General features: G+C 72.1%; 78 protein-coding genes and 1 riboswitch. Of the genes, 38 read left to right on the plus strand and 40 right to left on the minus strand.

From position 1 onward, the window contains the following. Positions 1-294 precede the first annotated feature (294 nt). From ABZU53_RS22690 to ABZU53_RS22705, 4 genes are all read left to right on the plus strand, one after another. Positions 295-1,479: a zinc-dependent alcohol dehydrogenase gene (locus ABZU53_RS22690; RefSeq protein ID WP_355067285.1), complete on the plus strand. Its 1,185-nt coding sequence runs from the start codon at positions 295-297 to the stop codon at positions 1,477-1,479. Beyond that, complete coding sequence (locus ABZU53_RS22695) at positions 1,476-2,480, plus strand: SDR family NAD(P)-dependent oxidoreductase (protein ID WP_355067286.1); 1,005 nt, start codon at positions 1,476-1,478, stop codon at positions 2,478-2,480. Before ABZU53_RS22690 ends, ABZU53_RS22695 begins: the two co-directional genes overlap by 4 nt. A 106-nt stretch (positions 2,481-2,586) precedes the next feature. After that, positions 2,587-3,597: a serine hydrolase gene (locus ABZU53_RS22700; protein WP_355067288.1), complete on the plus strand. Its 1,011-nt coding sequence runs from the start codon at positions 2,587-2,589 to the stop codon at positions 3,595-3,597. Between the two features lie 113 nt (positions 3,598-3,710). Then, positions 3,711-4,862 (plus strand): MBL fold metallo-hydrolase, encoded by a 1,152-nt coding sequence (locus ABZU53_RS22705; RefSeq protein ID WP_355067290.1) that lies wholly within the window; start codon positions 3,711-3,713, stop codon positions 4,860-4,862. Positions 4,863-4,929: 67 nt separating this feature from the next. On the opposite strand, the gene dgt is transcribed toward ABZU53_RS22705, so the two are convergent. Beyond that, complete coding sequence (gene dgt, locus ABZU53_RS22710) at positions 4,930-6,441, minus strand: dGTP triphosphohydrolase (protein ID WP_355067292.1); 1,512 nt, start codon at positions 6,439-6,441, stop codon at positions 4,930-4,932. A 157-nt stretch (positions 6,442-6,598) separates the two neighbouring features. Here dgt and ABZU53_RS22715 point away from each other — a divergent pair, with 157 nt between their 5' ends. From ABZU53_RS22715 to ABZU53_RS22725, 3 genes are all read left to right on the plus strand, one after another. Continuing rightward, positions 6,599-9,043, plus strand: coding sequence for a Tex family protein (locus ABZU53_RS22715; RefSeq protein WP_355067293.1), 2,445 nt, complete (start codon positions 6,599-6,601; stop codon positions 9,041-9,043). Positions 9,044-9,510: 467 nt separating this feature from the next. Further along, on the plus strand, positions 9,511-10,395 hold the full coding sequence (locus tag ABZU53_RS22720; RefSeq protein ID WP_355067371.1) for an aminoglycoside phosphotransferase family protein: 885 nt from the start codon (positions 9,511-9,513) through the stop codon (positions 10,393-10,395). A 21-nt stretch (positions 10,396-10,416) separates the two neighbouring features. After that, positions 10,417-10,884, plus strand: a complete 468-nt coding sequence (locus ABZU53_RS22725; protein WP_355067295.1) for a hypothetical protein — start codon at positions 10,417-10,419, stop codon at positions 10,882-10,884. Here the strand turns inward: ABZU53_RS22725 and ABZU53_RS22730 are convergent. From ABZU53_RS22730 to ABZU53_RS22745, 4 genes are all read right to left on the minus strand, one after another. Next, entirely contained in the window at positions 10,814-11,761 is a 948-nt protein-coding gene (locus tag ABZU53_RS22730) for a DUF389 domain-containing protein (RefSeq protein WP_355067297.1), read from the minus strand. The two genes, ABZU53_RS22725 and ABZU53_RS22730, sit on opposite strands and share 71 nt — an antisense overlap. 146 nt (positions 11,762-11,907) lie before the next feature. Further along, on the minus strand, positions 11,908-13,149 hold the full coding sequence (locus tag ABZU53_RS22735; RefSeq protein ID WP_355067298.1) for a glycosyltransferase family 4 protein: 1,242 nt from the start codon (positions 13,147-13,149) through the stop codon (positions 11,908-11,910). 5 nt (positions 13,150-13,154) lie between these two features. Then, positions 13,155-14,081 carry an NAD(P)-dependent oxidoreductase gene (locus tag ABZU53_RS22740; RefSeq protein WP_355067300.1) on the minus strand — a complete coding sequence of 309 codons (927 nt, stop codon included), beginning with the start codon at positions 14,079-14,081 and terminating at the stop codon, positions 13,155-13,157. Then, positions 14,078-14,818: a sugar transferase gene (locus tag ABZU53_RS22745; protein WP_355067302.1), complete on the minus strand. Its 741-nt coding sequence runs from the start codon at positions 14,816-14,818 to the stop codon at positions 14,078-14,080. Before ABZU53_RS22745 ends, ABZU53_RS22740 begins: the two co-directional genes overlap by 4 nt. Before the next feature lie 266 nt (positions 14,819-15,084). On the opposite strand from ABZU53_RS22745, the gene ABZU53_RS22750 reads away from it, so the two are divergent. The 3 genes from ABZU53_RS22750 to ABZU53_RS22760 are packed head-to-tail and all read left to right on the plus strand — an operon-like array spanning position 15,085 to position 18,645. Further along, positions 15,085-16,128, plus strand: a complete 1,044-nt coding sequence (locus ABZU53_RS22750) for a polysaccharide biosynthesis protein (protein ID WP_354856776.1) — start codon at positions 15,085-15,087, stop codon at positions 16,126-16,128. Continuing rightward, positions 16,125-17,117, plus strand: coding sequence for an SDR family oxidoreductase (locus ABZU53_RS22755; protein ID WP_355067304.1), 993 nt, complete (start codon positions 16,125-16,127; stop codon positions 17,115-17,117). The genes ABZU53_RS22750 and ABZU53_RS22755 overlap by 4 nt, the downstream gene beginning before the upstream one ends. 58 nt (positions 17,118-17,175) lie before the next feature. After that, positions 17,176-18,645, plus strand: coding sequence for an O-antigen ligase family protein (locus ABZU53_RS22760; RefSeq protein ID WP_354856771.1), 1,470 nt, complete (start codon positions 17,176-17,178; stop codon positions 18,643-18,645). A gap of 37 nt (positions 18,646-18,682) precedes the next feature. Here the strand turns inward: ABZU53_RS22760 and ABZU53_RS22765 are convergent, their stop codons facing one another. The 4 genes from ABZU53_RS22765 to ABZU53_RS22780 are packed head-to-tail and all read right to left on the minus strand — an operon-like array spanning position 18,683 to position 23,506. After that, entirely contained in the window at positions 18,683-19,936 is a 1,254-nt protein-coding gene (locus ABZU53_RS22765; RefSeq protein WP_355067305.1) for a glycosyltransferase, read from the minus strand. Further along, the gene (locus ABZU53_RS22770; protein WP_354856767.1) at positions 19,933-21,120 is read right to left on the minus strand and encodes a glycosyltransferase; all 1,188 of its coding nucleotides are present in this window, start codon (positions 21,118-21,120) and stop codon (positions 19,933-19,935) included. Before ABZU53_RS22770 ends, ABZU53_RS22765 begins: the two co-directional genes overlap by 4 nt. Then, positions 21,117-22,544, minus strand: a complete 1,428-nt coding sequence (locus ABZU53_RS22775; protein ID WP_354856765.1) for an oligosaccharide flippase family protein — start codon at positions 22,542-22,544, stop codon at positions 21,117-21,119. Before ABZU53_RS22775 ends, ABZU53_RS22770 begins: the two co-directional genes overlap by 4 nt. Continuing rightward, positions 22,541-23,506, minus strand: coding sequence for an NAD-dependent epimerase/dehydratase family protein (locus ABZU53_RS22780; protein WP_354856763.1), 966 nt, complete (start codon positions 23,504-23,506; stop codon positions 22,541-22,543). The genes ABZU53_RS22775 and ABZU53_RS22780 overlap by 4 nt, the downstream gene beginning before the upstream one ends. Positions 23,507-23,674: 168 nt before the next feature. Here ABZU53_RS22780 and ABZU53_RS22785 point away from each other — a divergent pair, with 168 nt between their 5' ends. Further along, complete coding sequence (locus tag ABZU53_RS22785; RefSeq protein WP_354856760.1) at positions 23,675-25,705, plus strand: hypothetical protein; 2,031 nt, start codon at positions 23,675-23,677, stop codon at positions 25,703-25,705. Positions 25,706-25,732: 27 nt separating this feature from the next. Here the strand turns inward: ABZU53_RS22785 and ABZU53_RS22790 are convergent, their stop codons facing one another. Beyond that, positions 25,733-26,251 carry an acyltransferase gene (locus ABZU53_RS22790; RefSeq protein WP_354856757.1) on the minus strand — a complete coding sequence of 173 codons (519 nt, stop codon included), beginning with the start codon at positions 26,249-26,251 and terminating at the stop codon, positions 25,733-25,735. A 129-nt stretch (positions 26,252-26,380) separates the two neighbouring features. Next, entirely contained in the window at positions 26,381-27,496 is a 1,116-nt protein-coding gene (locus tag ABZU53_RS22795; RefSeq protein ID WP_355067306.1) for a glycosyltransferase, read from the minus strand. A 289-nt stretch (positions 27,497-27,785) separates the two neighbouring features. On the opposite strand from ABZU53_RS22795, the gene ABZU53_RS22800 reads away from it, so the two are divergent. Then, entirely contained in the window at positions 27,786-28,499 is a 714-nt protein-coding gene (locus tag ABZU53_RS22800) for an acetyltransferase (RefSeq protein ID WP_355067372.1), read from the plus strand. Here ABZU53_RS22800 and wecB read toward each other — a convergent pair. Then, positions 28,428-29,552 (minus strand): UDP-N-acetylglucosamine 2-epimerase (non-hydrolyzing), encoded by a 1,125-nt coding sequence (gene wecB / locus ABZU53_RS22805; RefSeq protein ID WP_355067308.1) that lies wholly within the window; start codon positions 29,550-29,552, stop codon positions 28,428-28,430. The two genes, ABZU53_RS22800 and wecB, sit on opposite strands and share 72 nt — an antisense overlap. A gap of 55 nt (positions 29,553-29,607) precedes the next feature. Further along, positions 29,608-30,849 (minus strand): glycosyltransferase, encoded by a 1,242-nt coding sequence (locus ABZU53_RS22810; RefSeq protein WP_355067310.1) that lies wholly within the window; start codon positions 30,847-30,849, stop codon positions 29,608-29,610. Positions 30,850-31,063: 214 nt separating this feature from the next. Between ABZU53_RS22810 and gmd the strand changes: the two genes are divergently transcribed. From gmd to ABZU53_RS22825, 3 genes are read left to right on the plus strand one after another with little or no spacing between them, the layout of a single operon-like run. Next, positions 31,064-32,077, plus strand: coding sequence for a GDP-mannose 4,6-dehydratase (gene gmd / locus ABZU53_RS22815; protein WP_354856749.1), 1,014 nt, complete (start codon positions 31,064-31,066; stop codon positions 32,075-32,077). Continuing rightward, entirely contained in the window at positions 32,074-33,294 is a 1,221-nt protein-coding gene (locus ABZU53_RS22820; RefSeq protein ID WP_355067312.1) for a glycosyltransferase, read from the plus strand. Before gmd ends, ABZU53_RS22820 begins: the two co-directional genes overlap by 4 nt. Then, positions 33,291-34,415, plus strand: coding sequence for a DegT/DnrJ/EryC1/StrS family aminotransferase (locus ABZU53_RS22825; protein ID WP_354856743.1), 1,125 nt, complete (start codon positions 33,291-33,293; stop codon positions 34,413-34,415). Before ABZU53_RS22820 ends, ABZU53_RS22825 begins: the two co-directional genes overlap by 4 nt. Before the next feature lie 57 nt (positions 34,416-34,472). On the opposite strand, the gene ABZU53_RS22830 is transcribed toward ABZU53_RS22825, so the two are convergent. Both ABZU53_RS22830 and ABZU53_RS22835 read right to left on the minus strand, forming a co-directional pair. Then, a complete protein-coding gene (locus tag ABZU53_RS22830; protein WP_355067313.1) occupies positions 34,473-35,744 on the minus strand; it encodes a hypothetical protein in 1,272 nt (423 codons plus the stop codon). Next, positions 35,741-36,946 carry a hypothetical protein gene (locus tag ABZU53_RS22835; RefSeq protein WP_354856740.1) on the minus strand — a complete coding sequence of 402 codons (1,206 nt, stop codon included), beginning with the start codon at positions 36,944-36,946 and terminating at the stop codon, positions 35,741-35,743. Before ABZU53_RS22835 ends, ABZU53_RS22830 begins: the two co-directional genes overlap by 4 nt. Positions 36,947-37,196: 250 nt before the next feature. On the opposite strand from ABZU53_RS22835, the gene ABZU53_RS22840 reads away from it, so the two are divergent. Then, positions 37,197-38,123: an NAD(+)/NADH kinase gene (locus ABZU53_RS22840; protein WP_355067314.1), complete on the plus strand. Its 927-nt coding sequence runs from the start codon at positions 37,197-37,199 to the stop codon at positions 38,121-38,123. A 164-nt stretch (positions 38,124-38,287) separates the two neighbouring features. After that, the gene (locus ABZU53_RS22845; protein ID WP_354856736.1) at positions 38,288-40,165 is read left to right on the plus strand and encodes a nucleoside-diphosphate sugar epimerase/dehydratase; all 1,878 of its coding nucleotides are present in this window, start codon (positions 38,288-38,290) and stop codon (positions 40,163-40,165) included. A gap of 68 nt (positions 40,166-40,233) precedes the next feature. Here ABZU53_RS22845 and pgm read toward each other — a convergent pair whose 3' ends face one another. Together pgm and glgC are read right to left on the minus strand one after the other, a co-directional pair. Next, positions 40,234-41,871 (minus strand): phosphoglucomutase (alpha-D-glucose-1,6-bisphosphate-dependent), encoded by a 1,638-nt coding sequence (pgm, locus tag ABZU53_RS22850; RefSeq protein WP_355067316.1) that lies wholly within the window; start codon positions 41,869-41,871, stop codon positions 40,234-40,236. A gap of 28 nt (positions 41,872-41,899) precedes the next feature. Further along, positions 41,900-43,132, minus strand: coding sequence for a glucose-1-phosphate adenylyltransferase (glgC, locus tag ABZU53_RS22855; RefSeq protein WP_354856733.1), 1,233 nt, complete (start codon positions 43,130-43,132; stop codon positions 41,900-41,902). Between the two features lie 72 nt (positions 43,133-43,204). Here glgC and glgA point away from each other — a divergent pair, with 72 nt between their 5' ends. Next, positions 43,205-44,419 carry a glycogen synthase gene (gene glgA, locus ABZU53_RS22860; protein WP_355067318.1) on the plus strand — a complete coding sequence of 405 codons (1,215 nt, stop codon included), beginning with the start codon at positions 43,205-43,207 and terminating at the stop codon, positions 44,417-44,419. A 13-nt stretch (positions 44,420-44,432) separates the two neighbouring features. After that, positions 44,433-44,927 (plus strand): hypothetical protein, encoded by a 495-nt coding sequence (locus tag ABZU53_RS22865; protein ID WP_355067320.1) that lies wholly within the window; start codon positions 44,433-44,435, stop codon positions 44,925-44,927. Here the strand turns inward: ABZU53_RS22865 and ABZU53_RS22870 are convergent. Next, positions 44,899-45,843, minus strand: coding sequence for an inositol-3-phosphate synthase (locus ABZU53_RS22870; RefSeq protein ID WP_355067322.1), 945 nt, complete (start codon positions 45,841-45,843; stop codon positions 44,899-44,901). The genes ABZU53_RS22865 and ABZU53_RS22870 overlap by 29 nt on opposite strands. A 108-nt stretch (positions 45,844-45,951) precedes the next feature. Here ABZU53_RS22870 and ABZU53_RS22875 point away from each other — a divergent pair, with 108 nt between their 5' ends. Next, the gene (locus ABZU53_RS22875) at positions 45,952-47,202 is read left to right on the plus strand and encodes a DUF222 domain-containing protein (RefSeq protein WP_355067324.1); all 1,251 of its coding nucleotides are present in this window, start codon (positions 45,952-45,954) and stop codon (positions 47,200-47,202) included. A gap of 22 nt (positions 47,203-47,224) precedes the next feature. On the opposite strand, the gene ABZU53_RS22880 is transcribed toward ABZU53_RS22875, so the two are convergent. Beyond that, positions 47,225-48,403, minus strand: a complete 1,179-nt coding sequence (locus tag ABZU53_RS22880; RefSeq protein ID WP_354856720.1) for a helix-turn-helix domain-containing protein — start codon at positions 48,401-48,403, stop codon at positions 47,225-47,227. A gap of 430 nt (positions 48,404-48,833) precedes the next feature. Between ABZU53_RS22880 and ABZU53_RS22885 the strand changes: the two genes are divergently transcribed. Further along, on the plus strand, positions 48,834-49,061 hold the full coding sequence (locus ABZU53_RS22885; RefSeq protein ID WP_354856718.1) for a winged helix-turn-helix domain-containing protein: 228 nt from the start codon (positions 48,834-48,836) through the stop codon (positions 49,059-49,061). Between the two features lie 229 nt (positions 49,062-49,290). Here the strand turns inward: ABZU53_RS22885 and ABZU53_RS22890 are convergent, their stop codons facing one another. Next, positions 49,291-49,746, minus strand: a complete 456-nt coding sequence (locus ABZU53_RS22890; RefSeq protein WP_355067325.1) for a type II toxin-antitoxin system VapC family toxin — start codon at positions 49,744-49,746, stop codon at positions 49,291-49,293. Continuing rightward, positions 49,736-49,993, minus strand: a complete 258-nt coding sequence (locus ABZU53_RS22895; protein ID WP_354856713.1) for an AbrB/MazE/SpoVT family DNA-binding domain-containing protein — start codon at positions 49,991-49,993, stop codon at positions 49,736-49,738. Before ABZU53_RS22895 ends, ABZU53_RS22890 begins: the two co-directional genes overlap by 11 nt. Before the next feature lie 116 nt (positions 49,994-50,109). On the opposite strand from ABZU53_RS22895, the gene ABZU53_RS22900 reads away from it, so the two are divergent. Together ABZU53_RS22900 and glgB are read left to right on the plus strand one after the other, a co-directional pair. Next, positions 50,110-52,341, plus strand: a complete 2,232-nt coding sequence (locus ABZU53_RS22900; protein WP_355067327.1) for a maltotransferase domain-containing protein — start codon at positions 50,110-50,112, stop codon at positions 52,339-52,341. Next, on the plus strand, positions 52,329-54,431 hold the full coding sequence (gene glgB, locus ABZU53_RS22905; protein WP_354856709.1) for a 1,4-alpha-glucan branching protein GlgB: 2,103 nt from the start codon (positions 52,329-52,331) through the stop codon (positions 54,429-54,431). Before ABZU53_RS22900 ends, glgB begins: the two co-directional genes overlap by 13 nt. 116 nt (positions 54,432-54,547) lie before the next feature. On the opposite strand, the gene ABZU53_RS22910 is transcribed toward glgB, so the two are convergent. Both ABZU53_RS22910 and ABZU53_RS22915 read right to left on the minus strand, forming a co-directional pair. Further along, complete coding sequence (locus tag ABZU53_RS22910) at positions 54,548-54,874, minus strand: hypothetical protein (RefSeq protein ID WP_354856707.1); 327 nt, start codon at positions 54,872-54,874, stop codon at positions 54,548-54,550. A gap of 78 nt (positions 54,875-54,952) precedes the next feature. Further along, positions 54,953-55,372, minus strand: coding sequence for a hypothetical protein (locus ABZU53_RS22915; RefSeq protein WP_355067329.1), 420 nt, complete (start codon positions 55,370-55,372; stop codon positions 54,953-54,955). Positions 55,373-55,894: 522 nt separating this feature from the next. On the opposite strand from ABZU53_RS22915, the gene ABZU53_RS22920 reads away from it, so the two are divergent. Genes ABZU53_RS22920 through ABZU53_RS22930 form a run of 3 tightly spaced genes read left to right on the plus strand, consistent with a single transcriptional unit; the run spans position 55,895 to position 56,783 of the window. After that, entirely contained in the window at positions 55,895-56,257 is a 363-nt protein-coding gene (locus ABZU53_RS22920; protein ID WP_354856706.1) for a hypothetical protein, read from the plus strand. Beyond that, positions 56,254-56,613, plus strand: coding sequence for a hypothetical protein (locus tag ABZU53_RS22925; RefSeq protein WP_355067331.1), 360 nt, complete (start codon positions 56,254-56,256; stop codon positions 56,611-56,613). The genes ABZU53_RS22920 and ABZU53_RS22925 overlap by 4 nt, the downstream gene beginning before the upstream one ends. Then, entirely contained in the window at positions 56,610-56,783 is a 174-nt protein-coding gene (locus tag ABZU53_RS22930; protein ID WP_355067333.1) for a hypothetical protein, read from the plus strand. The genes ABZU53_RS22925 and ABZU53_RS22930 overlap by 4 nt, the downstream gene beginning before the upstream one ends. 16 nt (positions 56,784-56,799) lie before the next feature. Here the strand turns inward: ABZU53_RS22930 and ABZU53_RS22935 are convergent, their stop codons facing one another. Further along, positions 56,800-57,840: a phosphatase domain-containing protein gene (locus ABZU53_RS22935; protein WP_355067334.1), complete on the minus strand. Its 1,041-nt coding sequence runs from the start codon at positions 57,838-57,840 to the stop codon at positions 56,800-56,802. A gap of 84 nt (positions 57,841-57,924) precedes the next feature. Here ABZU53_RS22935 and ABZU53_RS22940 point away from each other — a divergent pair, with 84 nt between their 5' ends. The 4 genes from ABZU53_RS22940 (at position 57,925) to ABZU53_RS22955 (ending at position 62,314) form a co-directional block, all read left to right on the plus strand. Beyond that, complete coding sequence (locus ABZU53_RS22940; protein ID WP_355067335.1) at positions 57,925-59,631, plus strand: hypothetical protein; 1,707 nt, start codon at positions 57,925-57,927, stop codon at positions 59,629-59,631. A gap of 52 nt (positions 59,632-59,683) precedes the next feature. Next, a complete protein-coding gene (yaaA, locus tag ABZU53_RS22945) occupies positions 59,684-60,481 on the plus strand; it encodes a peroxide stress protein YaaA (RefSeq protein WP_355067337.1) in 798 nt (265 codons plus the stop codon). Positions 60,482-60,587: 106 nt separating this feature from the next. After that, positions 60,588-61,280, plus strand: a complete 693-nt coding sequence (locus ABZU53_RS22950; RefSeq protein WP_355067339.1) for a hypothetical protein — start codon at positions 60,588-60,590, stop codon at positions 61,278-61,280. 80 nt (positions 61,281-61,360) lie between these two features. Continuing rightward, positions 61,361-62,314, plus strand: a complete 954-nt coding sequence (locus ABZU53_RS22955; protein WP_355067341.1) for a TAXI family TRAP transporter solute-binding subunit — start codon at positions 61,361-61,363, stop codon at positions 62,312-62,314. A gap of 46 nt (positions 62,315-62,360) precedes the next feature. Here ABZU53_RS22955 and ABZU53_RS22960 read toward each other — a convergent pair whose 3' ends face one another. From ABZU53_RS22960 to ABZU53_RS22970, 3 genes are all read right to left on the minus strand, one after another. Next, positions 62,361-63,800, minus strand: coding sequence for a HAMP domain-containing sensor histidine kinase (locus ABZU53_RS22960; protein ID WP_355067343.1), 1,440 nt, complete (start codon positions 63,798-63,800; stop codon positions 62,361-62,363). A 9-nt stretch (positions 63,801-63,809) separates the two neighbouring features. Next, positions 63,810-64,466, minus strand: coding sequence for a response regulator transcription factor (locus ABZU53_RS22965; RefSeq protein WP_039907784.1), 657 nt, complete (start codon positions 64,464-64,466; stop codon positions 63,810-63,812). Positions 64,467-64,550: 84 nt separating this feature from the next. Beyond that, positions 64,551-64,862, minus strand: a complete 312-nt coding sequence (locus ABZU53_RS22970; RefSeq protein WP_354862099.1) for a hypothetical protein — start codon at positions 64,860-64,862, stop codon at positions 64,551-64,553. Between the two features lie 126 nt (positions 64,863-64,988). Here ABZU53_RS22970 and ABZU53_RS22975 point away from each other — a divergent pair, with 126 nt between their 5' ends. Then, positions 64,989-65,327 carry a DUF952 domain-containing protein gene (locus ABZU53_RS22975; protein WP_354862097.1) on the plus strand — a complete coding sequence of 113 codons (339 nt, stop codon included), beginning with the start codon at positions 64,989-64,991 and terminating at the stop codon, positions 65,325-65,327. A gap of 115 nt (positions 65,328-65,442) precedes the next feature. Here ABZU53_RS22975 and ABZU53_RS22980 read toward each other — a convergent pair whose 3' ends face one another. The 3 genes from ABZU53_RS22980 to ABZU53_RS22990 all read right to left on the minus strand — a co-directional run bounded on the left by ABZU53_RS22980 (position 65,443) and on the right by ABZU53_RS22990 (position 70,317). Continuing rightward, a complete protein-coding gene (locus ABZU53_RS22980) occupies positions 65,443-67,200 on the minus strand; it encodes a CDP-glycerol glycerophosphotransferase family protein (RefSeq protein ID WP_355067345.1) in 1,758 nt (585 codons plus the stop codon). A 271-nt stretch (positions 67,201-67,471) separates the two neighbouring features. Beyond that, on the minus strand, positions 67,472-69,583 hold the full coding sequence (locus ABZU53_RS22985; RefSeq protein ID WP_355067347.1) for a DUF6077 domain-containing protein: 2,112 nt from the start codon (positions 69,581-69,583) through the stop codon (positions 67,472-67,474). Between the two features lie 134 nt (positions 69,584-69,717). Beyond that, positions 69,718-70,317: a TetR/AcrR family transcriptional regulator gene (locus tag ABZU53_RS22990; RefSeq protein WP_354862104.1), complete on the minus strand. Its 600-nt coding sequence runs from the start codon at positions 70,315-70,317 to the stop codon at positions 69,718-69,720. A 217-nt stretch (positions 70,318-70,534) separates the two neighbouring features. On the opposite strand from ABZU53_RS22990, the gene ABZU53_RS22995 reads away from it, so the two are divergent. The 4 genes from ABZU53_RS22995 to ABZU53_RS23010 all read left to right on the plus strand — a co-directional run bounded on the left by ABZU53_RS22995 (position 70,535) and on the right by ABZU53_RS23010 (position 75,605). Beyond that, the gene (locus ABZU53_RS22995; protein WP_355067349.1) at positions 70,535-71,431 is read left to right on the plus strand and encodes an ABC transporter permease; all 897 of its coding nucleotides are present in this window, start codon (positions 70,535-70,537) and stop codon (positions 71,429-71,431) included. A gap of 4 nt (positions 71,432-71,435) precedes the next feature. After that, positions 71,436-72,245 carry an ABC transporter ATP-binding protein gene (locus ABZU53_RS23000; protein WP_354862102.1) on the plus strand — a complete coding sequence of 270 codons (810 nt, stop codon included), beginning with the start codon at positions 71,436-71,438 and terminating at the stop codon, positions 72,243-72,245. Positions 72,246-72,389: 144 nt separating this feature from the next. After that, positions 72,390-73,895 (plus strand): bifunctional cytidylyltransferase/SDR family oxidoreductase, encoded by a 1,506-nt coding sequence (locus ABZU53_RS23005; RefSeq protein ID WP_355067351.1) that lies wholly within the window; start codon positions 72,390-72,392, stop codon positions 73,893-73,895. 39 nt (positions 73,896-73,934) lie between these two features. After that, positions 73,935-75,605 carry a CDP-glycerol glycerophosphotransferase family protein gene (locus tag ABZU53_RS23010; protein ID WP_355067352.1) on the plus strand — a complete coding sequence of 557 codons (1,671 nt, stop codon included), beginning with the start codon at positions 73,935-73,937 and terminating at the stop codon, positions 75,603-75,605. Between the two features lie 4 nt (positions 75,606-75,609). On the opposite strand, the gene ABZU53_RS23015 is transcribed toward ABZU53_RS23010, so the two are convergent. From ABZU53_RS23015 to ABZU53_RS23035, 5 genes are all read right to left on the minus strand, one after another. Beyond that, positions 75,610-76,356, minus strand: a complete 747-nt coding sequence (locus ABZU53_RS23015) for an alpha/beta hydrolase (RefSeq protein WP_355067354.1) — start codon at positions 76,354-76,356, stop codon at positions 75,610-75,612. 125 nt (positions 76,357-76,481) lie between these two features. Next, positions 76,482-77,324 carry a C39 family peptidase gene (locus ABZU53_RS23020; protein ID WP_354855116.1) on the minus strand — a complete coding sequence of 281 codons (843 nt, stop codon included), beginning with the start codon at positions 77,322-77,324 and terminating at the stop codon, positions 76,482-76,484. A 232-nt stretch (positions 77,325-77,556) separates the two neighbouring features. Next, a riboswitch (cyclic di-AMP (ydaO/yuaA leader) is annotated at positions 77,557-77,697 on the minus strand. 285 nt (positions 77,698-77,982) lie between these two features. Continuing rightward, positions 77,983-78,753 carry a hypothetical protein gene (locus ABZU53_RS23025; protein WP_355067355.1) on the minus strand — a complete coding sequence of 257 codons (771 nt, stop codon included), beginning with the start codon at positions 78,751-78,753 and terminating at the stop codon, positions 77,983-77,985. Positions 78,754-78,971: 218 nt separating this feature from the next. Beyond that, complete coding sequence (locus tag ABZU53_RS23030; protein WP_355067357.1) at positions 78,972-79,484, minus strand: hypothetical protein; 513 nt, start codon at positions 79,482-79,484, stop codon at positions 78,972-78,974. A 92-nt stretch (positions 79,485-79,576) separates the two neighbouring features. After that, the gene (locus ABZU53_RS23035) at positions 79,577-80,770 is read right to left on the minus strand and encodes an acyltransferase (protein ID WP_355067359.1); all 1,194 of its coding nucleotides are present in this window, start codon (positions 80,768-80,770) and stop codon (positions 79,577-79,579) included. Positions 80,771-81,017: 247 nt separating this feature from the next. On the opposite strand from ABZU53_RS23035, the gene ABZU53_RS23040 reads away from it, so the two are divergent. Together ABZU53_RS23040 and pseI are read left to right on the plus strand one after the other, a co-directional pair. Next, positions 81,018-82,202, plus strand: a complete 1,185-nt coding sequence (locus tag ABZU53_RS23040; protein WP_354855112.1) for a glycosyltransferase — start codon at positions 81,018-81,020, stop codon at positions 82,200-82,202. A 133-nt stretch (positions 82,203-82,335) separates the two neighbouring features. Then, on the plus strand, positions 82,336-83,388 hold the full coding sequence (pseI, locus tag ABZU53_RS23045; RefSeq protein WP_355067361.1) for a pseudaminic acid synthase: 1,053 nt from the start codon (positions 82,336-82,338) through the stop codon (positions 83,386-83,388). Between the two features lie 513 nt (positions 83,389-83,901). Here pseI and ABZU53_RS23050 read toward each other — a convergent pair. Genes ABZU53_RS23050 through ABZU53_RS23065 form a run of 4 tightly spaced genes read right to left on the minus strand, consistent with a single transcriptional unit; the run spans position 83,902 to position 86,683 of the window. Further along, complete coding sequence (locus tag ABZU53_RS23050; protein ID WP_355067363.1) at positions 83,902-84,408, minus strand: hypothetical protein; 507 nt, start codon at positions 84,406-84,408, stop codon at positions 83,902-83,904. Next, positions 84,392-85,147: an SDR family NAD(P)-dependent oxidoreductase gene (locus tag ABZU53_RS23055; RefSeq protein WP_354855109.1), complete on the minus strand. Its 756-nt coding sequence runs from the start codon at positions 85,145-85,147 to the stop codon at positions 84,392-84,394. Before ABZU53_RS23055 ends, ABZU53_RS23050 begins: the two co-directional genes overlap by 17 nt. Next, positions 85,140-86,435: an AMP-binding protein gene (locus tag ABZU53_RS23060; protein WP_355067365.1), complete on the minus strand. Its 1,296-nt coding sequence runs from the start codon at positions 86,433-86,435 to the stop codon at positions 85,140-85,142. Before ABZU53_RS23060 ends, ABZU53_RS23055 begins: the two co-directional genes overlap by 8 nt. Continuing rightward, a complete protein-coding gene (locus ABZU53_RS23065; RefSeq protein WP_354855107.1) occupies positions 86,432-86,683 on the minus strand; it encodes an acyl carrier protein in 252 nt (83 codons plus the stop codon). The genes ABZU53_RS23060 and ABZU53_RS23065 overlap by 4 nt, the downstream gene beginning before the upstream one ends. Positions 86,684-86,782: 99 nt before the next feature. Between ABZU53_RS23065 and ABZU53_RS23070 the strand changes: the two genes are divergently transcribed. Beyond that, on the plus strand, positions 86,783-87,292 hold the full coding sequence (locus tag ABZU53_RS23070) for a GNAT family N-acetyltransferase (RefSeq protein ID WP_355067367.1): 510 nt from the start codon (positions 86,783-86,785) through the stop codon (positions 87,290-87,292). Between the two features lie 110 nt (positions 87,293-87,402). On the opposite strand, the gene ABZU53_RS23075 is transcribed toward ABZU53_RS23070, so the two are convergent. Then, complete coding sequence (locus ABZU53_RS23075; protein WP_355067369.1) at positions 87,403-89,136, minus strand: hypothetical protein; 1,734 nt, start codon at positions 89,134-89,136, stop codon at positions 87,403-87,405. Between the last annotated feature and the right edge of the window lie 138 nt (positions 89,137-89,274).

Raw genomic sequence — 89,274 nt, forward strand, 5'->3', positions numbered from 1 at the left:
GCCAGCACACGGCCGTTGGGGCGGTGCTCCAGCAGGTCCCGCTTCCAGTGCGAGACCGGGAACCGGTCCGACGAGTCGGTGAAGTAGACGGCGCAGGGATCAAGCCTGACCGCCCGGAGCCGGGCACGGTCGCCCCCAGCCCCAACCGCAACCACCACCAAGCCCGCCGAACCAGGCAAGCCAGCAAGCCCGCCAACCCGCCAGCCGAACCCCCGACACGCCCGTCGGTCGCAGCCGGTTCAACCGTCCTCCCCCGGGTAGCTGTCAGGCAGGACCGAGGGAGGGCAGCCGGACATGAAGGCGTTGACCTGGCACGGCAAGCGGGACGTACGGGTCGAGGAGGTGCCGGATCCCCGGATCGAGGAGCCGACCGATGCCATCGTCAAGATCACGTCTACGGCGATCTGCGGCTCCGACCTGCACCTGTACGAGGTGCTGGGGCCGTACCTGAAGCCCGGCGACGTCCTGGGTCACGAGCCGATGGGCATCGTCGAGGAGGTCGGGTCGGAGGTGACCGGGCTCAAGCCCGGCGACCGGGTGGTGGTGCCGTTCAACATCTCGTGCGGCAGTTGCTGGATGTGCCGCCGCCAGCTCTACGCCCAGTGTGAGACGACCCAGGTGACCGGCGAGGGCAAGGGCGCGGCGCTGTTCGGCTACACCTCGCTGTACGGTTCGGTGCCCGGGGGGCAGGCCGAGTACCTGCGCGTTCCGCAGGCCCACTTCGGACCGATCGTCATCCCGCAGAGCGGCGCCGACGAGCGGTACCTCTACCTCTCCGACATCCTGCCCACGGCCTGGCAGGCGGTGAGGTACGCGGACACGCCACCGGGCGGGACCCTGGCCGTCTTCGGGCTGGGGCCGGTCGGCCAGTTCTGCGCCCGGATCGGCCGTCACCTCGGCGCCGGCCGGGTCATCGGACTGGACCTGGTGCCCGAGCGGTTGGAGCTGGCTCGCCGGCACGGGATCGAGGTGCTCGACGTCCGCGAGTTGTCCGACGTGCCGGGCGCGCTGATCGACCTGGTCGACGGGCGCGGGCCGGACGCCGTCATCGACGCGGTCGGCATGGAGGCGCACGGTTCGCCGGTCGGAAAGCTGGCCCACGCGGCCGTCGGGCTGCTGCCGGACAAGCTCGCCCAGACGATGACCGACCGGGTCGGCACGGACCGGCTCGCCGTCCTGCACGCCGCCGTGAAGGCGGTCCGTCGCGGCGGCACCGTGTCGCTCTCCGGCGTCTACGGCGGCGAGGCCGACCCGATGCCGATGATGGAGATGTTCGACCGGGGCATCCAGTTGCGCATGGGGCAGTGCCATGTGCGCCGGTGGACCGACGAGATCCTGCCGCTGCTCTCCGGCGACGACGACCCCCTGGGCGTGGAGGACCTGCGCACCCACCGGCTGCCGCTGAGCGAGGCGCCCCGGGCGTACGACATGTTTCAGAAGAAGGAGGACGGCTGCATCAAGGTCGTGCTCGCACCATGAGCCGGGTGGTGGTGGTCGCGGGCGCGACCAGCGGAATCGGCCGGGCGACGGCCCGGGCGTTCGCCGAGCGCGGCGACCGCCTGGTGCTCGCGGCCCGCGCGCCGCAGACCCTTGCCGAGGTACGCGCGGAGTGCGCCGACGTCGAGGTTCTGACCGTACCGACGGACGTCACCGAGGCGGGCGCGCTGGAGGCGCTGGCGGAGGCGGCGATCGAGCGGTTCGGCCGCATCGACGTCTGGGTGCACACCGCGGCGGTGATGGCCTACGGGCGCTTCGACGAGGTGCCGGAGCGGGTGTTCGAACAGGTGGTGCGGACCGATCTGCTGGCCGCCGCGGGTGCGGCCCGGGTGGCGCTGCGGCACTTCCGGGCCACCGGCGCCGGCACGCTGATCCTCACCGGGTCGGTGCTCGGGCACATCACCGCTCCGTACATGAGCGCCTACGTGACCAGCAAGTGGGGGTTGCAGGGGTTGGCCCGGACGATCCAGCAGGAGCTGCGGGACAGCCCGGGGATCCGGCTGTGCCTGGTCAATCCGGGCAGTGTGGACACTCCGGTGTACCAGCAGGCGGCCAACTACCTCGGTCGGGTCGGCCGGCCCCCACCGCCGGTCGCCGGGCCGCAGCGGGTGGCCCGGGCCATCGTCGACTGTGTGGACCGTCCCCGTCGGGAGGTATCGGTGGGCCGGCTGAACGTGGTGCTGCGGGCCGGTTTCACGGTGCTGCCGGGCGTCTACGACGTGCTGGTCGGGCCGTTGATGCGGCTGGCCGGCCTGAGCGGGCGGCCGGTCCCGGCGCACGACGGCACGGTCTTCGCCCCGAACCCGGCCGGCGAGTCGGTCCGCGGCGGCCACCTGCCCGACCTGCGGCAGTTCGTCCGCGCCAGGTCCGGCCCGGCCGTGCAGCTTCGCGGGCCGGCAGTGCAGCTTCGCGGGCCGGCCGCGCGGCTCCGCGGGGCGGCCGCCGACGCGGTCGGCGCCCTGCTGCGCCGACGGCACGGCTGACCTGTTCGGGATCGTTCGGGACTTCTCTGGGGGCATCGTGCGTCGATCAACTCGCCTAGGGTGGTGGGCCGGCAAGCGCTCCGGCGCCCCACGATGGGAGAGACGATTGACCCTCCGACTGAACCGCAGGACGGCACTCGGACTGGGCACAGTGGCCACTGCCGGTACGGTGCTCGGCGCGGCCGCCCCGGCCAGCGCCGCTGAGACCACCGAGGCGGCACCGACCACCCCGGCCCGGGCTGCCAACCGGGTCGCCGCCGCCTTCACCCGGTACAGCACCGAGGCCGGTGGCAACTGGCAGGCGTACGTCAGCGTGGCCGACCCGGCGGGCCCGCCGGTCGTCGCGGTGGCGACGGACGCGGACCGGCGGATCGAGGCGTACAGCGTCAACAAGATCGCGGTGGCCACGGCGGTGTTGGACAAGGTGGACCGCGGGCTGCTGGCGCTGGACCAGCGGGTCGAGGTGACCGCCTCGATCGTGGTGCCGGGTGGCGATGGCATCTTCAGCCTGGACGGCGTGTACCCCAGCAGCGTGACCATCGGGCACGTGCTGGCCAACCTGCTGACCGTCTCCGACGACACGGCGGTGCGGCTGTGCGGGCTGGTCGCCCCTGCCGCCGAGATCAACTCGATCCTGGTGGGCAAGGGTTTCCCGAACACCCAGGTCGAGCCGGTGGCCAACCCGAACCGGTTCTTCCTCGGCACCAGCACCCCCCGGGAGACCCACGACCTGCTGCGCGCCCTGGTCGCCGGCACGCTGCTGTCGCCGGCCTCGACGGCGTACCTGCTCGGGTTGCTGCGCTCCCCGGTGGCCTTCACCGACGGCATCCGGCGCACCATGTCGTCGGACGAGCGGGCCCGGATCGCCACCAAGGCGGGCTGGTTCGCCGACGCCCGGCACGAGGCCGGGGTGATCTTCGACCGGTCCGGCGCGGCGGTGCTGACCTACGCGCTCTTCGCCGACGGGCAGGCCGACCCGGACAACTTCGGCGCGACCCACCCGGCGGTGCAGGCCCGGGCCGCCATGGGTCCGAAGTTCCTGGCGGCGGTGGACCGTCTCGGCGGCACCGGCACGGCGTACCGGACGACCGCCCGCCGACCCAGCAACGGCGGCTGATCCCGCTGCCGGGTCGGTCGTCGGGTGACGACCGGCCCGGTGCGGGCGACCGCCGGGGCGGGAACCGCCCGGGGGAACTACCGTGTAGTGCGGGACACGGCGGAGGGACGGCGATGGCGCCAGCGGAACGCACGAACGGGCAACGGTCGCTCGGGCGACGGATGCGGGGAACGGCAGGGCTGGCCGCGCTCGCCGGCCTGGCCTGGGTGGCCCGGGACGTGCCCGCGGCGCTCGGCGGCCGGCTCGCCGGCGCCCGCGCCGAACGGGCGGCCCGCTCGCCACAGTTTCGCGACGGGACCTTCCACAACCAGGCCGACACCCGCACGATGGTCGCCGAGCCGGGTCGCAACCTGGTCCGGGAGCTGATCTTCGGAAAGCAGAAGCGGCGGCCCACCGCACCCGTGCCGCTGTTGCGCCCCAGCGCGTCGCCGGCCGCCGACACCGCCGACACCGCCGACGAGCTGAACATCGTCTGGTACGGCCACGCCTCGGCGCTCATCGAGATCGAGGGTCGGCGGGTCCTGCTCGACCCGGTGTGGAGTGACCGCTGCTCGCCGTCCGGGCTGGTCGGGCCGCGCCGGCTGCACGAGCCGCCGGTACGCCTGGACGAGCTTCCCCCGCTGGACGCCATCCTGATCTCCCACGACCACTACGACCACCTGGACATGCCCACCGTGCGGGCGCTGGTGGCCGGGCAGTCGGCACCGTTCGTGGTGCCGCTCGGGGTGGGCGCCCACCTGGACCGGTGGGATGTGCCCGCCGAGCGGATCATCGAGCTGGACTGGTCCGAGTCGCACCGGGTCGACGGGTTGGAGATCACCGCCACCGCCGCCCAGCACTTCTCCGGCCGAGGGCTGCGTCGCGACGGCACACTCTGGAGTTCCTGGGTGGTCGCCGGGACCCGACGCAAGGTCTTCTACACCGGCGACTCCGGCTACTTCGCCGGGTACGCGGCGATCGGCGCGGAGCACGGGCCGTTCGACGTGACGCTGATGCAGATCGGCGCGTACGACCGGGCGTGGCCGACCATCCACATGTTCCCGGAGGAGGCGGTCGACGCCCACCTGGACCTGCGCGGCGGGCTGTTCATCCCGGTGCACTGGGCGACGTTCAACCTGGCCCTGCACGACTGGTCCGAGCCGGTGAACCGGCTGTGGGCCGAGGCGAAGGCCCGCGACGTCCGACTGGCCGTGCCCCGCCCCGGCGAGCGGGTGGTCGTCGACGACCCGCCCGCCGTCGACGGGTGGTGGCAGTCCGTCGCCTGACGTCCTCAGGCCAGCGCAGGCACGGCCTGACGTCGTCAGGCAGCGCAGGCACGGCCTGACGGTCGGGTCAGAGCACGAAGGCGTCGGTCCAGAGCGCGCCGGAGCGGCCGGAGAGCGCGTCCAGCATCGCGACCGCCTGGCCGTCGGTGAGCTGCGCGACGAAGTCCACGATGGCGCGGCCCCGGGCGCGGCCGATCCGGTGCGGCGTACGCGGGTGCAGCTCCGCCTCGGCCAGCTCGACCAGGTCGTGCAGCCGACGGGGCAGCCGGGACTCCTCCTCCGGGTCGAGCAGCCACTCCCACAGCGCCTCGACAAGGGTGCCCAGCAGCCGGGCCTGACCACGCTGGTGCAGGGCCAGATCGGGGCGGGCCAGCACGAACCGGTGGTGGACGAACTTGAGCACCTGCACCTCGTGCCACTGCGCGCAGCCGAGCAGCACGTACCCGGAGCGCACCGACGGCTGGTCGGTCACCGTGATCGCCTCGACGAAGCGGGTGGACCAGCGGGCGGAGAACCGCGACACGTACTGCTCCGCCTCGATCGAGCCGTCGAACGGCATCGCCAGCAGCCCGTCCACCAACTCCTCGCGGACGTGCTCGACGGCGGCGGCGAACGCGTCGTCGTCGGCGATCCAGGCGTCCTTGCGGTGCAGCTGCCGGCGCAGCCGCTCGATGGCGGCGCCGGGCCGCCGGGAGGCGGTGGCCATCGCGGCATCGGTGATCGCCCGGAAGTGCCCGCTCTCGCGCTGCCACGCCATCAGCTCGGCCGACACCGCACCCTGCTGGAGCACACCGACCCGGTAGAAGTCCTCCACGTCGTGGATGGCGTACGCGATGTCGTCAGCGGTGTCCATGACGGACGCCTCCACGGTCTGCTGCCAGTCCGGGATGCGGCCGGCGAACGGCTCCCGAGCCTGCCGCAGGTCGTCCAGCTCGGTCCGGTACGCCCCGAACTTCAACGAGCCGCTCTCCGGGTCGTCCGGCGGCGGGGTGGCGCCGCGGGGCGGCGGGTCCAGCAGGCGCGGGTGCGGGTCGGGATAGTCCAGCCGCGTCCACGGGTACTTCAGCATCGCCGCGCGGACCGCGGCGGTCAGGTCCAGCCCGGTGGTGGCCGCGCCCCGGATCTCGGTGCTCGTGACGATCCGGTACGACTGGGCGTTGCCCTCGAACCCGTCGGCGAGGCCGAGGCGCTGGCGGGCCAGCCGGTCGAGCACCCGCTCCCCCAGATGCCCGAACGGCGGGTGGCCGAGGTCGTGGGCGAGCGCCGCGGCCTCCACCACGTCGGGGTCGCAGCCGCCGAGCTTGTCCAGCAGGCCGCGCCACCTGTCGTCGGCCGTCAGGCGCTCGGCGATCGCCCGGGCCACCTGGGCGACCTTCAGGCTGTGCGTGAGCCGGTTGTGCACCAGCAACCCGGAACCGACCGGGCTGATCACCTGGGTGACCCCGCCGAGCCGGGCGAAGAACGGCGAGCCGACGATCCGGTCCCGGTCGGCGCGGAACGGGTTGGCCGTGAGGTCGCCGAGGGCCCGGGCGCTGCCGCCGAAGAGCCGCCGGGCGCGCGGCTCCGCAGGTGATTCCATGATCGCCACGCTAGCGCAGGCCCGGCGGGGGTTGTCGACGGATCAACCCGGACGGGCGCGGTGGGCGAGACGGTGTACCCGGCCGGGCGCGGCGACAGCGGCCGGGGGCGCCCGGCACAATGCAGGCGGTACCCACTCCCGAAGGCGGATCGAGATCGTGACCCAGTCTGTTCATCAGCGGATCGCCGACGAGCTCGGCGTGGCCGAGCGTCAGGTGCGGGCGGCCGTGGAGCTGCTCGACGGCGGCGCCACAGTGCCGTTCATCGCCCGCTACCGCAAGGAGGCCACCGGCCTGCTCGACGACACCCAGCTGCGCACCCTGGAGGAGCGGCTGCGCTACCTGCGGGAGCTGGACGAGCGGCGGGCCGCCGTGCTGGAGTCGATCCGCGGGCAGGGCAAGCTGGACGAGGCCCTGGAAGCGCAGATCATGGCCGCCGACTCGAAGTCGCGGCTGGAGGACATCTACCTGCCGTACAAGCCGAAGCGGCGGACCCGGGCGCAGATCGCCCGCGAGGCCGGGTTGGCGCCGCTGGCCGAGACGCTGCTGGCCGACCCGAGCCAGGATCCGCGAGCCACGGCCGCCGGGTTCGTCGACGCGGACAAGGGTGTCGCCGACGCCGCCGCCGCGCTGGAGGGCGCGCGGGCGATCCTCATCGAGACCTTCGCCGAGGACGCCGACCTGATCGGCACGCTGCGCGAGCAGATGTGGTCGCGGGGCCGTCTGGTGTCGCGGGTACGCGAGGGTCAGGAGACGGCCGGCGCCAAGTTCTCCGACTACTTCGACTTCTCCGAGCCGTACCCGAAGCTGCCCTCGCACCGGATCCTGGCGATGTTGCGGGGCGAGAAGGAGGGCGTGCTCGACCTGACCATGGAACCCGAGGAGGCCGGCGAGGCGGACGCCGTGCCGACGGGCCCGAGCCGGTACGAGGCGGTGATCGCCGGTCGGTTCGGGGTGTCCGACGCCGGCCGCCCGGCCGACCGCTGGCTGGCCGACACGGTCCGCTGGGCGTGGCGTACCCGGATCCTCATCCACCTCGGGGCCGACCTGCGGATGCGGCTGTGGCAGGCGGCCGAGGAGGAGGCCGTACGGGTCTTCGCCACCAACCTGCGTGACCTGCTGCTGGCCGCGCCGGCCGGCACCCGGCCCACGATGGGACTGGACCCGGGCCTGCGCACCGGGGTGAAGGTGGCAGTGGTGGACGCCACCGGCAAGGTGCTCGCCACCGACACGATCTACCCGCACGAGCCACGTCGACAGTGGGACGCGTCGATCGAGACCCTGGCCCGGCTGGCCGGGGCGCACGGGGTGGAGCTGGTCGCGATCGGCAACGGCACCGCCTCGCGGGAGACCGACAAGCTGGCCGGCGACCTGATCAAGCGGCACCCGCAGCTCAACCTGACCAAGGTGATGGTGTCCGAGGCCGGCGCGTCGGTCTACTCCGCGTCCGCGTACGCCTCACAGGAGCTGCCGGGGATGGACGTGTCGCTGCGCGGCGCGGTCTCCATCGCCCGCCGCCTCCAGGACCCGCTCGCCGAGCTGGTCAAGATCGACCCACGCTCGATCGGCGTCGGGCAGTACCAGCACGACCTGTCCGAGGTGAAGCTGTCCCGGTCGCTGGACGCGGTCGTGGAGGACTGCGTCAACGCGGTCGGCGTGGACGTCAACACGGCCTCCGCGCCGCTGCTGACCCGGGTCTCCGGGATCGGGGCCGGGCTGGCCGAGAACATCGTGCTGCACCGGGACGCCAACGGGCCGTTCCGCTCGCGGACCGAGCTGAAGAAGGTGGCCCGGCTCGGGCCGAAGGCGTTCGAGCAGTGCGCCGGCTTCCTGCGCATCCCCGACGGCGACGACCCGCTGGACTCCTCCAGCGTGCACCCCGAGGCGTACCCGGTGGTGCGGCGCATCCTGGCGAGCACCGGTCAGGACCTGCGCTCGGTGATCGGCCGGAGCGCGATCCTGCGCGGGCTGCGGGCCACCGACTTCGTCGACGACCGGTTCGGCCTGCCCACCGTCACCGACATCCTCGCCGAGTTGGAGAAGCCGGGCCGCGACCCGCGACCGGAGTTCCGCACCGCCACCTTCGTCGAAGGCGTGGAGAAGATCGGTGACCTGACGCCGGGCATGGTGCTGGAGGGTGTGGTCACCAACGTGGCCGCCTTCGGCGCGTTCGTCGACGTCGGGGTCCACCAGGACGGTCTGGTGCACGTGTCGGCGATGTCCCGGACCTTCGTGAAGGACCCCCGCGAGGTGGTCAAGTCCGGCGACGTGGTCAAGGTCAGGGTGCTCGACGTGGACGTACCCCGCAAGCGGATCTCGCTGACCCTGCGCCTGGACGACGAGCCCGCCGCCGCCGGTGGCGGCGGTCGGACGAGTCAGGAGGGCCGCGGCGGCCCGGCGCAGCGCGGACCGCAGGGTGGACGCGGCGGACAGGACGGTCGCGGCGGGTCCGGTGGCGGCGGCGGGTCCGGCGGGTCCGGCGGTCGCGGCGGGTCCGGCGGTCGCGGCGGCCAGGGCGCACGGGGCGGGCAGCAGCGGCAGGGCGCGCCGGCGCCAGCGAACGACGCGATGGCGGAGGCTCTGCGCCGCGCAGGATTGGCCTGATCCGTCAGCCAGCGCGAGGAAGCGCCGGGGATGCCCCGCAGGGGCGGTCATCCTCGGCGCCTCCCGAGCCCGGTCGCGCGGTGACCGACTCGCCGGGCCATCGGCGGGCACTGTCGAGCTGCCCCACCGGTGGGGCGCGCGAGCTGCCCCACGCCCCCAACCGCCCGCCCGACCCACGGCCTGGCTGGGCGCCTGCGGCTCCCGGTTTCGGTGCAGATCTTGGACAGTTTCCGTTCGGCGCGGACGGAAACTGTCCAAGATCTGGAGTTGTCGGCCTTTCCAGGCGAGCCCGCCCCAGATCTGGGGCAGCTCGACAGGGGGCGTTCGAAGGTCGGGTGCCGAGCGCGGCCATCCGTGACCACGCCAGCCAGCGGCAGCCGGCGAGGCGGGCAGCGAGGCGGGCAGCGAGGCGGGCGGGAAACGGGTCGCGTGTCGGCGGGCTTCTGGGTGATGATCTCGCGGTGCGAATGCATGCCGACCAGGTGGACGTGAGCGCGGACGTGGTTGCCGCGCTGGTGGCCGAACAGTTTCCGCGCTGGCGCGGTCTGCCGGTGCGCCCCCTCCGTTCGGCCGGCACCGTGAACGCCCTGTTCCGGCTCGGCACGGAATTCGTGCTGCGGTTTCCGCTGCGCCCCTCCGCCGACCCCGCGCTGCGCGACACGCTGCGGCAGGAGCAGGAACACGCTGTGCTGCTCGCCGCGCACCTGCCGATCGCGGTGCCCGAACCGCTCGCCCTCGGTGCGCCGGGTGACGGGTACCCCGGGTGGTGGACGGCGTACCGGTTCATTCCCGGGGAGACGGCCCAGCCCGATCGGATCGACGACCCGGACGTCTTCGCCCGTGACCTGGCCACCGTCGTGGTCGCCCTGCACGGCGTCGACACCGGCGGACGGTCGTGGCCGGGGTTCGGCCGGGGCGGGCCCCTGGCGGACCAGGATGCCGACGTACGGGCAGCCCTCGCCGTCAGCGGCGAACTCACCGACACCGCCGCGCTCGCCGAGGTGTGGGACCGGTGCCGGAACGCGCGCCGGGACGACCCGGTCGACGTATGGATCCACGCCGACCTGATGCCGGGCAACCTGCTCGTGCGCGATGGGCGGCTGGCCGCGGTCATCGACCTGGAGTTGGTCCAGGTCGGCGACCCCGCGGTGGATCTGATGCCCGCGTGGAACCTGTTGGACCCCGGGTCGCGGGAGACGTACCGGCGGGCGTTGGGCGTGGACGACGCCACCTGGGAGCGGGGGCGCGGCTGGGCCCTGGCGCAGGCGATCAACGCGCTGCCGTACTACGTCGAGACCAACCTGGTGATGGCCGCGATCGCCCGGCGCACCCTGCGGGCCGTGCTCGACTGAGTCGGGGCGTACCGTCGGCTCGTGGGTGAGGACGACGGCCGCGAGTGGCGGGAGCGGCAGCAGCGCGCGGTGCGGGCGCACGCCGACGCGGACGCGCGGCGGCGGGCCGCCGAGCAGGCGCAGGCCGCGGAGCTGGTGGCCTGGTTCGTGGCCGAGGCGACCCGGCGAGGGCTGCGCACCACCCGGCTGGTCGCCCGGGGTTACGACGGGCGCCGGCGCTACCGGACCAGGCTGACCGGCTGGTACGTCGACCGGGCCGAGACCCGGGCGGTGGACGTGGCCGGCCGGTTCCACCTGCTGACCGTGCCGGGCGGTCTGCGGGCCCGGCTGTTCGGCGTCGACCCGGAGCCCAGCCCGGCGCCGTTGGTGGTGGGGGCCGGTGGCCGCGACGGCGAGTCGATCCCGTTGCGGACCCTGCTCAACCGGCGGCTGGCCGACGGGACCGACGGGCCAGGTTCCACCACCAGAGCTGCTGCACCACGAGCGTGAGCAGCCCGGCCAGGACGATCGCGCACACGTTGATCACCAGCTGGAGGGCCGAGCCGCCGGCCTCGTCCCACACTCCGTAGGCGGCGGCCACCGCCACGTTCGCCGCGGCCGGGACCGTGGTCACCGAGATCAGCACCCCGACCAGGCTGCCCGACTTCTTCGACGTCAACGAGAGCATCCCGGCCACGCCGGCGAGTAGACCGACCACCCAGGACAGCGCGTCCGGCCGCCAGATGAAGTCGGTGAGCGGGCGTTCGGCGAGCAGCATCTCCCGACTGACCAGGCCGGCTGCGGTCAGCGCCCAGGTGCTCAGCACGGTCGCCACCATGGCCGCCAGGAAGCCGACCACGAGAGCCTGCACCGAGCGGCCGATCACCCCGAGCCGGCGGCGCAGCAACGCCACGCACAGCGCGGCGAGGGGGCCGAACTCCGGACCGACGACCATCGCCCCGACGATGAGAATCGGCTGGTCCAGCAGCACCCCGATGCCGGCGATCATGGTGGCCACCACGATCAGTACGAGGTACGTGCCGGACAGTTCCGTCTGCTCGCCGGTCTTCGCGGCGATCTCGTCCCAGACCACCGCGTCCGCGCCACTGCCCGGTGCCCGGTCCGCCGCCCGGTCGGCCGCCGCGGAGATGGTCAGCTCGATGTCCTCGGCCGCGATGCCGCCGCTGGAGTCCACGCCGATCCGCCGCAACTCCCGCAGCACGCGGTCGGCGCTCTCCCGCACCACGTCGCAGAGGATGAGATCACCCTGCGGTTGCCGGGCGGCACCCGGCAGCACAGCGAGGTGAGTCACCCCCGCCTCTGCGGAGAGTAGGTCGACGACCTCGGTCGATCTGCTCTCCGGGGTGATCACCCTCAGGTGCAGCACGCGCCATCCCCTCGCCGGTCCGGCCGGTGCTTCCCTCGCCCGACCGGCCGTCGCGACTCTACAGCTCGCTCCGTCGTGACCGGGAGCTGCACAAGGCCGAGGTCACAATGTGCGCCTCGGCCTGGTCGGAGACTGCTGCACCGGGGTCAGCGCCGCCGGTGACTCTCCATCGCCTCGCCCAGCGCCCGCTCGACCCGCTCGGCGCCGGCGGCGATGGAGAAGACCCGGTCGTAGTGCGCCCGACCGGCCTGACCGAGCAACTCGAGCTTCTCCCGGCCCAGGTCGCAGAGTTCCCGCAGGGCATCGGCGATCGAGTCGGGGTCACCCGGTCGAGCGGTGATACCCGCGCCGCTGTCCCGCGCGACGGCGGCGGCGTCCCCTTCCGCGGCGACCAGCAGGGCCCGCCCGGCGGCGAGGGTGGCCTGCACCTTGCTCGGCATCGTGTACGCCGACATGCCGCCGGGCCGCAGGCTCACGTAGTGCGCGTCACCGGTGGCCATCAGCGCGGGCATCCGTTCCCGGGGCACCCGCCCGAGGAACCGCACGTGTGTCACGTTCGCTTCCTCGGCCCGGCGTCGTAGCCGCTCCTCGGTGGTTCCGGAGCCGGCGATCAGGCAGACCAGCCGCGGGTCGCGGAGCCGGGCGCAGGCGTCGATGAGTGGGTCGAGCCCCTGCGCCTCGCCCAGCGTGCCGGCGTACACCAGCACCACCTGGTCGTCGCGGAGCCCGAGTTCGGCGCGCAGGTCCGCGACGCCGGTACGCGGTGTCTCGTCTGCCCACACTGGAATGTGGACGAGCTTCTCCCGGGGTACGCCCCGGCTGGCGAGCAGGTCGGCGGCGCCGGGCGCGACGTACGCGATCCGGCCGGCGCTGCGGTACATCCCACCGCACCAGCCGGCCATTCCCCGCTCGATCATCCGTGACACCCGGTCGGTGCCGAGGAAGCCGCTGGCCACCGCGCTGTCGGGCCACAGGTCCAGCACGTGCAGCAGCACCGGCACCCGCTGCACATACCGGGTGAACCACATGGGCACCGCCACGCTGATCGGTGAGTTCCCGACCCAGAGGGCGTCCAGGCCGCGCAGCGCCGACGTACCGGAGACCAGCGCGGAGGCGGCGAACGAGCCGTAGTTGGCCATCCGTCGCAGGGCGGAACGGTCGTGGCTGGGATAGAGGGCCACCCGGCGGATCCGGGTCGGCCCGTCCACCTCGTCGAGGCGGCGGGTCACCCGGTAGCCGGGCGCCAACTCGCCGGTGGGGTAGTTGGGGAAGCCGGTGAGGACCTGGACCTCGTGCCCCCGATGGGCGAGGGCGCGGGCGAGCATTCCGGGGAGGGCGGCGGCGCCCGGCTCCGGGTCGAACCACTGGGTGAGCAGGCCGATCCGCATCGGCCTCACCTCGCCGCTGAGCCGGCGACGGGGCGGGTGGACTGCTCCCCGTCTGCCTGCCACAGCGTGGTCAGCGACTCACCGAGGTCGTACGCGGGCGCCCACCCGAGCACCCGGTTCGCGCGTTCGATGTCGGCGCACATCCAGGGCACGGCGGCCGAGCGGCTGGCATCCGGCGCGAAGCTGCCGTCGCGGATGTCACCGGAGAAGCCGGACACCTCGGCCAGCAGTTGGACGACGTCGCGCGTCGCCACCGCCTTTCCGCTGCCCACGTTGAAGACCCGCGCGGGCCCCGGCCGGCAGTGCGCGGCGGCGAGGACCGCCGTGGCGACGTCCCGCACGTCGACGAAGTCCCGGTACGTGTCGTGCAGGCCCACGGCGATCTCCTCCGTTCCGGTGGCGACCGCCGACCTCACCATCGCGGTCACCCGAGTGAGCACGTTGCCCGGCGGCATTCCCGGGCCGACCGGGTTGAAGATCCGCAACACCATCGTGTCGAGTCGGCCGGCCCCGCCCGCCAGCTCCGCCAACCGGGTGGCGGCCAGGTGGCTGAGCCCGTACTCGCTGACGGGTGTGCCCGGGTACTCCTCGGTGACGGCGAGGCCGTGCGGCACGGTCCCGTACTCGGCGGCCGAGCCGAGGCGGATCAGGCGGGCACCGGGGGCGGCGGCGGCCACCGCCTCGATCAGTTTCGCGGTCGCGACGACGTGCGCCTGCACGAAGTCGTACCCGGAGCCGACGATCCGTCCGGCCGCCGTCACCACCGTGTCCGGTCGCTCCCGGGCGACCAGCGCGGTCAGGTCGCGCAGCTCGATCCGGACCAGGTCACACTCCGCCCGGGTGATCGACCGGACGGTGGTGTGGGCGGCCAGCGCCGTCCGGATGTGCCGGCCGAGGAATCCACCGGCGCCCAACAGCAGGACCCGGTTCATCGCCGGTGGGCGGAGTCGTGGTCGGCGGTCGCCCGCGCGGGCGGGTTGCCGGTGAACTCGTGCCAGGTGGCGGCCCCCGGCGCGGAGATTCCCTGGCGGCTGAGCACCACCCAGACGGTGGCCAGGACGATCCGCAGGTCCAGCAGGAAGGACCGGCGGTCGACGTACTCGACGTCGTAGGCGAACTTCGCGCCCCAGTCCAGCGCGTTACGGCCGCGTACCTGGGCCAGCCCGGTGATGCCCGGTCGCACGTCGTGCCGACGGGCCTGTTCGGAGTTGTAGAGGCTGAGGTAGCGGACGAGGTGCGGGCGGGGACCGACCACGCTCATCTCGCCCCGCAGCACGTTCCAGAACTCCGGCAACTCGTCGAGGCTGCTGGCCCGCAGCCAGCGGCCCACCCGGGTCAGGCGGTCCGCGTCGCTCACCAGCCCCCGGTCCGGGTCGGGGTGGCGCATCGTCCGGAACTTGACCACCTCGAACAGCTTGCCGTGCAGCCCGGGGCGGGTGTGCCGGAACAGCACCGGCCGCCCGTGCGCCACCAGCACGACCAGGGCCACCAGCGCCAGCACGGGAGCGCCGAGCAGCAGGACGAGAAGAGCGCCGAGGACGTCGAGCAGCCGCTTCCAGCGATCGTAGGGCCGCCGACTCGTCGTGCCGTTCCGAGGGGTTTCCCGACCGGTCGCCAGGCCGGAAGCACCGGCGCGCTGATTCGCCGCGTGGAGAGCAACTTTTGGCATAGGAGTACGCATACCACCTTTTCCAAGCACCAACTCCGTCTTTGGCGCTAACGACTCAGGGGCGTCGACAATGGTGGGCCGAACGGCTACTTCGGCAGCGCCGGTCACTGTTCGTGTAATTGTCGAAGGGCCACTGTGAGCATCGAACGCGACTCTAGTTCCTCTTAGCTGAAGAGGTCACAGCGTCTCTTGTGCACGCGTAGGGTCGCGTTCGACGAGAATCCGATTCCCGAGGACGGCACCCCGGGAAACAGGCAGGAGAAGATGTGGTTTCCTCGCTTTCGGACCGGCGATTCCTGATCACCGGTGGCACCGGATCCTTCGGCCAGACGATGGTCTCCCGACTGCTCGACGCCGGGGCCGCCGAGGTGCGCGTATTCAGCCGTGACGAGTCGAAACAGGACGCGATGCGGCACCGCCTCGGTGACGACCGGGTCCGCTACTACGTCGGCGACGTCCGGGACTACGACAGTGTACTCAAGGCCGCGCGGGGAATGGAGTTCGTCTTTCACGCCGCGGCTCTCAAGCAGGTTCCCTCCTGCGAGTTCTTCCCGATGGAGGCCGTGCGCACCAATGTGCTCGGCAGCGCGAACGTGGTGGACGCCTGCGAGCGGGTCGGCGTCGAGGCGCTGGTGCTGCTGAGCACCGACAAGGCCGTCTATCCGGTCAACGCGATGGGCATGACCAAGGCCCTCATGGAGAAGGTCGCGCAGGCGCACTCCCGCAACAATCCCCACGCCCGCACCCGGGTCTGCTGCGTGCGCTACGGCAACGTCATGTACTCGCGCGGATCGGTGATCCCGCTGTTCATCGACCAGATCCTGCGGGGCGGGCTGCCGACGGTCACCGAGCCGTCGATGACCCGGTTCCTGATGTCCCTGCCGCAGTCGGTCGACCTGGTGGAGCACGCCTTCCGGTACGGCCAGCCGGGTGACGTCTTTATCCGCAAGGCCGACGCCTGCACCATCGGCGATCTGGCCACCGCGCTGTGCAACCTGTTCCGGGTCCCGGCGAAGTTCAACGTGCTCGGCATCCGGCACGGGGAGAAGCTGTACGAGACCCTGGCCAGCCGCGAGGAGCTCGCCCACGTCGAGGATCTCGGCGAGTTCCTCCGGGTGCCGGTGGACAGCCGCGACCTCAACTACTCCCTCTACTTCGAGGAGGGCGACGTCGAGAGCGGCAACCTGGCCGACTTCCACTCGCACAACGCCCGGCGGCTGTCCGTACCGGAGATCGAGGCGCTGCTGCTGACGCTGCCCGAGGTGCGGGCGCAGGTGGAGGCCGCGGCGGCGGCGGTCGTAACGGCATGAGCACCGGTACCGGTGGCCGGCGACCGGAGCTGGTCCCCCGCCGACGCAGCGGTCCCGGCGAGGAGGAGCCGCGCCCGACGCGACGGGTCCTCGTCGTCGGCGTCACCGGCATGCTCGGCCACGCGGTCATCCGCGAGCTCAGCGATGCTCCGGACCTCGACGTCCACGGCGTCGCCCGGAGCATCGAGGACCGCGCGGGGTGGTACCCCCGGCGCCTGCTCGACCGGATCACCCCGGCCGTCGACGCGACCCGGTTCGGCCAGCTCCGGCAGCTTATCGAGGACCTGCGGCCGGACGTCGTGGTCAACTGCGTGGGTGTGATCAAGCAACGCCCGGACGTGCAGGACGCGGTGCAGACGGTTACGCTCAACGCGCTCTTCCCGCACCTGCTCGCCGACGCCTGCGGGCAACTCGGCAGCCGCCTGATCCACGTCAGCACCGACTGCGTCTTCTCCGGCCGGCGGGGCGGCTACGTCGAGGACGACCTGCCGGACCCACCCGACCTCTACGGGCGGTCCAAGCTGCTGGGTGAGGCGCGTGGCGGTTCCGCGCTCACCCTCCGCACATCGATCATCGGACACGAGCTGGTCACGAACCGCTCGCTTGTGGACTGGTTCCTCTCCCAGCGGGGGCAGGTACGCGGCTTCACCCGGGCCATCTACAGCGGCGTGACGACAGTCGAGTTCGCCTGCCTGCTCCGGACGGTGATCCTGCCCCGCACGGAGCTGACCGGGCTCTACCACGTGGCCGCCGAGCCGATCTCCAAGTACGACCTGCTCCGCCTGATCGCCGAGGTGTACGGGTGGCCCGGTGACATCGTGCCGGACGACCAGTTCACCTGCGACCGGTCGATGAACGCGGACGCTCTCGCCCAGGCCACCGGCTATCGGCCACCGAACTGGCCGGACATGATCCGGGCGATGCACGCCGCCAGGGCCCGCTGGGCTGTCGAACCGGCCCAACCGGGCCTACAGGACGCGCCTCGCTGAGGGCTGTCCACCCGACGACCGCCGGCATCGCCAGCGGCCGGACTTCGAAGGACATCACGTGGGAAACCGGATAGGCCAACTGGGCCTGCTCGTCGGCGCGGCGTGTCTCGTGGTGGTCACCACCATCGCGGCCATCACCGTCCCGTTGGTCGCGACCGGGTTGGTGGCGCTGGTGCTGCTGCTCGCCTTCACCCGGCGGGTGGACGGCTGGCGGTGGATGCTGGCCCTGACCATGGGCCTCCTGGTTTGCGCCTCGTCCAATATGCCGGCGCTGGTCGAGGCCAGCTTCTATCCCCGGTACGCGGCGGTCGCCGGCCTGGTCCTCTGGGGGCTCTGCCTACCGGGCCGGACGCCGGCCCGCACCGATGTCTGGACCCGCGTGTTCGTCGCGGCGCTCTGGGCGATGGCCGGCCTCGCCACGGTGAGCTTCGCCTGGTCGGTGGTTCCGATGGAGACCCTCCAGCGGGGTGTCGCGCTGCTGCTGCTGGCCGCCCTGGTGCACGTCCTCATCCGGCGGCGGTGGCCAGACCGGACGGTCATGATGGCTGACCTGCACGTGGTCTACCTGGTCCTCACGGCGTCCATCGTGGTCAGTCTCGGCATCGGCTTCGCCGACGGCACGCTCGTCGCGGCGACCTCCAGCGTCACCCGGTTCCAGGGCCTCTTCAACAACCCGAACATGCTCGGCATCGTCTGCGCCCTGACGATCCCGTTGGGCTGGGCGGTCTACCGGCAGTCCCGGCGGCACGTCGCACTGCTCGGCATGATGCCGGCCGCCGCCAGCCTCCTGCTGTCCCAGTCGCGTACCGCGCTGATCGCCGTGCTCGTCGGCGCGCTCTGGCTGGTGCTGCGCTACGGGTTCGGCCGGATGGTCCGGCTGGCCGCGGGGGTGACCGCCCTGCTGCTGATGGCACAGCTGCTGAACCTGCTGCCCACCATCTTCGCCGCACCCTGGATGCGCCAGTTCGCGCTGCGTTTCACCGACCCGACCGGCGGCGACCTGTCCAACGGGCGGACCCAGATGTGGCAGGCGACGATCGACCTGTGGTGGCAGAACCGCCCCACGCTGGGCTTCGGGTACGCGTCGCGGAACCACCTGTTCGAGCTCGCCAGCGCCGACGAGTTCTTCGGCGCCGTCGGCGTCAGCGTGGTGCACAACAGCTACCTCCAGTTGCTGCTGGAGTTGGGGCTTGCCGCCGTGCCGCCGCTGCTACTGCTGCTGCTGGCCGCCGGGCGGGTAGTCCTGCGGGCGCCGGTACGCCGGGCCGACGCGGGTCTGGTCTGGCTCGTCGTCACCGGCCTGCTGATCCAGGTCACCGAGTCGGCGATGTTCGGCACCGGCCAGACCTACCCGTACGTGTTCTGGACCGTGGTCGCCGCCGCGCTGCTGCACCTGCCGAAGAAGCGGAACCCCGTCGACCGGGACGCCGCCGTCCGCGCCGGCCTGCCCCACGCGGAGGCACGCCAGCGGCGGGCCGGCGTGTTCGACGACGAGGCGCCGCGCCGACCCACCGCCGTGCTGCGCTAGCTGTTTCCCAAGGGCGGTCGAGCCGAGGGGCGTCGGCTCAGTTGTCCCGGCCCGCCGTCACGAAGGCGCTCACCCGGTCCCGCCAGGCCCGGTAGTCGAACGACTCGCGGGCCCGCGACCGGGCCGCCGCGCTCATCGCCGTCCACTCCTCGTCCCGCAGCCGCAGCGCCCGCTCGATCGCCGACCGGACATCGTCCGGGCCGTTGCCGTCGAGCACCAACCCCTCGACCCCGTCGTGCACGTAGGCGGCCAGGTCACTGGTGTGGTTGAGCAGCACCGGGCATCCGGCGGCGAGACTCTCCGGCACCTTGGACGGAAATCCGCTGGCGGCGTAACCGCCGGAGGGGCGGACCAGCATCGAGAAGTGCGACTCCGACAGCAGGGTCAGCACGGTCTCGCGCGGGACGCGACCGAGGAACCGCACGTCGGCCGAGACCGCGTCCAGCACCCCGACGTCCAGGTCCGAGTGGGCGGCGGCGTCCGCGGCGCTGACCCCGGCGATGGTGAGGCTGACCCGACGCTGGTGCTCCGGGGCGAGCCGGCTGACCCCCCGCAGGATCACGTCGAGCATGTCCTTGCGCCCGGGAGTGCCGGCGTAGAGCAGGCGCAGGCCGTCGCTGATCGCTGGTGGTTGCGGCGCCCGGAACTCATCGCAGTCCACCTGCGGCGGCACCACCAGCACGTCCAGGCCGTGGCCCGTCAGGTAGTCGGCCAGCGTGGTGGAGACCGCCGTGGCCCGGTCGACGAGCCGGGTCGCCAGGAACGTCGACCAGCGGTGCCGGACGAAGTACGGGGTGAGCCAGCCGCGGCGGAACTGGTGTCGGTCGTGGCGCTCGCTGGCGTCCACCACCACCGGGCAGCGCAGCACGAGGCGCAGGGTCGCCCAGTTGCCGAGGGTCAGCAGGGCCATCGGCAACAGCACGACGCTCACCTCGCCGCGCCCCACGCCGGCCCGGCGGACCGCCCGCAGCACCCGCAGCGGTCGGGCCAGCCGGGCCGACGCGCGGGTGAGGTGGTGCCGACCCCGGATCCGCAGGGTGACCAGGTCGATGCCGGCCACGCCGGACTGCCCGGCCGGGACAGCCACCTCGCAGGGCCAGTCGTTGACGACAAGCGTCTGCGTGCCGTCGGGCGCGGCGGACCGGGCGAGTTGCAACAGTCGGTTCGAGGTGGCGTCCCCGTGTGGGAAGGCGTACGCGCCCACCAGCAGGGGACGCGACCGGCCCGCCCGCCCGGTCGATCCCGCATCCAGCAGTGGTTGCCGGCCGATCACGGTCGTCTGGTCGTTCATCTCTCTCCTCGTGTCGAGAAGGCTGGCGGTCGGGGTCGCACCGGGCGGTGCGGGCGGGCCGACGCCCACCGTCGGTAGATCGTCAGGTGGGTGGCGGCCGCCGTGTCGATGGCGAAGACGCTGCGCGCGAACCGGTCCGCCGCCGCCGAGGCCGAGGTCTGCTCGGTGTACGCCGCCGCCGCGCACACCGCGCTCGCCCACCGCCGCGGCGCGGCATCGGTGTCGACGATGGTCACGCCGGGCAGGTGCTCGTCGATGAAACGCACCCCCGGCAGGTCGGCGGCCACCGTCCCGACGCCCAACGCGACGGGCTCCAGCACGCCCCCGGGCAGCCCTTCCAGGCAGGACGGGTGGATCACCACGTCGGCCTGGCTCAACAGCCCGCCCACGTCGTCACGCGGGCCCAGCAGGTGCACCCGGTCGGCGAGACCGGCGGCGGCCGCGGCCACCCGGACGCGCTCGTCGTCGGCGTCGTCGCCCGGCCCGACGAGGACGGCGTGCGCCTCCACTCCCCGGGCCCGCAGCTCGGCGAGGATCGGCGGCAGGAGCGAGCGCCGCTTCTCCGGCGAGGCCCGGCCGACGCTGACGCAGACCAACTCGGCCGGGCGCGCGCCGATCAACTCGCGTAGGTCGTCCGGGCTGGGTAGGCGGAGCCGGTCCAGGTCGAGTCCGTTGAGGACCACCTGACAGCGGGGGTCGTCGCGCCAGCGCGGATCGTAGGCGAAGGTGAGCGAGCTGGGCGAGACGCCGAGGATGTCGGTGGCGGAGATCCGCAGCAACCGTCCACAGATCCAGCGGTAGACGCGTCGGCGCAGGTTGCGGTGCTGGTTGTCGTCCCCCCGGAAGTGGGCGACGCGGCCACGCACACCGCACAGGGCGGCGAGCGCGAGCAGCACCCCGGAGAAGTTGGCGCAGTCGACGTGCACCACGTCCGGTCGCAGCCGCCGCAGCAGGCCCAGGAAGCGGGCGACGAAGCGGAGGTCGAGCGGGATCGGGGTGACCGAGCCGCCGTGCCGGCCGACCACGCCGGCCAGCGGGCCGGGACCGATCCGGTCGCTGAGCGTCACCAGGTGCACCTGGACGCCGGCGGCGGAGAGCCGGGGCAGCAGTTCGGCGGTCCGCATCTCGGTGCCGCCGAAGTTCAGCTCACCGACGACCCGCAGCACCCGGCACTCCCCGGTCACGTCGGCTCTCCCCTGCGCAGCGCCCGGCGGTACCCCACCAGCGCGGCCGGCCACATGGTGAGCACGTAGGCGAGGCAGGCCGCCACCGGCAGACCGGCGAGCCCGAACTCCCGCAGTGCCCAGACCTTGAGAGCGGTGGCCAGCAGCAGGAACGTGGCCCAGCCGACGAACTGTGGCCGGAGCAGCCCGATGCTGTTCTGCACCAGGATCAGCGGGGAGGTGACCGCGATCAAAAGGGACCAGCTCGCCAGCCCGATCAGGACGCTGACCGGGATTTCGGCGCGATCGATGCCGCCCACCCAGAGGTCGATCAGCCGGTGTCCGTAGCCGACCAGCACGACCCCGATCGTCCCCACGATCACGCCGTAGAGCAGCACCATGCGTTGCGTGTTGCGACGCACCCAGGCCACCTCGCCCCGGGCCAGAGCCGCGCCGTTGACCGGCCAGACCGTCATGCCGACCAGCCCCACGAAGATCGACAGGGCGCCGAACAGCTTTCCCACCACCGCGTAGTGCGCCGCCGTGGTGGGCCCGAGGACGTTAGCGACCAGCGGGCTGTCCACGTTCAGCGCGATCGCCGACATCGTGGTGAGTGCGAAGAACCGCAGACCCAGCCGGAGCAGACCGACGGCGGTGGCCCGGTGCACGAGTTTCGGGCCGGGCCGCGGCCCGCGATCCTGGAACCAGAAGTAGGTCACGCAGTTGAGCAGGTTGGTCACCGGCACGGCCAGCACCGCGCAGGCGATCACCGCCAGTGGTTCCCACCCGGCGGCGATGGTGCCGAGCACGGCCACCATGGCCGCCAGCGCCCCGGCCGACTGCCAGATGTTGCTCTGTACCACCTGGCCGCGGGCGTACTGGATCCGCTGGATCAGTGAGAGCGGAATGTTGACCACGAAGGCGCCGAAGCAGAGCAGGACCAGGGCGGACGCCTCCGCGGCGACACCCGGGTCACTGACGTTGAACAGCCCGGCCCAGGGCACCGCGGGGACCACCAGCACGAGACCCACCAGCAGCGCCACCGCGACCACGCCGAGGGTGGCGAACGCGCTGGAGACCTCCCGGGCCTGTTGCCGGGGGTCGTCGGCCAGGTGACTGAGCCGGGTGAGCAGCCCGTTGCCCAGCCCCAGATCGGCGAACCACGCCATCCCGGTGAGGGCGGTGACCGCCATCCACAGGCCGTACCGCTGGTCGCCGAGAAACCGGAAGCAGGCCGGGGTGATGACCAGGGGGGCGGCCAGGCCGATACCCTTCGCCACCATCGCGGCGGCGATGCCCACGGTGACCGTGCGGTCCCGATCCTTCGACGCCGCCGAGGTCGGCGCGCCGGGCGCGGCAGTGGTGCCAGCCGGTGGCGCGGCAGTCGCGACCGCCGCCGCCGCGACCACCGGCTCCGGTACGGCCCGACTCGCTGCCCGGGTCACCGAGGTGCGGCGGCTACGGCACGCTCGGCGTCCAACCGACCGGCCATCCACTCGACGGTCGCGCGCAGGCCCTCCGAACGGGCGACCGGTGCGACGTCCGGGAACAGCTGCCGCAGCGTGGCGTTGTCGGCCAGGGAGTGCGCCACGTCGCCGGTTCGCGGCGGCGCGTACTCGCGGGCGATCGGCCTGCCGCACAACCACTCAAGCTCGTCGAGGACCCGCAACAGGCTGGCCCGGGCGCCGAAGGCGAGGTTGACCGGGTGCGGGTGGTGCACCCGGCGGCGGAGCGCGTCGACGATGACGTCGCAGACCGTGCCGACGTAGGTGAAGTCGCGCGACTGCGTCCCGTCGCCGTGCACCACGGCGGGTTCCTCGCGCAGCGCGGCGTGCACGAAACGGGGGATCACGGCCGCGTACGCGTGGTCGTGGCGCTGCCCCGGGCCGAACACGTTGAAGAAGCGGAAGGCCAACGTCGGCAGCCCGAACGACGCCTGGTGGGCCAGGGCGTACGCCTCGGTGGCGAGCTTGCTGGCCGCGTACGGGCTCATCGGGCGGGTCCAGGTCAGCTCGGTCTTGGGCAGCGCCGGGTTCATGCCGTACACCGACGAGGACGACGCGACGAGGACGTGCCCGACCCGGTGTCGCCGGGCCGCCTCCACCACCATCAGGGTGCCGGTCGCGTTCGCGTGGTGGGAGGCCAACGGGTCGCTCAGCGAGCGGGGGACACTGGGCAGCGCGGCCAGGTGGACCACCGCCTCGCAGCCTGCCATCGCGGCGTCCAGGGCGGCCGGGTCCAGGATTGAGCCCTCGATCAGCTCGACGTCCAGCCCGTCGAGGTTGGTCCGTAGCCCGACCGAGAAATCGTCGAGAACGGTGACTCCACGGATGGTGGGCTCGACCATCGCGGCGCGGGCCAGGTTGGACCCGATGAAACCGGCTCCGCCGGTGATTAAAATGCGCATAAAAACCCCCGTTTACGCCAGAACACCTGTTCATCGACTGAACACCGCCGGCGTGACGGCGACGGCGAAAAATTCACTCTGTCCGGGTGCTGACCGAAAAGGGGCAACTCCGCTCCGAAGGCGCACAGTGAGGTTCGTCGTCAGCGTGTTCGCGGTGGAGGTGCCGACATGCCCGAGCTGATCGTCTACCGGTCCAATGCCCTGATGTCCGTCCGGTCGCGCTTCGACAGCACCCGTGACCTGGTCATGCCCGCCAACCTGGCGTACGCCGAGGCGATGGTCGGCATGTGGCACGCCGGTCTCCCCCAGGTCACCCTGGTGCCCTCGACCGCTACCGACGCCCAGGTGTGGCCGGTGATGTCCGCCGTCGGGACGAAGATCCATGACACCGCCGACGACAACTGCCCGATCAACACCGGCTGGTCGTACGTCGGCGGCAACCACGGCTACAACGTCGGCAACCAGATCGTCGTCACCAACCACGGCAAGACGACAGTCGACGTGGGCTCGCAGTGGACCGACGGAACACGCACCTTCACCCTGCTGGCCATCACCAACGCGAACAGCCTGCTCTTCGGCAACCCGTACACGATCGTCGACGGCATCGCGCAGGGCGCCCGGGTCAAGCCGGCCGCGCCGCTCACCCACCTGTCGGGGGCGACCCACACGGCCACCGTGCCGATCACGGGTCTGACGCCCGACGTGCAGATCCGCCCGGCCACCCACTCCCACACGGTGGCTGTCGAGCTGGACGGACGACCGGTGCCGGACGGCCGGTCCACCGGGCAGGAGCTGACGATCCGGGAGTCCTACCTGATCCCGTCCTACCGGGGGATGATCGACACAGCCAGGGCGAACATCGGCACACCCATCGCGACGATCATGTCGCGGATCCCGTCCCTGTGCCGCATCTCGAACGTCTACCGCTGGTCGCAGGGCGGCCTGCTGATCGGACAGACGGTGGCCGCGCTGGAGCGGTTCACCCTGAACGCCGGAGTGACCCAGTGCGGTCCGTTGACCCCGGTGGCCGGCGGTAGCCGCCGGCAGTTCATGCCGAACGTCGGCACGGCCGGCGGCCTGAACTGGTCGGTGTGGGCGAACATCGACACGCTCGCGGCTCTCACCGACTTCACCCCGGCGACCCTGACGAACCGGCTGATTCCGGCGAGCAGCATGACCCAGTGGGTGGTGAACAGCGGCCAGGTCCAGCAGTGGGGCATCGCCGTCGGGTTGCTGCCGGTCGCCGACGGCGTGCCCGAGATCCGGGCCCGCTACACCACGGCCAAGGGCTGGTTCATCACCTCCAGCCTGAAGAAGAACTATCCGCAGTTGGTGTGGGGTCGCACCATGGAGGCCGGCGAATCCGTGACCGGTACCGCCTACCGGCGCTACCTGGCGCCGCCCTCGGCGGCCACCGAGATCGTCGTGTCGGACTCCACAGACGACTTCGTGATGATCGAACGGGTCGAGGCGGTCGCCCAAGCCCAGATGCCGGCTCCGCAGCTGTTCCACCGGCTGCTGGTCCCGGCCGGCCCGACGAACCTCACCGTGCCGGACCGGGTCGCCGTCGGCGGGATCTCGTACAGCATGCCGGTCCCCACCGGGTACGGGATGTGGCGCGCGGAACCCGACCCGGCGTCGGTGGGGCCGCTCCCCGGGGTGACCGGCCCGCGCGGTAGCTACTTCCTCGTCCTCGCCGGCCCGACCGAGCCCGTCACCTACACCGGCAGCTACCAGTCGCTGCTGCTGCACCCGATGTACCTGGCGGAGCCCACCCCGGTCGACCGGGTGTGCGTCGAGGTCACCGCGACGGGAACCGGGACCATGCGGCACGGCGTGTACGCGCACGATCCGGCGACCGGACGTCCCGCCGTCCTCGGCCCGATCGCCGACTTCGGCAGCGTCGCCGTGACATCCGTCGGCGTCAAGGAGTCGGTGTTGAGTGTCCCCGTGGTGCTGCCGGCGGGCTGGCACTGGTACGGGCACGTGTGGCAGACGAGCGGTGTCACCCCGCCCACGTTGCGGGCCAGCAGCGCCGGCGCCGCCACCACCACCCTCAACCTCGGCACCAGTTCGGCGGCGATGACCGGGGACCGGTTCGGTTACGAGGTGACCGGGACGACCGGCGCGTTGGGGGCGATCACCATCGCCGGCGTCCACCAACTGCCGCCACCACGGGTCGCGTACCGGCGGGCCTGAGCTGTCGGTCGCGGCCGGCGGGCGGGGTCAGACGGTGGTGACCCCGTAGATCCTCTTCATCGCCTCGTGCTTCTCCGGGACGGGAAGGTGCCCGATGCCGAGCGACTTGGCCTGCAACCGTTCGAGGTACTCGTCGGTGGTCCGCAGCGGTCGCGCCGGGACACCGGCCGCCACCGTGTTGTCCGGGATGTCGCGCGTGACGATCGAGCCCGCCCCGATGACGCACCGGTTTCCGATGGTGACGCCGGCCAGGATCATCGACCGCATCCCGATGTAGACGTCGTCGCCGATCGTGATCGGGGCGGTCCAGTCCAGGTCGGGATGGTCCTTGCGCAGGATCAGGGTGCCGCCGTCGTGCGTGACGAACTGCACCTCGGAGGTGATGTAGACGTTGTTCCCGATGGTGATCAGCCACGGCTCCGAGCCGAACATCGCCCGGCTGACGCCGTAGAACCTGACCCGTCCGGTCAGCTTCACCCCCAGGGACCGCGCGAACGCCTCGGGGTCACGGGTGGCGGCCAGGTGGTCCCGGACTCGTCGGACCATCGTACGAACGCGACTGGGCACGTGCTGTCCTCGCTCATCGGGCCTACCGGGGTGGCAGACGACGGACCCACCCACGCGGGCCCCACCATTGCAACGAGGTAGCTCCAGCCCGAGTGACGGCGAGCCGGGTCAGGCGCAGAATCGCCGGGCGTGGTCCAGCACGTTGAGTTCCCGGAGCTGCTGTCGCCAGAGCTGGTACCGCCGGCCCGCGGTCTCCTTCGCCTCGGCGCGCTCCCCGGCCGAGCGGTCGGCCAGCCGGTCGAGGGTCTCGCTCAGCGCGGCCGCGGTTGCCGGCCGGACCACCGCTCCCCCGCCGTCGGCGATCAACTCGCTGAACGGCGTCGCGTCGGAGCAGACCACCGGGCAGCCGGACGCCAGGCTCTCCAGGATGACGTGCCCGTAGTTCTCGCCCAGCGTGGGGAAGAGGAAGGCGTCGTATCGGCTGAAGGTCGCCATCACCTCGTCCGCCTCGAGTTCCCCGAGGTAGCGGACCCGGACGTGGTCGGGCATCGCGTCGATGAGGCGCCGGCAGCCCGCCCAGTACTGCTCGTCCTCCCGCGGACCGTAGATGTCGAACTCCAGCGGGTGCGTGGCGCCGGCGACCGCCTCCAACGCCCTGGTGAGGTTCTTCATCGGGGAGATCCTGCCGACGAACACCAACCGCAGCGGCCCGTCGTGGGCGACGGCCCGGGGCGCCGGCAGCTCCGGGATGGGGCACTCGTTGCCATTGACCATGATCTGCGCCCAGGGCATGGCGGCGCGGATCTGCTTCTCCTCCAGCCAGCTGCACGCCTGCCAGCGCACGTCGAGCCGACGCAGCAGCGGGGCCCAGACCGCCAGGAAGAGTCGCTTCTTGCGCGACTTGATGGCGAGCGCGCCGGGCGAGAGCTCGCCGCGCGGGGCCAGCATGATGGCGCGGACGCGTACCAGTCGCAGCGCCACCGCCAGGATCGGCAGCACCGAGAAGAGCGACCAGAGGCTGTTGACGTAGATCAGATCGACCGGGCGGGACCGGACGTGCCGCGCGAGTCGGACCCAATGCCGCAGCGCGAACGGGCCGAGGTAGAAGACGGCGCAGCGGTCGTCGCGCCGCACCAGTCGACCGGACAGGCCCGGGTAGGGTGCGGACGAGCAGAGGTCCCGGTCCCCGGTGACCAGTGTGACGTCGAGGTCGTCCGGCAGGGTGTCGAGGATGAACCGCAGGGAGCGGATCGGCCCGCCGCCGCGAAAGCCTGGCTCGAACACGCGAGCGGTGGCGAGCACCCGGTACCCGGGCGCGGTCGTGGATCGCGCCGTCCTCTGTGGTGTCTCGGCTCGGTCGGGGAGACGCGTTCCTGCCAACTCATTCACCTTCGGCTCACCTTCCAGACTGCTGTCCCGGCGTCGGCGCGGGCACGCCAGTGCCTGGCACACGCGAGGATTGACGGGAGCGCCGGCACTCGCCCGTCACCATCGGCACCGGTAACCGGTTCAGATGACGGAGAGCGGCCAGCGTTCTCCGTAGCCGAGGGAGCCGCGGTTGACGACCGACGTAGTGATCGTAGGCGCGGGCGGCATGGGCCGTGAGGCATATGGGGTAATTCGGCTGTTGAACACCATTGCGAAGGATGCACCGCCGTGGCGGATGCTGGGCTTCGTCGACGACTACCCCACCGAGTCCAATGTCGAGGCGGTACACCGCCTCGGCGTCGCCTTCCTCGGCCCGACCCGGTGGCTGGCCGCCCAACCCGCCAGCACCCACGTGGTGCTCGGTGTCGGGCATCCGAGGTTGCGTCGCGAGACCGACCAGACCATCGCCCGGTACGGCCTGCCGGCGGCCACAGTGGTGCATCCGGCCGCCGAGATCGGCCCCGACTGCGTCCACCAGCAGGGGTTGTTCGTCGCCGGTGGCGCCCGGGTGACCACGAACGTGCTGCTGGGGCGGCATGTGCACCTCAACCAGAACTGCACGGTTGGGCACGACAGTGTGCTCGGCGACTACGTCTCGGTCAATCCGCTCGCCGCGGTCTCCGGGTACTGCCGGCTGGGGGACGGCGTCCTGGTGGGCACCACCGCCGCGATCCTGCCGAAGCTGACCGTCGGCCGGGACGCCACAGTGGGCGCCGGCGCCTGCGTGACGCGCGATGTCCCCCCGGGTGTCGTGGTGACGGGTGTGCCGGCCCGGCCGGCGGCCGGCTCAGCGGCGGATGCCCGCCCAGTCGTGATGGCGGCGCACCGTCGACAGGATGAAGTCGACCACCCGGCGTGACGTGTCGGGGACCTGGTAGTCGAGCGGACAGGCGACCGAACCCTCGGCCACCTGCGCCACCACCACCCGGATGGCCTCGACGACCCCGTCGGGCTCCAGGCCGGTCATCACGATCGCCCCGCTGTCCATTGCCTCCGGACGCTCGATGGACTCGCGCAGGGTCACCGCCGGGAACCCGAGAATCGCGGCCTCCTCGCTGACCGTGCCGCTGTCGGAGAGGGTGCATCGGGCATGCCGTTGCAGGGTCACGTAGTCGAAGAAGCCGAACGGCTCGTGGAAGGCCACGCCGTCGAGGTGCAGGCCGTCGCCCGCCAGCGCCTCAAGCCGTTTGCGGGTACGCGGATGCGTGGAGACCAGCAGCGGCAGCCGCCACTCGTCGCGGACCACCCGCAGGCACTCCAGCAGCCGACGGAGCCGGTCCGGGTGGTCGACGTTCTCCTGCCGGTGGGCGCTGACGACGAAGTAGCCGCCCGGTTCGAGTTCGAGTTGGGCCAGCACGGTGGACCGCTCGATCTGCCGTCGGTAGTGGTCGAGCACCTCGCGCATGGGTGAGCCGGTGTGCAGGATGCGGCGCGGATGCAGCCCCTCGGCGAGCAGGTTGCGTCGAGCGTGTTCCGAGTAGACCAGGTTGAAGTCGGCGATGTGGTCGACCATGCACCGGTTGGTCTCCTCCGGCACGTTCAGGTCGAAGCAGCGGTTGCCGGCCTCCATGTGGTACACCGGCACGTTCATCCGCCGGGCCATCAGCGCCGAGATCGCGCTGTTGGTGTCACCGAGCACCAGCAACGCGTCCGGGCGCAGCTCGGCGATCGCCTTCTCGGTGCCGACCAGGACGGCGCCGAGGAGGCTGCCGAGCGATTGGGTGTCGGCGCGCAGGAAGAGATTCGGCGCTCGGACCCCCAGCTCGCTGAAGAAGACGTCGGAGAGGGACGGGTCCCAGTTCTGTCCCGTGTGCACCAACGTGTGGTCCACGGTCCGATCGAGCGCGTCGATCACCCGGGCCAGTCGGATGATCTCCGGCCTGGTTCCGACGACGGTCATCACGCGGGTCACTTGACGCCTCCTGGTGGCAGATGTGCGGGTCGTGGAAGGCAGGGCCGGGTACGGCTCACGGGGTCCGCCCCTGCGGCGGCACCCGGTACGCAGGGTCGCGGATCACCCGCCACGCCTGGTCGAGGACGCTGATCGGCGCCCGGCTCGCCCGCCAACGGCGGTAGGCCTCTCCCGCCTCGACCCGGGCCGCGTGCCGCTGCTCGGGGGTGGCGGTCGCCACCTGGGTGACGAGGGCACCCAACGCCGCCGCGGTCAGCTCGGTGAGGACCAGCCCGCCGCCGTCGCGCAGCACCGCCGTCCAGGGTGTCCGGTCGGAGCAGAGCACCGGGCAGCACGCGGAGAGGCTCTCTGCGATGGCGTTGCCGTAGTTCTCCCCCCGGGTCGGCATGACGAACGCGTCGTAGCGGAAGAAGGTCGCGCGGACCTGCTCGGGTGGCAGCTCACCCCGATAACTGACGGTGACCGACTCGGGCAGCTCGGCCAGGTGCTCCCGGCAGCGTCGCCAGTACGCCTGGTCCTCCACCGGGCCGTAGATGTCCAGCCGCACCGGCACCGGCACGAAGGCGAGCGAGGCCAGCACCAGGTCGAGGTTCTTCATGGGCGAGATCCGCCCGATGAAGACCAGCCGCGCGTGGTGGGTCGCGGGTGTCGCGACCGGCGACTCGTCCGGCTCGGGGCCCCGGCTGACCGCGACGACACCGATCCGCGCCCGGGGCAGCACCCGCTGGATGTCGTTGGCCTCGACCGGCGTGGTGGCGTGCCACAGCACCCGAGGGTCGAGCAGCATCCGCCGCCAGGCGGTCAGGAAGATCCGCTTACGGAGTCGGTGCACCTGGAGCGCGGCCGCGCCGAACTCACCCCGGGGGGCGACCAGGATGCGGCCCACCCGCAGCAGACCGAGCCGGGCCGCGGCCATCGGCAGGATGGAGAAGGTCGACCAGACGCTGTTGACGTACAGCAGGTCGTACCGGCCGACGCGGAGCGAGCGCCAGAGCGACCGCCAGTGCCCCGGCCGACGTACGCCGAGATAGAAGACGTTCGTCCGGCCGACCCGGGCCCAGCGACCGGAGAGCCCCGGATAGGGGTCGCGGCAACCGAGGTCGCGGTCACGGGTCAGCATTGACGTCTCAATGTCGTCACTGGCCAGGGCGAGCACCTCGGAAATGGACCGGACCGGCCCTCCAGCCCGCCAACCGGGAGCGAAATAGCCGGCGGTCACCAGGACGTGGAATTTGCTCTCGTCGACAGTCGCCGGCCTTTCTCGGGTGTCCGCCGCGGGGGTGGGATCGCCGGCCATCCTCGCTCCTCGCTCGTGCCACAGGATCGATTCGCCTAACGATCGGATGCTCGATCCGTGACTGAGCCCTCCTCCGAACTGAGCTGCCGCGACTGGGCTGCGCAGGGGCCGCGAAGAATAAATTCCGCCAGTTACATGAAACCGCAGGAGTGCCGACTCCGAGAGCGATATAAGGATTCGGCGGGGAAAACCGGCCCAGCAGGAGAGGGACTTCATGTCACGAACGGCACTCATATCCGGCATCACCGGTCAGGACGGCAGTTACCTGTCGGAGTTCCTGCTCGACAAGGGATACACGGTGCACGGCATCAAACGGCGGTCGTCCTCTTTCAACACAGAGCGGATCGACCACGTGGACGTCCATCCGCGCAGCGGTGACGCCCGACTCTTCCTCCACTACAGCGACCTCTCCGATCCCGCCTCGCTGACCGCGCTGATCCGCGACATCCGCCCCCACGAGATCTACAACCTGGGCGCGCAGAGCCACGTCCGGGTCTCCTTCGACATCCCCGGGTACACGGCGGACGTCACCGGGCTCGGGGCGCTGCGCATGATGGAGGCGGCCCGCTCCGCCGACGTCGGTTGCCGGTTCTATCAGGCGTCCTCGTCGGAGATGTTCGGCTCGAGCCCGCCGCCGCAACGCGAGGAAACCCCGTTCCACCCGCGCAGCCCGTACGCGTGCGCGAAGGCGTACGCCTACTGGTCGGCGGTGAACTACCGCGAGTCCTGGAACATGTTCTGCGCCAACGGCATCCTGTTCAACCACGAGAGCCCACGCCGGGGCGAGAACTTCGTGACCCGCAAGATCACTCGTGCGGTGGCGCGGATCGAGGCCGGCATCCAGGACAAGCTCTACCTGGGCAACCTGGACGCCGTTCGGGACTGGGGCTACGCACCGGAGTACGTCGAGGCGATGTGGCTCGCCCTCCAGCAGGACACCCCGGACGACTACGTGGTCGCCACCGGCGAGGGCCACACAGTGCGCGAGTTCGTCGAGGCCGCGTTCGACCGGGTCGGGTTGGACTGGCAGCGGTACGTAGAGCTGGACCCCGCCTACTTCCGCCCGGCGGAGGTCGACGCCCTCATCGGCGACTACTCGAAGGCCCGACGCAAGCTGGGCTGGGCCCCGAAGACGCTCTTCAGCGACCTGGTCCGGGTCATGGTCGACGCCGACCGGCAGCTCCTCGAGGACGAGCGGATGGGCCGACTGATCCGGGTGGACCGGTGAGGGTCGCGGTCGACGCCGCACCCATCCGCCCCGGTCACGCCGCGGGGCTCGAAGCCTTCACCTACGGCCTGCTGACCGGTATGGCCGCCGACGACTCCTGCGACCTGCGGGTGAACATCCTGCGGGGCACGCTGGCCGAGTGGCGGGACCAGGTGCCCGACGCGCGGATCGGCTGGACCGAGGTGGCGCAGCCGCTCCGTTCCGACAACCCCACCGGCCAACTGCTGCGCCGGTGGACGCCGCGGGCCGTGCGCAACTCCCGTACGGTCCGCACGGCCGTCAACGCCATCCGGCAACGGTCCGTCATGCGGCACACCGACGTCGACGTCACCCTGTTCCCGTTCCACTGTGCGCCGATCGGGTCGACCAGATCGGTCGTCGTCCTGCACGACCTGCGCCACCTGGGGGCCGAGTTCCACGCCCCCGGCTTCGCGGCGGTGATCCGGGAGAATGTGGCCCACGCGGCGGCGATCGTGGTGACCTGGCCCCATCCGTACCGGGAGACCCTGCGCCTCTTCCCGGAGGCCGCGGAGCGGACCGTGCTCATCCCCACCCCGGCGTTCCAACCCGCACCGAAGCAGGCGCACGCGCGGCCCGAACCGGGGCTGCTGGTCTATCCGTCGTCCACCGCGGAGCACAAGAACCACGCGACCCTGCTGGAGGCGATGGCGCTGCTGCCGGAGTGCCGCCTGATCTGTCCGGGGCCGCTGGTCGAGCCCGAGGCGAGCCGGTTGCTCGCCCGCGCCGCGCAACCCGACCTGCGCGGCCGGGTGTCCTTCCCCGGCTACGTCAGCCTGGACGAGCTGAACGCCATCTACGCCCGAGCGGACGCGGTGGTCGTACCCTCGCTCTGGGAGGCGGCCAGCGGCGCGCTGCTGGAGGCGTTCACCTGGGGTCTCCCGGTCGCCTGCGCCGACGTCGAGCCGCTGCTCGACCAGCTGGAGTTCAATCGCGCCGAGGCGGCGGTCTTCCGGGCGCGGGATCCGCTGTCCCTGGCCGAGGCGGTGCGGCACCTGCTTGACGAGCGGGAACGTTACGCCGCCGCCTCGCGGCGGGCGAACGACCGGCTGGCCGGGCGTACCTGGGCGGCCACCGGGCGCGACTACCTGGACGTCCTGAGCTGGGCCGCGCGGGGCGGATCGGGTCCGGTGCCACGGTCCCCGTTCGTCGCTGAGGCCGCGAACGACGCCGTCGACAGCGGAGAGGTTGGAACATGAGCATCGCGGAGGACACCTATCCGGTGGCCCGACCGAGCCTCTCCACGTTGGAGGAGCGGTACGTCCTCGACGCGCTGCGGAGCGGGTGGATCTCCTCACAGGGCCCGTACCTGCGTGACTTCGAGGAGCGTTTCGCCCGTCGCTGCGCCGCCGACACCGCCGTGACGACCAGCAACGGCACTGTCGCGCTGCACCTGGTCCTCGCGGCGGCCGGCATCGGGCCGGGGGACGAGGTGATCGTGCCCGCGCTGACCTACGTGGCGACGGCCAACGCCGTCGCGTACTGCGGCGCGCGCGCCATCTGTGTGGACGTCCTACCGGAGAGCTGGTGTGTCGACCCCGCCGGGGTACGCGCCGCGATCGGCCCGCATACCCGGGCGGTCATCGCCGTCGACCTGTACGGGCACCCGGCCGACTACACCGCGCTGCGCCAGCTCTGCGACCGGCACGGTCTGCTCCTGGTCGCCGACGCGGCCGAGTCGTTCGGCGCCACCCTCGACGGGCGGCCCACCGGATCGCTCGCCGACGTCACAACGTTCTCGTTCTTCGGCAACAAGGTGCTCACCTCCGGCGAGGGCGGCTGCGTTACCACCTCCGACGCGGCCCTGGCCGACCGGATGCGCCTGCTGCGTAACCAGGGCATGGATCCGCACCGGCGGTACTACTTCCCGGTGCTGGGCTACAACTACCGGATGACGAACCTGTGCGCCGCGGTGCTCTGCGCCCAACTGGAGCGGGCCGACGAGATCATCGCCCTCCGGGACCGGGTGATCGCCGGCTACGAGGAGCAGTTGGCCGACGAGCCGGCGCTGTCGGCGCAGCCGGTGGCCGCCGGAGTTCGCCGGGCGCCCTGGATGGCGGCCTTCCTCGTGGGGGCCGAGGGGGACGCGACGTCCCGGGACGCGCTGGCCCGGGCGCTCGCCCGGCTCGGCGTGGAGACCCGCCCGTTCTTCGTGCCGATCCCGGACCTACCCGCGCATCGTGATCCGGGCGCGGACTGTCCGGTGACCGAGGACCTGAGTCGGCGCGGCATCAACCTGCCCACGTACGCCGATCTGGCCGAACCGGCGGTCAAGGCCGTGGTGGAGCGCGTCCGCGCCGCCCTGGCCACCATCGCCTGACCCGCCACCCGACCCGTCACCCGACCCGCGCCGACCCCGTCGGCGCGGGTCCGGCGGTCAGACCGGTTGGACGACCGGTGGGCGCTCCACCGCCCGGTCGGACAGCAGCAGGAGATAGCTGCCGCCCCAGGCCACCGCGCTGAGCAGGGCCAGCACGACAAGCGCGCCGGCCGCCCCGGGCGCGCCGAACAGGACCGCCCCGGCGACGACCGCCGGCACACGGAGCCCGCCGAGCAGGATGCCGAGCACTATCGCCCGCCGGCTCGCCCGCTCGATCCGCAGCCCGGCGAAGCCGATCGTGGCCGGCACGGCGAGCAGGCTCTCCAGCGCGAGCAGTACCAGCAGGCTCCGGGCGACGGTCCAGTTGGTGCCGAGCAGTTCCTTCCCGACCGCGTCCGGCAGCAGGGCGACCACGATGGTCAACGGCAGAACGGCGGCGGCCACGAGCAGCGCGAGCCGGACAGCCGCCCGAGTCCGCACCGCGCGGGACTCGGCCCGGGTGCGGGCCAACTGCGGCAGGATCAGCGTGGCCGCGGTCGACAGCACCAGGTTGACCGGCCCCAGCAGCGTGCGCCCGGCGCTCAACGCGCCGACCACCGCCGTGCCGGCGACCAACGCCACAGCGGTCAGCGCCAGCTGCGCCGACCCGGTGGTCAGCAGGAACTGCGCACCGAACCCCGCCGCGACGCGGCTCTCGGCGCGGCCGACCCGCCAGCCGGGCACCAGCGCGTACCGGCGCCGGGCCGCCACGACCACGCCGATCAGAGCGCCGCCGACGGCCCACAGGGCGAAGACGTACGGCGCGTCGATCACCCGGAGCAGGCCGGCCAGCGCGGCACACCCGGTGAGCACCGCCCAGGCGATCTCCTGGGCCATCGCCGCCGAGGGAGCGCCGATGCCGACGGCGACCGCCTTGGTGTAGTCGTAGAGGACCAACCCGGGCAGGGCGAGGCCCACGAACAGCAGGTAGGTCGAGCCGTACGCCACGCCGGCCGCGCCGACCAGGGAGCCACCGACGAGGCCGAGCAGGATCGCCCGCCGGGCGGCCGGCGCGACCCCGATCCCGGTGGCCAGCACGGTGTCGGTCACTGTGCTCCGCACCAACCCGGAGCCGACGATGTAGAACGAGAAGGCCAGGGCGAACTGACCCAGCCCGCCGACCGACTCCAGTCGGGTCACGGTGATCGCCAGCAGCAGGTTGCCGCCGCTGGAGAGCCCGCCGACGACCAGCGCGAGCAGCGCCCGGCGACCGGTGCGTGGACCGTCCGGAGCGTCGGCCCGGCCGACGGCGTGCCGGCCGACCGCGTGCCGGCCCACCCGTACGGTCACCGGATCGCGCCGCGGGCGGTGGGCAGTCGGCCGGTGCCCGCGTTCTTGCGGGCCCCGTGCAGGGGGCGGCGGGTGAGCCCCAGGAGGACGAAGACCGGCAGCGCCGCCACCACGTGCTGCAGAAAACTGATGGTGGAGTCCGGGTAGGTGTTGGACCAGAGCAGCGGGTCGAAGAGCACCAGGCAGAAGAGGCTCAGCCGGACCGGGCCGGGCGGCCCCCGCCAGCGCAGCAGCATTGCCGCCACCGCGGCCCAGAAGGCGTGCACGGCGACCACGCCGACCGGGCCGTCGAAGAACCAGATGTTGCCCAGCAGCAGGAAGGTGTAGGCCGACGTCGACCCACCGCCGATGTACAGGTTGATCCGCTGCCCGGTGGAGAGCACCGGCCGGTCCGGATCCAGCACCCGGGGCACCAGCCCGTACCGCAGGTAGTCGGTGACCCCGGGCTGACCCAGGTCGACCGGGACGTCGAAGCCCGCCACCACACTGAGCTGACTGTCCAACCGCAGTCGGTCCGTGGCGGTGACAGTGGTGTCCACCGCGACGCCGCGATCCTCCCGAATGTTGTTGCGGTGTTCGAACACGGCCGGCCAGGCGAGGAAGAGCACCACCGCACAGACCACCAGGTAACGCAGTCGGAAGACGCCGCAGAGCGCTCCGGTGGCAGCCATGAAGAACGCCAGCGCGACCAGCGGAGCGGTGACTGCCGTCAGCAGGGCGACGTAGAGCTCCGCGCCGACGAGGACGGCCAGCCAGCCGTACAGTTTCACCCGCGACAGCCGACCGCTCAGGTGGCTGGCCACCAGCAACGCGAAGCCCAGGGCTGTCCACCCCGAGAAGAGCGTGCTCACCATCGCGAGCGGCCCGTCGGTCAGGTCACCGGCGACCTGGTTGACGATGGTGCCGCGCCCGAGGTGGGCCCCGAGCACGTTGGCGGTGATGCTGGTCAGCGTGACCACGATGGCCACCGGGTAGAGCCGCGGGTACCGGGCGTGGGCGCGCCGGAAGCCCTCCCGCCAGCGCGGGTCGGGCCGCCCGAGCAGCCGCCCGACCGTTTCCACGGCGGCGCTGCCCAGCACCGCGAGCCCGACCAGGGAGACGATGAAGCCGGTCTCCGGATTCCGGTAGAAGACCGCTGTCGGCAGGATGAGCAGCGCGTACGGGGCGAGCACGACGACGGTCACCGGGTAGCAGCGGAGCACCCGACCGACGAGATCCCGGTGGGCAGCCGACGCCCCGTCCCTGGTTGGCCGATCCGTCCGCGCCTCGGTTCCACCGGTCGGCCCGCCGGGGTCGAGGGCAGCCCCGGGCCAGGTCATCGCGCGCGCCCCCTTTGGGATGTTGTTGGTCGCTCCTGACCCAACGAACCAACCGACCGGGCGAAACGCCCTTGCGTACGCGGTCGTCGCGGGTCGGCCCGTGCGGCCGCCCAAACTGTGATGAGCTGGGAACATGGATCGGTTCCGGCTCGGGCTGGTGCTCCATCCCACCCGGGACGTGTCCCCGGTGGTGGGCACGATCGTGGCCTGGGCCGCCGAGCACCACGCCGTCCTGGCGGTTCGCGAACAGGACCGGCACCGGGTGCCCGAGCCGGTCCGGGGGGTGCCGGAGGAGGAGCTGGCCGCCGGGTCGGACATGCTGATCGCCATCGGCGGGGACGGCACGATGCTGGGCGCGCTGCGGCTGGCCGTCCACGACCCGAAGCCGGTGCTCGGCGTACACCTGGGCAAGCTGGGGTTCCTCGTGGAGGTCGAACCGCCGGACCTGCCGGCGGCGCTGGCCCGACTGCTGACCGGGGAGTACACCATCGAGGCACACAGCTGCCTGGCCTGCACGGTGTGCGGCGACGACGTCGTCGCGTTCAACGACATCGCGCTGGTCCGCCATCCGGGGCAGGGCTTCGTCAGCGCGAACCTGAGCGTGGACGGGCAACAGTACGGCTACTACCGCTGTGACGCGGTGGTCGTGTGCACCCCGACCGGGTCGACCGCCTACAGCTACGCCGCCGGTGGACCCCTGATCTCGCCGGCGACGCGGGCCGTGGTGGTGACGCCGAGCGCTCCGATGGCCGGCATCTCCCGGTCGGTGGTGCTCTCGCCGGAGGAGACGGTGCGGCTGGACCTGCGGCCCGGGTCCGGGCCGGTCTCGGTGGAGGTGGACGGGCGGGTGATCCGCAACAGGTCGACGACGGGTGCGGTGGAGGTGCACTACCGCCACGGCGCCGGCCTGGTGGTCCGCCTCGATCCGCGCCGCCACCAGGAACGCAATCAGCTCAAGCTGGGGCTGCTGGATCTTCCCCTGTTGCCGGAGCAGCTTCGCGAGTTGCTTCCCGAGAGCCTGCGTCGCCAGCTCGGCCGCCGCGAGGAGCCTCGCCGGTAACGGCACTTTCGTCGGGCTTCCCCGACACTGAATCAGACAAACGGTTATGGAAATGTGAAAACCGGATTCCGTGTCGCAAAATCCGTTAAGCAGTTAGGGGACGTGCGTGGCCCCCTGACCTGCCCTGGGTCACCCCCGGCCACGGACAGGACAGGGAGTCGTAGATGCCGCCGGAGATACAACGGGTTGAGCCAACGACATCACCAGCCACCGGCCGGGCCAGGGTGAGTCGTCGTCGGACCGCCGTCTTCCTCGCCGCCGACGCCCTCGGCTGGGTCGGCGGGTTCACGGTCGCGGGCTGGGCGAGGTACGAGTTGGCTCTCACCATCGACCAGGCGGTCAACGCGGTACTGCTCGGCGGCGGGGCCGCCGTGCTGCACGTCGGCGTCAGCGCGCTGCGTCGCATCCGTTCCGGTCGTCAACCCCTCGGCACCGTCGAGGAGGTTCGTGGCCTCGCCGGCACCACCGCCACCACCGCGGCGATCGTCCTCGTCGCCCTTCTCACGCTGGGCGAACGCCCGGTGCCGGCCAGCACCCCGGTGATCGGTGCCGCGCTGGCACTGCTGCTGATGCTCAGCTGCCGGCTCCTGCACCGCCACCGACGGGACCGTGCGATGCGACCGGACGCCCGCTCGGCCACCCCGGTGCTGCTCTTCGGCCTCGGCGAGGCCGGGCAGGGGCTGGTGCGCGCGATGCTCAGCGACCCGAAGGGCCGCTACCTGCCCGTCGGCGCGCTCGACGACGACCCGGGCAAACACGACCTCCGCATCGCCGGTGTCCCGGTGCTGGGCGGCCGGCAGCACCTCGTCGACGTGATCCGCCGCACCGGCGCCACCACAGTGATCTTCGCGGTGGCCAACGCCGACGCCACGCTGATCCGCGAGGTGCGGGAGGCGACCCTGCGCACCGGCGCAGCGTTCAAGGTCCTGCCACCGGTCCGGGATCTGGTGGATCACCGGATCACCGTCAGCGACGTGCGGGACGTCCAGATCAGCGACCTGCTCGGCCGACGCCAGGTGGTCGGCGACCTGACCTTGGACGACAACGGGCTCACCGGTCGACGCGTTCTGGTCACCGGCGCCGGAGGCTCGATCGGCTCGGAGTTGTGCCGGCAGATCATGCGGGCCAACCCCGGTGAGCTGATGATGCTGGACCGGGACGAGTCGGCCCTGCACAGCCTCCAGATGTCGCTCACCGGACGTGCGCTGCTGGACGGCCCCGAACTCATCCTCGCCGACCTGCGGGACGACGAAGGTATCCGACGCATCATGCGGGAACGCCGCCCCGAGATCGTCTTCCACGCCGCCGCGCTGAAGCACCTGACCCTGCTGGAACGGCACCCGGGCGAGGCGGTCAAGACCAACGTCTGGGGAACGCTCAGCGTGCTGGACGCGTGCCGGGACGTCGCCCGTTTCGTCAACATCTCCACCGACAAGGCCGCCGACCCGATCAGCGTGCTCGGCTACTCGAAGCGCATCACCGAGATGCTGACCGCGCACGCTGCGGCGACCTACCCGGGCACCTTCCTGAGCGTCCGGTTCGGCAACGTCCTGAGCAGCCGGGGCTCGGTGGTTACTGCCTTCCAACGGCAGATCGAGGCGAGGCAGCCGCTGACAGTCACCGACCCCAACGTGACCCGGTACCTGATGACGGTGCAGGAGGCGGTGCACCTGGTCCTCCAGGCGGCCGCCATCGGCCGCGACGGGGAGGCCCTGGTGCTCGACATGGGCGAGCCGGTCCGGATCGACGACCTCGCCCGCCGCATGGTCGAGCGGTCGGCCACTCCGGTCCCGATCGTCTACACCGGGCTACGCCCGGGGGAGAAGCTGCACGAGGACCTGCTCGGTCAGGGCGAGGCCGACCACCGGCCACTGCACCCGCTGATCTCGCACGTGACCGTTCCGGCCCTGGACCCCCTCGAGGTCAGTGGACTGGATCCGTTCGACGAACCTGCCAAGGTCGTCGATCAGCTCGCCCGGCTCTGTGGCAGCCCGCACGGCTCGCTCCCCCAACGGCGCGGGGGCGTACCGCTGGCCCGCTGACCTCGCGGAAACGGGGCCGACGCCTTCTGGCGTCGGCCCCGCCGCGTTCGAGGTGGAAGCCCGACCGCTCAGCCGAGAACCTGCGTGACCAGGTCCTGGGCCTCCTGCTGGAGACGGCGGAGGTGCTCCGGGCCCTGGAAGGACTCGGCGTAGATCTTGTAGACGTCCTCGGTGCCGGACGGGCGGGCGGCGAACCAGCCGGACTCCGTGGTGACCTTCAGGCCGCCGATCGGTGCGCCGTTGCCGGGGGCGGTGGTCAGGGTCGCGGTGATCGGCTCACCGGCCAGCTCGGTGGCGTCGACCTGGTCCGGCGAGAGCTTGGCGAGCACGGCCTTCTGCTCCCGGGTGGCCGGGGCGTCGATCCGGGCGTACGCGGGCGCGCCGAACCGCTCGGCCAGCTCCGCCCAGTGCTCGCTCGGGCTGCGCCCGGTCGTGGCCAGGATCTCGGAGGCCAGCAGGCAGAGCAGGATGCCGTCCTTGTCGGTGGTCCAGGTGGAGCCGTCGCGGCGCAGGAACGACGCCCCGGCGCTCTCCTCACCGCCGAAGCCGACCGAACCGTCGAGCAGGCCGGGCACGAACCACTTGAAGCCGACCGGCACCTCCAGCAGCGGCCGGCCCAGGTCGGCGGCCACCCGGTCGATCATCGAGGAGGAGACCAGGGTCTTGCCCACCGCGGCGGCCGGACCCCAGTTGGCGCGGGTGCGGGACAGGTGCCCGATCGCCACCGCCAGGAAGTGGTTGGGATTCATCAGGCCGGCGTCGGGGGTGACGATGCCGTGCCGGTCGGCGTCGGCGTCGTTGCCCGTGGAGATCTGGTAGTCGGCGCGGGCGGCGATCAGGGACGCCATCGCGTTCGGCGAGGAGCAGTCCATCCGGATCTTGCCGTCCCCGTCCAGGGTCATGAACCGCCAGGTCGGGTCGACCGTCGGGTTGACCACCGTCAGGTCCAGCCGGTGCCGCTCGGCGATCTCGCCCCAGTACGCCACGCTGGCCCCGCCGAGCGGGTCCGCGCCGATCCGCACCCCGGCGTCGCGGATGGCGTCGATGTCGATCGCCGCCGGCAGGTCGTCGACGTAGTGCGCGAGGAAGTCGTACTCCCCGGTGGTGTCGGCGGCCCGGGCCCGCGCGTAGGTGATCCGGCGGACGTCCTTGAGCCCGGCGGCCAGGATCACGTTGGCGCGGTCCTGGATCCAGCGGGTGACGTCGGTGTCGGCGGGCCCGCCGTTGGTGGGGTTGTACTTGAAGCCCCCGTCGTCGGGCGGGTTGTGTGACGGGGTGATGACGATGCCGTCGGCGAGCCCGCTGGTGCGGCCCCGGTTGTGGGTGAGGATCGCGTGCGACAGCGCCGGGGTGGGGGTGTAGCCGTCGCGGCTGTCGACCAGCACGGTGACCCCGTTGGCGGCGAGCACCTCCAGCGCGTCCACGGCGGCCGGTGCGGAGAGCGCGTGCGTGTCCCGGGCCAGGAACAGCGGGCCGTCGAGGCCCTGCTCCCGCCGGTAGTCGCAGAGCGCCTGGGTGACCGCGAGGATGTGGTCGGAGTTGAACGCGTTGCGCAGGCTGGAGCCCCGGTGGCCGGAGGTGCCGAAGGACACCTGCTGCGCCGGGTCCGCGGGGTCCGGATGCTCGGCGTAGTAGGCGGTCACCAGGCGCGGCACGTCGACCAGGTCGGCGGGCTCGGCGGGCTGGCCGGCACGGGGATGGGTCACGGGGTCTACCTCCTTGATAGTGCGACGGTCACAGCTCGACCCGCTGGCCCTTGCCGATCACCACGATGCCGTTGTCGGAGACGGTGTAACGCTGCCGGTCCTTCTCCAGGTCGACGCCGATCTCGGCGCCCTCGGGGACGAACACGTTCTTGTCCAGGATGGCCCGGCGAACCACCGCGTGCCGGCCGATCTCGACACCCTCCATCAGCACCGAGCCCTCGACGTGCGCCCAGGAGTGCACCCGCACCTTCGGCGACACGATCGAGTTCTCCACCAGCGAGCCGGAGATCACCACACCCGGCGAGACCATCGACCCGACCGCGCGGCCGACCCGCTCACCCCACTGGTGGACGAACTTCGCGGGCGGCCACGGCGGCTGCTCCGTGTAGATCGGCCACTCGAAGTTGTAGAGGTTGAAGACGGGGTGCACGTTGATCAGATCCATGTGCGCGTCGTAGAACGAGTCGAGCGTCCCGACGTCGCGCCAGTAGCCGCGGTCCCGGTCGGTGCTGCCCGGCACCTCGTTGTCACGGAAGTCGTAGACGTTCGCCTCGCCCCGCTCGACGAGCATCGGGATGATGCTGCCGCCCATGTCGTGCTTGCTGGACTTGTCCGCCGCGTCCCGCTCGACCACCTCGCACAGAGCGCGGGTGGTGAAGACGTAGTTGCCCATCGAGGCGTAAATCTCGTCGGGCGCGTCCGGCAGGCCGACCGCGTCGGTGGGCTTCTCGCGGAACGCACGGATCTTCCGGCCGTCCTCGCCGACCTCGATGACACCGAACTGGTCGGCCATCGAGAGGGGCTGACGGATGCCGGCGACGGTGACCGCCGCGCCGGAGGCGATGTGGTCCTCCACCATCTGCCGCGGGTCCATCCGGTAGATGTGGTCGGCGCCGAAGACGATCACGTAGTCGGGCTGCTCGTCGTTGATGAGGTTGAAGCTCTGGTAGATGGCGTCGGCCGAGCCGGCGAACCACCACGGACCACGACGCTGCTGCGCGGGCACCGGGGTGACGTAGTTGCCGAGCAGGGTGGACATCCGCCAGGTCTTGGTGATGTGTCGGTCGAGGGAGTGGGACTTGTACTGGGTCAGCACGACGATCTTGAGATAGCCGGCGTTGGCCAGGTTGGAGAGGACGAAATCGACCATGCGGTACATCCCGCCGAACGGGACGGCCGGCTTGGCCCGGTCCGTGGTGAGTGGCATCAGGCGCTTGCCCTCCCCACCCGCCAGGACGATCGCGAGCACCTTGGCAGCCATGCCCAGACGCTATCCACCCGCGTCGGACTTCACCACTCGTACGGGGAGTCTTCTGCACTAGGGTGCGGGGTCATGACGGAACCCACCCCGCTGCGCGTCGATCTGCTCACCCGCGAGTACCCACCGGAGGTCTACGGCGGCGCGGGCGTGCACGTCGAGTACCTGGCCCGGGAGTTGCGCCACCTCACCGACGTACGCGTGCACTGCTTCGGCCTGCCGCGCACCGAGCCGGGCGTCACGGCGTACGCCGATCCGCCCGGCCTGACCGGCGCGAACGCCGCGTTGCGGACGATGGGTGTGGACCTGGAGATGGCCGCCGGCACCGCCGGCACCGCCGGCACCGACGTGGTGCACAGCCACACGTGGTACGCGAACCTGGCCGGGCACACCGCGAAGCTGCTGCACGGGGTGCCGCACGTGCTGACCGCGCACAGCCTGGAGCCGCTGCGACCGTGGAAGGCCGAGCAGCTCGGCGGCGGGTACACGCTCTCCTCCTGGATCGAGCGCACCGCGATGGAGGCCGCCGACGCGGTGATCGCGGTCAGTGCGGGAATGCGCAACGACGTGCTCGCCGCCTACCCGCAGATCGACCCGGACCGGGTCCGGGTGGTCTACAACGGCATCGACACCGTGCAGTACGCCCCGGACTCCGGCACCGACGTGCTGGAGCGGCTCGGCATCGACCCGGCGCTGCCCAGCGTGGTCTATGTGGGAAGGATCACCCGGCAGAAGGGGCTGCCCTACCTGCTGCGGGCCGCCCGGGAGCTGCCGGCCGACACCCAGCTCGTGCTGCTCGCCGGCGCACCCGACACGGCCGAGATCGCCGCCGAGGTGGAAGAGCTGGTCGCCGAGCTGCGGGCCAACCGCTCCGGCGTGGTCTGGGTGGCCGAGATGCTGCCCAAGCCCGAGGTGATCCAGGTGCTCACCCACGCGACAGTCTTCGTCTGCCCCTCGGTGTACGAGCCGATGGGCATCGTCAACCTGGAGGCGATGGCCTGCGAGACGGCTGTGGTGGCGACCGCCACCGGCGGCATCCCCGAGGTGGTGGCCGACGACGAGACCGGCCTGCTGGTGCCGATCGAGCAGGCCACCGACGGCTCCGGGACGCCGTTGCGGCCGGAGAGGTTCGTGGCCGACCTGGCGTCGGCGATCAACACGCTGCTCGCCGACCCGGCCCGCACCGAGCGGTTCGGCCTGGCCGGCCGTCGGCGCGCCGTTGAGCACTTCTCCTGGGACGCCATCGCCCGCCAGACCCTGGAGGTCTACCGCTCCGTCGGCGCGGCCTGAGGGAGCCGGCGAGATGCGGTACGACGAACTCGAAGCGGCGATCCTCCAGTTGGTCGTCGAGGCTGACGAGGCCAAGCTGCGCGTCTTCGGCCTGGAGACGGTCACCCGGCTGGTCCGGAGCGAACTGCTCGACACCGCCTCGGACGACGAACTGACCGAGGACGCGTGGGCGGCGCTGGCCAGCGCCCGCGAGAACGTCCGGACGGCCGACGCGACGGAGCTCCGCGCACGGTTGACGCGGATCGACGCGGGCATCCTCGCCGACGGCGACCTGGATCAGGGGATCCTGATCGTCCTCACCGCGCTCGAACACTGGACCACCTACCTGGAGGAGGACCGGCGCGAGGAGCTGTACGAGTTGGCCATCCGCTCCGTCGAGGAGGTCGACTTCCAGGTCTCGGCCGACCTCGACGACGTCCTCGCCACCCCGGAGATGACCGCCGAGTACGAGCGGATGAAACGCCTGCTCACCCCCGGCCTCAGATCGCCGTCCCCGGCGGCGACTTGAGCAACGACGTCGCTTCGGCGCAGTAACCACCACGCCCGTTCCGGAGCGCGCTGGCGGCGATGCGGATGAGGTCGATGTTGACCCCCGCAGCGCCACTCGGATCGTGCACCTTCAGCTTCACGTCGAGGCTCACCGCTGTCTCACCCCAACCCTGCGCCTCAAGGTTGAGGTGGGCCACCTTCTGCGACGCGAGATGCGGCAGGTACCCGAGCGGGGCGACCTCGACGCTGTCAGCGCCCGACAGGGCGTTGAGCTTGGACTGCTTCTTGGTGTTGGGGTTTTCGACCAGGTTGCGGAAGTCTTCGGTGCCGCCCAGATTGACCTGGTAGGAGCTGACCAGGGTGAGGCCCCGTTCCGCCAGCAGCCGCAGCAGCGCGTTGTGCAGCACCGAGGTGCCGAACTGGCTGGCCAGGTCGTCGCCGAGCAGCGGTAGACCGGCTGCCTCGAACCTGTCGATCCAGCGTGGATCGCGCGCGACCGGGTCGGAGGTGGTGTTGATGAAGGCGACACCCGCCGTGTGAGCTGCCTCGGCGTACGCCTGGGCGGTCTCTGGCCGGCCGCTCGGCGCCGAGTAGAGCAGCACCTCCGCCCCTGCCAGCGCCGCTGCCACCCGCTGCACCTCGGTCGCGTCGACGAGGCCCTTCGTGACCTGCACACCCGCTTCGGGCAGGTCGCAGTCCAGCCGAGGGAAGTTGTTGGGCGCCAGAAAGATCGCCTCGGTCAGATCCCGGCCGATCTTCTCCGCGGAGGTGGCGAAAGCCGCCACGACGTCGATGTCCCCCACCCCGAGCCCGTCGATCATCGGCCGGCGAATGCCGACCAGGCTGCCGCTCTGGCGGTAGAGAGCAAGCCCCTGCACCAGTGCCGACGTGTTGTTGCCGACACCGACAACCGCAACCTTCACCCGTTCGATCATGGCGGGAGGCTACGTCACCTCCGCGCGTTTCGACGGGGTGGCGATCCGCTCCGACGGGACCACGAACGGTCTCCGGAAAGTGTCGTACAGGTGTTCTAGTCTCCTACTGTGATCGATGCGTTGGAGCAGGCCGAGGCCGCCGTGGCGGCCTGCTTCGACACGGCCGCCTGGGCTGCCAACGAGCGCGATCTCGTGGCGGCGCTGGATGCGACGCACCGCCTTGAGCAACGCCTGGCCGCGGTCAAGTTGACCCTCGTGCGCGAGCTGGACGGTCGAGGCACCGCGACCGCACAAGGCGCATCCTCGACGGCCGTGTGGCTGCGGGACCGGTTACGTCTCACGGTTGGTGCCGCCCGGCGGCTGGTCGAGTTGGCCGCAGCGCTCGACGCCGCCCCATCCGGGGTGCGTGACGCGTTGGTCGGCGGCGCGGTCGACGTGGAGCAGGTGCGGGTCATCGCCGAGACGGTCGAGACCGTTCACGCCACGGCCGGCACGGAGGCTGCCGACAAGGCCGTCGGTGTCCTCGTCGACTGGGCGGCGCAGTTCGACGCCGCCCTGTTGCGCAAGCTCGGCACCCGCATCCTCGACCACGTCGCCCCGGAGGTCGCCGACGCCGCCGCCGATGCGGCGCTGCGGGCGCAGGAGTCACGGGCCGCCCGCGACCGGCACGTCACCGTGAGCGAGCAGCCCGACGGTCGGCTGCGCCTCACCGGCGTTCTCGATGTTGAGGCTGCGGCCCTGCTGCGCGCCGCCATCGACCCGCTTACCACGCCCGGCGGCCCCGACGACACCCGCACGGCCGGGCAACGCCGCCACGACGCCCTGGCCGACGTCTGCCGACTCGCCCTGCGCACCGGCGAGCTGCCCGAGCACGGCGGTGACCCCACGCAGGTCGTCATCACCACCGGCTACGACGGGTTGACGCGGCAGTTGGGCGCCGGAGCCCTTGACACCGGCCTTCAGCTCACCCCCGAGGCCGTGCGTCGGCTCGCCTGCGACGCCGCCATCCTCCCCGCCGTCCTCGGCGGCGTCGGCCAACCCCTTGATGTCGGCCGGCAACGCCGACTCATCACCGGGCCGCTACGACGCGCCCTGGTGCTCCGGGACCGGGGCTGCGCGTTTCCCGGCTGCGACCGCCCACCCCGCTGGTGCGACGGTCACCACATCCGGCACTGGGCCGACGGCGGCGACACCAGCCTCGACAACGCGGTGCTCCTCTGCGGCCACCACCACCAACACGTTCACCGCGGTGACTGGACCGTCCACCTCGGCGGCGACGGCCACCCCGAATTCACCCCACCCGCCTGGCTCGACCCCGAACAACTCCCCCGCCGCAACCACTACCACCGGCGCAACTAACCAACAGCTCACCGTCAGCGCGTCAGGCGACGCCGAGAGTGGCGGCGAGCTGGGCCAGGCCGGTGGGCGCATCGGCGGACCGCCACACGACGGCAACCAGCTTCCGCACCGCCGGCCGGTCGTGCACCTCACCGTGCGCGGTGCGTTCGGCGTCGAGCAGCGCGCGGCCGGCCCGGAGCATGTCGCCACCCCGGATGTACACGCGCGCCACATCAAGCAGGTACGCGGCCCGGTGCTCGGGTGACAGCCACCGCCACCCGTCGGTGGCGAGCAGCCGCTCATGCCGGACCGTCGCCACCGCGACATCTCCGAGCGCCGCCTCGACGACCACCCGGGCTGCCTCCACCGCCGCCGACCCGAAGTCAGTACACCCAGCGGAGCCACCACCGCGGTCGACGGTGCGGGCCAGCTCTGCGGCCCGGTCGAGGGACTGATGGGCGTTGCGCGCTCCTCCCCCGCGCGCGGCGGCGAGGGCGGCCTGGATCAACAACGTCCCGCGCAGCGATGCGGCATCCGGGGAATTAGCACCGGACGCCTCGATCCCGTGCGCGGCTCGGAGTGCGACGTCCGCGGCCGAGCGCCGACGCTCCCGGGACCGCAGGGCCTGACTCAACGGCACGGTGGCGACACCGGAGAGCCGGGGATCGTTGGTGGCGAAGGCGACGGCGATCCCACGGTCGGCCGCCAGCCACGCCAGCTCTCCCTGGTCGACCTTCACCAGCGCCAGGGCGATGAGCGCGTACACCGACACCAGCAGTGTGTCGCCCGCCCCGCCGGCGCGGGCGGCCTGCGTCGCACGTGCGGCGTCGAGCAGGCTGGGTAGCAGGGCGAGTAGCGCCGGGTACCGGGCATGCCGGTAGCTCTGGTCGGCGTGGTCCAGACGGGCTCGCAGCTCCTCGGCGGAGGGCGTCTGGGTCGAGCCCGGCAGGTGGTATCGGGCCAACGCCGCCCGGATCCCGTCCACCCCGGCCGCGACGGGCTGCGGACGGGCTGAGCGGGTGGCCAGCAGGACCTCCACGTCGATGCGGAGCGTCTCGGCGATCTCCCGGAGGTTGGACACCCGCTCCAACCGGCGTACCCCACGCTCGACCTTGTCCACCCAACTCTTCGACTTGCCGAGCCGGTCGGCGAACTGCTGCTGCGTCATGTTGCGCCGCACCCGCCACTGCGCGACCCGGCGACCCACCGGCAGCTCGTTCACCGCAGGCCCGTCGCGCTCACCGCACGATCCCGACCACAAACAACAGGAGTACGACCACCGCGATCACGAGTCCGTAGGTGTACTGCCGCCGGGTGAGCGGCGCCCGCGTCGGGTGCGGCGGACAGGGCACCCGGTCTCCGTCCGGCTGCGGAGGCCGGCCGCCGGCAACCGGGTACGCCGGCGGCAACGGCCCATCCGAAGAACGCTCGTCCAACTGTGCCTCCTCGAACATGGCGGAAGGGGTGGTAACGACGCAGGTCAGGGCGGAGCGACACGGGGGAACCGCCCCGCCCTGCCAGGAGGAACTCCGCTGCTGACGAGAGATCCCCTGCCCTCAACTTAGAAGGCACTGCCTTCACAGTCAACAGAGCATGCACGGTGAGTTACCCACAGTGCGAAGATCGGTGCGCTGACGAGAGGTGGCGCCACCATGCCGCAAGCACCGCTGTACGAGCAGATCATCGATGACGTTGCTGCTTCGATTCAGGCCGGCACGTTGCAGCCGGGCGACAAGCTGCCCTCCATCGCCGAGATGCGAGAGCAGTACCAGTCGAGCGCCTGGCCGGTGCGTTACGCCCTGCGGATCTTGGAGGAGCGAGGCTGGATCGTCACTCGCCAAGGCAAGGGCTCGTTCGTGGCGCCGAACCCGCCCGCCTGAGCCTGAGGACATACCCCGACTTCGTTGATCGTTGTCAGCTGAGCAGTGCGACACGCCGAGGGTGATGCTGCTGAGGTGCCACGGATCGTCGCCGCTCGCCTGAAACCACAGGCTCCTCGTGAAGATCCGCGCAACTTCGGGGAAACTGCTGCGTCGGCGCGCGTTGAGGCAGCAGTTTCCCCGAAAGCGTGCGGATCTTGGCTTGCGCTCCGGGAGCGGGGCGGGGCGGTCAGTCGACCGGCGTGATCAGCGTCAGGGTTGGGAAGTACGTGCGGTATCGCGCCCCATCACGGGTCAGCAGGTGGTACCGGCACACGGCGGCATGCGCGCCGATGTAGAAATCGGCTACCGGCGACCGCTTCGTGCCACCCAGTTTGCGGTACCGCGCGTAGGCCTTGCCGGCGAGGAAGCCGGCCAGGTACGGAAGCTCCTCGCGCAGAAAGTCCCCTGCCGGCAATGCCTCGTCCAACTCCTCGATGCGGGCGAAACGGACCGACACCTCGGCGTACACGATGGGGTTGATCACCAGGTTGCCCGCGTCGCGGGCCTCGGCGAGGGCGGCGCCGGACCACTCCGCCCACTTGGCGTCGTCGGTCAGGATGTCCAGCAGCACATTGGTGTCGACCAGGGTCGTCACCGCGTCGGATGCACGCGACGGCACCGCGCGGAGCCGTTCACTCGCCACGCAGCAACTCCATCAACTCTTCGGTGGACATGTGCTCGGTCTCCTTGGCGCTGCCCCGACCGCGCATGTGGCGGACGAGTCGCTGACCCCGGGTGTCGGAGCCGTGTACGCGCACGATGCGCAGGGCCCCGCCCTCCTCCACCACGTCGACCTCGTCGCCCTCGTGCAGGTTGTAACGGGCTCGCAGCGCGGCCGGGATGGTCACCTGGCCCTTGCTGTTCAACCGCATGCTCTGTACCTCCGTCACGTAATACGAACGATACGTGACACCTACCGTTACGCGGTGCGTCCGATGAACCGCGCGGGGGGCTGAGCGGGGTGCTTGGCCGCGCGCGAAGGGATCTCGCACAGTAGGTTGGCGGGGTGACAGGACGGTTCCCGATCGAAGACGTCTCCCCCGTCGTCTCGTGCGGGCGGTACCCGGCTAAGGCAGTCGTCGACGAGCCGGTCCCGGTGTCGGCGCGCGCCTACCGGGAGGGGCACGACGCGCTGGGCTGCAACGTGGTGTGGGCCGGCCCGGACGGCGTGCAGCGGCCGTTCACCCGGATGCGCCCCGGCGAACCGGGCCAGGACCGCTGGCACGCCACCATCGCGCCGGACGCCGTCGGCTCCTGGACCTTCGCCGTCGAGGCGTTCCAGGACCCGTACCTGACCTGGCAGAACGCGGTGACCAAGAAGATCGCCGCCGGGCAGGGTCCGGAGGACCTGGCCAACGACCTGGCCGAGGGCGCGCGAGTGCTCGCTTCAGCCCGCGAGCTGGTGCCGGCCGCCGACCGGCCCCGGGTCGCCGACGCGCTCACCGCGCTGGTCGACACCGACCTGCCGTTGCCACAGCGGGTCGACCCGGCACTGGCCCTGGCCGACCTGCTCTGGGAGCACCCGGTGCGGGAGCTGGTGACCGCCGGTGAGGCGTACACCCTCTGGGTTGACCGCAAGCGGGCGCTCTTCTCGGCCTGGTACGAGTTCTTCCCGCGCTCCGAAGGAGCGGCGGGTGGGCGCTCCGGCACCTTCGCCACCGCCACCGAGCGGCTGCCGGGTGTGGCGGCGATGGGCTTCGACGTGCTCTACCTGCCGCCGATCCACCCGATCGGCCGGATCAACCGCAAGGGCCGCAACAACGCGCTCACCGCCGGGCCGACCGACGTGGGCTCGCCGTGGGCGATCGGCGCCGCCGAGGGCGGCCACGACACGATCCACCCCGACCTGGGTACGCCGGCGGACTTCCGCGCCTTCATCCAGGCGGCCGCGGCGCAGGGCCTGGAGGTGGCGATGGACCTGGCGTTGCAGTGCGCGCCGGACCACCCGTGGGTCACCGAGCACCCGGAGTGGTTCACCACCCGGGCCGACGGCAGCATCGCGTACGCGGAGAACCCGCCGAAGAAGTACCAGGACATCTACCCGGTCAACTTCGACAACGACCCCGACGGCATCCGCGCCGAGGTGCTGCGCGTGGTGCTGCACTGGGTGGGCGAGGGCATCCGGATCTTCCGGGTGGACAACCCGCACACCAAGCCGTTCGACTTCTGGCACTGGCTGATCGCCGAGGTCAAGAAGGTCGACCCGGACGTGCTGTTCCTGGCCGAGGCGTTCACCCGGCCGGCCATCATGCACGGGCTCGGCAAGATCGGCTTCACGCAGTCGTACACCTATTTCACCTGGCGCACGACGGCCGCCGAGATGCGGGAGTACTGCGAGGAGCTGGTCGCGTCGGCCGACCACATGCGGCCGAACTTCTGGCCGAACACGCCGGACATCCTGCACTCCTCGTTGCAGCACGGCGGCCCGCCGATGTTCAAGATCCGGGCGGTGCTGGCCGCGCTGCTCTCCCCCTCCTGGGGCCTGTACGCGGGCTACGAGCTGTTCGAGCACGTGGCCCGCCCCGGCGCGGAGGAGTACCTGGACAACGAGAAGTACGAGCTGCGCCCCCGCGACTGGGCCGGCGCGGAGGCGCAGGGCCGCTCGCTGGCGCCGTTCCTCGCCACCCTCAACCGGGTACGCCGCGACAACCCGGCCCTGCACCAGCTGCGTAACCTGCGCTTCCACGAGATCGACAACCCGGCGCTGCTGTGCTGGTCGAAACACGACCCGGACACCGGCAACACCGTCATCGTGATCTGCGCGTTCGACCCACGTGTGGTGCAGTGGGGCAACACGACGCTCGACATGCCGGAGCTCGGGTTCGACTGGCACGAGCGGTTCACCGTGTACGACGAGCTGACCGGCACCAGCTACGACTGGGGTCAGCGCAACGCGGTGCGGCTCGACCCGTACCTGCAACCGGCGCATGTGCTGACCGTCCGCCGTCCGACCCCGCCCGCCGCGCCGGCACCCGCGGGCGCCGAGCTGGCGGACCTCACCGTCGCCGACGTCCCGGACGACCTGTCCGGCGGCACCGCGCCGACGAGCCCGGCACCGACGAGCCCGGCACCGACGGCCGGCGCTGGCACGACGGCGGCTGCGCGCCGGCCCGCGGCCCGCCCGTCCCCGCCCCGCTCCGCGGCCGCCCGCGCATCCGCGGCCCGCTCGGCGAAGCCCCGCCCGTCCGCCTCCGCACCGACCGACGCCGCCCCGAAGGACGACCGATGGACCAGCTGATCACCGGCGTGACGCACGACCCGCACGCGCTGCTCGGCGCGCACCCCGCCGACGGATGGACGACGATCCGCACGATGCGCCGGGGCGCGGGCGACGTGCTGCTGCTCGTCGGCGACGAGCGGCACCCGATGAAGCGGGTGCACGACCTGGGCGTCTTCGAGACCCACATCGAGGGCACCGTGCTCGACTACCGGGTGGAGGTCGACGGCACCGTCCACGACGACCCGTACCGCTACCCGCCCACGCTCGGCGAGCTGGACCTGCACCTGATCGGCGAGGGCCGGCACGAGCGGCTGTGGGACGCGCTCGGCGCCCGGGTCTTCGACGAGGGCGTGGCGTTCAGCGTCTGGGCGCCCAGCGCGCGCGGAGTGCGGGTGGTCGGCGACTTCACCGGCTGGGGTCCGGACGACGGCTGGCCGATGCGGTCGCTCGGCTCCAGCGGCGTCTGGGAGCTGTTCGTCCCCAACGCCCGGGTCGGTGCCCGCTACAAGTACCGGGTGCTCGGCGCCGACGGGAAGTGGCGGGACAAGGCCGACCCCCTGGCGGCGTACGCCGAGGTGCCGCCCGCCACCGCGTCGGTGGTGCACCACTCGACGTACCGGTGGAACGACGCGGACTGGCTGGCCCGCCGGGCCGAGCGCCAGCCGCACCAGGAGCCGATGAGCGTGTACGAGGTGCACCTCGGCTCCTGGCGGCCCGGCCTGGGCTACCGCGAGCTGGCCGATCAGCTCACCGCGTACGTCACCGAGCTGGGCTTCACGCACGTCGAGTTGCTGCCGGTGATGGAGCACCCGTTCGGCGGTTCCTGGGGCTACCAGGTGACCGGCTACTACGCGCCGACGTCCCGCTTCGGTGACCCGGACGAGTTCCGCCACCTCGTCGACTCCCTGCACGCCGCCGGCATCGGCGTGATCCTGGACTGGGTGCCCGCGCACTTCCCCAAGGACGAGTGGGCCCTGGCCCGCTTCGACGGCACCCCGCTCTACGAGCACCCCGACCCGCGGCGCGGCGAGCACCCCGACTGGGGCACGTACGTCTTCGACTTCGGCCGCAACGAGGTGCGCAACTTCCTGGTCGCCAACGCGCTCTACTGGTGCGACCAGTTCCACGTCGACGGGCTGCGGGTCGACGCGGTCGCCTCGATGCTCTACCTGGACTACTCCCGCGACGAGGGCCAGTGGGCCCCCAACCAGTACGGCGGTCGGGAGAACCTGGAGGCCATCGCGCTCATGCAGGAGGTGAACGCGACGGTCTACAAGCACCACGCCGGGGTCGTGATGATCGCCGAGGAGTCGACCGCCTGGCCGGGCGTCACCCGACCCACGGCCGACGGCGGGCTGGGCTTCGGCTTCAAGTGGAACATGGGCTGGATGCACGACACCCTGCTCTACACCTCGAAGGACCCGATCTACCGCCAGCACCACCACCACCAGCTGACGTTCTCCCTGGCGTACGCCTGGAGCGAGAACTACGTGCTGCCGATCAGCCACGACGAGGTCGTGCACGGCAAGGGCTCCCTGGCCGGCAAGATGCCCGGCGACACCTGGCAGCGGCTGGCCAACGTGCGGGCGCTGCTCGCGTACATGTGGGCGCACCCGGGCAAGCAGCTGCTGTTCATGGGCTCCGAGCTGGCCGACGACCGGGAGTGGAGCGAGGAGCGCGGCCTCGACTGGTACCTGCTGCACGACCCGGCCCGCGCCGGCGTGCAGCGGCTCGTCGGTGACCTCAACCGGGTCTACCGGGACACCCCGGCGCTGTGGGCGCAGGACACCGAGCCGGCCGGGTTCCGCTGGATCGCCGGAGACGACGTCGCCAACAACACCGTGTCCTTCGTCCGGATCGCCCCGGACGGTTCGACGCTGGTGTGCGTGGCGAACTTTTCCGCGTCTCCGCTGCACGACTACCGGATCGGCCTGCCGGCTGGCGGCACCTGGGCGGAGGTGCTCAACACCGACGCCCACCATTACGGCGGGTCGGGCGTGGGCAACCTGGGCGAGGTGCACGCCGAGGACGTGCCCTGGCACGGGATGGTGGCGTCCGCGGCCCTCCAGGTCCCCCCGCTGGGCGTCGTCTGGCTCCGCCAGAGCTGAGCACCGCCCCCAGCCTCATAATCACTTAATGCTGACCAGTTGCCAGAAGGCTCCTGGAACTGGTCAGCATCAAGTGATCAAGGCGCAGCTTGTTTCCAGAGCCGGCTCGACCTGTCTCACCATCTTCGGAAGTTGCAGATGTCTCTGACAAGGTGCTGCATCATAAGCCAGGTGCGAACCGGATCGACAAGCCCGGACTTCCCCACAGCCATCCTCGTGGTGTCTCGGGCAAGCAGGATCGCCGCAAACCATCCGGTGATCACCACAATTCCGCCCATGACGAACAGGATCACGGCCAACGGTTCGACTGTGGTTTCCAGGTCATCGAACCCTGCCAGCAACGTCAAGATGATCAACAACGGAAAGATGACGAGGGCAAGCCGGAAGCTCCGCACCGCCAGTCGCCACCTTGCTGTCTGCGTGATAGCCGTCAACTCTTCCACGTCATCAGCCTCCTGACCAGACAAGAGGGTGGAAGCCTCCGGCGCAGCCGATTTTCAGCGGCTCTACTACAGCCGGCATCATGGGTAGATCGCATGGAGGAAGAGCAACGCAGGGCTCGATTCCACGAGATGGACGTCCACCTGCATCTCCTTGCGAGAAGCAGCTGCCGGAACGATCGTCGTGGTGCCAACAATCTCCGCTGAGGGCAACCTCTCCCCAATTGACCCGGACCAGGCCGGCAACTGCGTGTATGGAAGCAACTCGCCCCGATCGACGCCGACCACCGCCAGCGCCTGCTCCAGACACGACAAGTCAACGGCACCTCTGTAGACAAGGCTCCTATTCAGGTTGTCCGGACTGTCCCAGAAGCTGGCTGCCTGTCGCGCACATTCGGGCAGGGGAAGATCGTATGCCGCCAGGACTTGCGCGGCCGTCTCGTCAGACCTGCCGCTGGGGTCATTCGATCCATTGCCCGCACATCCCGACAGCATGATCACAGCCATCACCACCGCTAAGGAAACTGCGCGCCGCGCCATGTCATTGCCGCCAAACACTGTCGGTAATCGCCCTACTGCACGGCGACCCTTACGATCCACGCCTCGCCACGTACCGATGCTGAATAGAGCTCGAGGTCAATCCAAACCACCACGTTCGATCAAGAGGAAAAGACCTCACCGTCCGCCAAGCCAACCGGCGATTCCAGCCGTTGACACGCGACATCGGGATAAGGGCCTATCGGGCGCAGCACCATCCACCCCGCTTCCCCGGCGCAGGATAGGCGGGTCGCCATGGACCATAGCGAAGCCTGGCAACCCACCGCCGCCCGCCGGAGCGGCGTCGGATCTGGCGGGCGGCCTCGGGGGGTCCGCGCCGAGACCCGGATGACTATCCCACCCGCGCAGGCCGCCACACTCGGTGCCGTCTGGCTCTGCCCCCGACAGGGAGGGCCTTGCGGCGGATTGGCGCAGCCTTGTACTAGCGTTGATGCTGTGAGCAATCGTCCTACGAGGTACGAGCCAATGACGATGGCACACCTGGGCGTCCTGCTCGTCGGGGCCGACGACACCAGGCGGTGGCGGCTGGTAGCGGAGTTCCTGGAGGAGTACGGCTGGGAACCTTCCGAGCATCGTGCTGACCTACTGATCCAGGAGCCGGCCCCGACAGGTGACGACCACTGGGACGTATTCCTCGCGGCACTGACGGAGTACCTTGCCGCCCGGGACGGGCGCGGCGCACCCGCCTGGGTCGAGACGCGGTCGCTGCGGCGATTCTGGTTCCCCTTCAACACCCGCGCTGCCCGCGTCGACGCCGTGGTGCACGCGCCTGCGGCGTTCCGGCGACGTGGGGTGTTCATCTCCCCAGAGGAGCTGAAGGTCGCGTGAGCGCCGACGACCCACTGCTCGACCGCACTGCCATCGAGGACGCCTTCCGCAGGCTCGGTGACCGGCTGGCCAGGCGGGGCGTGGTCGCCGACCTGTACATCTTCGGCGGGGCTGCCATGGCACTCGCTTACGACGCCCGTCGGGCAACCAGGGACATCGATGCCGTGTTTCAGCCACACGGCATCGTGCTCGACGAAGCGCGGGCTGTCGCCGATGAACTCGGGCTGCCGCAGTGGTGGCTGAACGAGCAGGCAAGCGTGTACGTCGCCGCTGGCGGGATCCGGAGGCACCACGCGTCTTCGATCATCCGGGCTTGCGGGTTTCGGCGGCGTCCCCGGAGCACCTGCTCGCCATGAAAGTCCTCGCCGCACGACGTCGGGATGCCGAAGACATCCGCTTCCTGGTGGACCACCTCGGCCTCACGAGCCCCGAGGAGGCCCTGGGTCTCTGCGCCGAGATCTTCCCGGAGGAAGAGGTGCCGGGTCGGGCGAGACTGGTTCTGGAGGACGTGTTCGAAGGCCGCTAGGTCGGCAACGAATGCCTCAGACCAGGCCGGCGTCGCGCAGCAGTTGCCACAGGCCGGCGCCGTCCGGGGCGGACAGCCACTTCTGCCCCACCGGCCCCGACGAGGGGCGGCCGGCCGGGGCGGGCAGGCTACCGGCCAGCACCGACTGCGTCGGGGACAGCCTGCGGATCGCCACCCCGGCGACGTTCTCCGGGTGGGCGGCGGCGAACTCCCGGTAGATCTCCTGGTCGTGCTGGCCGTCGTCGCCGACCAGCAGCCAGCGCACGTCGGGGAACTCCTTGGCCAGCCGGGCCAGGGTGGAGCGCTTGTGCTCCATGCCGCTGCGGAACCAGCGGTCGGCGGTCGGACCCCAGTCGGTGAGCAGCAGCGGCCCGGCCGGGTAGAGGTGCCGGGACAGGAACCGGGTAAGCGTCGGCGCCACGTTCCACGCGCCGGTGGACAGGTAGAAGACCGGGGCGCCGGGATGCGCGGTGACCAGTCGCTCGTAGAGCACCGCCATGCCGGGCACCGCGTTGCGGGCGTGCTCGTCGAGGACGAACGTGTTCCACGCGGCGAGCAGCGGCCGGGGCAGCGCCGTGACCATCACCGTGTCGTCGATGTCGGAGAGGATGCCGAACTTCACGTCCGGGTCGATGATGCGCACCGGCGCGTCGACCGGCTCGGCGTCCGGCACGCTGAGCCGGACGGTGCCCCACCCGGGCGGCAGGTCGGCCTCGACGAGCGTGTCGACGAAACCGCTGCGGTCGGCCTGGGCCTCGTGCCGCACCCCGCCGGCCTCGATCTGCACCGTGACGTGCTTGGCGGGCAGGGTGGCGAAGCTGCGCCAGCCGCGGACCTTGTCCAGCCGGCCCCGCTGGCGGTTGTCCGGACGACCCAGCAGCACCCGGCACATCACCCGCACCCAACCCGGACGGCCGTAGCCGGTGTAGGCGACGATGTTCATCCGCCAGCCGGTGCGCCGCAACCGACGCTCCACGAGCTGGTGCACGGCGTCCTCGATCCGCGCGGCCCGGTGCAGGTTCGGCACGGCCAGTTGGCCGGCGGGTGTGGGTGGCACGCGCCAACCCTGCCACACGTCGACGGTCACGGCCACGCGAGCCGGTCCGGACTGGGCGGAACCACCCCGACCGGCTCGTGGTCCGTGAAACACTCCGGTCGGGACGACGACGGGGGCGTGGTCGTGTCGCATCCAGAGCAGCATCGCGGGCGGTGGCGTCCGCGACTCGACCGGCCGGCGCTCGTCGCGCTGCTGTTCGGTCTGGTCGGTGTCGGGTACCGGCTGGTCCTCACGCTGTACACCGTGCCGGTGTCGAACAGCGACGAGGCGACCTTCGGGCTGGCCGCCCTGCACATCGGGCAGGGCCGGGAACACCCAGTCTTCCTCTACGGCCAGCACTACATGGGCATGCTGGAGTCGTACCTGGCCGCGCCGCTGCTCGCCGTGGCCGGGCCGAGCTGGCCGGTGCTGCGGCTGCCGATGCTCGCCCTGTACGCGGTCTTCCTCTACCTCGTGTACCGGCTCACCCGCCGGCTCTACACGCCGTGGTTCGCCGTCCTCGTCGTCGGCCTGCTGGCGCTGGGCCCGGAGCGGGTGGTGCGCGACCAGCTCACAGTGGTCGGCGGCCGGCCGGAGGTGAAACCGGCGGTGCTGCTGATGCTGCTGATCACGGTGGGGCTGGCCGCCGGGACGGTGCGCCACCGTCGACTCGCCGTCGCCCTGTTCGGGCTGCTGGTCGGGCTGGCCGCCTGGTCGGACTGGCTGATCCTGCCGTACCTGGCGGTGGCCGTGGTGGCCCTGGTCTGGGCGGTGCGGCGGGAACTGCTCGGCTGGTCCGGGCTGCTGCTGGTGGCGGGTTTCGTGGTCGGGATCGCGCCGATGCTCGTCGACAACCTGCGCGCCGGGCCGGGTGAGGACTCGCTGACGGTGTTCCGGGAGGTCAGCACGAAGGCCGGCCCGCTGCCGTCGTGGACCGACCGGATCCGGGGCGGTCTGCTGGAGGGGGTGCCGTTGGCGCACGGGCTCTGCCCGGTCGACGGCTGCGGCCGGTGGCAGCAGTGGTTCGGCGTGTTGTACCCGGTGCTGCTGGTGGCCGCCGCGGCGCTCGCGCTCCGCGCGTACCGCCGGGCCGTCAGCATGCCGCGCGACAGGCAGGCCGCGGGGCCCGGCACGCCGGTCGCCGGCACGCCGCGTGGCGCGCGGGTCGGGCCGGTGGTGCAGCTCGCGCTTGTCGTCGGCGCGGCGTTGACCCTGCTGTCGTACGTGCGCAGCCCGCTCGCCGCGACGAGTCCCCTGGCCAACGCCCGCTACCTGTCGGTGCTGCAACTGTCGCTGCCGGCGGTGCTGTGGCCGCTCTGGGTGGCGGCCCTGGCCTGCTGGCGGGGCACGGTGGGCGTGCTCGGCCGGTTGGCCGGCGCGCTCGCCACCGCCGTGCTGGCGGCGTTGGCCGCGACGACGCTGGTGGTCACCGTGCTCTTCGCGACCACCGGCGCCGCCGCGTCGCGGACCGAGGAGCGTCAGGCCCGGGAGCTGGCCGCCGCGCTGCGCGCCGACGGGCCGCACGAGGTGTACGGGGACTACTGGACCTGCAACCGGCTGATCTTCAACACCGATGAGACGGTGGTCTGCGGGGTGCTCGACGGGGACCTGTCCCCCGGGCAGAACCGCTACCGCCCGTACTGGCGGCAGGTTGGGCGGGCCGCCCGGCCGGGTTACGTGGTGGAGATCGACTCGCCGATGGACCGGCGGCTGCGCCGGCTGCTCGCCGACCGGCCCGACGCCGCACCGGTACGCGAGGTGGGCGGCTATCGCGTGTACCACCCCGACACCCCGGTGCGGCCCTGGCGCTAGCGGCGGGTCGTACGCTGGCCGGGCTGCCGCTTCACCCGCCCGAGGAGACCCGATGCTCATCCTGCTGCCGCCCTCGGAGGGGAAGGCCGACGCCGGCACCGGACGGCGGTGGACCCCCGACAAGCTCTCGCTGCCGGAGCTGAACCCCGCCCGCGAGCGGGTGCTCGACGCGCTCGTCGCGCTCAGCGCCGGGCCAGACGAGGAGGCGGCGCGGACGGCGCTCGGGCTCAGCGACGGCCAGCGGGGCGAGTTGCGCCGCAACGCCCGGCTGCGCGCGGCGGCCACCGCGCCGGCCGAGCGGCTCTACACCGGGGTGCTCTACGAGGCGCTGGAGCTGGCCACGCTGCCGTCGGCGGCGCTGCGGGCGGCCCGCCGGTCGATCCTGATCAGCTCCGGCCTGTGGGGGGCGGTGCGGCTCGCCGACCGGATCCCGCCGTACCGCTGCCCGATCGGCGCCCGCCTGCCGGGCGTCGGGGCGCTGTCGGCGTACTGGCGCGGGGAGCTGGCGTCGGTCCTGACCGACGCGGCCGGTCGGGGCCCGGTGCTGGACCTGCGCTCCGGCGCGCACGCCGCCACCTGGACGCCGCGCGGCGCGCTGGCCGAGCGGACGGTGACCGTGCGGGTGCTGCACGAGCGGGAGGTCGACGGTGTGCCGGTCCGCTCGGTCGTGAGCCACTTCAACAAGGCGACCAAGGGGCGGCTGGTGCGTGACCTGCTGGTCGCCGGGGCCCGACCGCGCACCGCCGCGGAGCTGATCGGCACGCTGCGGGAGCTGAAGCACACCGTGGTGGAGGAACCCGCCGTCCCAGGTCGGGTCCGGCAGGTGGACCTGGTGGTCACCGACCTGTAGCGGCGCGGGAGCCGCAAATTTTCCTCAAGGCTGGGCGGGAGGCGTTCCGCAACCGCCGCGCAGGGGCCACGGTAGGGGAACCCAGACTCCGACAAGGGAGCCTCCGTTGGCCCGCGATCCCGCCCTGCTCGACCGGCCCCGTTCGCCGGCGACGCCACCCCCGCTGGACTGGCTGACCCTGGGCGACGCGTTCGAGGCCGCCTGCCTGCTGCGCTGCACGGCGCCACCGGCCGGCGCCCGGTCGGGCGCCGCGCTGCCGTCGCACGCGCCGGGGGTCGAGTTCAACCGGGAGGACGCCGCGCAGCGGATGCGGCAGTTGCTCGCCCGCCTCGACATCCCGGTCACCCAGGAGGTGGCCGTGGGCGGCCTGCGCCGCCGCTACGAGCTGCACCGGCTCTGGGTGCCACCGGAGCACCGGGGGGCGTACGCCCGGATGGTGGATGCCGGTTGGTGGCAGGGGCGTCGGGAGCTGCTGGGTGGTCCCGTGCCGGGTGCCTCGCCGGCCCGCCGCCGGTGGATGTCCCGGCTCGCGGCGGCGGCGTGGCGCTCGGCGCTGCTGGCCGGCGGGCGGCACGTGCGGCGGCACATCCTCGGTGTGCGGCTCACCGACCGGGAGTTGGCCGCCGTGCTGATCCGCAGTGCGGCCGTGCTCGACGTGCCGGCCGTGCTCCGCCCGGGCACCGGCTGTTTCCTGGTCAGCGTGGCCGACGGGCCGGACCGGGCGCGCATCCTGCGCAGCGCGTCGATGGAGCCGGCCCGCGGCGCGGTGCCCGAGCCGGCCCGCCACCCGCTCTGCTGAGCGGAGCCCGCGCCGCACCCACGGCGGCATCGACGGGTACGGGCTTGCGCGCGTCCGCCGGAGCGCGCACAGTGCACCGCGTGAGTCGTACCTCGTCGGGTCGGGCCGGTTCGCGCCGCGCGGGGGCGGCGGCGCTGGTGCTGGTCGCGGCGCTGACCGCCGCCGGCTGCCGGGACGAGCGGGCCGAGCCGGTGGCGATCCGGATCGCCACCGGCAGCCCCACCGCCGTCTACTACGCGTTCGGGCAGTCCCTCGCGACCATCCTCAACCGGGAACTGCCCGGGGTACGGGCCAGCGTGGTGATCACCGCCGCCTCGGCGGAGAACGTCCGCCTGGTCGGCTCCGGAGCAGCCGAGCTGGGCTTCACCCAGGCCGACGTGCTGCCCGCCAGCCCGACGCAGAGCCCGACGGTGGACGCGGTGGCGCGGGTGTACGACGACCAGCTGCACCTGGTCACGACCGACGGCGGGCCGGTCCGCACGATCGGCGACCTGCGCGGCCGACGGGTCTCCGTGGGCGCGCCCGGCTCCGGCACCGAGATCACCGCCACCCGGCTGCTGGAGGTGGCCCGGCTCGGTGGCGACGCGGTACGCCGGGAACGGCTCGGTCTGGACGACTCGGTGGCGGCCCTGCGCTCGGGGCGTATCGACGCGTTCTTCTTCTCCGGCGGCCTGCCGGTGCGGGGCATCGAGGAGCTGGCCGGGCGCAGCGCCACCCGGATCGTGGACCTCGGTGAGTGGACGGAGCCGCTGCGCGCCCGCTACGGCCAGGTCTACGTCTCCCGGGACATCCCCCGCTCGGTGTACGGCATGAATCCGGTGACCACTGTCGCCGACCCGAACTACCTCATCGTGCGGGCAGACCTGCCGGAGCCGCTGGTGCGGGAGGTGACCCGGCTGCTGATGGAGCGGCGGGCCGAGCTGGGCGCGGCGCACCCGGCGGCGGGACGGATGAGCCCCCGCTCGGCGATCGCCACCGCGCCGCTGCCGCTGCACCCCGGTGCCGCCGCCTGGTACCGGGCCGCCAAACCCTGACTGTCGCCGGCCGCGCCGAAGGGCGCCCGCCGCCCTGGTCGGGCCGCTACCGGGCCGGGGTGGGCCGCAGGTCGGCGGACGTGTCCTCGTCCGCCGGCTCCCCCGCCGGCTCGGGCTCGGGCTCGGGAGCCGGGAACCACAGGCCGGCGACCAGCCCGCGCGGCTCGGCCGGCCGCATGGTCAGCCGGCCGTCGGAGGCGTCGACCAGCACAGCGGCGATGGTCAGGCCGAGCCCGGCGCCGTCGACGTTCTGCGCGTCCGGCGCTCGCCAGAACCGCTCGGTGGCCTGGCCGAGCTGACTCTCGGTCATCCCCGGGCCGGTGTCGCGCACCTCCAGGGCCACCCCGTCGTCACGGCGGGCCACGGTCACCGTCACCGCCCCGCCGGCCCCGCTGAACTTCACCGCGTTGTCGATCAGCGCGTCCAGCGCCTGGTCGACGGCGGTCGGCACGGTCCGCGCGTACGCCGGGGCGTCGCTGGTGGCCAGGCGCAGCGCGACCGACCGGTGCCGGGCCAACGGCGCCCAGGCCGCCACCCGGGACGCGGCCACGGCGGCGGCGTCCACGGTGACCCGCTCGTTCTCCTCCCGTTCGGCGCGGGCCAGGGTGAGCAGCGCGTCGAGCACCAGCGCCAACCGGTCGGTCTCCTCCAGCGCCAACCGGTGCTCGGAGCGCCCGTCCGCGTCGGTGAGGCTGGGACCCAGCTCCTCCACCCGCAGCCGCAGCGCGGTGAGCGGGTTGCGCAGCTGGTGGCTGGCGTGTGCGACGAACGCACGCTGTCGGTCCATCACGTCGGAGACCACGTCGGCCATGTGGTTGAAACTGGCCGCGAGTCGACGCAACTCCGGCGGGCCGAGCCGGTGCTGCACGCGCGCGCCCCGATCGCCCTCGGCGATCTCGTGGGTGACCGCGTCCAGCTCGGTCACCGGGCGCAGCACCCAACCGGCCAGCCCGAACGCGGTGAGCACACAGGCCAGCACGACGAGCAGGCCGGCCAGGGTGAGCAGCAGCCACCAGGTGCTCACGGCCCGGCGGATCTCGTCGGCCGGGGTCACGATCACCACCGCGCCGAGGACCTCACCGCCGTCGTTGATGGGCACCGCCACCACCACCGGCCCGGCCGACCACGGCCAGACCGACTCGGGCGCGCTGGCCTGCTGCCCGGACAGCGCGACGTCCAGCACCGTGGCGGTCCCCGTGGATTGCCAGCTCGCCGAGTCGACGACGATGCCCCGGTCCCGGTCGACGACCGCCGCGCCGATCCCGTACAGCTCGTCGTAGCTGCGCAGCTCCGCCCCGATCGGGCCGGGCTCGCCGCCGCGCAACGCCGGCCCGGCCAGCGAGGCGAACCGGGTGGCGTCGGCGAGCCGGTCGGCGCGCACCCGCTCGGTCTCCCGGCTGGCCAGGGTGACGGCGAGCGGGCTCTCCAACGCGATGAGGACGAGCACCATCAGCAGCAGATAACTGATCACCAGTCGACGGCGCACGGCGGCCCCTCACGCATCGCGCAGCCGGTAGCCGACCCCGCGGACGGTCTCCACCAGGCGCGCGTCGCCCAGCTTGCCGCGCAACGACCCGACGTGCACCTCGACGGTGTGCCGGTCGGCCCAGGTGGTGCCCCAGGCGTCGAGCAGGATGCGGTCGCGGGGCACCGCCACCCCCGGCTGGCGGGCCAACGACAGCAGCACGTCGAACTCCTTGCGGGTCAGCGTGACCGCGCGCCCCGCCACCGTCACCGTGCGGGCGGCCACGTCGATGCGCACCGCCCCCGCCTCGATCAGGTGCCGCTCGGGCGCCGCGTTCGCGGCCCGGCGCAGCACCGCCTCGATCCGGGCCTGCAGCTCCACCATCGAGAACGGTTTGACCACGTAGTCGTCCGCGCCGAGGCGCAGCCCGAGCACCCGGTCGCGTTCCTCACCCCGCGCGGTCACCGCGATGATGCCGAGCTGGCTGCTGCGTCGGCGCAGCTCGCGACACACGTCGGTGCCGTCCCCGTCGGGCAGGGTCAGATCGAGCAGCACCAGGTCGCAGGGGGCGGCGGAGAGCGCCGCGGCGACGGTCGCCGCGTGCTCGACCTGGTAGCCGCGGCGGGTCAGTGCGGAGGAGAGCGCGGCGGCCACCCGGCGGTCGTCCTCCACCAGCAGGATCCGCACCGTTCCCCCATCCGTCGCAGCCGTCCTGCAAATGGTGGCAGAAGCGTGCCGCGAGCGGGAGGGCCGCCCTCCCGGTCGGGTCGGCTACAGACCGAAGACGTCGTCGGCGACCGCGTCGCGGACGCCGTCGGCGAAGCCCCGGAATCCGGGGTCGTCGTGCCGGGCCGGCACGCTGGTGACGTTGACCCCGCTGGCCTGGGTCACGGCGTCGACCAGGGGCGGGAAGTCGATCTCGGCGTCGTCGAAGGCGTCGTCGTCCGCCTCGGCCAGGTTGATCACATGCTGTACGTCGTCGGACGGGGTGTCCGGGTCCTCGGCCCACTCACCGCCGGCCCGGTAGCACTCGTCGTACAACCCGCGCTGGGTGTCGGTCCAGTCGTCGTCGTAGCTCGCCATCGTCCACCCCTTTCCGGCCGCTCCACCTGAGCATGCCGGGCGGCGACGGGCGTCGGCGGCGGTACGGCCGAAACGCGCACCGGCCGACGTTCTCGCAGCGCGACATCGGCGACGTAGTCTGCGGAGGTGATCTACAAGCTGTTGCCGACCGTCGAGTGGGACGACGCCCAGGCCGCCGGCGCCGTCGCCGGCTCGGCCGTGGACCGGCAGGACGGTTTCATCCACCTCTCCGCCGCCGACCAGGTGGTGGAGACGGCCCGCCGGCACTTCGCCGGCGCCACCGGCCTCACCCTGCTGGGCGTGGACGCCGACCGGCTGGGCGACGCCCTGCGCTGGGAACCGTCGCGGGGCGGGCAGCTCTTCCCGCACCTGTACGGACCGCTGCCGCTGACCGCTGTGGTGACGGCCCGCGCGTTGCCCGCCGACACACCGGTCGCCGACGCGGTCGCCGCCCTGCTCGACTGACGCGACGGCACCAACCCCCGCTCCGCTGACGCGACCGCGCCACCCTGGCTCCGCTGACGCGACCGCGCCCGGTCCGACTGATGTCGGGCCGGGCGCGGGACGTCGTACGCGCGGGTCAGCGGCAGAGGCGGGAGATCTCCTCGGCGAACCGGTCCATGGGGTTGGCCTCGGCCGGCCCCAGCAGGTAGGTCTTCAGGTCGCGGCGTGCCTCGGTCATCGGGTCGTCGCCAGCCCGGGTGACCGCCACGATCTTCTCCAGCTCGCCACAGTCGGCGGAGAGCAGGTACGCGGCCCGCGCGGTCGGGTACTCGCGGCGGAACTCGTCCTCCGGCAGGCCGGCCGGGTTGGCCACCACGTACGGCCGCTGGCTCTGCACGAAGTCGGAGACCACACTGGACACGTCGCTGATCAGCAGGTCGGTCTGGTTGAAGCAGTCGAACAGCCCCGGCGTACGGCCGGTCACCACGAGGTGCGCGGTGCCGTCCAGGGACGCGGCGTTGGGGTTGCCACCGGCGGCCTTGATCGCCTCGACGATCCGGTCGTGCACGGCCTTGGCCGCCTTGGACCGCGACCCGGTCAGCGGGTGCGGCTTGTAGACCAGGCGCACCCGGGGGTTGGTGGCCAGCAGGCCCTTGACGATCCGCTCACCCATCAGCACCAGCGAGGTGTGGTACGGGTCGTCGTCGAGCCAACCCTCCCAGGTGGGCGCGTAGAGCACGGTGAACGGCCGGTCCACCGACTCGGCGCCGAAGGTGTGCACCCCGGCCAGCTGCGGCCGGCCGATCTCGACGATGTCCGCGTCGAGCACGCCCACCCCGGCGCGGGCGTACCGCTCCCGGCCGGCCAGGCCCGCGACCCAGACCTCGTCGTACACCTTGCTGTAGGGGTTGACGCTGGCCTGCTTGTCGCTGTCGCCGTGCCCGACGAAGACGTGCTTCATGCCGGGTTCGCGCAGCATGTGGATGTTCGCGCCGACGTTCGCGGCGTAGAGGGCCGCGCGGACGCTGCCGAGTTCGAGGTTCATGAAGTCCACCCCGGCCGGTACGCAGATCACCGGCAGCCGGGTGTCGGCCAGCTCGTTGAACGCCTCCCGGCTGCGCATCAGCACCACCGCGCGCTGGTTCAGCGCCTCGGTCGGCGCGAGCCACATGTTGGCCTGGTAGACGTCCTTGGCCGGTCCGGCGAAGTAGAGCGCCACCTCGGGCCGGTACGTGTCGAGCCAGCGCTGCACGGCGGGCAGCAACGGGCCCTGCCCGGAGCCCCGGCCGCGCAGCCAGGTCACCGCGATGATCGCGCCCACCACCGCGGTCGCCGCCACCGTCACCGCGGCGGCCACGAGGAACGGCATCGAATCGTGCTGCACCGCGGCGGCCACCGCGGCCGGCACCAGCAGCACGTTGAGCAGGGGCATCCGCTCGCCCGCGACCGCCGCCGCCCAGGCCGGCGGCCGAGGGGCCGAGCGCAGCGGGCCCAGCTCGATGTTGCGCACCAGGGCCGACAGCGGGTTACGACGGTCGATCATGGTGGAGAGCGCGCCGGCGAACACCGAGACGACCCACACCGCCGCCGGCAGGATCAGCAGCAGGCTCAGCTCGGTGCCGTCGAGGGTGACCTCCGCGGCGACCAGCAGCACGGCCGCCAGGTCCCGGGTCAACTGCCGGTACGACCAGTGCAGGCCGACCTTCTCCAGCAACAGCTGCGACTGCGGGGACCAGCGGGCGACGGCGAACTCGCCGAGCACCGCCGCCAGTCCGGCGACGGCGAACAGGCCGACCCAACCGAAGACGCCGGCGACGAGCATGACCAGGTAGGACAACACCAGCAGCGCGCTGCGGGCGGCCACTCCGATGCGTCCTGTCAACGTGCCGAACAACGAGTTCGCTCCCTACGATTTCCGTCTTGGACGCATGCCCGTGGTGCGTCGATGACACTCCCCGTCGCGCATGGCCTACCGCGCACCAGGAGCGGCCGGCCACAGATGTGGTGATCCAGACCCCGTGCGGCGGGCGGTAGTGGTGACTGCGACCTTAACGCGAACGGACCCAGCGGTGTCGCTCGGGTATCGGGCGCACATTTCGGTCAACGCACCGGCCGTCCGCGTACCACCCCAGGACGACGCACGGGCCGCTCAGCGGACCGGGTGCTCAGCCGACCCGCCGAAAACAGGTCATGGCCCCGGGTCCCCGACGCTTGGCGAACTCCTGGTAGCCGAGCTGTGGTGCCATCTCACGGGCGTACTGGTTTCCGTTGTAGACACAGATGGTGCCCACGTCCAGCCGGTCGAGCGCTGACGCGAGTTCGGTCGACGTCGGGGTGGTGGCGCCGTCGGCGAAGCCCGCGAGCAGCAGCCGGTCCTTGGCGAACTGGGAGTTGAGATCGTACTCAACGAGATAGAAGTCGCGCGGAAGGACGACCCGGACCTGGCTGGTGACGACCAGGGAGGCGCGCATGATGGTCTTCGGCGCGAGCAGCAGGCCCGGGGGCCGGTCCAAGCCCTTGATCCAGAAGGCGATCGACTGGCGTTGCTGCGGCAGCTTCCAGGTGGGCCGCTCGTGCACATCGACCCAACTCTTCGCGGACCACATCGGGGTGGCGAAGAGAGCGAACGAGGCGACCAGCAGCACCGCGATCCCACCCGCCGCGGCGCGACGCAGCACCGGCGTGGGCGCCGGCACCCGGACCGTACAGAGCAGCCCGATCAGTGTCGGCAGGGCGAGCAGCCACGGCACCCGCCACAGCACCACGGAAATGCCGCTGAGCGCGCTCAACGCCTCCAACACCCCGGGGACGAACAGCACGCTCAGGGCCGCGGTCGCACCTGCGGTGAGCAGCGCGGGCGTACGTCGACGGGCCAGCAGCGGGCCGCACCAGAGAGCCAGTCCGGAGATCACGCCGACCAGGCCGAACAGCAGGGTCCGCTTGTAGGTGTACGCCGCGTCGAAGAAGGCGTCGTCCGCGCCGTCCGCGGTCAGCCCGCCGAGCAGCAGACGGGACACCACGAGCGAGCCGATCGGGTACGCGAGGGCCGCGACCCCGGCCACCACCGCGGCCTTCCAGCGCCCGACCAGCAACATGGCGAACCCGGCGGCGCCGACCAGCATCGGCAGGATGATCGCGGCGGTGGTGGTGAGGCCGATGGCGGTGATCGAGAGCGCCACGATGAGGAACAGGCTGCGCCGGGAGCGGTTGTCGAACCACTCGGTCAGGTAGAGCCACATCAGCGGGATGACGGCCGACACGAACATGCCCTTGCCCTCGTAGAGCCGGGGCAGGTGGAACGTGCCCAGCGCGGCGTCCCCGCCGGCGACCAGGTACAGGTACGCGACGGCCACCGTGAAGGCGAGCACGGGTCTACGCGGCGCCCACCGGTGGGTCAGTCGCCACAGCGCGAGCACCGCCAGGACCGCCATGATCGGTAGCGCCACGTACCAGGTGGCCGAAGCACCGTGGATGCCGAAGACGTGGGCGAGCGCGCCGTCGAACACCTCGATCGAGGGGATCGGAGGCTGCGAACCCATCGCCGGCAGGACGTTCTCGGAGAACAGGAAGTCGTTGAGCGGGATGAGGTCCCGCTCGGCGATCCAGACTGATTTCCCGACGTAGTAGACGTCGTCGGGAGTGTTGCGGGCCAGGAAGAACGAGGAGATTCCGACCAGCACCGAGATGACGAGCGCGTACGCCGACTGCGATGCCGTGGGCGTCGGCGCGACCGAGGAGGACGTCGGGCCGCTCAGCCAGACCCGACGCAGCAGCAGGATCCCACCGGTCGCGGCGAGCAGGCCGGCTACCGCCGGAATCCACCAGGTGACGGCCGCACCGGTTCCCGCCACTCCGGCGGTGACCGCGGCCACCGCGGCAGCGACGAGCACGCCGATCAGCAGACGGCGGTCGACGGGAGGCTGCGGGTCGGCCGATTCGACCGGCTCGGGCCGTTCCTCCTCGCCGAAGATCCCTCCGGGGCGCCGGCGGGCGCGCAGCACGGCCCCGACGGCGACCAGCACGCAGGCGACCAGCCAGATCCGGAAAGTCACCGACGGACGCAGATCCGCCAGGAACGCCGCGTGGTAGAGGACGGTGAAGAGCGCGAACGCGACCACGGCCCCATCGGTGAGCAGCGCCGGGGCGGCGGCCACCAGGGCGCGTACCCGGGCGGCGGGGTTCCGGTCGGGGCCCTGGCCCAGCCGGGACACCTGTTCGGGGCGCGGCGTCGGGTCCGGGTCAGTGGGCGCGACGGCGATGCTGTCGACGTTGGCCACGGGCGTCCTTCTCGTCAGGCGGATGTGGGGGCGAAAAACGGATGTCGGTTTCGTGACGGCCGGGTGTCAAGTGGGCAGCCTAGCGGAGGAGGGCGGCGCGGCCGGCCCCGCTGCGAGTGGTGTCGTGGGCTCGGTCAGCCAGGAATCGGCGCCGCCCTGGGCAGCGGTACGGAGCTGGTCGCGCCGAGCCCGGCGGCCACGGATTCGACCAGGTTGTCCAGGTAGCTGTCGGTCAGCGGCAGCCGGGCGATGGCGAGCCGCCAGTAGAGCGGGCCGACGATGAGGTCGACGGCGGCGTCCGGGTCGGTGTCGGCGGGCAGCTCGCCGCGCTGCACGGCGCGGGTGACCAGGCGGCCGCCGATCTCCTGCTGGCGGGCGTGCAGCACCTGACGCAGGGTCTCCTCGATGGCCGGGTTGCGGGCGGCCTCGGCCAGCAGGTCCGGGATGATCTGCGAGGCCAGGGGGTGGCGCAGCGCGTGCGCCACCGCCTGGAACAGCAGCGCGAGGTCGCCGCGCAGAGTGCCGGTGTCCAGCACCGGCAGCTTGCCGTGCGCCGCGGCGGCGACGATCTCCACCACCAGGTCCAGCTTCGAACTCCACCGTCGGTAGATCGCCGTCTTGCTGACGCCGGCCCGGCGGGCCACCGCCTCGATGGAGAGCCGGCCGTAGCCGACCGCGGCGAGCTCCTGCATGAGCGCCCGCCGGATGGCCGTGGTGATCTCGTCGCGCAGCACCGCAGCGCCGGCCGGGACACGCCTCTTCTCGGTCGTCACCATGGACTCTTCTCGCAGGTCACGCCCACTACAGTAGCGCAACGACGCTACGGTTGCGTCCCGACGTGTTTCGGACTACTGTCCACGCAGCGGCGAGGCGGCGCCCCGCGCACCCTTCCCACTAGGATTCCATCGTCGCGAGCAACCCGTCTGCACGAAAGATCGGAGCGCCATTTCCATGGCCACCACCGCGCTGGTCGACCCCGACACGGGCCTGACCCAGGCGCAGCTGGCCGCTCGGCACGGGCTACGGGTCGCCGGTGAGCGACCCACCCTCGCCGAGTACAGCCGCCGACTCTGGGCCTACCGGCACTTCATCGCCGCGTACGCCAACGCCAAGCTGGTCGCCTCGTACAGCAACGCCAAGCTGGGCCAGCTCTGGCAGGTGCTCACCCCGCTGACCAACGCCGCGGTCTACTACCTGATCTTCGGGGTGGTGCTGGGACAGAACGACCGGATCCCGAACTTCATCGGCTACCTGACCACCGGCCTGTTCATCTTCAACTTCACCCAGAGCGCGGTGCTGGCGGGCACCCAGTCGATCAGCGGAAATCTCGGGCTGATCCGGGCCCTGCACTTCCCTCGGGCCAGCCTGCCGCTGTCCACCACGGTGACCCAGTTCCAGCAACTGCTCGCCTCGATGGTGGTGCTGATCGGGATCGTGCTGGTCACCGGCGAGTCGATCACCTGGAAGTGGCTGGTGCTGGTGCCGGCCCTGCTGCTCCAAGCGGTGTTCAACGCCGGCGTGGTGCTGATCGTCGCCCGGCTGGGCTCCAAGGCGAGCGACCTCAAGCAGGTCATGCCGTTCCTCATGCGTACCTGGATGTACGGCTCCGGCGTGCTCTACAGCGTCAGCCTCTTCGCGCGGCTGCCCGGCTGGGCGGCGGCGCTGGTCCAGTTCAACCCGCTGCTGGTCTACATCGAGCTGGCGCGCTACGCGCTGCTGGACGAGCCGCCGATGCTCAACGAGTCGCTGACCCAGCTCTGGCTGGTCGCCGCCGGTTGGGCGTTGGTGGCCGGCATCGGTGGCTACATCTACTTCTGGCGCGGCGAACAGGAGTACGGCCGTGGTTGATTCCCTGCGGGCCGCCGACGAGGCGACCGTGTCCCTGCCCGTGCTGGCGCAGGAGCGGATCCCCACCGTGGTGGTGGACGACGCACACATCATCTACCGGGTCCACCAGGGTGCCACCGGTGGCACCACTCCGGTGGCCGCGCTGCGCCGGCTGGTCAAGCGCACCAACGCGCCGAACGTCCGGGAGGTGCACGCGGTCAAGGGCGTCTCGTTCACCGCGTACCGGGGCGAGGCGATCGGGCTGATCGGCAGCAACGGCTCCGGCAAGTCCACCATCCTGCGGGCCATCGCCGGCCTGCTGCCGGTCAACCGGGGCGCGATCCACACCCAGGGGCAGCCGTCGCTGCTCGGCGTGAACGCCGCGCTGCTCAACGACCTGTCCGGCGAGCGCAACGTCGTCCTGGGCTGCCTGGCGATGGGCATGCACCCCGACGAGGTGGCCAAGCAGGCCGCGGGCATCATCGACTTCTCCGGGATCAACGAGCGGGGCGACTTCGCCAGCCTGCCGATGCGCACGTACTCCTCCGGGATGGCGGCCCGCCTGCGGTTCTCCATCGCCGCCGCCAAGAGGCACGACGTGCTGCTCATCGACGAGGCGCTCGCCACCGGCGACAAGGGCTTCCGCAAGCGCAGCGAGCAGCGGGTACGCGAGCTGCGCGAGGGCGCCGGCACGGTGTTCCTGGTCAGCCACCAACTCTCGTCCGTGCGTGACACCTGCGAACGGACGATCTGGCTGGAATCGGGCGTTCTCCGGATGGACGGCCCCACCGACGAGGTCATCCGCGCATACGAGGCGTACGCGAACAGCAAGTAGAGTGCCGGCCAACCTCCGGCATCGACACGGCACCAGGACCGCGTCGCCCGCATTGGGGCGGCGCGGTCCGCGCGTTAAGGTTCATTCCGTCGCCGCTCGGGCGGAACCTTCCGTTAACGCAATTCTGAGAGTGAGGATCCGGCAATGACGCAGGACCAGACCACTGGCCCGGACGCCGCAACGGAGACCCCCGCACCGTGGCGGCCCTCGCGGACAGTGGCCGTGGTGCTGGCCGGCGGCACCGGGACCCGGCTGGGCCTCGGCATCCCCAAGCAGCTGCTGAAGATCGCCGGTAAGCCGATCATCGAGCACACCCTGGCCGTCTTCGAGGCCGCTCCGGAGATCGACGAGATCATCGTGCTGATGGCCACCGGCCACGTCGAGGACGCCCGGCAGATCGTCGAGAAGGCCGGCCTGCGCAAGGTCACGAAGGTGATCGAGGGTGGCGACACCCGCAACGCGACCACCCGGATCGCGCTGGACGCGGTCGGCCCGGCCGACTGCAACATCCTCTTCCACGACGCGGTTCGCCCGCTGCTCAGCGGCCGGATCGTCCGCGAGTGCGTGAACGCGCTGTGGACCTACGACGCCGTCGACGTCGCCATCCCCTCCGCCGACACGATCATCCAGGTGGACGAGAACGACTGCATCACCGACATCCCGGTGCGCTCCCGGCTGCGCCGGGGACAGACCCCGCAGGCGTTCCGCTCCCCCACCATCCGCGAGGCGTACCGGATCGCCGAGGGTGACCCCGACTTCGCGGCCACCGACGACTGCGGCGTGGTCCTGCGCTACCTGCCGGGCACCCCGATCAAGGTGATCGACGGCTCGGACGAGAACATCAAGGTCACCCACCCGGTCGACGTGCACCTGGCGGACAAGCTCTTCCAGCTCGCCGCGGCGCAGGCGCCCCGGCTGACCGACCACCGCAGCTACAGCGAGGAGCTGACCGGCCGCACCATCGTGGTGTTCGGCGGCAGCTACGGCATCGGCCACGAGCTGACCGAGCTGGCCCGGCGCTACGGCGCGCAGGTCTTCCCGTTCAGCCGCTCCACCACTGGCACCCACGTGGAGCGCGCCGAGGACGTCGAGGCCGCGCTGACGACCGCCTTCGAGGCCACCGGCCGGATCGACCACGTGGTCGTCACCGCCGGGATCCTGGAGAAGGGCGCCCTGGCCGAGATGGACGAGGAGACGATGGACCGGGTGTTGCAGGTCAACTTCGTCGGTCCGGTGACCATCGCCCGGCAGGCCCTGCCGTACCTCCAGCAGACCAAGGGCCAGCTGCTGCTCTACACCTCCAGCTCGTACACCCGGGGTCGGGCCCGCTACGCGCTCTACTCGGCCACCAAGGCCGCCCTGGTCAACCTGACCCAGGCGCTCGCCGACGAGTGGGCCGACGTGGGCGTCCGCGTCAACTGCATCAACCCGGAGCGGACGGCCACCCCGATGCGGACCCGGGCGTTCGGCGAGGAGCCGGAGCACACCCTGCTCGCCGCGGAGGCCGTCGCCCAGTCGTCGCTGGACGTGCTGATCTCCGACCTGACCGGTCAGGTCATCGACGTACGCCGGGCGCCCGGTGACGGTCCGTCGGTGCCGGCCCAGTCTGCGCGGGCCGAGGCGGCGGCGGCCGTGACCTCCGCGAGCTGACGCGGGCGACGGAACTCCGACGGCGGCGAACGGAACGACATGCGTGGTGACCTGGTCCGAAAGCTGCTTGCCCGGTGCCTGAGCGTCGGTCTGGCGGTGCTGGCGTTCGTCGTGGTGGCGCTGACCGGCGCCACCGGGTGGGGGCTGGCGCTGGCCGTCGCGGCGCTGGCCGCGGCGGCCGCCGAGCAGCGGATCCGGCCCGGCGCTGACCTGGTCGCCGAGACGGCGCTGATCGCCGCGGCGGTCCTGGTCGGCTACACCCGGCGACTCGACGACGGGTTCGACCCGGCGCTGGCCGCCGCGGCGCTGGTCCTGCTGGGGCTGGTGCTCCTGGTGGGGCCGCTGCGGACCGCCGGCAACCTGGAGGTCCGGGCGGCCAACCTGCCGGTACGGGCCTGGACCCCGCTGATCGCCGACCGGCTCGGCGTCGCCCTGTTGGGGCTGCTCGCGGCAGTGGCCCTCGCCGCCGCGCTGACCCTGCCCGCCGCCGTGGCGCTCGTCGTCAGCCTGCTGGTGGGCGCCGGCGCCGGGGCGGTCGCGCTGGACCTGGCCCGGCGGCGGTTCCGGCCCACCGGCGGCGGTGGGCCGGTGGCCCGCGCGCTGCGCCGGCACCAGCCGGAGTTCCTGCTCTACTTCTCCGCGCCGCCCGGCTCGGAATACCAGGTCACCATGTGGCTGCCGTACCTGGAGCGGATCGGCAGGCCGTTCCTGGTCCTGGTGCGCGAGCCGGAGTTCCTGGCGCCCATCGCCGCGGCCACCGACGCGCCGGTGGTCTACTGCCCCACCCTGCGGGCGATCGACGAGGCGCTGGTGCCGAGCCTGCGGGTGGCGTTCTACGTCAACCACGGGGCGAAGAACAGCCACTGCGTCCGGTTCACCCAGCTCACCCACATCCAGCTGCACCACGGCGACAGCGACAAGGCGCCGAGCGCCAACCCGGTCTCGGGGATCTTCGACCGGATCTTCGTGGCCGGTCCGGCGGCGATCGACCGGTACGCCCGTGCCGGGGTGCGGATCCCGGCGGACAAGTTCGTGGTGGTGGGCCGCCCGCAGGTCGAGTCGATCGACGTACGCCGGGAGCCGGCGCGCGGCCTCGCGAGCCCGACGGTGCTCTACACCCCGACCTGGACCGGGCACCACGCCGACGCCGACTACTGCTCGCTGCCGGTGGCCGAGGAGCTGCTGCGACGGCTGCTGGAGCGCGGTGCCACGGTGATCCTGCGGGCCCACCCGTACACGGCGCAGAACCCGGCGTCGGCACGCCAGTTGGGCCGGCTGACGGAGCTGCTGGCCGCCGACCGAGCCCGCAGCGGCCGTCAGCACGTCTTCGGCGCGGCGGCCCGCGAGCTGAGCCTGACCGAGTGCGTCAACCGCTCGGACGCGCTGGTCTCCGACGTGTCCGGCGTGATCTCGGACTACCTCTACTCCGGCAAGCCGTACGCCGTGACCGACATGGGCGACGAGGGCGACCGGTTCACCGACCGTTTCCCGTTGGCCGGGTCGGGTTACGTGCTGCGGCGCGACATGTCGAATGTGGACGCCGTGCTCACCGCGCTGCTGGACACCGACCCGCTGGCCGAGGAGCGCTGGGCCACCCGCCGCCGCTACCTGGGTGACTTCCCCGCCGAGTCGTACGCCGAGGCTTTCCTGACGGCCGCGCGCCGCGAGCTGGCGCCGGCGGAGAACCTGGCCACGTCAGCACCGGTCTAGCAGCTCAGCGGTAGGCGTCCAGCAGCGCCAGCACGGCGGCCGGGTCCTCCAGGTGCGCGTTGTGGCCGAGACCGGGCAGCGTGGCGACCGGCACGCCGTACTCCTTGAGCTGCGCGTCGGTGACCATCGGGTCGTGCTCGCCGCGTGCCAGCACCACCGGCACGTCGGTCGCCGCCAGCAGCGCGGTCAGGTCGGGCTGGCCGACGGCGAACGCGCTCGTGTCCATCGCGAGCCGCCACCGGCCGTCGACCTGGCGCAGGCCGGCGTCCACCATCGGATGGTCCGGAGAGACCAGACCGGTGAGGCCGGCGACCCGCAGGTAGCGGCGGGCGGCCTCGGTGCGGCTGGCGAACCAACCGAGCGGGCGGGCGGCGAGCTCCGCGGCCCGGGCCAGCTCGGCGGGTGACCAGACCGCCTTGATGCCCAACCCGACCACCGCGTCCACCGGCAGGCCGGCGGCGCGGGCCGCCAGCGCCAGGCCGACCACCCCACCCAGCGAGTGGCCGAGCACCACGATGCGGTCGTCGAAGGCCAGGCCCTGTGCGATCCGCTGGGCCAGACCCTCGAAGGAGTACGACGACAGCGGGGCCGACCAGCCGTGGCCGGCGAGATCCGGCGCCAACCACCGCCCTGGCCAGTGCTGCTCCAGCAGTGGCGCCCAGGGCAGCCACACGTCGCCCGTCGCTCCCATGCCGTGCAGCAGCAGCAGGACCGGCCCGCGACCGGCGTGACCAACCGATTCGTCCACCACGGCCGCAGTCTCCCACGGTTCGTGGCCCGGTACGAGAGCCGTCATCGGCATCGACGCGAGACGCCGCGGGCGCCGGCCCCTCGTGGGGGACGGCGCCCGCGGCGTCGTGGGCGTCAGCGCCTGGGTCAGGCGGAGTAGCCCCGGGTGGCGATCCAGTTGGCCAGGTCGATCGTGGTGATCCAGTACGCCGGGTCGGCCGCGTTCGCCGAGTCGGCGATCCGCACGGTCCGGCCGTTGTCCTTGTAGCCCACGACGGCGATGTAGTGCCCACCGCCGTAGGAGTGCCAGCCGCCATTGGTGTCGGTGGCGTCGCCGACGACGTTGGCCACCACGCCCCGGCCGTCGGTGATGGCCTTGACGACGTCGGCCTGGAGGCGGTCCATCTGCGCCGGGCTGGGCGTGCCCGCGAACATCCGGGTCTGGTACGGGGAACCCTTCACCTCGGCGTTGAGCACCCGGGTGGTGTCCTCGGCCGAGTTGGTGCCCATCTCGGTGGTGCCCAGCTCGGCGCCGAGCTCCTCCTGCGTACGGTCGATGCCGGTGGCGCTGAGGGCGTTGCGGGTGGCCGCCGGGCCGCAGTTGTAGTACGTGTTCTGCGCCTCGTAGTCGTAGTCGAGCACCTTGGTCGCGGGCGGCTTCGGCGGCGTCGGCTTACGGGTGAGGTCCGGGTTGCTCGTGGCCTTCGCGGCGGGCGACGCGGCGCTGGTGGCCGGGGCCGCAGTGCTCGGCGCGGCCGAGGGGGACGCGACGCGCGCCTGGTCGCGAGACGCGATGGTGTCGCTGCGCATCTCGGCGACTGTGGTCGCGGTGTGCTCGCTGGCCGGGGCGCCGTCGGCGCCCGCAAGCAGGGCGCCGGTCGTGGTGGCGATCGCGAGGGCCGCGGCGGAGGCGGCGACGATCTGGTACGGGCGCTCGGTCGCGAGGCGACGGAGCTGACGCTGCAGGGTGTGCTTCACGGGGTCCTCCACGGTTCGGGGGGTGAGCGGCACACCGGGCTCGGCCGGTATCCGGGCAGGCGCCAGCGCGCGAACCGTGGTCCGCGGATGGTGAACCGCTCAGGGGAACGCCCGGCGCGGCCGGGCGGGAAAGGCGGCGACCCGGGGGGTCAGCTCACCGTCACAAGGCGGATGAGCGGGGGCGCCGCGACGCCGTGGAGGCGGGGGAACAACCGAGGGGTGGAAAGGTGCTGCACGAGGATGGAACTCCTTCCGTCACCGCCTACCGGGTTAGCTGACGGATTCGGGCGGGAAGATCGCCCTACCGCGGGCCGTGGCTCGCGGATTCACCCCGGACTTACTGTGGGTCCCCGGTTCGTAGATCACGATTGAGCGGGTCGGCACGGCGTCGCCTCCTGCGATCGGTTACCGCACCGGACAGCACGACAGTACTGGCCGGTGCGGACCCTGCCAAGCCACGCCCACCTGCGTAAACATCGTTTGGCGCACCAATTTCTGCGCGTATTGCCGCTGACGTGACTCGATGGGACAACCGGTTCCGGAGGCGCCGACGGGCGACAACCGGACAGGCTGCCGGCAACGCCGCCACAATCGCGCGAACATTGGCCGCCGATGGTGCCGGTCGCCCGATTTCCATCGTCCGTGACGGGCCTCACATAACAGATCGGGCTCAACCGACCCGGGCCGGACGCCAGCGTGTCACGACCGCCGAACGCGACGCCCGGGTCGTCGTACGGCGCGACGGCAGCGGGTTCGGCCACAACCGGACCGCCGCCGCGTACGCCTCCTCGGCGAGCGTGCGTGCCGACTCGGCGGCCAGCTCCGCGTCCCGCCAGGCCGACCGCTCCCGCTCGTCGGCGGCCCGGTGGTCGGCCAGCCTCGCGTCACGGATCGCCCGGGTGAGCAGCACCTCCTGCTCGACCGGGTGCCGGCGGGGATCCCAGCCGCGCCGGTGCCCGAACACGTCACCGAGCTGAGTCATGGTCAACTCGCCGCGCCAGTGCGCCGCCATCGCGGCACGGTGCAGGTAGCGCTCCCGGGCCGCGTACTCGGCCGGGGTGTGCGGGGTACGTGGGGTCGGCAGCGCCCCGGCGGTGGCGACCCGACGGGCTGCGGTGTCCGCCTCGTCGTACCGGGACCAGGCGGCCTGCGCCTCTTCCTGAGTGATCAGCCAGTCAGCGCGTCGTCGCCGGGCCGTCTGCGCCGCGCGGGCCGCGGCCACGGCCACCTCTTCGGCGTAGCGGCGCAGGTCGGCGAGTTCGGCGGCGGCCACCTCCTGGGCGGTGGGCGGCGGCGGCATCGGCTCGGAGGCGGTCGAGTCCGGCTCCGGGCGGGCGACCAGCACGGCGAGAACGGTCAGCGCCAGCAGGAACAGGGCCGACCAGATGGCGGCGGCCTGGGGCACCTCGGTCAGGAACTGGTAGAAGACGACGGTCTCCATGGTCGGCACCTCGGGAGAATGCGCGTTGCGACGGGGAAGCCGCACGAGGGTCGGTGACCCGCGGGTCGGCTGGTACGGACTGGTGTGTCGACAGGTGCGGTGGCGGGACGCTCGATCGGGGCCTCGGCGCTGCGGCGGGGCGGCTCAGCAGCCGGTGCGGTGGTCAGTGGCCGGCGCGGAGGTCAGTGGCCCGGTGCGGGTCAGGAGCCGGTGCGCGGTCAGCGACCCGCAGTGATTCGGTGCTCCGGTGGGGCCCGGGGAGCGCGGGCGGCCGGATTGTTGGCGCGGGGTGACCGCTCGGAGACCGCCCGCGCCGGCGTCACACCGGTCGACGTGGCGACCAGGGTGCGCGAAGTGCCGTGCAGCGCGGGCTGCGGGTCGGCGGACCACGCCGCGGCGGACTCGTCAACGGCGGCGGACTCGTCAACGGCGGCGCTGTCGCGGGCTGCCCGCTCCTGGGCGGCGCTGTCGCGGGTGGCGCTGTCGCGGGCGGCGGTCTGGTCGTCGTCGACGATGGACGTCGCGGGCCCGGTGCTGGTCACGGCGGCGGGTCGGTCGGGCGACGCGGGCGGCTCGACGGCGGACGTCGCCGCGGCGGCTGGCGTTGGCGACCCCGGAAGGGCCGTGGTCGCGCCGAGCGCGAGGGCGGCGATGACGGCGAGGCTGGTCAGCACCCGTGTCGCCCAGCGCGCCACCCACCACAGGGGACAGGTGAGCGCGACCGGAAGCACGTCCCCACGCTACCGCCGACGGCGGCCGTGCGCATCGACGCCGGGCGTGTCGGCTCACGCCGCGCCGACCGCGTCCGGCCTGGGCGAATGGGTCAGCGCGAGTCGGCGTACGTCGATTGTTCGTCGGTCCGGCCGGCGCCGGGGGCCCGGTCGTCGGTGTCGCCGGTGCGCTGTGGAGGGACGGCCGACGGCCGCTTCGGACGGCGCGGCGCGAGCCGGCGCATCATCGGGGTCTCGACGTAGCGGTGCAGCAGCCCGGCGAGCACCAGATTCACCAGCAGGAACCCGAGCACCACCGCAGGGCCGCGCCAGCCCCGGAAGCCGGTCCCCCAGTCGCCGCTGAGCCGCAGCACGCTCGTCATGACCAGCACGTGCACCAGGTAGAAGGCGAAGGAGACCTCGCCGAGCCAGACCAGCGGGCGGGAGCGCCACGGCGAGCGCCGCCCCCGCACGTCCGCGTCGGCGGCAGCGGTGATCACCAGCAGGTACGCGATGGCGAGCAGCGTGGTCCACCACTGGGCGGGGATCCACTGCGCGGCGGTCACCCAAGTGACCACGAAGATCGCGGTGGCCGCCGTCAGCCGCGGCCCGCGCCAGAGGCCGCGCAGCATCAGTTCCGCCGCCACCGCGCCCAGCCAGAACTCCAGCGACCGCACCGGCGGGAAGACCTGGGTGAACCACCAGCGGCTGACCTCGGGCACCAGGTGCTGCGCCGGCCAGAGCGCGAGGATCAGCAGCGGCAGCGCGATGATCAGCGTCCAGAGCACCGACGGCCGGGCGCGGCGCAGCAGGGGCAGCGCCAGCGGCAGGCACAGGTAGAAGAAGAACTCGCAGGACAGCGACCAACTCACCGTGTTGATGCTGTAGAACCAGCCCGGCCGGGGGTCCCAGGCCTGCAACAGCAGCACGTTCTCCAGGGCGGCCGCCGGCAGGACGGGGTCGGCGAACCACCAGGCGACCAGCAGCGCGGCCGCCCACAGCACCAGGTGGTTCGGATAGATCTTCGCGACCCGCCGCCGCCAGAAGGCTGCCCGGGAGTCGCCCGGGCGGGCCGACCAGACCAGCACGAAGCCGCTGAGTATGAAGAAGAACTGCACCCCGGACAGGCCGAGGGTGAACAGCGCGTCGACCACCGCCTTGTAGTCCGGCTCGGCGATGATCCGCATCGTCCCGGCGTGAAAGCCGAAGACGAGCAACGCGGCGATCCACCGCAACCCGGTCAGTGAGGGCAGCCGGGCCACAGCGGGCGCGGGCGGCGCGGCCGGCGCGTCGGTGGTGCTCGTCATGCCGGGGTCCCGACGCTTCGCAGGGTCACCAGCACGTACGTCTCCTCCTCGGCGCGCGGCGTCGGACGGCGCGACGGCGACGCCCGCGACGGCCCGACAGGACCGCACCGAGGCACCCTACCGGGTCACTCCCGGGTGAACCGGGCCGCCGTTGTTAACCTTCCGCTTCGCGGGTGTTCAGGGATTCCACCTTCCTTCGCCACGTGCGGTTCCGGGGCTGGCCACCCGCGTCGTCAAAGGTGGCGACGTGGTCAATGAGCCGACGCACGCGCCGCTGCTGAGCATCGTCGTGCCCGTCTACGGCGTCGAGGCGTACCTGTACCAGTGCCTCGAGTCGATCCGGGCGGACATCCCAGCGGGTGAGTCGGACGCGGTCGAGCTGATCGCCGTCGACGACGCCTCCCCGGACGGCTGCGGTGCGATGCTGCGGTCCTACGTCGCCGGCCGCGACGGCGTGCGCGTCGTACACCTGAGCAAGAACGTGGGTCTGGGCCTGGCCCGCAACGCGGGCCTCGACGTGGCCACCGGCCGGTACGTCTGGTTCGTCGACAGCGACGACTGGCTGCCGCCGGGCACGATCGGCGCGGTGCTGGACCGGCTGCGCGAGCACCAGCCCGACGTGCTGATGCTGGACCACCTGCGGGTGCACGAGGACGGCCGGCGGGAGGTCGACGCGAGCAGCCACCTGCTGCGCGGGGTACCGGGCGTGGCCCGCCTGGCCGACCAGCCGCAGCTGCTGCGGGTGCAGCACACCGCGTGGAACAAGGTGGTACGCCGAGCCTTCCTCGACGAGCTGGAGCTGCGCTTCTTCCCCGGCTGGTACGAGGACATCCCGTTCAGCCACCCCCTGCTGATCGGCGCGGAGAAGATCTCCGTGCTGGACCGGGTCTGCTACCTGTACCGGCAGGGCCGCCAGGGCGCGATCACCTCCACCCGCAGCGGCCGGCACTTCGACGCGTTCAGCCAGTACGAGCGGCTGATGGACTGGGTCAACCGCCGGTACCCGGACGAGGGCCTGCAGGCCGAGCTGTTCCAGCTGATGATCAACCACTACCTGGTGGTGGTCGGCAACGACGACCGGCTGCACCCGCACCTGCGGCGGGCCTTCTTCCACCGGGTCGCCGAGCACTACCGCCGCTACCTGCCCACCGGCGGCTACCCGATGCCCTCGGGCGTGACCGGGCTCAAGCACCGCCTGGTGGGGCGCGGTGACTGGCTGGCGTACTCGGCGCTGCGGCAGGCGCACCGGGTCGCGGGTCGGTTGCGCCGGCCCGGCCCGGCCGGTGGCGCCGACGCGAGCACCGGGTCGCCGCCGGCCGACGACGACCCTTCCCGACCGGCGGCGCCCGCGAGCACGTCGGACGCCGGGCACACGGCCGCCGAGGTCACCCCGGACCGGTCGGACGCGCTGGCCGGCGGCCGCCTGTCGTGACCCGTCGCACCGCACCGCACGCCGGGAGCCACGTCGGCTCCCGGCGCCGGAGTTTTCCAGGTCGTCCGCCCGTCGGGTGGACGACGACAGCACCACCGCACCCCGGTGCGGGCGTACCTGAGCAGAGGTCGGAATGACGGCGACAATCAAGATCGGACCGCACGCGGTCGGTGCCGGGGAGCGACCCTTCGTGGTCGCCGAGATGTCCGGTAACCACAACGGCGACCTGGACCGGGCGCTGGCCATCGTCGACGCGGTGGCCGAGAGCGGGGCGCACGCGCTCAAGCTCCAGACGTACCTGCCGGACACGATCACGATCGACGTCGACACCCCGGCGTTCCGCATCTCCAGCGGCCACGAGCTGTGGGGCGGGGAGAACCTGTACCGCCTCTACGAGCGGGCGCACACTCCGTACGAGTGGCACGCCCCGATCTTCGCCCGGGCCCGCGAGCGGGGGCTGACGGTCTTCTCGTCACCGTTCGACGCGACCGCCGTGGAGCTGCTGGAGTCGTTGGACGCGCCGGCGTACAAGATCGCTTCGTCGGAGCTGGTGGACCTGCCGCTGATCCGGCTGGTGGCCAGCACCGGCAAGCCGATGGTGATCTCGACCGGGATGGCGACGGTGGCCGAGATCGACGCCGCCGTGCGGACCGCCCGCGACGGTGGCGCGGCGGGCATCGTCCTGCTGGCCTGCACCGCGTCCTACCCGGCGCCGCCCGCCGACAGCAACCTGCGCCGCCTGCCGGTGCTGGCCGGTGCGTTCGACGTCCCGGTCGGGCTCTCCGACCACACGCCCGGGATCGGCGTGGCGGTCGCCTCGGTGGCGCTGGGCGCCTGCTTCATCGAGAAGCACGTGACCCTGGACCGGGCCGACGGCGGCGTCGACTCGGACTTCTCGCTGAACCCGGCGGAGCTGACGGCGCTGGTCGCCGAGTCGGGCCACGCGTACGCGGCACTGGGTGGCACCGCGATCGGCCCGACCCCTGCGGAGCGGGAGGGGCTGCGGTTCCGCCGTTCGCTGTTCGTGGTCGAGGACGTCCGGGCCGGCGACCCGGTGACCGCACGGAACGTCCGGTCGATCCGGCCGGCCGGTGGGCTGGCTCCGGTGGAGATCGACCGGGTGCTGGGCCGCACCTTCGCCACCGACGTTCCGCGCGGTACCCCGCTCAGCTGGGACCTGATCTGACCGGCCCGGCCCGGCTCAGCTCAACCGTGTGGCTGGGCTGAGCTGGCTCCGGTCGAGCCGGGCTGGCAGGACTGAGCTGGCTTGCTGGGCTGATGCCGGCGAAGCTGGGCTGACAGCGGCGGGGTTGGGCTGACAGCGGCGGGGCCTGGGCTGACAGCCGCGGGCCTGGGCTGATGCCGGCGGGGTTGGGCCAGGCCGGCCGGCGCCGGGCTGCGCCACACATGGCGAGCGGCCACGATCCGCCGGGCACGACCCTGTTTGCGTCCTGTCGAGCTGCCCCAAAGGTGGGGCATGGCGTGTGCTCCCGGTACTGCCCCATATTCGGGGCAGCTCGACAGGCACCACCGACACCTGCGGCAGCACCGCCGCACACCGACAGCCGCGCGGCAGCACCGGCACAACACCAAACGGCCGCGACGCCACCGACGCACGCCGACACCTGCGACGCCACCGGCAAAACACCAACAGCCGCGACGCCACCGACACAGGCCGACAGCTGCGGCGTTCCGAGCGTCAGTCGCGGTCGGTTGGTCCGGCGGACTGGCGGGGGGCGAAGCCGACGGTGACCACCAGGTCGGCGACGCGCAGGGTGCGCCAGAGGATGGTGCCGTCCACCGGAGTGCCCAGGCCGTGCCGGCGCCACCAGGTCGCGATCGGCACGTCGGCCAACTTGCAGCAGCACTCGGCCCGGGTCCACCGGGCCCAGAAGTCACCCGCGCCGAAGCGCCGGGCCAGTGCCGGGGGCACCGGGGCGTCGGCGCGCTCCGCGTCGATGGCCGCGCGCCAGCCCGGCACCAGCGGGCCGTACCAGCCGACGCAGCGTCCGTCGTCGAGGTGACTGCGGGTCGTCGCGTCGGCCAGCTCGGCGGCCGTACCGATCCGTAGATGCCGTTCGGCGCTGGCGAGCAGTCCCGGCACCGGGCGTGCCGTCCCGGACGACGGCGGCGGCGCGGCCGGGCCAGCGTCGACCGGGCCGGGCGCCGGCGGCAGTACCGGCCGCAGGTCAGATGGAGGCGGCACCGTCTACCACGATGACCTGGCCGTTGATGTTGGTGTGCTCACGCAGCAGCATCCGCACCACCGGTACGACCTCCACCGGCTCGGTCAGGTGGCCGGACGGGGTGCGGCGCACGATCTGGTCGAGCTGCGTCGGGCCGAGCACGGCGGACATCTCCGAGGCGAAGAAGCCGGGCGCGACCGCGTTGACCAGCATCCGGCCACCGAGCTCCCGGGCGAGCGAGCGGGTGGCGGCGTCCATGCCGCCCTTGGTGGCCGAGTACGCGACCAGGCCCGGAAAGCCGCGCTGCGCGCAGATCGAGGTGATGTTGACGATCCGCCCCCGCAGGCCCTTGCCGAGCATCCGGCGGATCACCAACCGGGTCAGTTGCAGGGGCGCGGTCAGGTTGGTCTCGATGATCCGGGCGATGTCGTCGGTGGCGGTGTGCACGTGCAGGGAGTCCTGCCCGACGGCGGCGTTGTTGACGATGCCGTCGATCGGGCCGAGACGCTGCTCCACCTCGCGGACGAAGCCCTGGGCGGCACGCAGGTCGGTGACGTCGACCGAGCCGACGTGCACCCGGTCGGGGTGCTCGGCGGCGAGCTTCTCCAGCTCCGGGGTGACGGTACGGGCGAACGCGGCCACCCGTACGCCCGCGTCGAGCAGGTCGGTGACGATGGCCAGGCCCAGCCCTCGGGAACCGCCGGAGACGAGGACCACTGAGCTGGGGGGAACGAGCTGGGTGTCGGCGGGGTCAGACATCGCTCTTCAGGGTCTCCTTGACGGGAATCTCGGACAGCACGCGGATCCTGCGGGGTACCGCGTGCTCGGGCAGCCGGTCGGCACACCAGCGGACCAGCGCCGCCTCGTCCGGCACGCTGACGGAAGGGTCGGCCGGGTTGGCGAGGCCGTCGGCGACGGACGGGGTGAGGACCACGTCGGCGACCACCATCCGCCCGAGCACGGGGGCCCGGCGGCCGGTGACCCGGGCCCAGGCCACGTTCGGATGCCCGGTCAGCACGCCGCGGACCACGCCAGCGGAGACCTTGCTGCCGCCGACGTTGATCTCGTCGGAGTCCAGTCGGCCGGTGATCAGCACCCGCCCGTCGACCACCTGCACCCGGTCCCCGGTGCGGACCGGGCCGGCCAACCCGGCCCCGTGGTACGGCGAGGTGACGACCAGCTCGTCGTCGTGGACGGAGAGGGTGGGTCGGCCCGGGGTTTCCCGATCCAGCCACTCGACCGGGAACCCGGCCCGCCCGTCGTGCACCACGATGGACGCTCCGACCTCGGAGGACGCGTAGATCCAGGAGATCCGGGCGGCGGGAAAGACGTCCCGCAGCTGGTCCAGGATCGCCTGGTCCACCGGCTCCCCGCCCAGGGTGAGCTGGCGCAGCGGCACCCGGGCCAGCGCGGCGGCGTCCCGGTAGAGGGTGCGCCGCCAGAAGGTCGGCGTGCCGGACGCGGCGTCGACCCCGTGCGCGGCCGCGACCGCCGGCCAGTCGTCCAGCTCGTCCGGCTCGACCACCACCAGGTGCTGACCGGGCTGGGTCAGCGACAGGGTCACCACCTGCCACCAGGCGTACGTGCCGGGGGCGTAGGGGCACAGCCAGGTCCGGTCGGGCTGGTCGGCCCGCACGGTGGTCAGCGTGTCGAGGGTGTGGCCGACCCGCTTGGGGCGGCCCGTCGACCCGGAGGTGAGCAGCCACAGCCGGCCGGGCTCGGCGGCCCGAGGGTGGATCGGCATGCTCGGATGCGCGCCGTCGTCGTCGAGGACGGCGACGGTGAACCCGGCGTCCAGCAGCTCGGCGCGCATCGTCGCGTCGACCCGACTCGCGGTGCTGAGCAGCAGCTCGGTGCCGTGCACGGCGTGCTGCCGCGCGGCGGCGAGCGCGTGCCCGGCGGAGTGCGCCAGCACCGCGGCGGGGTCGGGCAGCGTCGGCGTCGGCAACGTCCGCCAGGTCAGCGGGGCGCCGCCGACGACGAGCCGGTTGTCGACGCCGGCCGGCTCTGAGCCCGCGGCGGCCGGACGGGGTGTCGCGACGGTCACTGCTGCTGGAGCTCGACGAGGAAGTCGAGGACGTCGCCGACGGTGGCGATGCGGCGCAGGCCAGGGGCGTCGAAGTTGAGCTCCTCCCCCGTCTCGTCCTCCACCCGCAGGGCCAGCTCGGAGAAGTCCAGTGACCGGAATCCGATGTCCCGCAGCTGCGCCGCGTCGTCGGCGGGCAGCTCCTTGTCCTGGTTCTTCAGCACTTGAGCCATGAGGTCGCGGATCTGCGCGCGACTCAATTCGTTCATGCGCCGGAGTCTACAACCTAGCGAATGGATAACTGCTTTCCCGGTAGGCCCGGGTAAGGTGCTCCGACCGGACGTGAACAGACAGGAAAGCGAGAGCACGTGCTGCGCGAAGCGACGGCGGACGACGTTCATCTGATGTTGTCCTGGCGTAATCAGGAAACCAACCGTCAGGTCAGCAAGACCAGCCACGAAATCACCGCCGAGGAGCACGCCCGGTGGTGGTCGGCGGTGCGCGACGACCCGACGCGGCGGGTGCTGGTGTACGTCCGCGACGACAGGCCCTGCGGCGTGGTCACCTTCTTCGACCTGCGGCTGGATGGCCCTCGTACCGGCGCGTGGGGCTTCTATCTGGACGCTGACGGGCTGGCCGAGCGGGGCGAGACGCTGCCGGCTTGGCTCGGGGTCATGTCCGAGGCAGTGGAGTACGCCTTCGACGGGCTGCACCTGGCGCGGCTCGACGGGGAGGTGCTGGAACACAACACCGTGGTGCGGCAGATGAACCGGCGTTTCCGATTCGCCGAGGGCACACCGCGACAGGAACTGTCCGACGGTCGGGAAATCACCGTCATCCCGATTTCGTTGGCGCGGGAGGACCGCCGCCAGCGCTGATTGTCGGCGCAATTTCCGGACCGGCCCGACACTATTAACCGCCCGTCCGCCCGGTGGACATCCGCCGTTCACGAAACACGATGTCCACCGGGGCGGAAGGGGTCCACGGGTCAGATTCGGCGCCAGGCCGCCCAGTGCTGCTGCGCGTTGCCGCCGAGCCGGACGAAGCCGTACTTCGCGCCGTCCCAGTCGTCCGGTTGGCCGGGCGCCCAGCGGGTGAACACCACCTGCGCGGCCGCGGGCGGCTGCTCGCGGAACCACCGCACATCGGTCCAGGTCACCTGGTGGCTGAGATTGAACCGCAGGATGTAGTGCACGCCGGTGGAGGCCCAGACGCGCTCGCCGGGGCGTACCCCGACGTCGGCGACCCGGGGGGTCGGCGCGGTGCTCGCCGCCATCGGCCGCACCAGCCGCTGGTCGATCACCTGCATGGTGACGAGGTTGACCACGACCAGGGCGCCGAGCACCGGCAACCGCAGCCGGGGCACCCGGACCGCGGCCACGAGCAGCACGCACGCGCCGATGCCGAGCAGCGACCCGACCACCGGGCGCATCTCCCGCCAGCCGCCGGTCAACGCCATCAGGTCCGGTGCCCCGAAGCCGCCGTAGCGCAGCGAGTGCCCCCGGCTGGCCACGTACGCGAGGCGGACGGCGACCAACGCGCCACCGGCGACCAACAGGCCCACCGCGACCGCCGCCCGGCGCAGCACCACCCGACGCTCCGCGGTGAGCAGCACGCCGAGCCCGACCAGGAGCCAGAACGGGGCCAGCATCTGCACGTAGCGGCCGTAGATCGCGTCCAGCGGCTTGCCGGTGATCCCGGCGAGGATCACCGACGCGCCGCCGGCCACCCCGACAGTGACCACCACCGCCACACCCATCGCCCAGCGGATGGCGTCGCCGTGGCGCGGGCGCCACAGTTCCCGGACGGCGGCGGCCCAGGCGACCCCGGCCAGGCCGAACGTGATCACCACGAGGTACCAGAGCTGGGTGGTGACGGCCGCCGCGACGCGGACCACCCCCTGCCCCGAGGCGACCGCGGCGACCGTGCCACCGCCCGGGGTGCTGCCCAACAGGTAGACCTTGTCGCCGAGGACGTGGATGCCGGCCTCGTTGACCAGCGCCATGGCCAACACCGGCAGCAGCGCCGCGAGCACCGCGACGGCGGTGATCCGGCGGCGGACGAACAGCAGCAGGACCAGCCCGGCGTGCACCGCCACGATCACCAGGCCGCGCGAGTGCAGCAGGTGGAACGCGCCCACCAGCAGGCCGACGGTGGCCGCGGCGAGCGGGCCGGGACGCTCGATCCAACGGTGTACGGCGAGCAGCCAGGCGACCACCAGCGGCGCCATCACCGTATCGATCATGGCGAGGCCGGCGTAGAAGGCGGTGGCCGGCAGCGTGGCCGCCACCACCGCCGCGAGCAGCGCGGACGCGCGGGGCAGTCGGAGCACCCGCCGGCCGAGCAGGTACGCCAGTGGCAGCAGCGCCGAGTTGACCATCGCGTTGATCAGCTGGACCAGCCGGTAGCTGTCGGTGAAGTCCCGGTCGCCGAGGAACGCGGGCGAGATCAGCATCGGGTAGCCGACGCGGCGGAGCAGGTCGTTCTCGCTGCTGAACCCGCCCGGTCCACCAGCGAGGGCGCGGGCGGTGTTCAGATAGCTGTCCTCGTCGGTGTGGGCGATCGGCAGTGCGATGTGCCGCGACAGCCACATCCGCCAGGCGACGCTGAGCACCCAGCCGACGAACAGCAGCAGCGGCATCAGCCACCGGCGCGCGGGTGTCGCGGGCGGTGTCCCGGTCGGGACCGCGGGCCGTTCCATCACGTCGCTGCCGGATGTCATCAACGCCTCCTGAACTGCCGGCCGTGGGGGGGGGGGGGGGGCCCCCCGGGGGACGCGAACGCCCGCGGGTCAGGGGGGGGGTAGCCCAGCGCCCACACCGCGGGGGGGGTGGGGGGGGAGACCGGGGAAACCACGCCG

Origin of the sequence: Micromonospora sp. NPDC005194 (assembly GCF_040608335.1) — a bacterium.
Lineage (GTDB): Bacteria > Actinomycetota > Actinomycetes > Mycobacteriales > Micromonosporaceae > Micromonospora.

Excerpts from the sequence above, each read along its gene's own strand:
- ABZU53_RS22690 (WP_355067285.1), top strand. The coding sequence starts at position 295 with ATGAAGGCGTTGACCTGGCACGGCAAGCGGGACGTACGGGTCGAGGAG.
- ABZU53_RS22695 (WP_355067286.1), top strand. The coding sequence starts at position 1,476 with ATGAGCCGGGTGGTGGTGGTCGCGGGCGCGACCAGCGGAATCGGCCGG.
- ABZU53_RS22705 (WP_355067290.1), top strand. The coding sequence starts at position 3,711 with ATGGCGCCAGCGGAACGCACGAACGGGCAACGGTCGCTCGGGCGACGG.
- dgt (WP_355067292.1), bottom strand. The coding sequence starts at position 6,441 with ATGGAATCACCTGCGGAGCCGCGCGCCCGGCGGCTCTTCGGCGGCAGC.
- ABZU53_RS22720 (WP_355067371.1), top strand. The coding sequence starts at position 9,511 with ATGCATGCCGACCAGGTGGACGTGAGCGCGGACGTGGTTGCCGCGCTG.
- ABZU53_RS22735 (WP_355067298.1), bottom strand. The coding sequence starts at position 13,149 with ATGCGGATCGGCCTGCTCACCCAGTGGTTCGACCCGGAGCCGGGCGCC.
- ABZU53_RS22740 (WP_355067300.1), bottom strand. The coding sequence starts at position 14,081 with ATGAACCGGGTCCTGCTGTTGGGCGCCGGTGGATTCCTCGGCCGGCAC.
- ABZU53_RS22745 (WP_355067302.1), bottom strand. The coding sequence starts at position 14,818 with ATGCCAAAAGTTGCTCTCCACGCGGCGAATCAGCGCGCCGGTGCTTCC.
- ABZU53_RS22755 (WP_355067304.1), top strand. The coding sequence starts at position 16,125 with ATGAGCACCGGTACCGGTGGCCGGCGACCGGAGCTGGTCCCCCGCCGA.
- ABZU53_RS22765 (WP_355067305.1), bottom strand. The coding sequence starts at position 19,936 with ATGAACGACCAGACGACCGTGATCGGCCGGCAACCACTGCTGGATGCG.
- ABZU53_RS22780 (WP_354856763.1), bottom strand. The coding sequence starts at position 23,506 with ATGCGCATTTTAATCACCGGCGGAGCCGGTTTCATCGGGTCCAACCTG.
- ABZU53_RS22785 (WP_354856760.1), top strand. The coding sequence starts at position 23,675 with ATGCCCGAGCTGATCGTCTACCGGTCCAATGCCCTGATGTCCGTCCGG.
- ABZU53_RS22790 (WP_354856757.1), bottom strand. The coding sequence starts at position 26,251 with ATGGTCCGACGAGTCCGGGACCACCTGGCCGCCACCCGTGACCCCGAG.
- ABZU53_RS22810 (WP_355067310.1), bottom strand. The coding sequence starts at position 30,849 with ATGGCCGGCGATCCCACCCCCGCGGCGGACACCCGAGAAAGGCCGGCG.
- gmd (WP_354856749.1), top strand. The coding sequence starts at position 31,064 with ATGTCACGAACGGCACTCATATCCGGCATCACCGGTCAGGACGGCAGT.
- ABZU53_RS22825 (WP_354856743.1), top strand. The coding sequence starts at position 33,291 with ATGAGCATCGCGGAGGACACCTATCCGGTGGCCCGACCGAGCCTCTCC.
- ABZU53_RS22840 (WP_355067314.1), top strand. The coding sequence starts at position 37,197 with ATGGATCGGTTCCGGCTCGGGCTGGTGCTCCATCCCACCCGGGACGTG.
- ABZU53_RS22845 (WP_354856736.1), top strand. The coding sequence starts at position 38,288 with ATGCCGCCGGAGATACAACGGGTTGAGCCAACGACATCACCAGCCACC.
- glgC (WP_354856733.1), bottom strand. The coding sequence starts at position 43,132 with ATGGCTGCCAAGGTGCTCGCGATCGTCCTGGCGGGTGGGGAGGGCAAG.
- glgA (WP_355067318.1), top strand. The coding sequence starts at position 43,205 with ATGACGGAACCCACCCCGCTGCGCGTCGATCTGCTCACCCGCGAGTAC.
- ABZU53_RS22865 (WP_355067320.1), top strand. The coding sequence starts at position 44,433 with ATGCGGTACGACGAACTCGAAGCGGCGATCCTCCAGTTGGTCGTCGAG.
- ABZU53_RS22870 (WP_355067322.1), bottom strand. The coding sequence starts at position 45,843 with ATGATCGAACGGGTGAAGGTTGCGGTTGTCGGTGTCGGCAACAACACG.
- ABZU53_RS22885 (WP_354856718.1), top strand. The coding sequence starts at position 48,834 with ATGCCGCAAGCACCGCTGTACGAGCAGATCATCGATGACGTTGCTGCT.
- glgB (WP_354856709.1), top strand. The coding sequence starts at position 52,329 with ATGGACCAGCTGATCACCGGCGTGACGCACGACCCGCACGCGCTGCTC.
- ABZU53_RS22920 (WP_354856706.1), top strand. The coding sequence starts at position 55,895 with ATGACGATGGCACACCTGGGCGTCCTGCTCGTCGGGGCCGACGACACC.
- ABZU53_RS22930 (WP_355067333.1), top strand. The coding sequence starts at position 56,610 with ATGAAAGTCCTCGCCGCACGACGTCGGGATGCCGAAGACATCCGCTTC.
- yaaA (WP_355067337.1), top strand. The coding sequence starts at position 59,684 with ATGCTCATCCTGCTGCCGCCCTCGGAGGGGAAGGCCGACGCCGGCACC.
- ABZU53_RS22970 (WP_354862099.1), bottom strand. The coding sequence starts at position 64,862 with ATGGCGAGCTACGACGACGACTGGACCGACACCCAGCGCGGGTTGTAC.
- ABZU53_RS22995 (WP_355067349.1), top strand. The coding sequence starts at position 70,535 with ATGGCCACCACCGCGCTGGTCGACCCCGACACGGGCCTGACCCAGGCG.
- ABZU53_RS23005 (WP_355067351.1), top strand. The coding sequence starts at position 72,390 with ATGACGCAGGACCAGACCACTGGCCCGGACGCCGCAACGGAGACCCCC.
- ABZU53_RS23010 (WP_355067352.1), top strand. The coding sequence starts at position 73,935 with ATGCGTGGTGACCTGGTCCGAAAGCTGCTTGCCCGGTGCCTGAGCGTC.
- ABZU53_RS23025 (WP_355067355.1), bottom strand. The coding sequence starts at position 78,753 with ATGGAGACCGTCGTCTTCTACCAGTTCCTGACCGAGGTGCCCCAGGCC.
- ABZU53_RS23035 (WP_355067359.1), bottom strand. The coding sequence starts at position 80,770 with ATGACGAGCACCACCGACGCGCCGGCCGCGCCGCCCGCGCCCGCTGTG.
- pseI (WP_355067361.1), top strand. The coding sequence starts at position 82,336 with ATGACGGCGACAATCAAGATCGGACCGCACGCGGTCGGTGCCGGGGAG.
- ABZU53_RS23055 (WP_354855109.1), bottom strand. The coding sequence starts at position 85,147 with ATGTCTGACCCCGCCGACACCCAGCTCGTTCCCCCCAGCTCAGTGGTC.
- ABZU53_RS23065 (WP_354855107.1), bottom strand. The coding sequence starts at position 86,683 with ATGAACGAATTGAGTCGCGCGCAGATCCGCGACCTCATGGCTCAAGTG.
- ABZU53_RS23075 (WP_355067369.1), bottom strand. The coding sequence starts at position 89,136 with ATGACATCCGGCAGCGACGTGATGGAACGGCCCGCGGTCCCGACCGGG.